Source organism: Halogeometricum sp. S1BR25-6 (assembly GCF_031624495.1).
Classification (GTDB): Archaea; Halobacteriota; Halobacteria; order Halobacteriales; family Haloferacaceae; genus Halogeometricum; species Halogeometricum salsisoli.
Window position 1 is genome coordinate 111,498 of sequence record NZ_JAMQOP010000001.1, and the last position, 111,588, is coordinate 223,085.

The 111,588-nt window shown below is 67.3% G+C and carries 109 protein-coding genes and 1 tRNA gene (2 of these 110 running past the window's edge); 44 read left to right on the top strand and 66 right to left on the bottom strand.

The genetic code is table 11. The features are described 5' to 3' along the window. Positions 1 to 258: the 5' end (the start) of an outer membrane protein assembly factor BamB family protein gene (locus NDI76_RS00545; protein ID WP_310922014.1), read on the bottom strand. Its footprint begins 921 nt before the window's first position; only the first 258 of its 1,179 coding nucleotides appear in the window; its start codon is at positions 256 to 258; its stop codon lies beyond the left edge, outside the window. 123 nt (positions 259 to 381) lie between these two features. Between NDI76_RS00545 and NDI76_RS00550 the strand changes: the two genes are divergently transcribed. Next, the gene (locus tag NDI76_RS00550; protein ID WP_310922016.1) at positions 382 to 1,188 is read left to right on the top strand and encodes an aldo/keto reductase; all 807 of its coding nucleotides are present in this window, start codon (positions 382 to 384) and stop codon (positions 1,186 to 1,188) included. A 181-nt stretch (positions 1,189 to 1,369) separates the two neighbouring features. Here NDI76_RS00550 and NDI76_RS00555 read toward each other — a convergent pair. After that, positions 1,370 to 1,442, bottom strand: a tRNA-Gln gene (locus NDI76_RS00555). A gap of 559 nt (positions 1,443 to 2,001) precedes the next feature. Here NDI76_RS00555 and NDI76_RS00560 point away from each other — a divergent pair. From NDI76_RS00560 to NDI76_RS00570, 3 genes are all read left to right on the top strand, one after another. Then, positions 2,002 to 2,328: a hypothetical protein gene (locus NDI76_RS00560; RefSeq protein WP_310922017.1), complete on the top strand. Its 327-nt coding sequence runs from the start codon at positions 2,002 to 2,004 to the stop codon at positions 2,326 to 2,328. A 147-nt stretch (positions 2,329 to 2,475) separates the two neighbouring features. Beyond that, on the top strand, positions 2,476 to 3,402 hold the full coding sequence (locus NDI76_RS00565; RefSeq protein WP_310922018.1) for a manganese-dependent inorganic pyrophosphatase: 927 nt from the start codon (positions 2,476 to 2,478) through the stop codon (positions 3,400 to 3,402). A gap of 744 nt (positions 3,403 to 4,146) precedes the next feature. Then, positions 4,147 to 4,917 (top strand): SDR family NAD(P)-dependent oxidoreductase, encoded by a 771-nt coding sequence (locus NDI76_RS00570; RefSeq protein WP_310922019.1) that lies wholly within the window; start codon positions 4,147 to 4,149, stop codon positions 4,915 to 4,917. Here NDI76_RS00570 and NDI76_RS00575 read toward each other — a convergent pair. From NDI76_RS00575 to NDI76_RS00585, 3 genes are all read right to left on the bottom strand, one after another. Next, complete coding sequence (locus NDI76_RS00575) at positions 4,912 to 5,952, bottom strand: NAD(P)-dependent alcohol dehydrogenase (protein WP_310922021.1); 1,041 nt, start codon at positions 5,950 to 5,952, stop codon at positions 4,912 to 4,914. The genes NDI76_RS00570 and NDI76_RS00575 overlap by 6 nt on opposite strands. Before the next feature lie 339 nt (positions 5,953 to 6,291). Continuing rightward, entirely contained in the window at positions 6,292 to 7,584 is a 1,293-nt protein-coding gene (locus NDI76_RS00580; protein ID WP_310922022.1) for a DCC1-like thiol-disulfide oxidoreductase family protein, read from the bottom strand. Then, a complete protein-coding gene (locus NDI76_RS00585) occupies positions 7,581 to 8,267 on the bottom strand; it encodes a hypothetical protein (protein WP_310922023.1) in 687 nt (228 codons plus the stop codon). The genes NDI76_RS00580 and NDI76_RS00585 overlap by 4 nt, the downstream gene beginning before the upstream one ends. 248 nt (positions 8,268 to 8,515) lie before the next feature. On the opposite strand from NDI76_RS00585, the gene NDI76_RS00590 reads away from it, so the two are divergent. Further along, complete coding sequence (locus tag NDI76_RS00590) at positions 8,516 to 9,394, top strand: FxLYD domain-containing protein (protein WP_310922024.1); 879 nt, start codon at positions 8,516 to 8,518, stop codon at positions 9,392 to 9,394. A gap of 105 nt (positions 9,395 to 9,499) precedes the next feature. Here NDI76_RS00590 and NDI76_RS00595 read toward each other — a convergent pair whose 3' ends face one another. Continuing rightward, entirely contained in the window at positions 9,500 to 10,846 is a 1,347-nt protein-coding gene (locus tag NDI76_RS00595; protein ID WP_310922025.1) for a sodium:calcium antiporter, read from the bottom strand. A 251-nt stretch (positions 10,847 to 11,097) separates the two neighbouring features. Here NDI76_RS00595 and NDI76_RS00600 point away from each other — a divergent pair, with 251 nt between their 5' ends. Then, positions 11,098 to 11,451: a hypothetical protein gene (locus NDI76_RS00600; RefSeq protein WP_310922026.1), complete on the top strand. Its 354-nt coding sequence runs from the start codon at positions 11,098 to 11,100 to the stop codon at positions 11,449 to 11,451. 90 nt (positions 11,452 to 11,541) lie between these two features. Beyond that, positions 11,542 to 12,120, top strand: coding sequence for an IMP cyclohydrolase (locus NDI76_RS00605; RefSeq protein ID WP_310922027.1), 579 nt, complete (start codon positions 11,542 to 11,544; stop codon positions 12,118 to 12,120). A 34-nt stretch (positions 12,121 to 12,154) separates the two neighbouring features. Here NDI76_RS00605 and NDI76_RS00610 read toward each other — a convergent pair whose 3' ends face one another. Continuing rightward, on the bottom strand, positions 12,155 to 13,381 hold the full coding sequence (locus NDI76_RS00610; protein WP_310922028.1) for an MFS transporter: 1,227 nt from the start codon (positions 13,379 to 13,381) through the stop codon (positions 12,155 to 12,157). Positions 13,382 to 13,537: 156 nt separating this feature from the next. Here NDI76_RS00610 and NDI76_RS00615 point away from each other — a divergent pair, with 156 nt between their 5' ends. Together NDI76_RS00615 and NDI76_RS00620 are read left to right on the top strand one after the other, a co-directional pair. Continuing rightward, a complete protein-coding gene (locus NDI76_RS00615; RefSeq protein WP_310922029.1) occupies positions 13,538 to 14,197 on the top strand; it encodes a metallophosphoesterase family protein in 660 nt (219 codons plus the stop codon). Between the two features lie 104 nt (positions 14,198 to 14,301). Then, a complete protein-coding gene (locus NDI76_RS00620) occupies positions 14,302 to 14,880 on the top strand; it encodes a VTT domain-containing protein (protein ID WP_310922030.1) in 579 nt (192 codons plus the stop codon). Between the two features lie 41 nt (positions 14,881 to 14,921). Here the strand turns inward: NDI76_RS00620 and NDI76_RS00625 are convergent, their stop codons facing one another. Continuing rightward, positions 14,922 to 16,283, bottom strand: a complete 1,362-nt coding sequence (locus NDI76_RS00625; protein WP_310922031.1) for a tryptophanase — start codon at positions 16,281 to 16,283, stop codon at positions 14,922 to 14,924. Between the two features lie 163 nt (positions 16,284 to 16,446). Continuing rightward, entirely contained in the window at positions 16,447 to 17,625 is a 1,179-nt protein-coding gene (locus NDI76_RS00630) for an aspartate kinase (protein WP_310922032.1), read from the bottom strand. A 247-nt stretch (positions 17,626 to 17,872) separates the two neighbouring features. Between NDI76_RS00630 and NDI76_RS00635 the strand changes: the two genes are divergently transcribed. Beyond that, positions 17,873 to 18,304: a hypothetical protein gene (locus NDI76_RS00635; RefSeq protein ID WP_310922033.1), complete on the top strand. Its 432-nt coding sequence runs from the start codon at positions 17,873 to 17,875 to the stop codon at positions 18,302 to 18,304. 6 nt (positions 18,305 to 18,310) lie between these two features. On the opposite strand, the gene NDI76_RS00640 is transcribed toward NDI76_RS00635, so the two are convergent. Both NDI76_RS00640 and NDI76_RS00645 read right to left on the bottom strand, forming a co-directional pair. Beyond that, positions 18,311 to 19,441, bottom strand: a complete 1,131-nt coding sequence (locus tag NDI76_RS00640) for an oxidoreductase (RefSeq protein ID WP_310922035.1) — start codon at positions 19,439 to 19,441, stop codon at positions 18,311 to 18,313. 122 nt (positions 19,442 to 19,563) lie between these two features. Then, entirely contained in the window at positions 19,564 to 21,270 is a 1,707-nt protein-coding gene (locus tag NDI76_RS00645; protein ID WP_310922036.1) for a DNA-directed DNA polymerase II small subunit, read from the bottom strand. Between the two features lie 94 nt (positions 21,271 to 21,364). On the opposite strand from NDI76_RS00645, the gene NDI76_RS00650 reads away from it, so the two are divergent. Further along, a complete protein-coding gene (locus tag NDI76_RS00650) occupies positions 21,365 to 22,234 on the top strand; it encodes a S26 family signal peptidase (RefSeq protein ID WP_310922037.1) in 870 nt (289 codons plus the stop codon). A 98-nt stretch (positions 22,235 to 22,332) separates the two neighbouring features. On the opposite strand, the gene NDI76_RS00655 is transcribed toward NDI76_RS00650, so the two are convergent. Beyond that, the gene (locus NDI76_RS00655) at positions 22,333 to 24,228 is read right to left on the bottom strand and encodes a Cdc6/Cdc18 family protein (RefSeq protein WP_310922038.1); all 1,896 of its coding nucleotides are present in this window, start codon (positions 24,226 to 24,228) and stop codon (positions 22,333 to 22,335) included. A 1,113-nt stretch (positions 24,229 to 25,341) separates the two neighbouring features. Here NDI76_RS00655 and NDI76_RS00660 point away from each other — a divergent pair. From NDI76_RS00660 to NDI76_RS00680, 6 genes are all read left to right on the top strand, one after another. Further along, positions 25,342 to 25,983 (top strand): Era-like GTP-binding protein, encoded by a 642-nt coding sequence (locus NDI76_RS00660; RefSeq protein ID WP_310922039.1) that lies wholly within the window; start codon positions 25,342 to 25,344, stop codon positions 25,981 to 25,983. A 5-nt stretch (positions 25,984 to 25,988) separates the two neighbouring features. After that, complete coding sequence (locus NDI76_RS00665; protein WP_008386401.1) at positions 25,989 to 26,369, top strand: DUF2073 domain-containing protein; 381 nt, start codon at positions 25,989 to 25,991, stop codon at positions 26,367 to 26,369. Between the two features lie 79 nt (positions 26,370 to 26,448). Next, positions 26,449 to 27,540, top strand: coding sequence for an OapC/ArvC family zinc-ribbon domain-containing protein (locus NDI76_RS00670; protein WP_310922040.1), 1,092 nt, complete (start codon positions 26,449 to 26,451; stop codon positions 27,538 to 27,540). 260 nt (positions 27,541 to 27,800) lie between these two features. Continuing rightward, complete coding sequence (locus NDI76_RS00675) at positions 27,801 to 29,270, top strand: MATE family efflux transporter (RefSeq protein WP_310922041.1); 1,470 nt, start codon at positions 27,801 to 27,803, stop codon at positions 29,268 to 29,270. A gap of 131 nt (positions 29,271 to 29,401) precedes the next feature. Further along, positions 29,402 to 29,491: an adenosine deaminase gene (locus tag NDI76_RS22540; protein WP_152421644.1), complete on the top strand. Its 90-nt coding sequence runs from the start codon at positions 29,402 to 29,404 to the stop codon at positions 29,489 to 29,491. A gap of 94 nt (positions 29,492 to 29,585) precedes the next feature. Then, entirely contained in the window at positions 29,586 to 30,392 is an 807-nt protein-coding gene (locus tag NDI76_RS00680; protein WP_310922042.1) for a DUF7089 family protein, read from the top strand. Positions 30,393 to 30,467: 75 nt separating this feature from the next. On the opposite strand, the gene NDI76_RS00685 is transcribed toward NDI76_RS00680, so the two are convergent. Both NDI76_RS00685 and NDI76_RS00690 read right to left on the bottom strand, forming a co-directional pair. Then, positions 30,468 to 31,046 carry a DUF7090 family protein gene (locus NDI76_RS00685; RefSeq protein ID WP_310922044.1) on the bottom strand — a complete coding sequence of 193 codons (579 nt, stop codon included), beginning with the start codon at positions 31,044 to 31,046 and terminating at the stop codon, positions 30,468 to 30,470. 125 nt (positions 31,047 to 31,171) lie between these two features. Beyond that, entirely contained in the window at positions 31,172 to 31,624 is a 453-nt protein-coding gene (locus NDI76_RS00690; RefSeq protein WP_310922045.1) for a DUF2391 family protein, read from the bottom strand. A 102-nt stretch (positions 31,625 to 31,726) separates the two neighbouring features. Between NDI76_RS00690 and NDI76_RS00695 the strand changes: the two genes are divergently transcribed. Further along, entirely contained in the window at positions 31,727 to 32,461 is a 735-nt protein-coding gene (locus NDI76_RS00695; RefSeq protein WP_310922046.1) for a class I SAM-dependent methyltransferase, read from the top strand. 37 nt (positions 32,462 to 32,498) lie between these two features. Here NDI76_RS00695 and NDI76_RS00700 read toward each other — a convergent pair whose 3' ends face one another. From NDI76_RS00700 to NDI76_RS00710, 3 genes are all read right to left on the bottom strand, one after another. After that, positions 32,499 to 34,079 (bottom strand): FAD-dependent oxidoreductase, encoded by a 1,581-nt coding sequence (locus NDI76_RS00700; RefSeq protein WP_310922047.1) that lies wholly within the window; start codon positions 34,077 to 34,079, stop codon positions 32,499 to 32,501. Between the two features lie 197 nt (positions 34,080 to 34,276). Next, complete coding sequence (locus NDI76_RS00705; protein ID WP_425498305.1) at positions 34,277 to 36,040, bottom strand: ABC transporter permease; 1,764 nt, start codon at positions 36,038 to 36,040, stop codon at positions 34,277 to 34,279. After that, the gene (locus NDI76_RS00710; RefSeq protein ID WP_310922048.1) at positions 35,997 to 37,139 is read right to left on the bottom strand and encodes a thiamine ABC transporter substrate-binding protein; all 1,143 of its coding nucleotides are present in this window, start codon (positions 37,137 to 37,139) and stop codon (positions 35,997 to 35,999) included. Before NDI76_RS00710 ends, NDI76_RS00705 begins: the two co-directional genes overlap by 44 nt. A 160-nt stretch (positions 37,140 to 37,299) precedes the next feature. On the opposite strand from NDI76_RS00710, the gene NDI76_RS00715 reads away from it, so the two are divergent. Then, entirely contained in the window at positions 37,300 to 38,304 is a 1,005-nt protein-coding gene (locus NDI76_RS00715) for an AI-2E family transporter (protein ID WP_310922049.1), read from the top strand. 25 nt (positions 38,305 to 38,329) lie between these two features. Here the strand turns inward: NDI76_RS00715 and NDI76_RS00720 are convergent, their stop codons facing one another. Continuing rightward, positions 38,330 to 39,223, bottom strand: coding sequence for a sulfurtransferase (locus tag NDI76_RS00720; RefSeq protein ID WP_310922050.1), 894 nt, complete (start codon positions 39,221 to 39,223; stop codon positions 38,330 to 38,332). A 242-nt stretch (positions 39,224 to 39,465) separates the two neighbouring features. Here NDI76_RS00720 and NDI76_RS00725 point away from each other — a divergent pair, with 242 nt between their 5' ends. Continuing rightward, positions 39,466 to 40,326, top strand: a complete 861-nt coding sequence (locus NDI76_RS00725) for a sulfurtransferase (protein WP_310922051.1) — start codon at positions 39,466 to 39,468, stop codon at positions 40,324 to 40,326. A 181-nt stretch (positions 40,327 to 40,507) separates the two neighbouring features. Here NDI76_RS00725 and NDI76_RS00730 read toward each other — a convergent pair whose 3' ends face one another. Both NDI76_RS00730 and NDI76_RS00735 read right to left on the bottom strand, forming a co-directional pair. Then, entirely contained in the window at positions 40,508 to 42,919 is a 2,412-nt protein-coding gene (locus NDI76_RS00730) for an MEDS domain-containing protein (RefSeq protein ID WP_310922052.1), read from the bottom strand. Between the two features lie 124 nt (positions 42,920 to 43,043). Then, positions 43,044 to 44,564: a stage II sporulation protein M gene (locus tag NDI76_RS00735; protein WP_310922053.1), complete on the bottom strand. Its 1,521-nt coding sequence runs from the start codon at positions 44,562 to 44,564 to the stop codon at positions 43,044 to 43,046. A 93-nt stretch (positions 44,565 to 44,657) separates the two neighbouring features. Here NDI76_RS00735 and NDI76_RS00740 point away from each other — a divergent pair, with 93 nt between their 5' ends. Next, positions 44,658 to 45,275: a transcription antitermination protein gene (locus tag NDI76_RS00740; RefSeq protein ID WP_310922054.1), complete on the top strand. Its 618-nt coding sequence runs from the start codon at positions 44,658 to 44,660 to the stop codon at positions 45,273 to 45,275. Positions 45,276 to 45,577: 302 nt separating this feature from the next. On the opposite strand, the gene NDI76_RS00745 is transcribed toward NDI76_RS00740, so the two are convergent. After that, entirely contained in the window at positions 45,578 to 45,838 is a 261-nt protein-coding gene (locus tag NDI76_RS00745) for a DUF7553 family protein (protein WP_310922055.1), read from the bottom strand. Positions 45,839 to 45,911: 73 nt separating this feature from the next. Then, positions 45,912 to 46,157, bottom strand: a complete 246-nt coding sequence (locus tag NDI76_RS00750; protein WP_310922056.1) for a hypothetical protein — start codon at positions 46,155 to 46,157, stop codon at positions 45,912 to 45,914. Between the two features lie 149 nt (positions 46,158 to 46,306). On the opposite strand from NDI76_RS00750, the gene uvrB reads away from it, so the two are divergent. After that, entirely contained in the window at positions 46,307 to 48,403 is a 2,097-nt protein-coding gene (uvrB, locus tag NDI76_RS00755; protein WP_310922058.1) for an excinuclease ABC subunit UvrB, read from the top strand. Between the two features lie 131 nt (positions 48,404 to 48,534). Here uvrB and NDI76_RS00760 read toward each other — a convergent pair whose 3' ends face one another. Next, positions 48,535 to 48,984, bottom strand: coding sequence for a DUF3426 domain-containing protein (locus NDI76_RS00760; RefSeq protein WP_310922059.1), 450 nt, complete (start codon positions 48,982 to 48,984; stop codon positions 48,535 to 48,537). A gap of 565 nt (positions 48,985 to 49,549) precedes the next feature. Between NDI76_RS00760 and NDI76_RS00765 the strand changes: the two genes are divergently transcribed. Continuing rightward, positions 49,550 to 50,632, top strand: coding sequence for a sulfite exporter TauE/SafE family protein (locus NDI76_RS00765; RefSeq protein ID WP_310922061.1), 1,083 nt, complete (start codon positions 49,550 to 49,552; stop codon positions 50,630 to 50,632). Between the two features lie 19 nt (positions 50,633 to 50,651). Here the strand turns inward: NDI76_RS00765 and NDI76_RS00770 are convergent, their stop codons facing one another. From NDI76_RS00770 to NDI76_RS00780, 3 genes are read right to left on the bottom strand one after another with little or no spacing between them, the layout of a single operon-like run. Continuing rightward, the gene (locus NDI76_RS00770) at positions 50,652 to 51,104 is read right to left on the bottom strand and encodes a hypothetical protein (protein WP_310922062.1); all 453 of its coding nucleotides are present in this window, start codon (positions 51,102 to 51,104) and stop codon (positions 50,652 to 50,654) included. Positions 51,105 to 51,155: 51 nt separating this feature from the next. Beyond that, entirely contained in the window at positions 51,156 to 51,341 is a 186-nt protein-coding gene (locus NDI76_RS00775) for a hypothetical protein (protein WP_310922063.1), read from the bottom strand. A 51-nt stretch (positions 51,342 to 51,392) separates the two neighbouring features. After that, a complete protein-coding gene (locus NDI76_RS00780) occupies positions 51,393 to 52,526 on the bottom strand; it encodes an SPFH domain-containing protein (RefSeq protein ID WP_310922064.1) in 1,134 nt (377 codons plus the stop codon). 244 nt (positions 52,527 to 52,770) lie between these two features. On the opposite strand from NDI76_RS00780, the gene NDI76_RS00785 reads away from it, so the two are divergent. Further along, positions 52,771 to 53,280 carry a 2'-5' RNA ligase family protein gene (locus NDI76_RS00785; RefSeq protein WP_310922065.1) on the top strand — a complete coding sequence of 170 codons (510 nt, stop codon included), beginning with the start codon at positions 52,771 to 52,773 and terminating at the stop codon, positions 53,278 to 53,280. Between the two features lie 6 nt (positions 53,281 to 53,286). On the opposite strand, the gene NDI76_RS00790 is transcribed toward NDI76_RS00785, so the two are convergent. Continuing rightward, complete coding sequence (locus NDI76_RS00790; RefSeq protein ID WP_310922066.1) at positions 53,287 to 54,651, bottom strand: cytochrome P450; 1,365 nt, start codon at positions 54,649 to 54,651, stop codon at positions 53,287 to 53,289. A gap of 184 nt (positions 54,652 to 54,835) precedes the next feature. On the opposite strand from NDI76_RS00790, the gene NDI76_RS00795 reads away from it, so the two are divergent. Beyond that, positions 54,836 to 55,231, top strand: a complete 396-nt coding sequence (locus NDI76_RS00795) for a cupin domain-containing protein (protein WP_310922067.1) — start codon at positions 54,836 to 54,838, stop codon at positions 55,229 to 55,231. Between the two features lie 166 nt (positions 55,232 to 55,397). Here the strand turns inward: NDI76_RS00795 and NDI76_RS00800 are convergent, their stop codons facing one another. Next, positions 55,398 to 57,554 carry an ATP-dependent DNA helicase gene (locus NDI76_RS00800; protein WP_310923839.1) on the bottom strand — a complete coding sequence of 719 codons (2,157 nt, stop codon included), beginning with the start codon at positions 57,552 to 57,554 and terminating at the stop codon, positions 55,398 to 55,400. A gap of 167 nt (positions 57,555 to 57,721) precedes the next feature. Here NDI76_RS00800 and NDI76_RS00805 point away from each other — a divergent pair, with 167 nt between their 5' ends. The 4 genes from NDI76_RS00805 (at position 57,722) to NDI76_RS00820 (ending at position 60,602) form a co-directional block, all read left to right on the top strand. Beyond that, entirely contained in the window at positions 57,722 to 58,651 is a 930-nt protein-coding gene (locus tag NDI76_RS00805; protein WP_310922068.1) for a mechanosensitive ion channel family protein, read from the top strand. A 217-nt stretch (positions 58,652 to 58,868) separates the two neighbouring features. Next, complete coding sequence (locus NDI76_RS00810; RefSeq protein WP_310923840.1) at positions 58,869 to 59,336, top strand: histidine kinase; 468 nt, start codon at positions 58,869 to 58,871, stop codon at positions 59,334 to 59,336. A gap of 179 nt (positions 59,337 to 59,515) precedes the next feature. Then, the gene (locus tag NDI76_RS00815; RefSeq protein WP_310922069.1) at positions 59,516 to 59,980 is read left to right on the top strand and encodes a histidine kinase; all 465 of its coding nucleotides are present in this window, start codon (positions 59,516 to 59,518) and stop codon (positions 59,978 to 59,980) included. 130 nt (positions 59,981 to 60,110) lie between these two features. Further along, positions 60,111 to 60,602: a hypothetical protein gene (locus NDI76_RS00820; RefSeq protein WP_310922070.1), complete on the top strand. Its 492-nt coding sequence runs from the start codon at positions 60,111 to 60,113 to the stop codon at positions 60,600 to 60,602. 19 nt (positions 60,603 to 60,621) lie between these two features. Here the strand turns inward: NDI76_RS00820 and argF are convergent, their stop codons facing one another. The 14 genes from argF to NDI76_RS00890 all read right to left on the bottom strand — a co-directional run bounded on the left by argF (position 60,622) and on the right by NDI76_RS00890 (position 75,383). Beyond that, a complete protein-coding gene (gene argF, locus NDI76_RS00825; protein WP_310922071.1) occupies positions 60,622 to 61,521 on the bottom strand; it encodes an ornithine carbamoyltransferase in 900 nt (299 codons plus the stop codon). A gap of 5 nt (positions 61,522 to 61,526) precedes the next feature. Further along, on the bottom strand, positions 61,527 to 62,735 hold the full coding sequence (locus NDI76_RS00830) for a [LysW]-lysine hydrolase (protein ID WP_425498306.1): 1,209 nt from the start codon (positions 62,733 to 62,735) through the stop codon (positions 61,527 to 61,529). After that, positions 62,732 to 63,868: an aspartate aminotransferase family protein gene (locus NDI76_RS00835; RefSeq protein WP_310922072.1), complete on the bottom strand. Its 1,137-nt coding sequence runs from the start codon at positions 63,866 to 63,868 to the stop codon at positions 62,732 to 62,734. The genes NDI76_RS00830 and NDI76_RS00835 overlap by 4 nt, the downstream gene beginning before the upstream one ends. Further along, on the bottom strand, positions 63,865 to 64,800 hold the full coding sequence (locus NDI76_RS00840; RefSeq protein WP_310922073.1) for an acetylglutamate/acetylaminoadipate kinase: 936 nt from the start codon (positions 64,798 to 64,800) through the stop codon (positions 63,865 to 63,867). The genes NDI76_RS00835 and NDI76_RS00840 overlap by 4 nt, the downstream gene beginning before the upstream one ends. An 83-nt stretch (positions 64,801 to 64,883) precedes the next feature. After that, a complete protein-coding gene (gene argC, locus NDI76_RS00845; protein ID WP_310922074.1) occupies positions 64,884 to 65,954 on the bottom strand; it encodes an N-acetyl-gamma-glutamyl-phosphate reductase in 1,071 nt (356 codons plus the stop codon). Next, positions 65,951 to 66,826 (bottom strand): lysine biosynthesis protein LysX, encoded by an 876-nt coding sequence (gene lysX, locus NDI76_RS00850; RefSeq protein ID WP_310922075.1) that lies wholly within the window; start codon positions 66,824 to 66,826, stop codon positions 65,951 to 65,953. Before lysX ends, argC begins: the two co-directional genes overlap by 4 nt. Before the next feature lies 1 nt (position 66,827). Beyond that, on the bottom strand, positions 66,828 to 67,007 hold the full coding sequence (gene lysW, locus NDI76_RS00855) for a lysine biosynthesis protein LysW (RefSeq protein ID WP_008386491.1): 180 nt from the start codon (positions 67,005 to 67,007) through the stop codon (positions 66,828 to 66,830). 233 nt (positions 67,008 to 67,240) lie between these two features. Beyond that, complete coding sequence (gene argH, locus NDI76_RS00860) at positions 67,241 to 68,725, bottom strand: argininosuccinate lyase (RefSeq protein ID WP_310922077.1); 1,485 nt, start codon at positions 68,723 to 68,725, stop codon at positions 67,241 to 67,243. 4 nt (positions 68,726 to 68,729) lie between these two features. Further along, positions 68,730 to 69,980, bottom strand: coding sequence for an argininosuccinate synthase (locus tag NDI76_RS00865; RefSeq protein ID WP_310922078.1), 1,251 nt, complete (start codon positions 69,978 to 69,980; stop codon positions 68,730 to 68,732). A 356-nt stretch (positions 69,981 to 70,336) separates the two neighbouring features. Next, complete coding sequence (locus NDI76_RS00870; RefSeq protein WP_310923842.1) at positions 70,337 to 71,548, bottom strand: cation:proton antiporter; 1,212 nt, start codon at positions 71,546 to 71,548, stop codon at positions 70,337 to 70,339. Continuing rightward, a complete protein-coding gene (locus NDI76_RS00875) occupies positions 71,548 to 72,033 on the bottom strand; it encodes a cation:proton antiporter regulatory subunit (RefSeq protein WP_310922079.1) in 486 nt (161 codons plus the stop codon). Before NDI76_RS00875 ends, NDI76_RS00870 begins: the two co-directional genes overlap by 1 nt. 81 nt (positions 72,034 to 72,114) lie before the next feature. Then, on the bottom strand, positions 72,115 to 72,741 hold the full coding sequence (locus NDI76_RS00880) for a dolichol kinase (protein ID WP_310922080.1): 627 nt from the start codon (positions 72,739 to 72,741) through the stop codon (positions 72,115 to 72,117). Between the two features lie 6 nt (positions 72,742 to 72,747). Further along, complete coding sequence (gene glyS / locus NDI76_RS00885; RefSeq protein ID WP_310922081.1) at positions 72,748 to 74,538, bottom strand: glycine--tRNA ligase; 1,791 nt, start codon at positions 74,536 to 74,538, stop codon at positions 72,748 to 72,750. Continuing rightward, positions 74,538 to 75,383 (bottom strand): CBS domain-containing protein, encoded by an 846-nt coding sequence (locus NDI76_RS00890; protein WP_310922082.1) that lies wholly within the window; start codon positions 75,381 to 75,383, stop codon positions 74,538 to 74,540. Before NDI76_RS00890 ends, glyS begins: the two co-directional genes overlap by 1 nt. A 280-nt stretch (positions 75,384 to 75,663) precedes the next feature. Between NDI76_RS00890 and NDI76_RS00895 the strand changes: the two genes are divergently transcribed. From NDI76_RS00895 to NDI76_RS00920, 6 genes are all read left to right on the top strand, one after another. Then, positions 75,664 to 75,831, top strand: coding sequence for a DUF7556 family protein (locus tag NDI76_RS00895; protein WP_310922083.1), 168 nt, complete (start codon positions 75,664 to 75,666; stop codon positions 75,829 to 75,831). 171 nt (positions 75,832 to 76,002) lie between these two features. Next, positions 76,003 to 76,422: a PPC domain-containing DNA-binding protein gene (locus NDI76_RS00900; protein ID WP_310922084.1), complete on the top strand. Its 420-nt coding sequence runs from the start codon at positions 76,003 to 76,005 to the stop codon at positions 76,420 to 76,422. Positions 76,423 to 76,425: 3 nt separating this feature from the next. Further along, positions 76,426 to 80,025, top strand: coding sequence for a DNA polymerase II large subunit (locus tag NDI76_RS00905; protein ID WP_310922085.1), 3,600 nt, complete (start codon positions 76,426 to 76,428; stop codon positions 80,023 to 80,025). Between the two features lie 239 nt (positions 80,026 to 80,264). Next, positions 80,265 to 80,555 (top strand): DUF7130 family rubredoxin-like protein, encoded by a 291-nt coding sequence (locus NDI76_RS00910; protein ID WP_310922086.1) that lies wholly within the window; start codon positions 80,265 to 80,267, stop codon positions 80,553 to 80,555. Positions 80,556 to 80,610: 55 nt separating this feature from the next. After that, positions 80,611 to 81,564 carry a ketopantoate reductase family protein gene (locus NDI76_RS00915; protein WP_310922087.1) on the top strand — a complete coding sequence of 318 codons (954 nt, stop codon included), beginning with the start codon at positions 80,611 to 80,613 and terminating at the stop codon, positions 81,562 to 81,564. 26 nt (positions 81,565 to 81,590) lie between these two features. Continuing rightward, the gene (locus tag NDI76_RS00920; RefSeq protein WP_310922088.1) at positions 81,591 to 81,917 is read left to right on the top strand and encodes a DMT family transporter; all 327 of its coding nucleotides are present in this window, start codon (positions 81,591 to 81,593) and stop codon (positions 81,915 to 81,917) included. A gap of 10 nt (positions 81,918 to 81,927) precedes the next feature. Here NDI76_RS00920 and NDI76_RS00925 read toward each other — a convergent pair whose 3' ends face one another. The 9 genes from NDI76_RS00925 to hemC form a co-directional block, all read right to left on the bottom strand. Then, complete coding sequence (locus tag NDI76_RS00925; protein WP_310922089.1) at positions 81,928 to 83,481, bottom strand: sulfatase; 1,554 nt, start codon at positions 83,479 to 83,481, stop codon at positions 81,928 to 81,930. A gap of 82 nt (positions 83,482 to 83,563) precedes the next feature. Further along, positions 83,564 to 83,926: a NifU family protein gene (locus NDI76_RS00930; RefSeq protein ID WP_310922090.1), complete on the bottom strand. Its 363-nt coding sequence runs from the start codon at positions 83,924 to 83,926 to the stop codon at positions 83,564 to 83,566. A gap of 53 nt (positions 83,927 to 83,979) precedes the next feature. Continuing rightward, positions 83,980 to 84,297, bottom strand: a complete 318-nt coding sequence (locus NDI76_RS00935) for a DUF5783 family protein (RefSeq protein ID WP_310922091.1) — start codon at positions 84,295 to 84,297, stop codon at positions 83,980 to 83,982. Between the two features lie 766 nt (positions 84,298 to 85,063). Then, complete coding sequence (locus NDI76_RS00940; RefSeq protein ID WP_310922092.1) at positions 85,064 to 85,468, bottom strand: hypothetical protein; 405 nt, start codon at positions 85,466 to 85,468, stop codon at positions 85,064 to 85,066. A gap of 70 nt (positions 85,469 to 85,538) precedes the next feature. Then, the gene (recJ, locus tag NDI76_RS00945; protein ID WP_310922093.1) at positions 85,539 to 86,975 is read right to left on the bottom strand and encodes a RecJ family nuclease; all 1,437 of its coding nucleotides are present in this window, start codon (positions 86,973 to 86,975) and stop codon (positions 85,539 to 85,541) included. A 311-nt stretch (positions 86,976 to 87,286) separates the two neighbouring features. Then, positions 87,287 to 88,471, bottom strand: a complete 1,185-nt coding sequence (locus NDI76_RS00950) for an MFS transporter (RefSeq protein WP_310922094.1) — start codon at positions 88,469 to 88,471, stop codon at positions 87,287 to 87,289. 37 nt (positions 88,472 to 88,508) lie between these two features. Next, a complete protein-coding gene (locus NDI76_RS00955; protein ID WP_310922095.1) occupies positions 88,509 to 89,252 on the bottom strand; it encodes a uroporphyrinogen-III synthase in 744 nt (247 codons plus the stop codon). Then, positions 89,249 to 90,073 carry a uroporphyrinogen-III C-methyltransferase gene (cobA, locus tag NDI76_RS00960; protein WP_310922096.1) on the bottom strand — a complete coding sequence of 275 codons (825 nt, stop codon included), beginning with the start codon at positions 90,071 to 90,073 and terminating at the stop codon, positions 89,249 to 89,251. Before cobA ends, NDI76_RS00955 begins: the two co-directional genes overlap by 4 nt. A 1-nt stretch (position 90,074) precedes the next feature. Continuing rightward, positions 90,075 to 91,271, bottom strand: coding sequence for a hydroxymethylbilane synthase (hemC, locus tag NDI76_RS00965; RefSeq protein ID WP_310922098.1), 1,197 nt, complete (start codon positions 91,269 to 91,271; stop codon positions 90,075 to 90,077). A 130-nt stretch (positions 91,272 to 91,401) separates the two neighbouring features. Between hemC and NDI76_RS00970 the strand changes: the two genes are divergently transcribed. Next, complete coding sequence (locus NDI76_RS00970; protein ID WP_310922099.1) at positions 91,402 to 92,607, top strand: outer membrane protein assembly factor BamB family protein; 1,206 nt, start codon at positions 91,402 to 91,404, stop codon at positions 92,605 to 92,607. Next, complete coding sequence (locus NDI76_RS00975; RefSeq protein WP_310922100.1) at positions 92,604 to 93,071, top strand: hypothetical protein; 468 nt, start codon at positions 92,604 to 92,606, stop codon at positions 93,069 to 93,071. The genes NDI76_RS00970 and NDI76_RS00975 overlap by 4 nt, the downstream gene beginning before the upstream one ends. 10 nt (positions 93,072 to 93,081) lie before the next feature. Here NDI76_RS00975 and NDI76_RS00980 read toward each other — a convergent pair whose 3' ends face one another. Further along, positions 93,082 to 93,558 (bottom strand): hypothetical protein, encoded by a 477-nt coding sequence (locus tag NDI76_RS00980; protein WP_310922102.1) that lies wholly within the window; start codon positions 93,556 to 93,558, stop codon positions 93,082 to 93,084. A 146-nt stretch (positions 93,559 to 93,704) separates the two neighbouring features. Between NDI76_RS00980 and NDI76_RS00985 the strand changes: the two genes are divergently transcribed. Further along, the gene (locus tag NDI76_RS00985; RefSeq protein WP_310922103.1) at positions 93,705 to 94,475 is read left to right on the top strand and encodes a YihY/virulence factor BrkB family protein; all 771 of its coding nucleotides are present in this window, start codon (positions 93,705 to 93,707) and stop codon (positions 94,473 to 94,475) included. Positions 94,476 to 94,487: 12 nt separating this feature from the next. Here the strand turns inward: NDI76_RS00985 and hemL are convergent, their stop codons facing one another. The 7 genes from hemL to hemB all read right to left on the bottom strand — a co-directional run bounded on the left by hemL (position 94,488) and on the right by hemB (position 101,832). Further along, a complete protein-coding gene (gene hemL / locus NDI76_RS00990; RefSeq protein WP_310922104.1) occupies positions 94,488 to 95,825 on the bottom strand; it encodes a glutamate-1-semialdehyde 2,1-aminomutase in 1,338 nt (445 codons plus the stop codon). Positions 95,826 to 95,906: 81 nt separating this feature from the next. After that, a complete protein-coding gene (locus NDI76_RS00995; protein WP_310922105.1) occupies positions 95,907 to 96,608 on the bottom strand; it encodes a CPBP family glutamic-type intramembrane protease in 702 nt (233 codons plus the stop codon). A 90-nt stretch (positions 96,609 to 96,698) separates the two neighbouring features. Further along, on the bottom strand, positions 96,699 to 97,067 hold the full coding sequence (glnK1, locus tag NDI76_RS01000; protein ID WP_310922106.1) for a nitrogen regulatory protein GlnK1: 369 nt from the start codon (positions 97,065 to 97,067) through the stop codon (positions 96,699 to 96,701). Between the two features lie 3 nt (positions 97,068 to 97,070). Next, positions 97,071 to 98,456, bottom strand: a complete 1,386-nt coding sequence (locus NDI76_RS01005; protein ID WP_310923843.1) for an ammonium transporter — start codon at positions 98,454 to 98,456, stop codon at positions 97,071 to 97,073. Between the two features lie 361 nt (positions 98,457 to 98,817). Beyond that, positions 98,818 to 99,177: a nitrogen regulatory protein GlnK1 gene (glnK1, locus tag NDI76_RS01010; protein WP_310922108.1), complete on the bottom strand. Its 360-nt coding sequence runs from the start codon at positions 99,175 to 99,177 to the stop codon at positions 98,818 to 98,820. Further along, the gene (locus NDI76_RS01015) at positions 99,174 to 100,541 is read right to left on the bottom strand and encodes an ammonium transporter (RefSeq protein WP_310922109.1); all 1,368 of its coding nucleotides are present in this window, start codon (positions 100,539 to 100,541) and stop codon (positions 99,174 to 99,176) included. The genes glnK1 (NDI76_RS01010) and NDI76_RS01015 overlap by 4 nt, the downstream gene beginning before the upstream one ends. A gap of 310 nt (positions 100,542 to 100,851) precedes the next feature. Further along, positions 100,852 to 101,832 carry a porphobilinogen synthase gene (hemB, locus tag NDI76_RS01020; RefSeq protein WP_310922111.1) on the bottom strand — a complete coding sequence of 327 codons (981 nt, stop codon included), beginning with the start codon at positions 101,830 to 101,832 and terminating at the stop codon, positions 100,852 to 100,854. Positions 101,833 to 101,994: 162 nt separating this feature from the next. Between hemB and NDI76_RS01025 the strand changes: the two genes are divergently transcribed. After that, positions 101,995 to 102,507 carry a DedA family protein gene (locus NDI76_RS01025; protein ID WP_310922112.1) on the top strand — a complete coding sequence of 171 codons (513 nt, stop codon included), beginning with the start codon at positions 101,995 to 101,997 and terminating at the stop codon, positions 102,505 to 102,507. 113 nt (positions 102,508 to 102,620) lie between these two features. On the opposite strand, the gene NDI76_RS01030 is transcribed toward NDI76_RS01025, so the two are convergent. After that, a complete protein-coding gene (locus NDI76_RS01030) occupies positions 102,621 to 102,785 on the bottom strand; it encodes a DUF6757 family protein (RefSeq protein ID WP_008386554.1) in 165 nt (54 codons plus the stop codon). A 65-nt stretch (positions 102,786 to 102,850) separates the two neighbouring features. After that, positions 102,851 to 103,681 carry a PHP domain-containing protein gene (locus NDI76_RS01035; protein ID WP_310922113.1) on the bottom strand — a complete coding sequence of 277 codons (831 nt, stop codon included), beginning with the start codon at positions 103,679 to 103,681 and terminating at the stop codon, positions 102,851 to 102,853. Positions 103,682 to 103,821: 140 nt separating this feature from the next. On the opposite strand from NDI76_RS01035, the gene NDI76_RS01040 reads away from it, so the two are divergent. Further along, on the top strand, positions 103,822 to 104,106 hold the full coding sequence (locus tag NDI76_RS01040) for a DUF5789 family protein (protein WP_310922114.1): 285 nt from the start codon (positions 103,822 to 103,824) through the stop codon (positions 104,104 to 104,106). Between the two features lie 2 nt (positions 104,107 to 104,108). On the opposite strand, the gene NDI76_RS01045 is transcribed toward NDI76_RS01040, so the two are convergent. Beyond that, the gene (locus NDI76_RS01045) at positions 104,109 to 105,098 is read right to left on the bottom strand and encodes a DUF5784 family protein (protein ID WP_310922115.1); all 990 of its coding nucleotides are present in this window, start codon (positions 105,096 to 105,098) and stop codon (positions 104,109 to 104,111) included. A 98-nt stretch (positions 105,099 to 105,196) separates the two neighbouring features. Here NDI76_RS01045 and NDI76_RS01050 point away from each other — a divergent pair, with 98 nt between their 5' ends. Further along, positions 105,197 to 105,370: a DUF5786 family protein gene (locus NDI76_RS01050; RefSeq protein WP_310922116.1), complete on the top strand. Its 174-nt coding sequence runs from the start codon at positions 105,197 to 105,199 to the stop codon at positions 105,368 to 105,370. A gap of 10 nt (positions 105,371 to 105,380) precedes the next feature. On the opposite strand, the gene NDI76_RS01055 is transcribed toward NDI76_RS01050, so the two are convergent. The 3 genes from NDI76_RS01055 to NDI76_RS01065 all read right to left on the bottom strand — a co-directional run bounded on the left by NDI76_RS01055 (position 105,381) and on the right by NDI76_RS01065 (position 108,287). Next, positions 105,381 to 106,112 carry a DUF7530 family protein gene (locus NDI76_RS01055; protein WP_310922117.1) on the bottom strand — a complete coding sequence of 244 codons (732 nt, stop codon included), beginning with the start codon at positions 106,110 to 106,112 and terminating at the stop codon, positions 105,381 to 105,383. Continuing rightward, the gene (locus NDI76_RS01060; RefSeq protein ID WP_310922118.1) at positions 106,113 to 107,261 is read right to left on the bottom strand and encodes an NAD(P)H-binding protein; all 1,149 of its coding nucleotides are present in this window, start codon (positions 107,259 to 107,261) and stop codon (positions 106,113 to 106,115) included. A gap of 96 nt (positions 107,262 to 107,357) precedes the next feature. Further along, a complete protein-coding gene (locus NDI76_RS01065; RefSeq protein ID WP_310922119.1) occupies positions 107,358 to 108,287 on the bottom strand; it encodes a YkgJ family cysteine cluster protein in 930 nt (309 codons plus the stop codon). A 150-nt stretch (positions 108,288 to 108,437) separates the two neighbouring features. On the opposite strand from NDI76_RS01065, the gene NDI76_RS01070 reads away from it, so the two are divergent. From NDI76_RS01070 to NDI76_RS01080, 3 genes are all read left to right on the top strand, one after another. Beyond that, positions 108,438 to 108,641: a DUF7561 family protein gene (locus NDI76_RS01070; protein ID WP_310922120.1), complete on the top strand. Its 204-nt coding sequence runs from the start codon at positions 108,438 to 108,440 to the stop codon at positions 108,639 to 108,641. A 76-nt stretch (positions 108,642 to 108,717) separates the two neighbouring features. After that, a complete protein-coding gene (locus NDI76_RS01075) occupies positions 108,718 to 110,580 on the top strand; it encodes a helicase C-terminal domain-containing protein (RefSeq protein ID WP_310922121.1) in 1,863 nt (620 codons plus the stop codon). A 382-nt stretch (positions 110,581 to 110,962) separates the two neighbouring features. Next, on the top strand, positions 110,963 to 111,154 hold the full coding sequence (locus NDI76_RS01080; protein WP_310922122.1) for a DUF7317 family protein: 192 nt from the start codon (positions 110,963 to 110,965) through the stop codon (positions 111,152 to 111,154). On the opposite strand, the gene NDI76_RS01085 is transcribed toward NDI76_RS01080, so the two are convergent. Next, on the bottom strand, positions 111,155 to 111,588 hold the end of the coding sequence (locus tag NDI76_RS01085) for a 60S ribosomal export protein NMD3 (RefSeq protein ID WP_310922123.1). It continues 700 nt past the right edge of the window; the window shows 434 of its 1,134 coding nt (coding positions 701–1,134); the start codon falls outside the window, past its right edge; it ends in the stop codon at positions 111,155 to 111,157.

Below are 111,588 nucleotides of genomic sequence, written 5' to 3' on the forward strand. Positions count from 1 at the left end.
GGAGACGGACCACGTCGTCTCCCCGACGTCCGCGTCGACGGCGCTGAGCATCGGGTCGTTCGAGAACGGACTCCGGGAGGCGAAGACGACCACTCCCTCGATCGGTCGAATGCCGGTCGTCGTCTCCCGCAGTCCCGCGACCCACGCCGTCGGGAGCGGTAGGTCGTCCTCGTCGTCCGAGAGCGCACTGCACCCGGACAGCCCGACTGCGAGCGCGGGAAGCGACCGGAGGGCGGCGCGTCGCGTGTAGGAGCCCATCGGTCGCCGCTTTCGAGTCGGTCGGCATCAGTCTTGTCACTCGTTCGGAGTGAGTTGTTCGCTGTCGTGTTTTGTGTCCCCACCGCCGTAACTTCTACTCGCGTGAGCGACCTGGCTACGGGTATGACTCTGGACCTCCCGCCCGTCGGGTTCGGCACGCTCGGAATCACCGACGTCGACCTCCTGACGACCGGTATCGAGATGGGCTACGAGTACGTCGACACGGCCCAGTTTTACGGGAACGAGTCGGAAGTCGGCGACGCCATCGAACGCGCGGACGTCGACCGCAAAGAGTTCACGCTGGCGACGAAAATCTGGTACGACAAACTCGGCTACGACGACGTACACGAGGCGGTCGAGGGAAGCCTCGACCGACTCGGCGTCGACACCATCGACTTACTGTACGTCCACTGGCCGCTGGGCGACTACGACCCCGAGGAGACGCTCCGGGCGTACAACGAACTCGTCGCGGAGGGGACCGTCTCGAACATCGGCGTGAGCAACTTCTCGCCGGAGATTCTCGATACGGCTTTAGAGCACGCCGACCCGACGGTCGCCGCGAACCAGATCGAACTCCACCCGCTCCTCCAACAGGAACGCTCGCGCGAGTTCCACCGCGAGCACGGCGTCGAAACCCTCGCGTACGGACCGCTGCTCGGCGGTCGAACGGAGATGATTCCCGAACTCGAACCGATCGCGGAGAAACACGACGCGAGCACGAGTTCGGTTGCGCTCGCGTGGAGTCAGCGACTCGACGGCGTCACGCCCATCGCGGGCGCGGAGACCGAATCGCACCTCCGCGAGAACCTCGATTCGGTCGACCTCGAACTCGACGACGAGGACGTCGAAACCATCGAGACGCTCGGCCGCGAGATCAACGCCTACGGGAGCAACGGCGTGAGCATCGACCCGGGCGTCGACCGTCTGTAACGACGGTTCTCACGGTGATTTGGGCGCCTCGAACACGCGTTTTCGGACGACGCAACCGAGGCCTGTGGCGAACTGTCGTGTAGCAGTCAGTGTGAGTAATCCGACAGACGTTCGTTCCGCTCTATCTACTCGCAGAAGCCGAGCGGGTAGCAGAGGTGCTCGAAGGCGTGAAATTGAAGAATAGTCCCACCAGGATTCGAACCTGGGTCGTTGCCCCCAGAAGGCAACAGGATTGGCCACTACCCCATGGGACTGACATGTATGTCGGCAGTCATCCGCCGGCTCGTACCAACGGGACATTCACACCTACCTCCCGATAGCGTATCAATGTTGCGAAACGGCACGACGGCGGCTGTCGAATCATGTGAACAGCTATCGGACTCGACTGATAGTTCGACGCCGCGGCCTCTCAGTCGACGTCGGCACGTTTGCCCGAAACGCAACCGAACGCGGCCCGACTTAAATTGAGCGCGGCTACCGCGACGGCTGAGACGCGCGCCCAGAATCGAGATTTGAGCTGAGAGATATCGACAGAGCGCTGCCCCCCCTCTTTCGGGCATTCCGAGGAAAGCGTGGAGTGGAAACGATGGGGCCGACGCTGACATATCAACTCTTAGACACTGAAGAGTAGGACCGAAATCGGCCTACACCCCCGAATTTCCCGGGGTGTGTCCCGCTGTGACGGATGTAGCGGGTACGTCGCGTCGATTCGGCCGTGTGTCCGTTTCGACGTGAAACGGTGATTTCGTCTACGTCGATTTCGGTCTCTCATCGATTCTCGCGACCGTTCAGGGAGACGTAGAGATTACACAGATGAAAGACGAATCGGTCTGCACCGGCGCTCGAAATCGAATTCCTACGATACACCCCCGATTCATCGGAGTGTACCGGGTTTTCAGCGTCTGTAGAAGCGTTACTTCCGACGAGAGGGACGAACCCTCTCAGCCAGTGCTGTTCACAAACCCGGTTGAGAGCCCGTTTATCGACGGATTCGAGGTTGTCTGGGAGCAGTTCGATGTCGATAGCGTACCGACCGAACGCGTCGTCACCGAGGCCAGTTCTACACCCCGAAGACACGTCTTCCTTCCGGAGGGGGATGTAGATGTACTCCGCCGGATAGCGGATTCGGATGCCTCGTAGCGGTGAGATGCTCGCACAGAGGGGTGTACGGCGAACTTGCCGCGAAACTATATCAGATTTCGTACGTCCGGCCCTCGAGAGTCCGTACGGATATCACCCGTCCACTCGGGCAGTCGTTTCTTAAGTCGCCGCCGTGTCGACGCGAGCATGCCGGAGCAAACGTACGTCATCGGACACCGAAAACCGGACACAGACACCGTCTGCGCCGCGCTGGCGTACGCCGAGTTGAAACGGGAACAAGGCGAAGAGGGCGTCTCCCCGGCCAGAGCCGGGAACCCGAACCCGGAGACGGAGTTCGTACTGGACTACTGGGACGTCGAGCCACCCGCCCTTCTCGAAGACGCGGCGGGGACGCAGGTAATCCTCGTCGACCACAACGAGTACAGTCAGACTGTATCTGGAGCGCGAGAGGCCGAAATCGTCGAAATCGTCGATCACCACCGTATCGGCGACGTGGAGACGAGCGCTCCGATCCCGTTCCGGAACGAGCCGGTGGGGTCGACGGCGACGATTCTGGTCGGTCTGTTCGACGAGGCCGGCGTGACAATCGACGCGCGAACCGCCGGTCTCCTCCTGAGCGGACTGCTCAGCGACACGGTCGTTCTGCGCTCGCCGACGACGACCGAGCGCGACCGGACGGTCGCCGAACGACTGGCCGAGACGGCCGGCGTCGACGTCGAGGAGTACGGCCAAAAGCTCCTCGCACACAAGAGCAAACTCGGCGAGAAGATCCCTCGCGAGATGGTGCTGGGCGACTTCAAGGAGTTCGAGTTCGGGTCCGGTCGCGTCGGCATCGGACAGGTCGAAACGGTGGAACCCAGCGTCGTCCTGGACCGACGCGAGGCGGTCTTCGACGCGATGGACGATGTCGTCTCCGAACGAGGGTACGACGCGTTGTTGCTGCTCGTGACCGACCTGCTCGAAGAGGAGTCGACGGTCCTCGTAGCCGGCGACGAAATCGCGACGGTCGAATCGGGACTCGGCGCGACGTTCTCGGACCGGGAGGCGTTCCTTCCCGGGGTGATGTCCCGGAAGAAGCAGGTCGTTCCGCCGCTCGAATCGGCGTTCGAGTAACGGATCGAAAGAAAGACCACTACGTTCGGTGTCCGGGTCCGGCGTATCAGTGGACGAACGTTTCCTCTTCGTTCCCGAAATAGCTGCCATCTTAGGCGCCACCGCTTGAGATGTGCAATCGTCGTATCCATCCGTTCTCTGCGCTATTTGGTTTGTCTTACCCTAAAGAGAGACCATATATGGAGCTTATGAACCTCTATTTAGGATTTCGAATTTAACTTCTCGCTTTACCGTAATAAATTGAAACGAATGGTTCTATTTCTCATTATTCTATACTCATATCCCAAGCAGAGCCTCTATTTCGACGCGGTGTTTCACGTGAATCACTGTTCGATTTTGATCTTCCCGTCGCGTCGAACGATACGCCAGTGCGCTTTCATTACAAGCGTACGCCTGTAATCTGAATCCGATGAAAATCGGACTCGTCCGGGGAGGCGTCGGCATCGAGTAACGAGCCAGTTCGTCGTTCGAGTTCTCGCCGTTGCGGGCGAGAGCGATATCGGAGGCACCCGTAGTAGAGGATGCCGTCCGAACGATTCCACCTTTGAGACCGGGAAGGAAGCAGACGGGAGCGCGGCCGGAGTACGTCTACTACCAACGAATCCATGCGCCGAACGCTAAGACCGCGCCTTAGTCCGAAAAGCATCGCGCCTTGTTGATTTCCAATCGACCCTCGACCATCGGGTTGCGTCCAAGGGGTGGGACCGAAAGAGTAACCATTCCTCGTTCGGTTGATAGCACCGTATGAGCGAAGCATCAGACTCCACCGTCACGCTCTCGAATCGGTCCGCGGTCGTCATCGGCGGGACCAGCGGCATCGGACGCGCTATCGCACTGCAGTTCGCCGAGAGCGGCGCCGACGTTGTTGCGACGAGTCGACGGACCGAGGCGGTCGAGGATGTCGCCGAGGAACTCTCGTCCCGCGGCGCGGAGACGGCGTCCGTGACGTGCGACGTCCGCGACGAGGACTCGATAGAGAATCTCTACGAAACGGCGTCGGACGCGATCGGCGACATCGACGTGTTGGTCAACTCCGCGGGGTCGGTGGCGAAGGCCCCGGTCACGGAGATGACGATGGAAGACTGGGAGCGCGACATCGACGTCAACCTCACGGGCGTGTTCCGGGCGTGTCAGGTGTTCGGCCGGAACATGTCGTCCGGCAGCATCGTGAACATCTCCTCGATGTCGGCGAACCAAGCACGGGAGGAGCGTCCCGCCTACTGCGCCTCGAAGAGCGGCGTGAACGGCCTCACGCGGGCGGCGGCCGCCGACCTCGGACCGGAGGTTCGCGTCAACGCCATCGAACCCGGTTTCGTCGACACGCCGCTCGCCGGCGACGCGTTCGCGGAGGGGACCGACTTGCGGGAGGAGATCGACGAGCGGACGCCGCTCGAACGGGTCGCCGAACCCGACGACATCGCGGGCGCGGCGGTCTACCTCGCGAGCGACGCCGCCTCGTTCACGACGGGCGAGATACTCACCGTCGACGGCGGGTACGACCGAAGCTCGCTATGAGTCGTCGCTGACTCGGACGACGCCTTTCACGCCGGCCGGTTCGGCCGCGCGGTCGAACGCAGTCTGTGCGTCGGAGAGCGGATACTCGAAGCTCACGATGTCGTCTACGTTCAACGCTCCCGCGTCGATTCCCTCGATGGCGTCGGGGTAGGTGCCGCTGAACCGGAACGACCCCTTCAGTTCGTACTCCTCGCCGATCATGCCGTTCACGTCGGTGGGGACGGACGCGTCTATCGGGATGCCCACGAAGACGACCGTGCCGCCGCGTCTGACCGCCTCGGTCGTCGTTCGGATGGCGGTCTCGGCGCCGGAACTCTCCAAGACCACGTCGACGCCGTCGGGGTTGACCTCCTCGCGGACGACGCGAATCGGGTCGTCGGATTCGACGTTGACGGCGTAGTCGACGCCGCGCCGCTCCGCCAACTCCAGTTTCTCCGGGACGACGTCCGTCAGGATGGTCGTCTCGGCGCCCCGCCACATGGCGACTTCGGAGACGAGTTGGCCGATGGGGCCGCCCCCGGTGACGAGAACGCTGTCCCCTTCCGAGACGTTCCCGCGCTCGCAGGCGTGCATCGCCACGCTCAGCGGTTCGACGAGCGCTCCCTCGCGAAGCGAGACGCCGTCCGGAAGCGCGTAGAGGAGGTCGGCCGGCCACGCGACGTACTCCGTGAGCGCACCGTCGACGGGGGGCGACGACATGTACTCCATCTCTTTGCAGAGGTGGTACTCACCCTCGGTCCGACAGTACGAACACTCCCCGCACGGGATTCCCGGTTCGATGGCGACTCTGTCGTCCGCGGCGAGGCCCGTCACCGCTTCGCCCGTCTCAACGACCGTACCGGCCGCCTCGTGCCCCAACACGTGCGGGAAGTCGACGACGTTGCCGCCGTTCTCGCCGTTCAGGTAGTAGTGGATGTCCGAACCACAGATACCGACTCTGTCCACCCGCACCAACGCCTCGTCGGCGCCGACGGTCGGTTTCTCTTGGTCTGTCAGCGTAAGCGCTCCCACGTCGGATAGCACGCACGTTCGCATACCATAACGTGGGCGAAACCGAGCATGTATCTTGCGGTGGAGAGGGTGACCGTCCGGGTCTCCGAGGTGCGAAACTCGATACATTTCCGGCTGGATACGATACTATCTCGTCGCCACTTTCGAGCGTATCGCGCACTCATATCTAGATACGGTTTCTTACAGCGGATTTTTGTCGACAGGTTTCGCCTTTTGAATTCACTTTTCGTCTTTTCAGGGAAAGAGTAGGCTATTCAGAATCATATGTCGGGAGAGTTCTGGTCGTCCCCGATATTAGACACGCCGAACGGGGATCGGTCCGTCGCACGCCCTCGAACGCTGTCGTCGCGACCTCGGGGGCGTCTACTCCTCCGTCGCGGACGTGTCGGCGTCTGCGTCCACCGCGCAGGTGAAGTGACGCGACCGGTTCTCGGCGACGTAGCGGTAGACTCGGCGGCCGACGCGGGCGACCGGGCCGAGGCTCATCACCCACGAGAGCGGAACGAGGACGGGGAACTGTTTCGCGAGCCGTCGAAACGCGTCGTAGCCGGCGTAGGCGTCCTCGCCGTCGAACGCGTACATCGCGTCCTCGAAGCTCACGTCCTCCCGCCCGCGGTACCGGTCGGGGACGGTGTACTGCGAGTGGAACCGAACCGCGTTCGTGAAGTCGAGCAGTTTGAACGAGTAGAGACTCCGCGCGCAGAAGTAGCAGTGCTCGTCGTACACGAGGTCGATCGTCTCGTCCTCGTCGGGGCCGAGGTATCGGAAGAGCGAGTCCCACGGGAGGAGGAGCGCGAGGAAGACGTACTGGTCGAAGAAGAACGGGCCGAGCGAGAGGGCGATGACCGTGTGCATCCCGAGCGTTCCGAGGAGGAGGGGTGTGATGGGCAACCCGACCAGCACGGCGACGAGCAATCCGAGTTCGAAAACGATGGTTCCCAGCGCGGCGCCCGTCAGGAGAAGCGGATACCGGAGCATGAACTCGCCGAGTTGCGTCGGCGGGTCCCAGTAGACCAGGGCGGACGTCGCCCACCGTCCCAGCGCGGTCGCGCTGATCCAATCCAAGGAGAGGTCGGACCCGAAGACGAGTTTCGTCCACGCGGACCCGAAGTAGAGGATTGCGATCGTCAGCAGCACTAACTGGAGGATGCGCATGCTGTGCTCGCCGGTGTTCGGCGAGCGGAGCGTCTCGTTCAGGTCGTCGATGCTCTCGGAGAGCGCGCGCCGAACGGTGTCGACGTTCAGCCGGTCGGTCTCCGCGTAGAGCCCGAAGAAAATCAGGAAGAAGCCGGCGATGAACATCGAGTTCACCCGACCGGAGTCGACGTAAGCGTTCATCACCGTCGCCAGGTGCGCCACCAACAGCGCGCTCACCAGCGCCGTGAGTCGCTGTCTGTACCCGACGAGGAACGCCAGCAGAAACACCACCAGCACGGCCTTCTCGACCGGGAGGTACTGCTGGACGACCGGCGGCTGAAAGAGCAGATACTCCCCCGCTCCGGGCATCAGGTGCCACTCGTCGATGGCGCCGAAGTCCATCGAACCGAAGTTCCAGAGGAGGTACGTCCCGAAGATGACCCGCGCGACGCCGACGTTGATGGGCGAGTCACGCCGCGGGTTGCGGACGTAGTTCACGAACAGTTCGGGGACTCTCATAGGCACCGCTCCTCGAAGGTGTACTCGACGTCGGACGCCGTCGCGTTCGCCGGAAGGCTGACCTCGAAGGCCAGTTCGCGCTCGGTGGAGGTTAGCTCGTAGCCCCCCTCCTCGAAGTGGAGGTGGAGTGCGTAGACTTTCAGCGTGACGAACTCACCGTATCCGTCCAGTTCGCTCTCGGTCCAGCGGTAGTCCTGTTGGTGCCGCGGGAAGTCCACCCGCTCTACGAGCGACGGAGCACCCGCTTCGATTCGCTCGCGGTACTCGTGGGACCTGTGCAACAGATACCGCCCCGCGGCCTCCGATTCCTCCCGCGAACAGTACGCGAGCGCGCGAGCGACGTCGTCGTTCGGGCTGACGGTCGGAACGACGCGCCGGTCGAGCCGAATCTCCCGCCCTGCGGAGTCCTCGACGTAGATGAGGTAGTTCACCTTCTCCTCGGACGGAATACCCGTGAACTTGTGGAGGTCCTCCATCGGTCGGATTTCGTACCCCGACGGCGAGAGGTTGACCAAGAGGAGACAGGCGAAAAACACCGCCAGATAGCTCGAGCGAACGTACCGGTGTCGGTAGAAGAACGCCGCCGCGAACGTGCCGAGGAAGAAGAGACCGAAGAAGAACGGAACCACGAGGTCCTTGTACGCGATGATCGATCGGACGAGGTCGTCCAAAACTAGATACATGAGTCGTGATTTGTCGGAAGCGCAATAGTATTTCTGTCCGATCATCGTCTAATTAACTCCCGTCGCGAGTGAGCGGATATTCGGGACGGGGGCGACGCGGACGGTTCGACCCGTTCGGTCCCTCTCCACCTGGCGAACGAATCGCGTTTCTCATCGACGTCGAGTACATACTACCACTTGAGAATGTATTTTAATCAAGTAAATAATGCCAAAAGACATTTACATACGTCAGCGATATTATAGCATAGATGTTCAGACGAAAATTTCTCAAAGCGGCGGGCGCGTCGGGCGTAGCCGGTCTCGCCGCCGGTTGTATGGGCGGCGAGCAGAGCGAAGCGACGGAAGCGGCCGGCGGGACGACCAGCGGCGGAGAGACCGCGACGGAAACTGCGACCGAAACCGAGACGGAAACCACGGAGTCGACGGCTGACGGAACCGAGAGCGGTCTCGGCGACGTCACCGGAGAGGTCGGAGACACCCCCGAGGGTCTCGAAGTCGCGTCGCACAACCTGTACGCGGAACAGAGCGCCGTCGGACTTCGAGGGACCGTCGAAAACACCAGCGAGGAGGGCTACCGATACGTCCAAGCGCAGGTGACGCTTCAAGACGACCAAGGGGACGTCCTCTACGAGTTCTTCGACGAGACCGAGCAAGCGGACACGGTCACGCTTCAGGCGGGCGAATCCTGGGACTTCGACGTGCTGTTCGAGGAAGCGGACGACCTGAGCGCGGTCACGGCCTACACGGTCGACCTCGCCGCGAGCACGGCGGGAACCGGAACCGAAACCGGATCGGGTTCGCTGGACGACATCACGGGCGAGACCGACCAGCAGGACCCCAACCTCGAAATCACGAGCCACGAACTGACGCGCGAGGAGTCGACGACGTACGTCACCGGGACGGTCGAGAACGCCGGGGAGGAGGATATCGAGTCGGTCGAGGTGTCGGTCACGCTCTACGACGCCGAGGACCAGGAGCTGTTCGACTTCAGAAACACCGTCGAAGAGGAAGAAGACGTCCAGCGACTCGCCCCCGGCGAGTCGTGGAACTTCCGCGTGCAGTTCCCGGACATCGACATGCAACGTATCAGCCGATACGTTATCAGCGCCGACAGCGACATCGTATAACGCCTCGTTCGAGAGGCGAGTGAGAGAACGGCGTCCCGTCGGCGACTGACCGCTCGTCCGGCCGCGCGACGTCGCGAGGGCGGACGGCCGAGAGTGTGACCGGGTTCAGTCCGCGTGTTCGGCCTGTCCGCCGCCGCCGACGGCGTCGCGAGCGTTCGAGAGCGTGCGACCGAGGAGTTCGTGGAGGCTCTCGCGCCGCTTGAAGAAGAGCGCGAACCCGAGAACGAGGTAGACGGCGGTGTAGGCGTAGAGAATCATCATGCTGAGTTCCGTCGCGGCCGGTTCCGGGACGGTCTGGATGACGTAGAACTCCGCGAGCACCTGCGTGACGAACAGGGCGAGAAGCGTCACCGCCTCTCGCGTGCTTATCTCGAAGTTGGTCAGGATGGCGATGGCGAAGAGGCTCTGGGCGGCGGTGATCCAGATTTCGGCGGCCTGCTTCGAGTCGAACGGCAGCGTCCCGACCGCGCCCGCGGAGATGGAGTAGACGACGGCGAGCGTCCCGATGAGCAGCGTCCACTGGTTCAGTTTCGAGGAGATCAAGGCGTTGAATCCCGCCGTCGAGCGCGCTTTGTTCACGAGATAGGCGACGACGATGAGTTCGGGGCTCTCAGAAGCCAGCGGCGCCAGCCACTGGATCATGAAGAACTCGGGGATGCCGTACTGGAGGCCGAGCGTCTCCAACCCCTCGGCGAACGGATGGACCGCGGTGAAGATGATGGCGCCGGAGAAGGCGAATCCGATGAGGACGGCTGCGATTCGCACGCCCTTCGATTTCGCCTGGAAGTACGCCGGGACGCCGACGTTCTCCTCGTGTTCGTCGACGCCGCCGCGGATGATGACGAAGAGGTAGAGCACGTAGAGACCGACGAGAAACAGCGTGTCGACGGGACCGATACCGCCGCTGAGGGGGACGAAGAAGGCGAACGCCGTGGCCGCGAGGAGGAACGTTATCTCGGTGGCGATGCCGCGGTCGAGGCTGACCACGTCCGCGAGGAAGCCCGAACGGTGTTCGACCGCCGGGTCGGAACCGCTCTTCGCGCGGAAGACGGTGAACAGAGCGATGCCGGACCAGCCGAGACCGATGAGGATGCGGTTGGCGCCGGTCATGTTCGCGACGGCGAGGTTACCCGCCTGGGCGGACCCGGCGCCGGCCTGCCAGGCGTAGAGGGCGTCGACGGCGTACTCGGGGGCGACGGCGAGGACGGCCAGCACGGCGATGGCGAACGCCTGCGGAACGTCCTTCTCGGCGGTCTCCGCGGCCCACGCGAGGAGGAACGACGCTCCCAGGATAGCGAGTCCGGCGATGACGACGGCCGTCGCGGGCGCGATGTTCTCGCCGGGGTGGACGGTGCCGTACCCCCCGTACGAGAAGAACAGTCCGATCCAGGGAACCGTCAACAACAGCGTAAGGACGACGGCGACGAGCGGGTGACGAAGCCTGTCAAGCATTAGTTGGTAGTCGTAGAACAGGCACCTACCTCTTTTGTCTGTCGGCTTCCTATCGCGCGGTTCTCCCGGCTGTTTTCCACTCTCTGCGGTCGGTTGGGCGGGACGCGCGATACGCGTCCGTGTGGCTGAGTAGCAGGGACACAGAGCGAAGAAGTCTCCCCGACGCGCGTTCGAGATGAGGCGGCGCATCGAACAGGAATCGACGGCCCACCCGACCACAGGGTTATCCCTCTCATCCGCCTGTGGACGGTATGGCAGACACCAAGAAAGGGCGAGAGAAGCAGGCCCGCGACGCGGAGACCCGCCAGCAGGAGCGAGACGTCGCCGAATCCCGCGAGCGCGCCGACGAACCCGAACCGCCGCGCTCCGAGGAGGACGTCGAGGGGGCGGACGACGACGTCCCCACGTGTCACCGCCGCGGGTGCGAGGAACCGGCGGCGTTCGTCGTCCTCGAACGCTATCAGGAGGACACCGGGTACGGGGCCGTCGAAGCCGAAGCGTACCTCTGCCGGGAACACACCGAAGAAGAGAGTCCGGTGAACCTCGAGGGCGCCTACGACGAGTACGTGTTCCGCGTCGAACCCCTCTCCTCCCGGTCGGTCTGAGCGGGGCGCGGCGACCCGGTCGTCCGTTCTCGGGCGGAAGAACGTGCACAAATCACCATCTATTTAGCTCCCGTCTATGCACTCTCGTGTATGTACGTCGGACGGTTCATCGTCGTCGGTCCCGACTTCGGAGCGTATCGCGTCTCCTCCCGGTCGTTTCCCAACCGCCGGGTCGTCGAACGCGACGGCACTCTGACCGTCGCACCGACGCCGGACGCCCCCGAGAGCGACAACCCCTACATCTCCTACAACTGCGTCCGCGAGGGCGGTGACGGCGTCGTCGTCGGCAACGGGTCGCACGTCGACCCCATCGCGGAGAAACTCGACATCGGCTACCCGGCCCGCGACGCCCTCGCAGCGTCGCTGCTGGCACTCGACTACGAGAAGGACGACTACGACACGCCGCGAATCGCGGGCGTTGTCGGGGAGCAATCGTACGTCGGTATCGTCCGAAAGGACGCCCTCCTCGTCCGCCCCGTCGAGGAGGACCCGCTTCTCGTCGCCACCTACGAGGAGGACGACCCCGCGCCGGTCACCTTCGACGGAAGCGGGTCGCCCGCCGACATCGCAGAACGGGCCTACGGGATGGCGTACGAACACGCCGTCTGCGCCGCGGGCGTCACCTACGACGACGGAGCGGTGGACATCGGCTTCCACAACGGCGAGTGAGCGACGGGTGAGTCGCCGCGGTCGCCGGCGCCGGTCACCCTGACGGCGACGCGGACGGCGATTTCGGGAGTCGGAGCGTGAGGAGGACGACGACGGCGAGCACCGCGGCCAGGAGAACGTATCCCTCGTCGAAGTAGCCGCGGTCGGCCAGTCCGCCGAACAGCACCGGTCCCGCCGCGCCGAGCGTCGCCACCGTCGTCCTGACGACGCCGAGGCCGGTGCCGCGGACCTCCTCGGAGAAGGCGTCCGAGAGGAACGACTGCGTGACGGCGCCCGACCCGAGCATCGTGCTCACGACGGCGGTGAGGGCGGCGAGCGGCCAGAACCCCTCGACGACCGGCAGCAGCGCCAGCCCCGCGACCGGTCCGACGAGGACGGCGACGAGCGTCTTCCGCATCCCGATGCGGTCGTACGCCGCACCCGCGACCGGTTTGACGACGACGCCGAACGCGAAGAACGCGCTGAACAGCGTGCCCGCGGCGGCGGAGGACAGCCCCTTCTGCTCGACGAGGTAGGTGGGATACAGCCCCGTGAACGACTGCCAGATGAGGATGTAGAGGAAGAGGATGAACGAGACGAACCCGAGATTCGAGTCTCGAAGCTCGGCGAGCACGTCGCGCAGGCTCTCGGTCGGGAGCGGGTCCGCGGACGCGGCGTCATCGTCGGCGCCGGCCGGGAGCGTCACCCGGACGACGAGTCCGGCCACGAGGAGCAGAGGAACGACGAACAGCAGACCCGCCTGCCAGGCGATAGCCGCCGCGAGCACCCCCGCGACGGGCGGGAGGACCGTCTGTCCGAGGTCGCCCGTCGCCATCGTCACGCCGAGGGCGCTCCCGATGCGGTCCGGATATATCTCCGAGAGCATCGTGATGCGCGCGATGGGGTACAGCGACTGGCCGAGTCCGACCAGGGCCGTCGCGGCGAACAGGACGAACGCCGTCGGGGCGACGGCGACGAGGACTAAGGCCGCCGCGACGACGACGGTGCCGACGCTCATCACCGACCGCTCGCTGTAGCGGTCGGCGAGGAGGCCGCCCGGAAGTTGCCCGACGGCCGACCCGAGCCACAGAACCGTCACGAGGAGGCCGGCGACGGTGAGGCTGATGTCGAAGGCGTCCCGCAGGTACGGCAGTAGAACGGGATAGATCATGCGCGCGCCGAGCAGCGTTCCCCACCCGCCCGCGATGACGACGAGCGACGTCCCCCGGCCGCCGCCCCACAGCGCTCTGACTTCGCGCAGGACGGACTGGAGGACGCTCATTGGTGTCGGTGAGAGTTCCCGCGAGCGGCGGATAAGCGTTCACGTACCCGTCCTCGCTCACCGCCTGTAGGCGCGACCCGTGCGGGAGTAGGAACGGCGGGGGTAGCAATGCGAGTCCGCGGGTCGTTTTTCAGGCTTCCTCCCGTAGGTCGGCGTATGCGAGTCGCCGTCATCTCGGACGTGCACGGGAACCGGGTCGCACTCGACGCCGTCCTCTCGGATATGCCCGAGGTGAACGGAATCGTCTGCGCCGGCGACGTGGTGGGTTACAACCCCTGGCCCGCCGAGTGCGTCGCCGAACTCCGCGACCGGGACGTGCCGACGGTGATGGGCAACCACGACAGGGCCGTCGCCTCCGGGACGGCGTTCCGGTTCAACGGGATGGCCGCCGCGGGCGTCGAGTACACCCGGAATGTGCTCGACGACGACGCGATGCGGTGGCTCTCGGAGTTACCCGACGAGCGGACCGAGTTTGACGGACGCATCAAACTCGTCCACGACCACCCGTGGGAACGGGACAAGTACACCTACCCCGAGGAGTTCGACGCCGACTTCATCGAGGAGGAGGACGTCCTCGTCCTCGGGCACACCCACGTGCAGGACCACCGCGTGTTCGAGGAGGGCATCGTGATGAATCCGGGGAGCGTCGGGCAACCCCGCGACGGCGACCACCGCGCGGCGTACGCGCTACTGGATTTAGAGGACCTGACAGTCAAGGAACGCCGCGTCGACTACGACATCGAGGCGGTCGTCGAGGCGGTGAACGAGGCTGGGTTGCCCGAACGCATCGGGACGCGACTGTACGACGGACGGTAGTCGGCCGGTAGCCGACGCCGCGCGGCCGACAGGGATTACCCCATCGGCGTTAACGTGGTCTCAGCGGCGTTCGCGCGACGCCGCGCCGAACGCCGGAAGACATCATGTCTCTATCACTCGTCTCGGTCGTAGCCGCCGGACTCGCCCTCCCCGGGTTCGGGGACGGCGTCGTCGCCGAAGCGGTTCGGGCGGCGAGCGGGTGGGGCGGACTGCTCCTCATCTTCGTCTACTCGGTGCTCATCGCCGTCGTCCTGCCGCTTCCGGGCGAGGCGGTGTTGGTTCCGGCGGTGGAGGGAACGCTGAAACTCGGCGTCCCGACGCCGGTGGAAATCGCGCTCGTCATCGTCGTGAGCAGCCTCGGCAAGGCGCTCGGAAGCGTCGTCGCCCTGTCGCTCGGTAACCGGGCCACCCGGTACGGGCCGGTGACCAAAGCGCTCCGCTCGGTCGGCTTCGACCCCGTGGGGTGGTCGAAGCGCCGCGTCGTCGAACTGGTCCGGCGGCACGGCTACGTCGGACTGGCCGGGACGCTGATGGTCCCCGTGTTCCCCGACACGCTTCTACTGTACGCGTTCGCCGTGCTCAACCTCGAACGGACGAAGTTCGCGGCGGCGGCGTTCGTCGGGACCGTCGGCCGACTCCTCATCACGCTGTTCGTGCTGGAGAGCGTCAGTTCGGTCTCCTGAGGGTCGGCGGCGGGGAGTGGAACGCGAGCGACGCGGCGGACTCAGTCGGCCGATGGGGACGCGGCGGCGGGTTCCAGACGCGCCGAGAAGTGCCGCAGTTCGCGCATCGGCGGTTCCTCGACTATCCGCAATCCCTCGTAGCACTCCGCGGACTCCCGCACCGCAGCGGCCGTCTCCGCGACGTGTTCGAGATGTTCGCGCGAGTACGTCCGACGCGGGAGGGCTAATCTGACGAGGTCAGGACGGTCGGTGCCGGGGAACGCGAACCCGCCGAGTTCGACGCCGCGGACGCCGCCTTCGAGATAGAGCGCGCAGACGAGTTCCTGTCCGGGGAACCGCTCTTTCGGGACGTGCGGGAGGACGGACTCGGCGTCGACGTAGACGGCGTGGCCGCCGGTCGGTTCGTAGACGGGGACGCCGGCGTCGGTCAGGAGGCGACCCAGTTCGGCCACCTGTTCGACCCGCTCTCTCACGTAGGGGGGTTCGACGGCCTCTCGGAGGCCGACGGCCATCGCCGCCACGTCGCGCCCGGCGAGGCCGCCGTAGGTGGGAAAGCCCTCGTAGAGGATGCACCGTTGCTTGGCCGCCTCGAACAGGTCGGGGTCGTCCATCGCGGCGAACCCGCCGATGTTGACGAGGGCGTCCTTCTTGCCGGACATCGTCACCGCATCGGCGTAGGAGAGTTGTTCGCGGGCGATTTCGGCGACCGTCGCGTCCGCGAACTCGGCCTCTCGCTCCCGGACGAAGTGGGCGTTTTCGGCGAACCGGCAGGCGTCTATCACGAACGTCGCATCTATCTCGTCGGCGAAGGCGGCCACCTCCCGCGTGTTGGCGACGCTGACGGGTTGCCCAGCGACGGAGTTGTTCGTCACGGTGAGGACGACGACCGGAATCGATTCGGCGCCCACGTCCTCGACTAACTCCCACCCCGCGTCCACGTCGAAGTTCCCCTTGAACGGGTGGTCAGCGTCCGGGTCGCGGGCGAGTTCGTGCGGGCAGTCAACGGGGTCCGCACCCTGATTAGCGACGTGGGCGCGCGTCGTGTCGAAGTGTGCGTTGTTCGGCACCGCGTCGCCCTCCTCGACGAGAACGCCGTAGACGACGTTCTCAGCCCCTCGCCCCTGGTGTGTGGGGACGACGTGCTCGAATCCCATCACCTCGCGGACGGCCTCGCGGAGTTCGCGAAAGCTTCGACTCCCGGCGTACGCCTCGTCGCCGCGCATCAGCGCCCCCCACTGCTCGGCGCTCATCGTCCCGGTTCCCGAGTCAGTCAGCAAGTCGACGAACACGTCGTCGGCGTCGAGGTTGAAGGCGTTGTACCCGGCCGCGTCGAGGGCCTCCTCGCGTCTCTCGCGCGAGGGAAGGGTGATGGGTTCGACCATCTTCGCTTTGTAGGAGCGCATACGGAGAACACGCCGCCCGCCGTGAAGGTGGTTCCCGACGGAAATCGGCGGACGAGTGCCAGTTCGAAACTTCGACGGCCGGGATGGGACGACGATGAACGGAGTCGTGCGTCGGCGGGTGGCGGTGTCGAAAGTGGTCGAAAAGCGGGCGCGGCTTCGACGCTCAGAACTCGTCTTGGACGATGCTGAGCGTCTCCTCGCGGTCGTCCCACGCGACGAAGATGGCGACGGAGGTGGCGGAGGTGATGACGTCGTGGATGTTGATTCCGGCCTCGGAGATGGGTTGGACGATGTCGAGCATGACGCCCGGCCGGTTGGGGAGTTCGCCGCCCGTCACGCGGATGACGGCGATGCCGTCCTCGACGGTGACCGAGGAGAGGGACTTCTCGTCGACGACCTTCGAGTGCAGGAGGTTCTCGGCCTCCTCGGCGCGGTCCTCGTCGATGTAGAAGGTGACCGAGTCCATCCCGCTGGCGACGGCGTCGACGTTCACGTCGCGGTCACGAAGCGCCTGCGAGAGGTCGGCGAGGATGCCCGGCCGGTTTCGGATGGAGCGCCCCGCGACGGTGACGCACGCGAGGGGATTCTCCTGCATGTCGATGAGGTTGTGGAACTCGCCCTCGATGAGCGTCCCGCCCGTCAGGAGGTTCCCGTGCTGGTAGTGGACGACGCGGACGCCGAGAGTGTCGTCCTTGTAGGAGAGCGCCGACGGCGCGACCACCTCCGCCCCGCGGAAGGAGAGATTCCGGAGTTCGTCGACGGTGATGCGCCCGACGTTCCGCGCCCCCTCGACGACGTGCGGGTCGCCCGTCATGACGCCCTCGACGTCGGTGACGATGACGACTTCGTCGGCGTCCATGTAGCGGCCCATCATCACGGCCGTCGTGTCCGACCCGCCGCGGCCGAGCGTCGTTATCTCGCCGTCGTGGTTCTGCGCGAGGAAACCCGTGATGACGGGGACGACGCCGTCCATGTCGGCGGCGAGTTTCGCGGCGCGTCGCTTCGTCTCCTCGACGTCCACCTCGCCGAGGTCGTTCGTGATGACCGGCCAGTCGTCGGAACCGGGTTCGACGAACAGGGCGTTCACGCCGCGGGCGGTCAAGGCCGCCTTCAGCATCCGGACGCTCGTCCGTTCGCCCATCGAGACGATTTCGGCTCGGTCGCGGTCGTCGGCCTCGAACTGAATCTCGTCCAGAAGGTCGTCCGTCGTGTTACCCATCGCGGAGGCGACGACGGCTATCTCGTGGCCCTGTTCGACGGCGGCGGCGACGGAGTCGGCGGCGCGGTTGATGCGGTCGCCGCTTCCGAGCGAGGTTCCCCCGAACTTCGCGACTACTCGCACGGCCCGACCCCCGGCCGATTCGCCCGCAGAGACTGAGACTGGTGCTGTGGCATGCGCGGGGGTAGCGTGGGGCCGCGTATAACTGTGTCTCCCGCTTCAACCGTTGCCGACGCCGACAGTCCGGGCCGACCGACCAATCGGCGATTTCGCGGGCGTCGAAAGCGTGCAAACCGCGGCGGGTCACGTGCAAACCGCGGCGCCTTCGGCCGACAGCGGCCTTTATCACTGCGGCGTGGTACCATGCGGTATGGACGCGGAGGTACGAGACGCGCTGGAAACGGACGCAGAATCACTGGCCGCCATCGCCGACGTCCCGACAGACGTGATGCGGAACGTCGTCCACGACCGGACCGTCCGCGTGGCCGAACGGCGGCGCGAGGCGTCCGACCCGAACGCCGACACCGACGCCGCGGATGCGGAACTCCTCGGATTCGTCGCGTTCGACGTCCGCGACAGCACCGTCCACGTCACCCAACTCGGCGGGTCCGCCGAGGCCGTCGAACGACTGCTGGGCGAACCCGTCCGCTTCGCCTCGAACGAGCGGCTGAACGTCGAGTATCTCGCGCTGGCGTCCGCCACCGACCACCACGAGGCGGCCGAGCGCGCGGGGTTCGAACGCCTCGGTCCCGGCCCGCGGTTCATGAACGAGGAGACGGTGCGGTTCGGGATGGAGCCCTGACGGGATTCAGTCGTCGGCGCTCGCCTCGGACGGCACCTCGTGGTCGGCTATCGACGCGCTGGGAGCGAGGAACGACTCGGGGTCGAACGCGTCGAGGTCCTCGACGTCGGCGCCCGACCGGACGCGGTGCGGCCAATCGGGGTTCGCCAGCGCCCCCGTCGCCAGCGTCACGAGGTCGGACCCCGCCTCGACCGCCTCGCGGGCGTCCTCGGGGTCGGTGAGGCCGCCGTTGGCGACGACGGGCGCGTCGCCGTACTCGACGGCGTGTTCCGCCAGCGTCGGCCCCCCGTCGTCGAACGCCGGCGCCGTGACGTCGGGGTCGGTGACGTGGAGGTAGTCCGCGCCCGCCTCGGAGAAGGCGCCGAAGAACGCCTCGGCGGCGTCCTCGCCCTCGGCCCACTCGTACTCTGCGTCGCTCACTTTCGTCTGGGAGACGCGGACGCCGACGACGAACCCCTCGGGCAGTTCCTCGGCGACGGCCTCGACGACGCTCGCGGGGTAGCGAGCGCGCGCCGCCGGGTCGCCGCCGTACTCGTCGTCGCGGCGGTTCGCGTCCGCCGCGAGGAACTCGTTGAGCAGGTAGCCGTTCGCGGCGTGTATCTCCACGCCTTCGAAGCCCGCCTTTCGGGCGTTCTTCGCCGCCTCGACGAACCCCTCGCGGGCGTCGTCGAGTTGCTCTTTCGTCGCCCTGTTCGGGACGTAGTACTCCCCGCTCCCGCCGTACGCCTCGGCCATCTCACCCTCGGGTTGGACGTCGGAGGGGGCGATGGTCTCGCCGTCGTCGACATGCGGGTTGCCCTGCGCCTGCGCGCCGGCGTGCATCAACTGCGCGAAGATGGGTGCGTCGGCGTCGTGAACGGCGTCGACGACGCCGCGCCACGCCTCGACCTGTTCGTCAGTGACGAGTCCGGGTTGGTTCAGGTAGCCCTGACTGTAGGCGTCGTCGGTGTAGGTACCCTCGGTGATGAGAAAGGAGAACCCCCCGTCGGCGAACTTCGAGTAGTAGCGGGCCATCTCGTCGGTCGCGCGGCCGTCGTCCGTCGCGCTGACCCGCGTCATCGGCGCGAGGCCGACGCGGCCGTCCAGTTCGAGGTCGTTCAGCGTCACGGGGTCGAAGAGCGTGTCCGAGTCGGTCATCGGGCGTGATTGCGTCCGGACGCTGAAGAACGGGCGGCGGACGTGTCGCGCCCGCGCACAGTACGTGTGCTACCGAGGGTCGTACGAGCCTCGAATCCGGTTCGACGGACGAGGACGGCGGACTACGAGAACTTCCGGACCGTCATATCCAGGGTATCTAAATCGAGGATGGGCGCGTAGCCCGCGTCGGGGTCGATGTTGACGGACTTCTGGAAGTCGGTCTGGGCCTGCCAGCACCCGGAGTTGACGGCGAGGACGTTGTGGTACTTCCCCCAACCGAGTTTGTGGACGTGGCCCGTGTGGAACACGTCGGGCACCTCCTCCATGACGAGGTAGTCCTTCTCCTCGGGGGCGAGGCGGGTGTGACCGCCGTACTGCGGGGCGACGTGGCGCTTTTTCAACAACTGATACATCGCCTTGTGGGGTTCGTCGTAACTGGCCGACTCCGCCGGGAGTTCGGCGATGACCTCGTCCAAGGAGACGCCGTGGTACATGAGCACCTTCACGCCCTCCAGCGTCACCGTCGAGGGGTTGCTCGTGATGCGCGCGTCGTGGACGGACATGATGTCGCGGAGGTTCTCGTCGAACCCGGGTTGGGGTTCGGCGAGGCGGACGGCGTCGTGGTTCCCCGGAATCATCACTATCTCGATATCCCCCGGAACCTCCTTCAGGTGCTCGGAGAACTGCTCGTACTGGTCGTAGATGTCGACGATGTCCAACTCCTCGTCCTGGTTCGGGTAGACGCCGACACCCTCCACCATGTCGCCTGCAATGAGGAGATACTCCACGTGCTCGGCCTCCTCGGTGTGGAGCCACGAGGTGAACCGCTGCCACGCCTCGGTCATGAACTCCTGGCTCCCGACGTGCACGTCGGAGATGAGCGCCGCCTGCACGTGTCTGTCGGCGGTGCTCGGTTTGTACGTCCGCGGCACGTCCGGGGAGTGCATCGAGTCGACGAACATGATGCCCGCGTCGTCGGCCAGGGTGCCCTCGACGGCGATGCACTCGTCCAAGAGGAGTTCGTCCACCGCCGCGGCGAACTCGCGGTCCTTCATCACGAGACAGGGGAACGTCCCCGTCGTATCCTCCAGTTCGACCAGCCAGTGACCGCTGGCCGTCGACCGGATGTCGTTGACGAGGCCGACCATCGCCGCGTCGCTGCCGCCGGACATCGACTGGATGGCCTCGGCGGGCCGGTGGTTCACCCGGCCGCGGAGCTGTCGGGAGAGTTTCTCGTAGCGGTCCTTGAACACCTTCACGAAGTCGCCGTACTCGCCCGTCCCGGTGCTCTGTCCGGTCATGTCGTTGGCGACGTCGAGCGACCGGAGCGACGTGTCCTGACTACGTCCGGGCCAGTTCCCCTCTGTTTCGGGTGCAGCCGATTTCGATCCGGTCGAGTCTCCGTCGTCCGTTTCTCCACTCGAAGCAAAGGGGTCTGGAGCGGGGGCGGAATCGGGAGAATCGGCGTCATCCGCGGGTCGCTCCGCCGCCGCGCCGCCGTCCGTCGTCGTCGGGTCGGGCGTCGCGGAGTTGGTAGACGCGGAGTCGGTGGGCGCGGAGTCGGCCGCTGTCGAATCGGCAGGCGTCTTCGAGTCGGCCGCCGCGGGGTCGGAGACGGGGGCGTCCGTCGCGTTCGGACCGGCGTCGAGCACCGCGCGGACGTCCTCGGCGGTGACGCGGAAGGCGTCGGGGCCGGCGCGTTCGACGGCGCGCGCGAGCGTCGTTCCGGGGTCGGCGGCGCCCGCGATGAGCGTCACGGCCTCCCGTTCGGCGTTGTAACCGTGGCGCGCGAGTTCGCGAACGATGCGGGCCGGCGTCTCCAGAGGCACACCGGTCGAACGGCGACGTCGGAGAAAAGCGTACTGAAAATCCGGGACCGAATCCCAGAACGTTGAAACTTGACGGCGGAGAACGCAGGGGTAGATGAACGACGACCAGGGCGATACGGGCGTTCCCGACGACGCGCCTCGCCCGAACCCCGACGCGTCGAGTGCCGAGTCGTCGGACTCGCCCCTCCATCGACTGTTGAACGCCCAGGACGGTCCCCTTCTGTTCGTCCGCGAACTGCTGGTGAGCGTCTCCGCCGTCCTCGTTCTCGGCCTCCTCCTGTTCGCCATCGCCGGCGTCTGGCCGCCGATGGTCGCCGTCGAGAGCGGAAGCATGGAACCGCACATGCACCGCGGCGACCTCGTGTTCATCACCGAACCCGACCGCTTCAGTCCCGACTACGCGCTCGAGGACACCGGCGTCGTCACCGTCGACGTCGGCAGCGGGGAGGGTTACCAGTCGTTCGGCGGGGCCGGGTCCGTCGTCGTCTACGACCCGCCCTCGAGGGTCGGGTCGCCCATCATCCACCGAGCACACTTCTACGTCGAAGAGGGCGAGAACTGGTACGACAGGGCGAACCCCGAGTACGTCTCCGCCGACGATTGCGAGGAGTTGGCCTACTGCCCCGCGCCGCACGCCGGGTTCATCACCAAGGGCGACGCGAACGCGCGGTACGACCAAGCCAGCCGCATCGCCGAACCGGTCCGCGCGGAGTGGATACAGGGAATCGCGAGACTCCGCGTCCCCTTCCTCGGATACGTTCGACTCCAACTGGCGGGAGCGATACTCCCGACGCCCGGGGTCGCCGAGGCGGAGGGTTCGACGGTCGTGAGCGCGGAGGCGAATACGAATGCGAACGCGGACGTGGACACGAGTGTAAGCGCGAACGCGACGACGGCGGACTCGATTCCGACGAGCGGACCCCCCGGTTTCGACTCCACGAACAGAGCCGCGGGCGCCGCGTAGAGGCGGCTACGAGACGGGACGGGAGCGTTTCGACTCGAACAGAAGGGGTCGAGAGAAGAGGCGAGGAGCGGAGAGAAATCGAGAAGGGGAGGCGTCGCTCAGTTGTCGAAGCGCGCCTGGACGAACGGTTGCGCGTTCTCGATGTCGCCGAGTCGGGAGTCCGAGAGGAGAACCGCCTCCGTCTCGTCGATGGGGACCGACAGCGAAATCTCCTTGGTGCGGCCGTAGCGGCCCTTCGAGACGACGACGGCGTTGACGATGCCGAGCATGTCGAGTTCGGAGATGAGGTCGGTGACGCGCCGTTGGGTGAGGATATCAGCGTCTATCTCCTCGCAGAGGCGCTTGTAGATGTTGAACACCTCGCCCGTGTTGATGTTGTGGACGCCGTTCTTCTCCAGGAGGATGATGGCGAAGAGGACGATTTTGGACTGGGTGGGAAGGGTGCGGACGACTTCGACCACTCTGTCGAGTTCGATCTTGTCCTGCGCCTGCCGGACGTGCGCCTCCTCGACTGTGTCGGCCTGTCCGCGTTCGGCCAGTTCGCCCGCGGTCCTGAGAAGGTCGAGTGCGCGGCGGGCGTCGCCGTGTTCCTGCGCGGCGAAGGCCGCACAGAGGGGAATCACGTCGTCGGTGAGTGCCCCCTCTTTGAACGCCACGTCGGCGCGGTGCTGGAGGATGTCGCGCAGTTGGTTCGCGTCGTAGGGCGGGAAGACGATCTCCTCTTCGCCCAGACTCGATTTGACCCGCGGGTCCAGAAAGTCGGTGAACTTCAGGTCGTTCGAGATGCCCATGATGGAGATGCGCGAGTTGTCCAACTCGGAGTTCATCCGTGAGAGGTTGTACAGCGTGTCGTCGCCGGACTTCTCGACGAGTTTGTCTATCTCGTCGAGCATGATGACGACGACGCGTTCGTTGTAGTCGACGGCGTCGAAGAACGTCGAGTAGACGCGGTCGGTCGGCCACCCCGTCATCGGCACCGTCTCCATCTCCTCGCGGTCGGTCTCCAACTGGTCGATTTGCTCCTCGACGGCGTCGAGCGAGTCGAACTCGGTATCAGAGAGCGGGTTCGGGGCGTCTCCCGCACGTGCGCGGAGGTCTTCGAGGCGGTCGAGTTCGTTCTCTATCACAGTGAAGTTCTTCTCGATGAACTTGTTCGCCAACTGCGCGAGGACGCGGTACTGGGTGTCCGTCACCTCGCAGTTGATGTACTCCACCTCGCAGGGGACGTCGTACTTCTGGGAGGTCGATTCGAGTTCCTGGCTCACGAACTTCGCGCTGGCCGTCTTTCCCGTCCCGGTCTTTCCGTAGATGAGGATGTTCGACGGCGTCTCCCCGCGGAGCGCCGAGACCAGAATCGTCGCCATCTGGTTGATCTGTTCCGTGCGGTGGGGGAGTTCGTGCGGGGTGTAGGAGGGTCGGAGTACCTCCTTGTTCTCGAAGATGGGTTCCCCCGAGAGCAGGTCGTCGAACAGGCCGCGACTGTCGCCGTCGTCCTCCTCGAGAACGACTTCGTCGAGGCTCACGTCGGTGTCCGTCTCGTCGCCCGCCGCACTTCCCGTCCCGTCGGTGTCACCGAGGGTCGCGTCCCCCACGTCCGCGCCGTCGACGTCCGGCCCGTCGGCGCCGGAAACGTCGGCTGTCGACCCGTTCGGACCGATGCTCTCGCGGATATCGATATCCTCGGCCGTGACCTCGTCAGCGGCACCGTCGGCGGTACCGTCGGAGGCCTCGGCGGTAGCACCGTCGGACGCTCCGGCGACGGTTCCGTCGGCACTCCGCTCGGCGCCGGTTCGCGCCTCGTCCTCTTCGTGGTCACCGCCACCAGCGGAGTCGACGTCGGCGTCCGCGTTCGGGTCCGCATCCGCGCCCGTGGCCTCCGAACTCTCTTCGGCGGGTCGGCCGTCGCCCCCGGTGGCGGCCGTCGCGTCGCCCTCCGACCGGTCCGCCGAATCCGACGCCTCGTCCTCGTCTCGTGTCGGTGTGTCGTCATTCATACGTGGATAACCCCCTCATTTCGACTGGAAACCGCTCCGAAAACGGGTCGAAGCGGGCCGAACGCCGTGGTATCCGCGGCGTTCGACCTCAGAACCGAAAGCGGAGCGTCCAGATGATGCAGACGAACCAGACGAAGACGTGCTACAAAAAAGTTGTCTATCCGTCGCACGGTTGCGAGACGAAGAACGAGAAGCGGCCCGTTCTCTTCTAGTTGTAATAGGTCGATGGTATCGATACTAGTTGACGGTCGACCGGAAGCGAAGGGGTCGCGGTCGCAAAACGGGGGCGTTTCCGGTGAATCGAATCGGCAGAGATCGCCTGTAGAGCCCGTGGGCGGGAGTTACGGTCGAAAAGAGAGGTCGTAGACCCGAAACAGGGGCGGGGTCACCCTCCCCCACCCCTTCGTTTCAGGTGGAACGCCACGAAGGCGGGGGGAGGGGTCCGCGGGCAGTCTGTAAAACCGGTGATTTTACTATACTACACTAGAAACAATACCCGTAGTAGAGAGAAAGGAAATAGTTACACTAGCTTTCTATACGTACTAAACTAGGTAGACGGCCGTCACGGGGTGCAGGGGGTGGGGGTCTCGGCGAGTTCCACTCGAAACGAAGGGGTGGGGGTTGAGGTCACCGGGGGGAACGAACGGGATGTCGGTCACCCGAGCGATTCGCCGGCGTATTCGTACCCCCTGTTCGGCGAAGCCAGCGGTTGCGAGCCTCTTCCTTCCGTCAAGTCGTCCTGCCCGTTCGACTCGACTTGAAACGGAGGGGGTGGCCGGATGTCGGAAGGCCGCCGGTCGGTTGAGCCCGGAAGCGAGGAGACTGTCACTCGGTGGACTTCATCTACTACCTTCCCCGTCCTGTCACGACAACCGTGACAAACCACCACACTATATCTCTTCCGAGTATATCTCCAATTCAGATATTTCTCCGTCGGAACGCCACTCAGTCGGTCGGTTTCGTCCGGCCGCCTACCCGGTCGTTAATCGGGTCTCGGCCGGATAAAGCGGACGTGAACGTGACCGGTGTCTGACGTAGTACTTAAGTAAGCGCAGAAATGTGGTACCTGCATACGCCCCTCCACGACGGATTCGGGAGGTGCGGGAGGACAGGATGGGACTGCTTACAGGATTACGAGACAGCATCTCACGGGTCGTCGACCGGATGTTCTCGGACGCAGAGCCGAGACGAATCGGCATCTACGGACCGCCGAACGCCGGGAAGACGACTCTCGCAAACCGTATCGCCCGAGATTGGACCGGTGACGCCGTCGGTCCCGAGAGCCACGTCCCTCACGAGACGCGCCGCGCGCGTAGGAAGGAGAACGTGGAGATAGAACGCAACGGGAGGAAGGTCACCATCGACATCGTCGACACGCCGGGCGTGACGACCAAAGTCGACTACAAGGAGTTCCTCGAACACGACATGGAGAAGGACGACGCCGTCCGCCGGTCCCGCGAGGCCACCGAGGGCGTCGCCGAGGCCATGCACTGGCTTCGCGAGGACGTCGACGGCGTCGTCTACGTGCTCGACAGCACCGAGGACCCGTTCACGCAGGTCAACACGATGCTCATCGGCATCATCGAGAGTCAGGACCTCCCCGTCCTCATCTTCGCGAACAAGACCGACTTGGAGGACTCGAACGTCCAGCGGATCTCGAACGCGTTCCCGCAGCACGAGACGGTGCCGCTCTCCGCGCTGGAAGGTAACAATATGGACGAAGTATACGACAAGATAGCGGAATACTTCGGGTGAGTATCATGCCTGAAGTCACACCCGGCGACGACGGGGTGCAGATCGACCTCATCAGCGGAGCCCGCATGGAAGGGCTCGCGAGCATGGAGAAGATCCGTCTCATCCTCGACGGCGTCCGCGACGGCAACATCGTCATTCTGGAGGAGGGACTCTCACCCGACGAGGAGTCGAAGCTCATCGAAGTCACGATGACGGAGATAAGCCCCGACGAGTTCAACGGCATCGAAATCGAGACGTACCCGCAGTCCCAAGGCGGACAGGGGTTCCTCGGCCGACTGATGGGCAAAGAGGAGACGAAGAAGCTGACCGTCATCGGCCCGGCGAACCAGATTCAGACGCTGCACAAAGACGAGAACCTCATCAGCGCCCTCGTCTCCCGGAAGTAACGCGGCGCCGCGCAACGCCACCCCGCACCGAACGCGGACCACCGACCCAACCCACACCAGACCACGAGAACGGACACACATGCCCCACCAATGTACGAACTGCGGGAGGGTGTTCGCCGACGGCTCGAAGGAGATGCTGTCGGGATGCCCTAACTGCGGCGGCAACAAGTTCCAGTTCAGCCCCTCGAAGGGCGGACGCGACGACGACGCCGAAACGACCGACCGCCGAGAGGCGTCGCCGTCCGACGGACCGCCGCCGTCAGATTCGACGCCGCCGTCCAATGCGACATCGCCGTCGGGCGGCACGTCGCCCGATTCGGCACCGTCGTCGGACTCCGCACCGTCGTCGGGCCGGACCGCGGACGCAGACACGAACGCAAACGCGACCAACGCCGACGCCGCGGACGAGACGTCCGGGTCGAACACGTGGCGGCGCGCCGCCTCCCGGGCGGCCGAGACGGCGGACGACCGACCCGACCCCACCCGTGAAACAGAGACCCGGTCGGACCGCCCCAACGACGTCGATGCCGCCCGGCGCCGCGGACAGTCCCTCCGCGAGTGGGCGAACTCCCGCGGTTTCGCCAGCGAAGTCGAAGACGAGACGGACGAGACCACCCTCCGCGAAAACCGCCGGCGGACCGGCGACGCGCAGCGCCGTCCCCCGGAGCGTCGGTCGTCGACGGAGGCCGAAACAGAACCCGAAACGGAGGCGAGGACGGACGACGCGCCGCCTTCGTCCGCGGAACGCCAACCCGACTCCGCAGACCGGGCCGACAGCCCATCCGAACCGACGGAGGCGACGAACCAGAGCCCGAACCCATCGACCGGTCGCACCGCTCCCGACGAGGAAGCCGAAGACGACGCGCAGGCGAGCGCCCGGTCCGACGTCGTCTCGCCCGACGAGATTCGCGCCGCCTCCGAGGCCGACCGACCGACGGACGCGAACGGGCGCGTCATCGAACCGCAGAGCGACGACCGACCCGACCTCGACGAACTCCGCGAGGAGTTGAACGAGCAGTTCGAGAGCATCAAAATCGTCGCCCCCGGCGAGTACGAACTCAACCTGATGGAACTGTACGACCGTCCCGAGTACATCATCTCGCTGCGCGAGGACGGCCGCTACGTCATCGAAGTCCCCGACACGTGGGGGCCCCGCGACGACGACCGCTGACGAGCGTCCCGTTCGCTCTCCACTTCGCTGCCGCTTCTCGCACCGGTCTCTCTTCCACCTCACCGGCGGTCTCACCCGCTCGTCCCGAATCACCCGTTCGGCCCGAGTTTGTCCCGAAATTCGCTCCCGCCCGCCCCGAACCCCTTCGTTTCCGGTCGAACTCCCCGCTCGCCGGTCTCCATTGAGTCTCCGACCGGGCCGGTACCGGTCCTATCCGCCGGTTGGTGAACGGCTACACGGAGTTCGTCCGACTCTCCGACGTGTCCTCGTCGCTCCAGCGTCGCGCCCACGATGCGCTCATGCGCTTTCCCGCGCTGTTGGCCCGACTCGGCCTCGTCGACCGCGAGAAGGGGTCGCGGGCGTTCGACCTCGCGGTGCCTGTGATGGTCACCGGCGGGATGCGGACGCTGCTCAGAATCGCCGACTTCCTGATGGTGAGCATCGCCTTGGGCGAGTCCGCCGTCGCGGGCCTCGAACTCGGATTCCAGTACTACTTCATCCCGTTCGGCCTCGCTCTCGCGCTGACCAGCGGCACCATCAGCGTCGTCTCGCGGTTCGTCGGCGCGGAGGACTACGACGCGGCCGACTTCGCCGTCAAGCAGTCGCTGTGGCTGGCCCTGCTCGTCTCGCTCCCCATCACCGCCGCCGGGTGGACGTACGCGAGGCCGCTGGTCGACCTGCTGACGAACGACCCGGCCGCGATACGACTCGGGAGCGCGTACCTCCGCATCGTCATGCTCTCGGTCGCCTTCCGCTTCTGGAGCATGATCGCCGCCCGCGCCCTCGCCGGCGTCGGCGACACGCGGACGCCGATGTACGTCCGCGTCCTCACCGTGCCGACGAACGTCGTGCTCAACGCCGTCCTCATCTTCGGGCTACTCGGCGCGCCGCGTCTCGGCGTCGAAGGGGCCGCCTGGGGGACCGTCGCCGCCAACGGCCTGAGCGCGGTCATCTTCTTCGCGCTTCTCGTCTCCGGGCGACGCGAAATCGCGCTCCGTCTGGGTGGCAAACAGTGGGACTGGGGCATCGCGGCCGAAATCGTTCGCGTCGGGCTTCCGCTCGCGGGAACTCGCCTCTCGCGGACGTTCGGGCGCTTCCCGTTCCTGTTCGTCCTCGGCGTCCTCGGCACCGACGTGGTCGCGGCGTACGCCATCGGTCGCCGCGTGATGCTCTTGGCGCTCATGCCCGCGTGGGGGTACTCCACCGCCGCCTCGACGCTCGTCGGACAGGCCGTCGGCGGCGGTGACGAGGCCGAGGCGACGGCGTTCGGCTGGCAGACGCTCCGCATCGCCTTGGTGACGCAACTGCTCGTCGCGGCCGTGCTGTTCGCCGGGGCCGAGTGGCTGGCGCAGTTGTTCCGCGCGGGCGACGTGGCCCTCACCGCGACGTTCGTGCGCGTGTTCGGTCTCGGGGTCGCCGGGTTCAGCGTCTCGCGGACGATGCGTGGCGCCCTCCGCGGCGCGGGCGACACGCGCTGGCCGTTCTACGGCGCGCTCCTCGGTACGTACGTCGTCCGCCTCCCTATCGCCGCGGCGGCCCTCCCGGTCGGGTTCGGCCTCACGCTGCTCGGAGTCACGTTCGCCCCCGGTCTCGGCTGGGGGCTGCCGGCCGTCTACGCGGCCATCGTCGCGGACATGTACGCCCGCGGCGTCGTCAACGCCGCGCGCTACCACAGCGGGAAGTGGCTCCGAGTCGCGCGGGAGTCGAACGTCGGGTCGGCGTCGGACTGACCGCCGCCGAACCCCCTCTCGCTCTCCTCGTCCTCGCCTCTCCGTCCTCTCTCCTCCGCTCGCCGGTACCGAACGAGACCACGTTAGCCGATATTGAAGCCTTTAAGCGCCAGCGCTCTCAGCGTGACACCATGAGCCAAGCGACGAAGATCGTCATCGGTACAGTCGGCATCTCCGGGGTTCTCGCCATCGCGCTTCTCGCTATCCTCGCGTTCGGATAGCGGAGACGGCCATCGAGCACGCCGAGCGTGTCGAGCGCGCCCGCCGGACGCGGCCGAGCGCACTCCTGAAGGGTTCGGGGCTCGAACGAGGACCATGTTCGAATCTCGCGACCTCGCCGAGGACGTGGCCGCCGTCCGCGACGAACACGCTCCGGACTCGCTCGTCCTCTCGGCCGACGCCGACTTCGAGACGATTCCGCCGGCCGCCGCGGAGGACCTCGGCCTCGTCACCGACTCGCTCGACCCGAAATCCTACCCCGCCGAGTGGCTCCCGGACGACGCGCCGGCGCTGCTCGTCCGCTACGCCGGCCGCGATTTCACCATCGGGATGCCCGGCGACGGCACCGTCGTCTGGACGCGGCAGACCGTCCCGCCGGCCGTCATCGCAAAAAAGCGCGCCGAGGGGACGCCGACCGACTTCCTCGATTTCCTGTTCGCGGAGGCGTTCGTCCAACTGGGCACCGACGCGCCCGAGCACTTCCTCCCCTTCTTCGGCGAGCACTACCGCGAACTCGACACCGCCGTCCCCCTCCCCCCGAACGACGTCTATCAGATCGCCGCGGCGCTGTACGAGGCGTGGCTGGGTCTTCAGACCCGGGACGCCTTCGCCTCCTGGGAGGAGCGACACCCCCGACTGCACGACGCGTGGGTCGACGCCGGCGAGCGGTTGACCGGCCGCCTCGACACCCTCCCCCGCGCCGTCGCTCGCGGGGGCACCTCCTTCGCGGAGGCGACCGAGTACGCCTGCTCGGCCGTCAAGCACGGCCTCGACCTGCCCGCGCCGTTCGCCGCCCTCGACACCGCGGCGTACGTCGAGTACGGTCCGAGCTACGGCGTCCGCTGGGCGACGAAAACGTTCGAGCGGCTGGACGAGGGGGACGGAGAGACCGTCGAGGAGTGACGCGCCGCCTCGTCACGGCCGCTCTCGTCACAGTCGCTCCCGTCGCGACCGTTCCCCGCGCTCGCCGCGTCCGCCTCAGAACTCGCAGCTGACGCCGCCGTCGACGTCGAGTTCGACGACGCCCTCGAACAGGTCGCGGAAGCGCTCGATGGTCTCCTCGTCGTGCACCTCGTTCGAGAGGTGGAACAGGCCCACGGCGTCGTGTTCGTCCAGCAGGTCGAGCAGTCGCTCCGTGGCCTCGAAGGCGCCGTCGACGTCGGCGTAGTACGCCATCTCCGTCACGGAGTCGACGCTGACGCGGAGTTTCCCCTCGTGGGATTCGAGGAAGTTCCGCGTCTGTTCGACGATGCCGTCCAGGTCGTCGGGCGAGGAGACGTAGTGGACGTTCTCGGAACTCCGTCGGGAGTAGCCGCGTTCGACCGAGAGCGTGTCGAGAATGACCGCGCGGGACTCATCGACGTCGTAGTGTTCGAGCTTCTGCTCTACCTCGCGGGCCGTCGTCCGGGTGGAGACGACGAGGAAGTGGTCGGTGTCGGTTTTCAGGAAGCCGGTGTCGATACGGTCCGTCTCGCCGATGCTCGGATGCAGGAGAAGAATGCCTGTGCCACCCGGAATCGTCTCCGGGGCGTTCTCGATGGCGAGGGTGTAATCCATGTCCGAAACTCCGACCGAGCGACCTTAAGACTGCGGGTCAGTCTCCCTCCCATCCGTCGATTCCCGGACGGAGAAGCCGTCCGGAGAACCGCCGTGAATCCTCGCGCCGCCCGACGCGCGCCGCCTCAAAAAACGGTGTCGGCCGTCGCGGCGCCGATGACGCTGAACACCGCGCCGATGCTCGTCGCCTTCAGCGTCGTCACCAACATCTCCCGCTGGAACCCGAGAAACGTGGTCCCGTCGCTGGCGGCCATGTCACTGAGGAACGTCCCCGGCGCGTCGAACGCCAGGGCGAGGATGAACACCGAGAGGTAGGAGACGAGGATGAGCGAGACGAACCGGACGGGAATCCCGAGGACGTCCTTCTCTCTGTCGGGGTCCCTGTCGTCGGCTTTGTACAACGCGCCGTAGCCCACGGTGAGGACGATGACGGCGGTGAGCACTCCCTGCACGGCCGACATGCTCCGCGCGAGACTCCACACCTCTTCGGTGACGACGAACGGCCCCGCGAGCAGGAACCCCCCGACGACCTGTTGGGCCGTGTCCGCGAGCGCGAACCGACGGCGTACTCCGACCATACTCGGATGCTGGCGATGCCCCCGTATAAGCGACCCGACCTTTTCTTCCGCCCCGCGGCCCGAAATCCGACAGATTTAGTCGTCGGACGTCGACGCCGTGGTATGAGCGTCAGAGACGAGTTCGACGAGTGGGCCGCGGACGGGCGCGACAAGGGGATGGAGGACCGCCACTGGCACACTGCCAAGCACGTCCTCGCGCGGATGCCCGTCGAACCCGGCGACGTGGTGTTGGACCTCGGATGCGGGAGCGGGTACGCCGGCCGCGCCCTCCGCGAGACGAAAGGGGCGGGCCGCGTGTACGGCCTCGACGGCGCGCCCGAGATGGCGCGCAACGCCCGGTCGTACACCGTCGACGACGGGGACGGAAACGGAGGCGGGGACCGAACGGACGAGGCGGACGCCGAACTCGGCGACGTCGGCTTCCTCGTCGGCGACTTCGACGAACTCCCGTTCGCGGACGACAGCGTCGACCACGTGTTCTCGATGGAGGCGTTCTACTACGCCGCCGACCCGCACCACACCCTCGAAGAGATAGCCCGCATCCTCGCGCCCGGCGGGACGTTCTTCTGCGCGGTGAACTACTACGAGGAGAACGAGGCGTCTCACAAGTGGCAGGACCGAATCTCCGTCGAGATGACGCGGTGGTCCGGTCCGGAGTACCGCGAGGCGTTCCGGAAGGCCGGTCTGCACGTCGCAGAACAGGACAACGTCCCGGACCGGGACATCGAGATTCCTCCCGCGGAGGCGTTCCCGACCGACGACTGGGAGACGCGCGAGGCGATGGTCGAACGCTACCGCACGCTCGGAACGCTCCTGACCGTCGGCGTCGCGCCGTAGCGGTTCGGAACGCCGCTACAGTTGTCTTCTCCGCCGCTCAGTCGTCCGATTCCGACGCCGACCCGTCCGATTTGGACTCCGGTACCGACGCCAGGTCCTCGACGGCGGGGCCGTCGACGACGCCGCCCTCGTAGTCGAACCGGGAGCCGTGACATGGGCAGTCCCACGTCCGGTCGCCGTCGTTCCACTCGACCAGACAGCCCATATGGGGGCAGACGGCCGAGACGGCGTGCACGTCGCCGTCGTCGTCGCGGTAGACGCCGCGGACGTCGCTCCCGTCGCGGAGCACCGTCGCCTCGTCGACGTCGAGGTTTCGCACCTCGTCGGCGCGCGGTTTCGTCACCCAGTCGCCGACGAACGCCTTCGCCACCTCGGCGTTCTCCTTCGCGAAGTCGCCCGCCGCGGAGGGGGTGAATCGGCTCGGGTCGAACACGTCGGCGTAGGGGTTCGGTTCGCCCCGAATCAGGTCGGCGATGATTCGCCCCGCGGCGGTGCCGTTCGTCATGCCCCATCCGTCGAACCCGGTGGCGACGTAGACGCCGTCGGAGACGGGACCCATCTCGCCGACGTACGGCAGGTCGTCGATGGGGGTGAAATCCTGCGTCGACCAGCGACACTCCACCGACTCCACGTCGAAGTGCTCGCGGGCCTGTTGTTCGAGTCGTTCGTAGCGCTCGCGGACGCTCCCGTCCTTTCCCGTCTGGTGGTTCTGTCCGCCGACGAGCACGATGGGTTCGTCGTCGGCGCTGGCGCCCGCCGACCGAATCGACAGATAGGGTTCGGACTCGCGGTAGAAGTGTGCCTCCGTCGGCGGGTCGGCGACGCGGACACCGACGACGAGGGAGTGTTTCGGCGTCTGCCGGGCGAAGTAGCCCCCGCGGTCGAAGACGGGGAAGTGGCTGGCGACGACCACGTCGTCGGCGACGACGTTCCCGCGTTCGGTCCGCACGCGGTGCGGCGCGCCCGTATCGAGGTCCGTCGCCCGCGTCCGCTCGAAGACGACGCCGCCGGCATCGTCGACCGCTTCGGTGAGGGCGAACAGGTACGCCCGCGGGTCGAACTGCGCCTGGTCGTCGACTCGGACGGCGCCGACGGCGTCCTCGGAGACGGCCACGTCCTCGACCAACGACGCCGACAGACCCGCCCGCTGAGCGGCCTCGAACTCCGACTCGACCGTCTCGCGCTTCGAGTCGTCCTCGACGTACGTGTACGCGGGGAGGCGCCGGAACCCGACGTCCGCGTCGGCGGCCTCGCACCGTCGTTCGACGTAGTCGATGGCCGCCTCGTTCGCCGCGGCGTACCCGCGGGCCGTCTCCGCGCCGAACTCCTCGGCGAGACCCGCGTACCGGAAGCCGTGCAGGGAGGTCACCTTGGCGGACGATCGGGCGGTGACGCCCTCGCCGACGCGGTCGCGTTCGACGACGGCGACGTCGCGGCCGGCCTCCGCGAGTTCCAGCGCCGTCGTGAGACCGGCGATGCCGGCGCCGACGACGGCGACGTCCGTGCGCACGTCGGTTTCGAGGGGGTCGCGCGGCGGCCCGGACGCCGTGCGAAACCAGTAGGCGTCCCGTTCGGCGGTCGATTCGTCCCGCTCGGTGGGTCGGTTGTCGGAAGACATGGGGTGGACCCCGCCCGCGGCGAGGCAGGTCAGGTAGCGGCCCGGCGGGAAAACGTCTACTGGCCGTCTCCCTGCCAACCCCTCTTCCCCCACGGACCCCGCGAACCCCTCCGTTTCCGGTGGAGATGCTAGCGACTCTCACCGAACGACCGGCGGTGGAGGACTGGACGGAAAAGTAGGAAGACGGCCGACGCCGCTCAGAACCCGCCTCGGCCGCCGGTCCGTCCGCCGAAGCGCTCGATGACGACGAAGCTGAGGCCGGTGACGACGAGGAGGACGCACCCCATCGCCGTCGCCGGTCCGAGTCGTCGCCCGAGGTAGCGCTGGACGGCGACGGGCATCGTGTAGCTGTTCGACCCCTCCGCGAGGATGACCGTCGAGTCGAACTCGCCGATGCTGATGGCGAAGGCGAACGCCGCGCCGGCGACGACGCCCGCGGCGACGAGCGGTAACTCGATATCGAGGAGCGCCCGGACGCGACTCGCGCCGAGCGTCCGCGCGGACTCGACGAGTCGGGGGTCGAGGCCGCCGAGCAGGGGGGCGACGGTCCGCGTCACGAACGGGTACGCGCCGACGGCGTGCGCGGCGACGACGGCCAGCGCGCCGGTCACCTGCACGCGGGTTCCGAAGACGACGGTGCCGAAGACGAGGCCGCGGAGCATCCCCAACCCCACGACGATGCCCGAGACGGTCAGCGGCGCCATCAAGAGCGCGTCGAGCACCTTCCGCCCCCGGAAGTCGCGCGTCGTCAGCACGCTCGTCACGACGCCCATCGGCAGTGCGAGCGCGAGCGTCCCGAGGCCGAAGACGAGCGAGTTGCGCACCGCCGTGAGGGGTCTGACCTGATAGCTCGTCCCGGTCCGCTGGCGTTCGAGCAAGAAGAGATAGTGGTCGAGCGTGAACTCGCCTTGCGGACCGGTGACGCTTTCGAGGAGCATCGACGCGACGGGGGCGACGAACACGAGGGCGACGACGGCGCCGTAGCCGGCCACCGCGAGTCGCGTCGCGGCGGCGCGCCGCGTCCACGATGCGGGCCATAGGGGGCGGCGGCGCTGCGGGCGCGCTCCCCGACCGCTCGACGACATCCGCGCCTCGTACCGGAGGTAGGCGTACGTCAGGCCGAGCGAGAGAGCCGTCTCAACCACCGCCAGCGACGCCGCCTCCGCGAACGCGAGGTTCTGGACGCGCGAGTAGATGAACACCTCGACGGTGGCCAGTTGCACCCCGCCCAGAGCGAGGACGATGGGGAACGAGGCGAACGTGAAGATGAAGGTGAGCGTCGCGCCGACGGCTATCGCCGGGAGGAGTTGCGGCAGCACCACGTCGCGGAAGGCGCGCCGGGGCGACGCGCCGAGCGTCCGCGCCGTCTCCACCGCCGAGGCGTCGACGCTCTCCCACGCCGCCGTCGTCACCCGCGTCACCAGCGGCGCGTTGTAGAAGGCGTGCGCGACGACGATGGCGGGCAGCGAGTACAACAGCGTCACCTCGGTCAGTCCGAGCGCCTCCAGCAGTCGGTTCAGCGTCCCCGTCCGGCCGAACGTGGCGACGAAGCCGATGGCGACCATGATGGAGGGCATGACGAACGGGAGGATGGTCAGCGAGCGGAGCGTCTCTCTCCCCCGGAAGTCGAACCGCGAGAGCACCCACGCGCCGGGGAGGCCGAGGGCGACGGAGGCGGCGGTGGAGAGGAGCGCCTGGTAGGCCGTGAACCGGAATATCTGTCGATAAAAGGGGTCGGTGAGTACGTCGACGAGTGGACCGAGCGTCCACTCGCCTCCCACGTAAACGGCGTCGACGAAGACGGTGCCGACGGGGTAGTAGAAGAGCAGACCGAGGACAAGCGCCGTCACCGCGGCGACGACGGTCAGCGCGCGGCGTTCGCCCCACCGTCGGAGGGCGGCGACGGCGCGGCGCACGCTAATTCCCGACGAACTGCCGTTCCCACGCGCTGGTCCACTCACTGAGGTTGTCTCGGAGCGTATCGTAGTTGAACGTGACCGCCTCCGGCGGTTCCTGCGCGTATTGCGCGAACGACTCGGGTAACTCGGCCGTCGTCGTCGCGGGGTACTGGACGTTGCGGACGGCTATCTCCGCCTGCACCTCGGGTCTGAGTACGAAGTCCATGAACGTCCGCGCGAGTTCGGGTCGGTCGGTGCCCTCGAACATCGCCATCCCCTCGGGGTTGGCGTAGCCCTGCCCGTTCGGGAAGCGCAACTGGTGCTTCGCTAAATTCTCCCCCTCCTCGTTGGCGTACACCTGGTCGGTGGAGTAGGAGACGACCATCGGCGCCTCGCCGTTCGAATAGGCGGTGTAGGAGGCGGTCCAGTCCTCGAGGACGCGCACGCCGTTCTCTTGGAGGTTCCCCCAGTAGTCGAGGTAGCCGTCCTCGCCCTTTGCTTTGATCGTATGGAGGAGGAACGCCTTGCCCGTGGCGCTTGAGACGGGGTTCTGCGTCAGCAGGTCGCCCGCGTACTGGTCGCGCAGGAGGCCGTCGAACGTCTCCGGCGCGGTGAACCCGCCGTCGCCGAACGTCTCGTCGTAGACGATACAGATGTACCCCGTGTCGTACGGGACGGCGCGGCCCCGCGGGTCGAACTCCAGTGACTCTTTGACCGTGTCGCGCCGGTCGAGGCCGTCGACGGGCGCGAACAGGCCCGAGTCGAGGTTCTCGTCGATGCGGATGAGCATGTTCACGTCGAGGCCGACGTAGAGGTCCGCCGGGATATCGACGTTCCGCAGGGCGCGTTCGATGTAGTAGTTCACCTCGCTGTCGGGCGTCTCGTAGCGGAGCGTCGCGTCGAACTCCGACTCGAACGCCTGTTTCAGCCACGGTCCGGGACTCGTGCTCGGCGCGTCGACGAACGCGCCGTACGTGCCGACGACCAACTCCGGCATCTCCCCGTTCGCGGTACCCGTCGTCGTCCCCTGCGATTGGGTTCCGGTTTCGCTACCTGTCCCCGTCCCGTCACCTTCCGTCGCCGTTCCGTCGCCGCCGGCGCATCCGGCGAGCGCCGCGACGCCGCCCGCACCCGCCGTAGCGAGGAAGCTTCGTCGGTCCATTACCGGGTAGTTTCACCTGGTCATACTTAACGCGTGCCATCCCGGGTCGAACCGGGCGCGTTCTCGCCCCGTCTCCGTTCTCGCTCGGACCGTTCCGTCGCCTCCGTGCGCCTGAATCTCAGGGAGGAACGACTTTGTGCGTTCCCCTCCACCTCCAGTCGTGACTCTCGAACGTCGGCACGTGTTCGGCGGGCTGTTCATCCTCGCGGGCGTCGCCGCCGCGTTCCTCCTCCGCTCGGTGCTCGGGACGGTGTTCTTCTCCGTCACCGTCGCGTACGTCCTCTGGCCTCTCCGACAGGCGCTGGTCCGCCGCGGCCGGTCGCTCCGCGTCGCCAGCGGACTCGCCACGGCCGCCGCGTTCCTCGCGGCGTCGCTCGTGTTCCTTCCTCTCGTCGTCGTCGTCTACCTCCGGTACGACTCGCTCGTCGCACTCGTCCGTCGTCTCCCCGACGAAGTCGTCGTCGAACTGTTCGGCATGGTCTACCGCCTCACGCTCGAAGAACTGGTTCCGGTGGTTCTCGGCTTCTTCCGGACGCTGGCGGGCCTTCTGGCGGTCGCGACGCCCGTTCTCTTCGTCAAGGTGACGCTGTTCGTCTTCGTCGTCTACTCGCTGCTCGTCCACGGCGAGGACGCCCGCCGCGCCGTCCTCGCACTCGTTCCCACCTCCTATCAGGGCGTCGCCCGCGCGATGAACCGCCGCGTGCGCGAGACGCTGTTCGCCATCTATGTCCTGCAGGCGGCGACGGCCGCCGGGACCTTCGCCCTCGCGCTCCCGGTGTTTCTCCTCCTCGGGTACGAACCGTTCGTCACGCTCTCAACCGTCGCCGCCATCCTCCAGTTCATCCCCATTCTCGGCCCCAGTTTCCTCCTCGCCGGACTGGCGGCGTACCACCTCCTCATCGGGGAGGTGACGCAGGCGATTCTCGTCGTCGTCGTCGGCGGCGCGGTGATCGCGTGGCTCCCGGACGTGCTCATCCGCCCGCGCTTGGCCCGCAAGACGGCCGACATCCCGGGCAGCCTCTACTTCGTCGGCTTCTTCGGCGGCGCGCTGACGCTCGGCGCCGTCGGCATCGTCGCCGGCCCCCTCGCGGTCGGACTGTTCGTGGAGACGGCATCGCTGCTGTCGACGGAACTCCACCCGGAGTCGGTCGAGGGCGCCGAGTAGCCGCGGTTCGCGCGTTCGGCGTCGGTTAGTTGGCTTCCGTCTCCGTCTCCGTCGGGCCGCCCCGCGCCTCCCACTCGGTGAGGCTCCCCTCGTAGAACGCCACGTTTTCGTAACCCAGAGACCGCAGGACGACGTACGTGTGGCTGATGCGCCGCGCCGTGTTGCAGTAGAGGACGACGCGCTTGTCGGGGCCGATTCCGACCTCCCCCAAAACGGACTCCAGTTCCTCGGGGGATTTCAGTCCGCGCGTCTCGTCGTCGACGAGTTCGCGCCAGTCGAGGTTCACCGCGCCGGGGAGGTGGCTCTCCTCGTACTCCCAGTCCTCGCGGGTGTCGACGACGACGGTGCCGTCCTCGTCCAGACTCTCCAGAACGGCCTCGTAGCCGACCAGCGGCGAACGCTCGGGGTCGCGCACCTCGTAGTCCGTCTCCGGCGGTTCCTCGACTTCCGTCGTCGTCTCGCGCTCTCTGTTCCACGCGCTGTAGTCGCCGTCGAGCAGGTGGAGGCGGTCCGTCGGGTGGCCGTACAACTCCGCGGTGACCAGAAACCGCGCGGCGAACACGCCGTGCGTGTCGTCGTAGGCGACGAGGTGGTCGTCGGGTCCGACGCCCGCCGCCGACAGCAGCGACTCCCACGCCTCCTCGCCGGGGAGCATCCCCTCTTCGCCTTCGGAGGACCGGAACTCGTCGAACGGGACGCTCACCGCGCCGGGAAGGTGACCGATGCCGTCGAACTCCCAGGCGTCGCGCACGTCCACGAGGCGAACCCCGTCCTCGTCTCCGTTCTCACTCGCTCCGTCGCTTGCGTCCTCCGCGCCGTCCGTACCGGCCGTGCTGTCCGCCCCGTCCGCGCTCCCGTCGCCCTCCGCCCCGAGTCGCGCGGCGACCCAGTCGGGGGAGACGACGATGTGCTCGTACATACGTCTGCGTTGCCGCGGCGGCGCCTTCAAGCCGTCCGGTCGGGGTGTCGTTCGCCGGGCGTCAGAGAATACGGACGGTATTGCCGATACTCACTGAAGCCACCGGCCACGTTTCTCTTCCGCGGACTGTCTCTCGGAGCGACTCCGAATCTACCGGCAACATACTCCTTGTCGTGTGATGATGGGCAGTACGCGCCGTAGATACGAGAATTAAGCCACCGGCGCGTGTAGAGGGGGACGTAATGACATCCGACGGCTACGCGAAGGACGTGCTCGTCTCGGCGGACTGGGTGGACGACCACCTCGACGAGTTCCAATCTGACGACTCGGAGTATCGACTCGTGGAAGTGGACGTGGACACGGAGGCCTACGACGAGGGCCACGCGCCCGGCGCAATCGGCTTCAACTGGGAGACGCAACTGCAGGACCAGACGACCCGCGACATCCTCGACAAGGAGGACTTCGAGGACCTCCTCGGGAGCCACGGCATCTCCGAGGACTCCACCGTCGTCCTGTACGGCGACAACTCCAACTGGTTCGCGGCGTACACCTACTGGCAGTTCAAGTACTACGGCCACGACGACGTCCGTCTGATGAACGGCGGCCGCGACTACTGGCTTGACAACGACTACCCGCTCAGCGAGGAGGAACCCGACTTCGACGCCGTCGACTACTCGGCGAAGGGACCGTACGAGTCCATCCGCGCGTACCGCGACGACGTGGACCACGCCATCGGCGAGGGCCTCCCCCTCGTGGACGTCCGCTCGCCCGAGGAGTTCTCCGGCGAGATTCTCGCGCCCCCGGGACTGCAGGAGACGGCCCAGCGCGGCGGCCACATCCCCGGTGCGGAGAACATCTCGTGGGCCGCGACGGTCAACGACGACGGGACGTTCAAGTCCGCCGAGGAACTCGAAGAACTGTACGCCGACCAGGGCATCGACGGCTCCGAGACCACCGTCGCCTACTGCCGCATCGGCGAGCGCTCCTCCATCGCGTGGTTCGCGCTCCACGAACTGCTCGGCTACGACGAGGTCGTCAACTACGACGGCTCGTGGACCGAGTGGGGCAACCTCGTCGGCGCGCCCATCGAGAAAGGCAACTGAGCGGCGAGTGACCGCCGCGCGCCTGTCGCGCGGAAACTCGCTCCCGCTTCCGTCGGGCGACTGACGGCCGACGTCGCCCGAACCGACGCCTCGACTCCGGATCTTTTTGTTCGACACCGAGGCCCGCGAGTCCCGACTCCCCGTTCGACGGGACGACGGTGACGGTGCGACGGCGGTTCGCTCAGTCGGCCGCCGCTCGCGGCAGCGACACCGAGAACACCGTGCCCTCGGGGCTCCGACTCTCGGCCCGAATCGCCCCGCCGTAGGACTCGACTATCTCCCGCGCGAGGTGGAGTCCGAACCCGCTCCCGCCGCTGTCGAGGCCCTTCTCCCCCTTCTCGAACAGTCGCTCGTTCACCCCTTCGTCGATGCCGGGACCGTTGTCCGCGATGCGGACCGTCGTCTCCTCGGCGCTCGTCTCGACGCTGACGACCACGCGTGGGGTCTCCTTGTCGTTGTGCCGGACGGCGTTGTCGAGGAGGTTCTCGAACGCCTCCCCCAGCAGGTCGTCCGCCAGCACCGCACCGGCGTCCGCGACGCCGTCTCCGAGGACGAACTCCGCCTCCTCGAACGTCCGCCGGGTCTGTTCGACCTTCCCGACTAACGCGTCTTCGAGGTCGGTCGCCTCCAGGTCCTCCACTTCGGTCTCCACGACCGCCCGCATCAGCGACCGAATCTGCTCGACGAGGTCGACCATCTCGTCCGTCCGCTCCCGAACCGTCCTCACGTGGGGGGCCATCTCGGAATCGACCGCGTCGTCGAGGAGTTCGGCGCGCGCGCTGACCACGTTGAGGCCGTTCAGCAGGTTGTGTCGGACGAGGCGGTTGAAAAACTCCAGTCGCTCGCGCTCGTGCGCCAGTTCCCGTTCGTGGTCGATGACCGCGACGGCCAGTCCGATTATCTCGCCGAGTTGCGAGAGGATGTTCCGCTCCTTCGCGTCGAACGCGCGTTCTCGGGTCGTGTAGAGGGTCAGCACGCCGTAACGTTCGTCCTCGTAGGCGACCGGAATCGACGCCACGCCGGTGATTCCCCGCCCGGCCAGTTCCCGCCACGGTTCGGAATCGCGCCTCGCCTCGGTGTCGCGGAGGACCTGCGGTTCGCCCGTCCGGGCCGCGCGGGCCGCGAGGCCGCCCGTCCCGAGTTCCGCCAGTCCGGCGGCGTCCCGGTCGGTCGCGCGGGTCGTCGGCACCACGTCGCTGCCCTCGACGGCGCCGAACCACGCGAACGCGTACGAGTCCGACTCCGCGAGTCGGTCGCACACCACGCGTTCGACCTCCTCGCGGGTCGACTGCTCGGCGAGTTCCCCGTTGATGGCTCGGGCGGTCCGGTTGAGGTCGTCCAGCGCGACGAACTGGTCGCTCTGCCGTCGCTTTTCGAGTTCGTAGCGGACCCACTGGCCCATGAGGTGGTGGAACGCCTCGTCGGCCGTCGAAATCTCCTCGCGCGGCCGTCGGCTGACGAACCAGAACGTCCGGTCGTCGGCGTCGTCGAACGGGAGGTACGTTCCGAGGTACGTCCGGACGCCGAACCGCTCGTAGCAGAGGTCGTCTTCGAACGGTCCGGTGTCGGTGATGGCGCAGGTGCCGCCCTCGGCTACGGCCGCCCGGCAGTACGTCTCCGAGAGCGGGTACTCGCTCCCCGGGACGAGGTCGGGGTGGTCGCCGTTCGTCGCCTCGACCTCGAACCGGTCGGTCTCGGCGTCGACCCGCGCGAGCGCTCCCATCTCCATGTCGAAGCGCTCACAGCCCAACTCGAGCAGGGCCGAGAGCTTCTCCTCGAAGGCCCCTTCGGCGTCCGCGACGACCTCGTAGAGGGCGTGCAGGTCGCGTTCGTGGTCGCGCAGGGCTACTTTCGACTCCGCCTGCTCCCGCAGCGTTCGGAGCCGTCGGTCGACCCTGTCGCCCGGTCGGTCGGGGCCGAGCACCTCCTCGGGCGGCGTGTAGTAGACGTTCTCCGAGACGGTCTCGCCCTGAGCGATCAGCGGATGCGTCTCGATGATTTCGTCGATGACGCCGTCGGGGAACCGCGTCCGGTCGTACTGACAGAGGAGGGCGCACTGGTCGGCGGCGGCGAGGGAGTCGAGTGTCGCCTCGTACTCGACCAGCCCTTCCGGAGTCGACTCGCCGTCGAGCGCCAGCGTCATCTCCGCCGCCGCCCGGAGGCCCTCGTGACCGTCGGATTCGGCGTCCGCGATATTATCCCGCCAGAATTCGAGCATCGCCTCTCGGTCGAACTTCCCGCCGGGCCGACGCGACTCCGGCGGCGTCACCACGGTCAGCGCGCCGGAGTCGAGCGCGGCGTCGGCGTCGATACCTCGGTCCCGCAGTTCGGCGAGAACGGCGTCCGGAGAGTCGTCGTCCGCGACGTAGAGGCACCGCTCTCCTCGTTCGAGACCGCGGCGGAGGAACGGCGCGACGGCGTCGAACTGCTCGCCGCGGTCCTCGTAGACGAGCGCTCGGTGCCCGCCGTCGTGGTCGTGGTCGGTGGGACCCGGTCCTGTCGACCGCCGAATCGCACGCCCGTTCTCGGACTCCCCACGAGTCCGTCCGGGAGTTGTCTCCTCGTCCCCGTCGTTCCCCTGCAGCGTGGTCATTCGCCTTACCGTGGGAAAACGTCCCGAGCACAAAAACTCTTGTCGAAGAATTTCACCGGACGCGGTCACTCGGCCCGGTTCGGGGTTCGAGTTCGACCGCCTCGCGCGCGGGTCGAGTCGGAGACTACCCGACCAGCAGCGACGCGATTCGAGGCGTGAGGAACGCCTCGACGAACGCGGCGACGACGAACAGCGGAACGAGACCGAGGAGCACGCGGTAGGCGCGGCGAACCGCCGCCGCGAGGCCGTCGGCGCCCGTCCGGCCGCGGGCGACGCGGAGACCGACGCCGCCCAACCAGACGCCGACGCCGCCGCCGAAGACGAGCGCCGGCACCTCGATGATACCGTGCGGGACGACGAGCGCGGCGAACAGCCCCGAGTCGAATACCCCGCCGAGCGCACCGACGATGAGGCCGTTGAAGACGAGGCTCGTAACCGAAGAGACGCCGAAGGCGACGCCGCCGTACGCCGCGTCCGCCGCGACGAGCCAGTTGTTCACCGCGAGGTTGACGAACGTCGCGAGCGGGAACGACCCGAACACCGCGGCTATCTCCCCCTCTATCGGAACTTCGACGACGTACGGCGACGTGGCGGCCCACCCGCCCGCCAGGCCGCCGGCGAAGCAGACGGCCGAGACGGCGTTCGCCAGCGGGTGCTCGCGGACGAACCCGCCCAGCGCTCGCAGACCGCCGCCGTAGGCCGCGCGGAACCGGTCGCCCATCGGCGGCGTCTCCCGCCGCGGCAGGTCACGCTCGGCGTACAGCGCGGTCTTGAAGCCGTCGAGCACCGGCGGCACGAGGACGGCGCCGAGGAGCGAACTCACCCGCGCCGCGCCGCCGACCGACGCGACGAGCGCGACGCCGCCCGTCAGGATGAGCGCGCCGAGGGCGACGGCGACGTAGCCGACGAAGTCGGTCGGACGGCGGAACGGGAACCCCGCGCTCCGACGGACCGCCGCGACCGCCCCCAGACCGTCGACGACGACGGCCTGCTCCGCGAAGGCGAACAGCAGGAGGACGGCGAGCGCCAGCAGCCCCGACAGCAGAGCGCCGGCGAGTATCCCGAGGATGCCGGCGACGCCGGCGCCGTGAAAGAGTGTGACGCCGAGCAGGCCGAAGAGGGCGAACGGAACGACGGACGCCGCCAGCGCGGCGAGGAGCAGGAGCTGAACCCCGAGGAAGCTGAGCCAGTCGTCGCGGGCGCCGAGGAGGGCCGAGCGGACGGCGTCGTCGCTGCGGAGCGGTCCGAAGACGCCGTGGACGCTCGCGGCGCTCGCTATCGGCGAGACGACGAACGAGAGGAGGAGCGACCCCAGCAGACCGAGGCCGAACAGCGCCAGCACCTCCGACGAAAAGAGGTTCACGACGGCGTCGCCGAGTTCGGGGGGAATCGCGTCCGGACCGACCGTCCCGCCCTCGATTCCGCCGCCCTCCATCGCTCCGACGTCTATCTCGCCGGCGATATCGAGCACCCGGCCGAGGCGGCCGTCGAGCGAGACGAGGGCAAAGGCGGCGAGGAGGGTGAGCACCATCGGGACGCGAGCGACGCCGACCAGACCGGTCGCGAGGAGGTACACCGGCAGGACCGACGCGGAGTACTCCGAGAGCATCCGAACGCCGGCGCGGAGGGCCGTGGAGACGTTCACGGGCGTACATCTCAGCGAGCCGTCATAACGCTGTGGAATTCGGGTCGCGCGCGGTCCGATGGCTACAAGCGGCGAGGTACCTTATCGCGTCGCATGAACGGAGACGACCTCGCAGACCGACTCCGCGACGACCACGAGACGGCGTTCTCCCGCCTCGGTTCCTCGAAGGCGCTGTACGCGTTGACCGGCGGCGAGATGGAGGCCGCGTCGGTCCGCGCCGCCGCGGCGGCCGACCAGCACGCCGTCGCCGACCTGCTCGACGATTGGGCGATGGCCGAACACGGCGACGCCGCGCCCGTCTTCGCGGACCTCGCCGAAGAGACGCGCGACCACGCCGAGTCGCTCGAACCCGACGGCTACGAACCCCGCGACGACCCCGACCTGTACGACCGCCTCGCGTTCGAGGACGAGACGCCGGGCCGCGTCGGCGGTCTCGTGGGGCGCTACCTCGTCGTCTCCGAGTACGTCGGGCAGATGGTCGGCTTCTTCATCGGCGACGCCGACCCGAAGGCGGCCGACGAGTTCCGCACGCTCCGTTCGGCCGTCGAGGACGAACGCGACCGAGTTATCGACCTCTTGGACGAGGTGTGTGAGGGCGACGACGACTGGGATGCCGCGGGTGAGGCGGCCGACGCCGTCGTCGAGGCGGCCTACGAGGACTACGTCGAAACCTTAGAATCGATGGGCGTGAAGCCGAAGAACGTCTGTTAACACCCACCTTTTTGCTTCGTCGGTCGCGCTCCGCGCGACCGCTCCTCGCAAAAAGCTGGACCAAAAAGATTCCGCGAGGGCTCGCTTCGCTCGCCTCGCGGTACGACACGTCGCCTTTCCGCGCCGCACCGTACCGCCTCCGCCGCGCACCGCCGCCCCCTCCGCTTCCACTGCACCGCATCGAACGCTCGGCATCGTTCCGGTGACGGCGTCGCTCGGGTCGTGTCACTCAGTTCCGTACATCTGACTCATAAGAAACATCACCGTTTTCCACCTGAAACAGGGGGGTTCGGGAGTCGTTCTCAGACGCCCTCGACGCCCTTGCGGTACTCGAAGACGTGGTCGCGGGCGGCCGTCGTCCGGTCGCTCACCTCGCCGTCCGTCTCGCTCGCTATCTCCGCGAGGATATTCATATGCCGGTCGAGTCGGCCGTGGTCCGGTTCCGACTCGGCGAGTTCGGCCAGCGCGTCGGCCTGTTCGGTGAGTCGCTCGCTCGTCTCGCCGTCGGCCATCTCCGCGGCCGACCGGAGTTCCTCGCTCGCCGCTGTGAGTTCGTCTACCATGTGCTGACCGTCGACGGGACCGAGTAAAAAAGCGGGCGGTCGAGCGGCGTTCGTCGAAGTCGACGGGCGCCGTTCAGTTGTTCTGGCGACGCTGACGGAGGTACAGCGCCATCGCGAGTATCGTCTGCGGCCACTGGCCGACGAACAGGCCTCGCTCCGCGTTACCCTGCACGTAGTACTCGTACAGCGAGAACGCGATGGACGCCAGCGACGCGAAGAGGAAGAGGTCCGTACCCTTCGCCTCCTCTATCTGGCTCTGCTGGTTCTGCTGGTTGTTCTGCGTTGCGGCGTTCGACTGCGATGATTCAAACAGACTCATACATTAAATTCGTAGGGCTGGCTTTGATTAATTATACCGGCGAGAGACTTTTCCCTGTCCCTCCCTGTACCCCCGTTCGACGCTGTTGCGGGCCGTCTGAGGGAAGAACGACCGCGCGGCTAAAGTGCCTCCGTCTCCTCGAACTGACAATGAGTGATTCGTCCGGCACCGGCGGCGCACTGACCCCGGACCGTCCCGGCGCGGACCGCCGATTCCGCGTCGACGCCCCGTTCGACCCGGCCGGCGACCAACCCGAGGCCATCGAGCAGTTGGCGCGCGGGTTCCGCGAGGGCATGGAGAAACAGACGCTCCTCGGCGTCACCGGGTCGGGCAAGACGAACACCGTCTCCTGGACCGTCGAGGAGATACAGAAGCCCACGCTCGTTATCGCCCACAACAAGACGCTCGCCGCGCAGTTGTACGAGGAGTTCAAGAACCTCTTCCCCGACAACGCGGTGGAGTACTTCGTCTCCTACTACGACTACTACCAACCGGAGGCGTACGTCGAGCAGACGGACACCTACATCGACAAGGACATGTCGATAAACGAGGAGATAGACCGCCTGCGCCACTCGGCCACCCGGTCGCTCCTCACGCGCGACGACGTCATCGTCGTCGCGTCCGTCTCGGCCATCTACGGTCTCGGCGACCCGAACAACTACACCGACATGTCGCTCCGTCTGGAGGTGGGCGACCGGATGGACCGCGACGACCTGCTCGCCCGACTGGTCGACCTGAACTACGAGCGCAACGACGTCGACTTCCAGCAGGGGACGTTCCGCGTCCGCGGCGACACCGTCGAGGTGTTCCCGATGTACGGCCGCTACGCCGTCCGCATCGAGTTCTGGGGCGACGAGATAGACCGGATGCAGAAACTCGACCCGTTCAAAGGGGAAGTCGAATCCGACGAACCGGCCGTCATCGTCCACCCGGCGGAGCACTACTCCATCCCGGAGGACCAGTTAGAGCAGGCGATCACGGAGATAGAGGACCTGATGGAGGACCGAGTCGGCTACTTCGAGCGACAGGGTGACCTCGTGGCGGCCCAGCGAATCGAGGAGCGGACGACGTTCGACATCGAGATGCTGCAGGAGACGGGCTACTGCTCGGGCATCGAGAACTACTCGGTCCACATGTCGAACCGCGACCCGGGCGACCCGCCGTACACGCTCCTCGATTACTTCCCCGACGACTTCCTCACCGTCATCGACGAGTCCCACCAGACCTTGCCGCAGATACGGGGGCAGTTCGCCGGCGACAAGGCGCGGAAGGACTCGCTGGTCGAGAACGGCTTCCGCCTCCCGACGGCGTACGACAACCGCCCGCTGACGTTCGAGGAGTTCGAGGAGAAGACCGACCAGACGCTGTACGTCTCCGCGACGCCCGGCGACTACGAACGCGAGCACTCCGAGCAGATAGCCGAACAGATCGTCCGCCCGACGCACCTCGTCGACCCGAAAGTCGAAATCTCCGATGCGACTGGGCAGGTGGACGACCTGATGGACCGCATCCAAAACAGAATCGAACGCGACGAGCGGACGCTGGTGACGACGCTCACCAAGCGGATGGCCGAGGACCTCACCGAGTACCTCGAAGAGGCCGGCGTCGACGTGGCGTACATGCACGACGAGACTGACACGCTAGAGCGCCACGAACTCATCCGCGACCTGCGACTCGGGAACATCGACGTGCTGGTCGGCATCAACCTCCTGCGCGAGGGGTTGGACATCCCCGAGGTATCGCTCGTCGCCATCCTCGACGCCGACCAGGAGGGCTTCCTCCGTTCGGAGACGACGCTCATCCAGACGATGGGTCGGGCGGCGCGCAACGTCGAGGGCGAGGTCGTCCTCTACGCCGACGAGACGACCGACTCGATGGCCTCGGCGATAGAGGAGACGCAGCGACGCCGCGAGATTCAGACCGAGTTCAACGAGGAACACGGGCACGAACCGACGACCATCGAAAAGGAGGTCGGCGAGACGAACCTCCCGGGCAGCGACTCCGACTCCTCGCGTTCGTCCTCGGAGCAACCGGCGAACGAAGAGGAGGCGCGCGAACGCCTCGAGTACCTCGAAGACCGGATGCAGGAGGCCGCGGACAACCTCGAGTTCGAACTCGCGGCCGACATCCGCGACCGGATGCGGGGAATCAGAGAGGAGTTCGACGCGTTCGAGGCGGACGAGGGCGTCGAACCCGAGGCGGACCCGTTGGACGACGACGGCCTCGCCCCGCCCGAGGACTCCTGAGACAGGCGAAGCGGTCGCGAGACGGTCGCGCCGCTCCGGGTCGAACTGCCGATAACCCGATAGAAAAGCGCCGGACGGCCGAAAACCGGGCGTCCGAGCCGTTCGCACCGCTTCCGAACCGCTCTGCGACCTTACGAACTCTCGTTCATCGACGTCCCGGTGCCGGTGCCGTTACCGACGGTCTCGTCGCCGGGCGACTCCGCTTCGTCGCCGTCGAGTTCGATGGTGTAACTCGACACCTCTTCCATGTTCGCCTCCTCGAACACCACGTCGAACTGCCACTCCGACCCGGCGGCGAGCGTCTGGGTCGCCTCCGTCTCGGCCTCGTCGATGAACTCGTAGAGCACCTCGCCCTGGTCGTCCTGAAGCGTGACCTGAACCTGCACGTTCTCGTAGGGCACGTCGCCCGTGTTCGAGACCGTACCTTGGAGGCCGACGGCGCTCTCGTTTTGGTAGAGTTCGCGGTCGGTGACCTCCAGACCGGCCGGGGAGTCGTCCAGAATCTCGCCGTCGATGTCGAGGGCGTCGCCGTCCCCGGTACCGGTGCCGGACTCGTTACCCATGCCCTCGCTCGTGGTCATCTCGGTACCTGTCTCCGTGCCGGTGGCGGTACCCGTTTCCGTGCCCCCGCCGGAACTTCCGGAACATCCCGCGAGGAGACCGCCGACCATCGTCGCACCTGCCGCTTTGACGAACTTTCTACGGAACATAGTTTCGATGTGCCAGCACGTTGTGCCTTGACCCTGTTAAAATCAGTGGCCATCCATGTGAATAATAGTCTCGCAGGCCGAGCGGGGGCGCGCTGTGAACGCCCCCGTCGACGATGCTCGCCTCAGTATCGGGGCGGTTACCCTCGGCGGAGACCGACCGGAAGGGCCGCCCGCCGCTTCGAGTATCCCTTTGTCACTAGGTCTCTAAGGGGCGGTGGAACCTCAAGACTTTTTACCGATTCGTCGCTACGGGCGGGTCACGATGCTCTGCGACACGGCCCACGGCCGCGCCGAACTCGACCGCCGCGTTCCGTTCCCCACGGGAGGATTCTCCTGAATGCGCGACGACAGCACTACGGCGACCAGCGACGACTCCGTCCGTTCTCAACATCCCTCGGCGCGAACCGCCGACGGCGCCGACCACTGACTTCCAACGATGAGTTCTGACACTTCGGACCCCCTACAGAAGACGCTCCTCAAGTACCAACACGTGTTCGTACTCCTCGCGCCGGTGGTGTTCGTCACTACCGTCCTCCTCGCCGCGCCCACGGGGGGGAGCGTCGGCGTCGACTACTGGCTGGAGTTCTGGTGGCTGTTCCCGGCGTTCCTGCTCGGCGCCACCATCGTCAACACCGTCGGTATCAGCGGGTCGGCGCTGTTCGTGCCGTTTCTCATCTTCATCTTCCCGCTGTTCGCCGCGCCCCTCGAACCCGAGACCATCGTCAAGGTGGGTCTCATCAGCGAGGCGTTCGGCCTGTCGAGTTCGTCCATCGCGTTCATCCAGTACGGCCTCGTCGACCGCCGACTGGCGCTGACGCTCGTCGGGGGCGCCGTCCCGTTCGTCGTCGCCGGCGCCCTCCTGTCGTTCGTCATCCCCGAGGTGGTGTTCCACTCGCTGCTCGGACTGGCGCTCTTGGCGGCGTCGTACCTGCTGTTCCGCGCGGACCTCGGGCACGACGAGTCCGGCAGTAGCGACGAAGCCGTCGCCGACGGCGGCCCCGTCGACCCGGACCTGCCGAACGACGCGGAGAAACTCGGTCCCGCCGGCGTCGCCACCGACGCCGACGGAAACGTGACGCGCGTCGACCGGGACGGCGACGACTACAGTTACACGCGCGGCGGCTACACCCGCCGGTTCGCCAATTACAGCGTCGGCGGTCTGTTCCAAGGGCTCGCCGGATTCGGCGTCGGCGAACTCGGCATCATCTCGATGCTGGGAACGAAGGTGCCCGTCCGCGTCGCCATCGGCACGAACCACATCGTCGTCGCCCTCACGGCCATCCTCGCCTCCCTCGTCCACGTCTTCGGCGGCGGACTCGTCGGCGGCCACTCGCTCAGTCTGGCGACGACGCCGTGGAACATGGTCGTCTTCACCGTCCCGGCCACCGTCCTCGGCGGGCAAATTGCCCCCTACGTGTCGAACGCCCTGGAGACGAGCACCATCAAGAACTTCGTCGGCGTCCTCTTCGCCATCATCTCGGTCGCGCTGTTCGTCATGGCCGCGGGCAACGTCATCTGAGGCGCTCTCCCCTCTTCCCCTACTGGCTTCCGGCGTCGTTGGCGTCGCCGTCTTTGTCCTTGTCGACTAACCCCTCGCCGTCGTCGAGGTCGCCGTCGCCGTCGAAGCCGTGGTCTCCGAGCTGTTCGGAAGGGGTCGACCCCTTGTCGTCGACGTACACGTCCGCGTGACCCTTCTCCATCCGCAGGCCGTGCCAGTCGATGCCCCACTCGGTGAGGCGAGCGACCGTCTCCTGTGCGGCCTCCCAGGGCCGGGCGGTCCAGACGATGATGGTGTGACCCTGCCGGTACTGGTAGTTCACCCACTCGACCATCTCCTCGTCGGGTTCCTCGGGGCGTCGGGTGATGTAGGACTCCTCGCCCTTCGTCAGCGTCTTGTCGAAGTCCACGGCGATGCGCTGGTGCTCCTCGGCGTCGAACGGTTCCTCGCCGTCGAGCATCACGCCCTCGCCGTCGGCGTCGCTATCACTCATGACTCTCCGCAGACCTCCCAGCGAGAAAGGCGTGTGGGCCGCTCTCGGAGGCTATCGGTCGGTCGGCTCGGTTCCGTCCCTCGATGCGGTCCCGGCGACGGCCCGGACGCGCATCTCGACGTACCGTCCGGACCACGTCCGGAAGTGCTGCAGTACCCGAGCGACGACGCCGTCGTCGGCCGTCGGCCGCGGTGCCGACGCCCGTTCCGGTCCAGTCGGTCCGCGTTCGTGACTCATGGCTCAGTATTGTGGACTATTGTTCATAAAATTTGTGCGGCGCTCGCGGCGCTACCGCTCCCGCACCTCTTCGAGGTCGACCTCCCGTTCCCCCGCGTCGCCGTTCGCCAACTCCTCGACCTCGCCCAGAATCTCCTCGATGTCGTCGAGGCCGATGAGTTCGCGCGTCTCCGCGTCGAAATCGCGGCTCTCCAGTCCCGCCGACTCTTGGACGTCCGAGTCGCTCAACTGCCGGCCGTACCGCCCCAACAGGCTGGTGAGTTCCTGCGGGAGAACGTACGTCGTCGACGGCGACTCCCCGATGCGGCGGAGCGACTCCAACCCCCTGTCGACGATGGCGCGTTCGCCCATCGACTCGGCGGACTTCGCGCGGAGGACCGTCGAGATGGCGTCACCCTGCGCTTCGAGAATCTGACTCTGTTTCTCCCCCTGCGCGCGGATGATGTTCGACTGCTTCGCCCCTTCGGCCTGCTCGACGGCGGAGCGCCGTTTCCCCTGCGCCTCCAGAATCATGGCGCGGCGGCGGCGTTCGGCACCCGCCTGCTGCTCCATCGCGTTCTCCACGCCGGGGGAGGGGCGCACCTCGCTCACCTCGACGGACTCGACTTCGACGCCCCACTCGTTGGTCGGTTCGTTCAACTGCGCGTAGATGCGGCGGTTTATCTCGTCGCGCCGCGACAGCGTCTCGTCCAGTTCCATGTCGCCGATGACGGCGCGGAGCGACGTCTGCGAGAGGTACGACACCGCGTTCCGGTAGTCGTCGACTTCGAGAAAGGCCTTCTTCGCGTCCTTCACGCGGATGTAGACGAAGGCGTCGGCCGTCACCGGCGAGTTGTCTTCGGTGATGGCTTCCTGCGAGGGGACGTTCAGCGTCTGCGTTCGCATGTCGAACGGGTACGTCTTCGAGACGAACGGCGGGACGAGGTTGAGTCCCGGTTCGAGCAGTTTTCGATACTCCCCGAACACCGTCAGCGCCGTCCGCTCGTAGGCGTTGACTATCTCGACGGCGCTGAGCACCGTGGCGACGACGAGGACGAGAGCGAGGACGCCGAGGAGGATCACCGGATTGAATCCGACTACCGCGAGCGCCACGAAAACGGCGAGGACGCCGGCGACGCCGGACGTCACCCAGTCCGGCGGACCGTTCGCGGACAGGCGGCCGAGTTCGCGGAACAGGTTTGCCATGGTCGTTCCTTAGTGTCGACGGCATTAAGGGTACGTCCGCGTCGACCCCGGCACGACCCCGAACCCCGGAAGACGCTTCGCCCCCGAGTGCGACCCGACGCCCGTGCTCCCCGACGTGCGCGGCGAACTCGGCGTGCAAGACCTCCTCGGACCGATTTCCGCCCTCGTCGTCCCCTGGTTGCTCGACCGCACCTGAACGGCTGCGGAACGGACGACTTTTCTCCCCCGGCCCCGACGCTCGGACGTGTTCAGCCTCAACGTGCCCATTCCCGGTCGCGTCGAACGCCTCGCTTCGGAGCTCCATCCGGCGCTCACCTCGTTCGATTCGATCCGCGATCGGCACTCGCTGGTCCTCAAACGGTTCGACACGGCGCTGGACGCCGACGCGGACTCGCTCCCGCACCTCCGCGAGCGACTTCGGGGGACGCTCCGCGGCGTCGGCCCGTTCGAGATACGGACCGACGGTATCGGCGCCTTCGAGATACCCACCAAGGGACCCGGACCCGTCGTCTACCTCGCAATCGAGAGTCCGGGTCTGTTCGACCTTCACGACCGGCTCTGCGCGGAGTTCGGTACCGTCCCCGAAATGGAGGGCGACGACTACACCCCGCACGTGACGCTCGCCCGCGGCGGGCGAATCGAGGACGCGAGGACGCTCGTCGAACGCGACATCGAGGAGGTCGGTTGGACGGTCGAAGAAGTGCGCGTTTGGGACGGGCGCTACCGCGAGAACGCCGCGCGCATCCCGCTCTGACGCTCCTTACCGCTCGCGCAGTCGCATCCCCATCGGCTCCTCGGGGTGCATCGTCAGCGACCCGCGGAGGTCGAACGGTTCGTCGCGGACGTAGTCGAGTTCGTACTCCTGCGCCACCGTCGCGAGGATGAGCTGCGCCTCCATCATCGAGAAGCGCTTGCCGATGCAGTGGCGCGGGCCGCCGCCGAACGGGAAGTACGAGAAACGCGGCCGGTCGGTCCGGCGTGCCGGAAGCCACCGGTCGGGGTCGAACTCCTCCGGGGAATCGTACCACCGCGGCGACCGGTGGACCACCCACTGCGGCAGCATTATCGCCGACCCCTCGGGAATGCGGTACCCGCCGAGGCGCACGTCCACCTGCGGTTCGCGGAAGATGACGTACACCGGCGGGTACAGGCGCATCGCCTCCTGAATCACCCGCTCGACGTAGTCGAACCGCCGCACGTCGGCGGCGGTGGGCGTCTCGCCGCCGCACACTTCCTCGACTTCCTCCTGCAACGCCGCCTCCGCCTCGGGGTGCTGGGAGAGCAGGTACCACGTGTACGTCAGCGTCAACGCCGTCGTGTCGTGCCCGGCCAAGAGCATCGTCATCATCTCGTCGCGTATCTGCCGGTCGGTCTGCTCGCCGCGCCCCTGCGCGCGCAGGAGCACCGACAGGAGGTCCATCGGCGGACCGTCTTTGTCTCCGCCGGTGACGGCCGCCGCCGGGTCGTTCTCGGTGCCCCGCCGCGACGAGACGACGTCGTCGATGATATCCTCCAGCACGGAGACGGAGTCGGCGTACTCGCGGTTCTCCCGCGTCGGCGCCCAGTCGGGCACGAGAAAGCGCATCGGGTCCGGTTCGAACCGCTTGCCGAGGGGTTCGAGGTTCTCCTGGACCGTCTTTATCCGCTCGTCGCCCAGCGACGACCCGAACATCGCGTCGACGATTATCTTCACCGTCACGCGGGCCATCTCCAACTGCACGTCGCGCACCTCGCCGTCCGCCCAGCCGTCGACCATTGACTCGGCGTGGTCGGTCATCGACTCGCCCAACGCCGAGATGCGGCCGGGGGCGAAGGAGGGTTGGGCCAGTCGGCGCTGCTTTTGCCACCGCTCGCCCTCGCTCAGCAGCAGTCCGTCGCCGAGGAGCGTCCCGATGGCGTCGTCCTGGAAGTCGGGCTTCTGGTAGCGCGCGTCGTCGCTCACCAGCACCCGCTCGATGTCGGCGGGGTTCGTCAGCATGTAGGTGTCCAGCGGTCCGAGTCCGAAGCGGACCACGTCGCCGTACGTCTCCGACACCTGCGTCAGGAAGGTGAACGGGTCCTTCGCGTACTGCCGTCCGCTTCCGAACAGCGGTACGCCGTTCGGACCCGGCGGTCGGATGCTCATGCCGGGGCTTAGCGCGGATACGTATGAACGTCTCGGATACTACGCCGCCTGACAGATCCGCCGGCGGTCGGGGGCGCTATCTCCGTGTTCGGTCGGTGGTCGAACGCGGTAGCTTCGCGCCGCGGTGCGACTCTCCCTGCGGTCCCGACCGAGGGTATTTGCCGCTGGCGGCGCGGTATGCGGTATGGATGGCGATTTTTCCGTCCTCGACCCGGACGACGTCGAACAGGAGCCGTTCGCCATGTGCGACGTCCGACACCGTAAACTGACCGAGGCGCTCGGTTGCACCGAGATGCGAATCAACACCGCCACCCTCGAACCGGGCGAGGCGACCCCTCCGCACGCTCACGAGGGGCAAGAGGAGGTCTACATCGCGCTGACCGGCGGCCGCGTGGAAATCGACGGCGAGGCGCACGACGTTCCCGAGGGCGGGGTCGTTCGGGTCGGACCCGAACCGATTCGAGCGGTCCGCAACGACACCGACGACGAAATTCACCGGTGGGTCATGGTCGGCGCCCCTCCGGTCGGAACCGTCGAGGACTTCGGCAACACGGTCCTCCCCGGCGAAGAATCGCCGTAGGGCCGTCTCGCCGGACCGCGCCGACGCGAACGCGTGGACGCGGTGGCACAAGCGGAGAGCGCCTCGGGTGTCGCCGAACGACTCCCCCGCGGCCGGATGGTCGGTCGAGGTCCGTACCGGGTTGGCGCTCAACGGCGATTCTGAAAACCCTCGCCGTCGGTTCCCGTCAGGGCCGCGGCGGGTCGCCCGCGTAGGCGTCGTGGTCGCCGTAGAAGTTCAGCATCGCGAACTTCAGTTTCTGCGCGGAGACGTCGACGAGTTCCGCCCGCTCCTCGGCCGGGAACGACGAGCGGACGCCGTACTTGCCCATCTCCGAACTCATCCGCGTGTAGCGCTTGTCGGCGAGGACGCGCACGCCGAAGTCCTCGGGCGAGCGGATGACCCGCCCGAGCGCCTGTCTGGTCTTGCGGATGGTCGGAATCTCGACGGCGTAGCGCCACCCCGCCTCTTTTCGACCGCTGTACGCCCGGTCGTAGGCGTCTTGAATCGCCTCCATCCGTTCGGAGAGGTGCGGGTACGGCACGCCGACGACCACCACCGTCCGGGCGTCGTCGCCGTCGAAGCTCACCCCCTCCGCGAGCGTCCCCCACAGCGAGGTGAGCATCACCGCTCCCTGACTCTCGACGAACTTCGACCGAATCTCCTCGGTGTCGGTTCCCGCCTCGTCCAAGAAGAGGCGGTCGGTCACCTCCATCCTCGACTGCAGGCGCTCGTGGTAGCGCTCCGCCTCGGCGTAGGAGGGGAAGAACACGAGCGTGTTGCCCGGCGTGAAGCGCGACGCGTCGGTCAACACCTGCGTCAGTTTCTCCTGCGTCGCGGGTTCTTCGCGCTCGGAACTGAACAGCGCCGGCGTCTCGACGGCCAGCGTCCGGCGGTTCTCCTCGGGGTATTCGAGACCGTAGGCCATCGTCACCGGGTCCGAGAGGCCGAGGACGTCCTCGGTCACGTCGAACGGCCGGAGCGTCGCGGACATCAGGACGCTCGCGTGCACCTCCTCGAACAGCGCCTCGGTCACCTCGCGGGGGATGCAGGTGTACAGTTCCGCGCGGCCGTACACCTCCTCCGTGCCGCCGTCGCGCCGGACGGAGCACATCGGGTGCTGGCCCAACTTCGCCCCGTCCGCCATCCACGCGCCGACGAACTGGGCGGCCTGCAGGGTCTGACACTCCTTCCGCGTCGTCGTCTCGCCGTCTTTGTACGCCTCCTCGTACTCGCCGTCGAGGCGCTTCCCCAACTGGAGGGCCAATTCCACCTCCGCGTCGATGCCCCGGCCCTCGTACTGTTGGAGGAACGTCAGCGTCAGGTCGTCGCGCCTGTCCCGGTTGGCGATGGGCAGGTCGTACCAGTTCTCGCCGACCTGCTCTCGCTCCCCGAAGCCGAACGCCTCGTCGTACGTCTCCCGGAGGGCGTCGAGGAACGCCGAGAGGACGTTCTCCGCGGCCTCGGCGCGCGAGTCGTCGGTGTCTTCGAGTTCGTCCAGCGCCTGCTGGAGGGTGTTCTCCGTCAGCGTCCGACTCGCGTGGTCGCGGGCGGCCGACTCGATGTTGTGCGCCTCGTCGAACACCGTGAGGACGTCCTCGGGGTCGCGGTCCAACCACCGGAAGAACTGCTCGCGGATGTTCGGGTCCAACAGGTGGTGGTAGTTGCACACCACGAGGTCGACCCCCTCCATCCCCTCCTTCAGCAGTTCGTAGCCGCACAGCGTCCGCTCCTCGGCGTACTCGTAGACGTCCTCGGGCGTCCGCACGTCGTCGAATAGCCACGAGAAGAACTCCTCCGTGTCCTCGGTGAGGTTGTTGTAGTAGTACTCGCAGACGTTCCCCTCGCGGAGTTCCTCCAACTCCTCGTCGATGTCTTCGAGTTCGTCGGTGACGGCCGTCCGCGCCTCGGCGGCGCCCTCTTCGCCCGCGCGCATCCGGTCGACGAGGGCGTCGGCCTGTTCGGAGAGTTCCGCTTTGTCCTCCTCTCTCTCCACGAGGCTCCGCGTGGTGTCGCGGAGCGTCTGACACTCCTGATAGTCGACGCCGATGTGACACATCGACGACTTCCCTTTGAACACGACGGCGCGAATCGGCTCCGTCCGGGTGATGGCGCGCGCGTCCTCGACGAACTGGCGCATCTGCTGGTGGACGTTCGTCGTGATGACCACCGTCTTGTCCTCGCGGCGGGCGTACTCTAGGGCGGGGACTAACGCCGACAGCGTCTTGCCCGTCCCCGGCGCGCCCTCGATGAGCACGTCTCGGCCGCCGTCGAGGGCCTCGGCGATGCCGTCCATCGCCGCCTCCTGGTTCGGGTACGGGCGGTCGTACGGGAAGAACCGCATGTGTCCGCTCGTCTCAGCCACACGCGTTCTTGCGCGTCATCGAATATAACGTCCCGGTTGGGGCGCCGACGCGCCCGTCACCTCGGCTCGGAAACACGTCTCCGGAGACAATCGCTTCTGAGTACCAAAACCGGTTTTATTAACGGGTCCTTTGCTGTGTCCGGAATATGTCCGTTCTCAGCAGCGCGGCGGCCGCGCCGTTACAGACGACGCCGAACCCGGACCCGGTTCCGGATTCGCTGAACGAACTCCTCGTGCAGTACGGCGGACTCGTCGGGGGAATCATCAAATTCGTCGTCGCGTTCTTCGTCGTTTGGTTTCTCGCACGCCTCGTCCTCGTTCCCATCGCCAAGCGCCTGATGGAGGGCGCGGGCTACGACGAGACGGTGTTGAGCCTCGCGGACAGCCTCCTCGGCGCGTTGGCCGTCGTCCTCGCCATCGCCATCGCGTTCACCGTCGCCGGGTTCGGGCAGGTCATCGCGGCGTTCGCCACGTTGGCCGGCGCCCTCGCCCTCGCACTCGGGTTCGCCGCGCAGGACCTCCTCTCGAACTTCGTCGCCGGCGTGTTCATCCTGAAGGACAAACCGTTCGAGGTGGGCGATTGGATCGAGTGGAACGACATGTCCGGGCGCGTCGAGGACATCGACCTGCGCGTCAGTCGCGTGAAGACGTTCGACAACGAGCGCATCACGGTGCCGAACTCCGAACTCGCCGACAACGCGGTGAAGAACCCCGTCGCCTACGACAAACTCCGCCAGAAGTTCGTCTTCGGCATCGGCTACGACGACGACATCGACCACGCTCGCTCGGTCATCGTCGAGGAGGCGGAGACGAACCCCGACATCCTCGACGACCCCGCGCCGGACGTGCGCGTGACCGAACTCGCGGACTCCTACGTCGGCCTCCAGTCGCGCTTCTGGATATCCGACCCCGGCCGCTCGGACTTCGTGCGCATCCGCTCGGACTTCGTGCAGGCGGTCAAGGAGCGTCTCGACGCCGAGACCATCGACATGCCGTACCCCTACCGCCAACTCACCGGGGCGGTGGAGACGACGGTCACCGACTCGGAGTCGCGGTCGACGGTGACCGACGACTGACGACCGATGACCGGCCTCTCGGTCGGTCGGTTTCGTCGCGACGATTCCTTTTTCGGAACCGTCCGCCGGCCGAGACGGTGCGGAGCGGTTTCGCGCGACCGACCAATGGTGTGCGTCCGTCCCTCCCGACCGAGAGAGCTCTTTGTCCTCAGCGCGCCTTCTAGCGTCCGTTATGTCAACGAGAGCGACTTCGGGAACGGCAGAACAGACCGACGGAATGGAGACCATCGAGACACCCGAGATGACCGAGCGCATCGCGGGCGTCGAAAGCTGGCAGGCCGGCGTCGTCGCGGGCCTCCTCGGGTCCATCGCGTTCGGGGCGATGATGGCCGTCGTCTCCCCCGGCGCGCTGACCGCGGCGATTCCGGCGATGTACGGCCTCTCGGGCGGGATGGCTGGGACGTTCATCCACCTCTCGCACGGCGCCGTCCTCGGCGTCGCGTTTGCGGCCGTCCTCCGCGCGCGGCCCGACTTCGGAAACACTGTGGGCCGCGCGACGGCCGCGGGCGCCGCCTACGGCGTCGTCCTCTGGGTCGTCTTAGCGGTCCTCGTGATGCCCGTCTGGCTCTCGGCCGTCGGATTCGCGGGGGCCCCGTCGCTCCCTAACGTTGACGCGATGAGCCTCCTCGGTCACGTCGTCTATGGCGCCGTCCTCGGTGCGGCGTACCCGATGCTGCGCCGGTGACCGGCCGACTTGCGTCCGATTTTCCGACCGCTTCGACCCGCCTCGGCGACTGCTCCCGCTCGGACGTTCCGAATTATCCAGTAATATTTGCTCCCATCCTGCGTAAAGCTATCTCCCTCGTGCGGCATCCGCACCGCTCCGAGGTGGTGTTATGAGCCATGTTACCGCTACTCAATAACATGGCAACCGAGTCAGCCACACAGCGGGTCGAATCGACCTCGAACGGCGACTGGCAGGCGGGCGCAGTCGCCGGTATCATCGGCGGCGTCGCGATGGGCGCGTTGATGGCGGTCCGGATGCCGGGCGTCCTCGACGTCGCCATCCCGTCGATGTACTTCCTCGCGGGCGGACTCGCCGGGTTCACCGTCCACGTCGCGCACGCCGCGGTGCTCGGCGTCGGATTCGCGGCGCTCGCGGCGACGCAGACACCGCTGTCGACGGGACGGAGCGTCGGTCTGGGCGTCGCGTACGGCGTCGTCCTCTGGGTCGTCCTCGCGGTTCTCGTGATGCCGATTTGGCTCTCGGCGGTCGGGTCACCGGCGAACCCGCCGTTTCCGAACGTGAACGCCACGAGTCTCGTCGGACACGTCGTCTACGGGGCGGTGGCGGGCGCCGCGTACCCGGCCGTCCGGGAACGACTCTGAACGGCATCGCGTCCCGGCCGACGCCGCGGTTTCGACGAGTCGCGCGCCGTCGCCCGGAACCGTCTCCAGCGCGGACAGTCGACTTCGACGGGCAAACAGCCTCTTCCGTCCCACGGTGCTACTCGAAATTATGTTCGGTGCATATACTGTCGGAAAGAAAGCGGCGAAGTTCGGGTACAAACGGCTCGGCATCCCGGGAGCGGTGGCCTCGGGCGGCCTCGCACTCGTCGGCTACGTCGCCGTGCGGCGGGCGCTGAAGTCCGCGGTGAAATCGGACAACGTCTCCTCGGCCATCGACGCCGAGGAGATAAAGACCGCCGTCGACGAGGACGGCCTCGCCGCGGTAACCGATGAGGAGACGTTAGACGAGGCGATAAACGAGGACGAACTGGAGGGCGCCGTCGACTTCGAGGAGGTCGGGTCGTCGGCCGGGGCGGAGTCCGAGGAGTTGACCGAGGACGGGGACGGTGTCGACGTGGTCGATTCGGAAGACGACGTCGACGTGGTGGACCCGTACGACGAGACCGACGGCTCCGGGTCGGTCGACGTGGTGGACGAGACGGACGGCGAGAGCAAAGCCGAAAACGACGACGCGAGCGACGACGGCGACGAGTCGGCGTAGCGACGGAGCGCCCGTTCGACTACTCGTCCAGCAACTCGACCAACAGCCCCTTCTGGGCGTGCAGGCGGTTCTCCGCTTGGTCCCACACCAGCGCGCGGTCCGATTCGAGTACGTCGTGGCTTATCTCCTCGCCGCGGTGGGCGGGCAGACAGTGCATCACCTTCGCGTCCATTCCCGAGAGCAGGTCCTCGTTCACCTGGTAGCCCTCGAAGGCGGCCAGTTTCTCGTGGCGTTCGCTCTCCTGTCCCATCGATATCCAGACGTCGGTGTACACCACGTCGGCGTCGGCGACGGCCTCCTCGGGCGTCTCCGCGATGGTCGGTTCCCCGCCGTACTCGGCGGCGTGCGCTATCACGTCGTCGTCGATGCCGTAATCGTCCGGCGTGGCGACGGTGACGTCCAGTCCCGCCATCGCCGCGCCGACGACGAACGACTGGGCGACGTTGTTGCCGTCGCCGACCCACGCGGCGTTCACGCCGTCGAAGCCGCCGAACTCCGCCCTGATTGTGAGCAGGTCCGCGAGCGTCTGGCAGGGGTGCGCGTCGTCGGTCAGTCCGTTGACGACGGGCACGTCGGCGTACTTCGCTATCTCCTCTAAATCCGAGTGGTCGAACAACCGCATCATCGCGGCGTCGACGTAGCGCGAGAGCACCCGCGAGGTGTCAGACAGCGGTTCGCCGCGCCCGAGGTGGATGTCGTCGGGGCCGAGGAAGATGGCGTGCCCCCCGAGTTGCGTCATCCCCGTCTCGAAGGAGATGCGCGTGCGCGTGCTGGGTTTCTCGAATACCATGCCGAGCGTCTTGTCTTCAAGGCGGGCGCCGTCCGCGCCCGACGCGATGGCCGCGGCGCGGTCTAAGACTGTCTCCAGTTCGTCCGCGCTCAGGTCGTCGATGTCGAGGAAGTGGGTGGTTTCGAGCATACCTGTCACTCCGTCAGCGTCTCGCAGACGTTCGTCAGCACCTCGATGGCGGCGTCGTACTCCGCGAGGTCGAGGTGCTCGTTCGGCGCGTGGTCGAGGTCCGAGTTGCCGGGGCCGTAGGTGGCCATCGGGCAGTCCCACGCGCCCGCGTAGATGTTCATGTCGCTGGTGCCGGTCTTCCGCAGGAGGCGGGGGTCGCCGTCGGCCTGCCGGATGGCGACGCGGAACGCCCGCGCCACCTCCGTCCGCGGGTTCGTCATGACGGGCGGGATGGGCCGGTTCCAGTGGACGCTCCCCTCCGTCAGTTCGCCCTCGGCGACCTCCCGCACGTCGTCGATGCCGAACCGGGGCGGGACGCGGAACTGCACGTCCACCTCCGCCTCGACGGCCAGTCCGTCCTCCGTGGGGCCGCCGTGGAACGTCACGGGTTTCGTCGTCACGGTGTCGAAGACGCCCTCCTCCTCGTCGGCGTCGAAGAAGTCGGCCACGCGCGACCACCAGTCGACGGCCGACTGGATGGCGTTGTTCTCCGGGCGCGAGGAGTGCCCGAGTTCGCTCGTCCCGACGTACGTCCCCGAGAGGATGCCGCGGTAGCCGAGGGTAATTCCGTCCCACCCCGAGGGCTCGCCGTTGATGACGGCGTCGGGGGCGTCCCTGTCCTCTATGAGGTGCCACGCCCCTTTCGAGGTGGTCTCCTCCTCGACGACGCCGACGAAGGAGACGCCCGTCTCGACGGCGGCGACGGCCATCGACGCGAGGGGGCCGGTGGCGTCGACGCTGCCGCGCCCCCAGAGCACGTCGTCCTCTATCTTCACCGGCACGTTGCCGGGGACGGTGTCGATGTGCGAGGTGAGAAGCACCGAGTCGTCGGCGGGCGCGCGGACGTTGCCCACCTCGTCTATCCACACCTCGCGGTCGTGCGCCTCGAAGAACGCTCTCAGCCGCTCGGCCGCCGCCGACTCGTTCCCGGAGACGGCGGGCGTTGCGACGAGGTCCGCCAGCAGCGTCTGCGCCTCGTCCAACCCGTCCGTGAGACCCGCCTGCACGTCGAACTGCATCGGTTCGTCGCCGGAGCCGTCGGGCCCGTCGACAATCGCGCCCGACCCGTCCGTCGCGGGCGCCGACCGCTCGGCGTCCGCGTCGGTGCCGTTCGCGTTCGTCCGAGCGGCGCGCTCCTCTTCGTTCCGCTCTTCGTCGGTCAGTTGCGCGCTCATCGCAGCACCTCCGTGAACGCGTCGACGAACTCGTCGGCGTGGTCCTCCGTGACGATAAGCGGCGGCAGCAGGCGCACCACCGACCGCCCGGCGGGCAGCGCCAGCACCCCCTCGCTGATGGCGAGGTTCTTCAGGATGCGGTTCGCGCCGCGTTTCACCTGCACTCCGAGCATGAGACCCTGTCCGCGCACCTCGCGCACGGGCAGGTCGTGCTCCTCCGTCGCCGTCTCGATTTCGGATTTGAGATACTCGCCGACGGCGGCGGCGTGGCCGGGGATGTCCTCGTCGACGACGGTCTCCAAGGTGGCGTTGGCCGCCGCGCAGACGACGGGGCCGCCGCTGAACGTCGACCCGTGGTTGCCGGGGTCCTCGGCGATCCAGTCGGCGACGAGCGTCGCGCCCATCGGGAGGCCGTTTGCGATGCCCTTCGCGGAGGTGAGGATGTCGGGTTCGACGCCGGCCGCCTCGCAGGCCCACAGCAACCCCGTCCGGCCGAGACCGGTCTGAATCTCGTCGAAGACCAGCGCCGCGCCGGCCTCCTCGGTCGCCTCGCGCGCCGTCTCCAGATACTCCGTCGCGGCGGGGTGGATGCCGCCCTCGCCCTGCACGGGTTCGAGGAAGACGGCGGCCGTCTCCTCGTCCACGGCCTCGGCCAACTCTTCGCCGTCCCCGTAGCTGACGAACTCCACGTCGCCGGCGAGCGGTTCGAACGGCTCTTTGTACTTGTCCTTCCACGTCATCGCCAGCGCGCCCATCGTCCGGCCGTGGAAGCCGCGCTTCGTTGCGATTATCTTCGAGCGACCGGTCGCCGAGCGGGCGAACTTCATCGCCGCCTCGTTGGCCTCCGTCCCGGAGTTGCAGAGCCAGACGTTCGAGACGTCGCCGGGGGCGAGGGTACCCAGTTTCTCGTACAGTTCCGTTCGGACGTCGACGGGGTAGGAGGCCTGCACGTACGTCAACTTCTCCGCCTGCGTCTGCACCGCCTCGGTGACCGCGGGGTGGTCGTGTCCGAGGGTGGCGACGGCGTAGGAGGCGCCGAAGTCCAGATACTCGGTGCCGTCCTCGCCGTACAGGTACGCGCCCTCGCCGGACTCGATTCCGATGGGTTTCTCCGAGAAGACGAAGCCGCTCATGCGTCCACCTCCTCCGCGACGGCGGCGGCGTCGACGTGCGTGCCGCCCCCGCGAAGCGCCTCCACGACGGGGTCGTTCACGTTCGCGTCCGCGACGATGACCTTCGACGCGCCGCCGGTCAGCGCCTCCTTCGCCGCCATGACCTTCTTCGTCATGAAGCCTTCAGCCGCCGATTCGAGCGCCTCGAACTCCGCGGGCGTCCGAACCGACCCGATGAGCGTCGCCTCGTCGTCGGGGTCCTCGTAGACGCCCGTCACGTCCGTGAGGACGACGAGTTCGGCGCCGAGGGCGCCCGCGACGGCCGCCGCCGCGCGGTCCGCGTCGGCGTTGACCGCCGCGCCGTCGTCCGCAAGCATGGGGACGGTGACCACGGGTACGTAGTCGTCGCCGAGCAGCGTCTCCAACAGCGAGGCGTTCACGCCGGTTATCTTCCCGGAGTGGTCGCCGCGCTTGATCTTCTTTTTCCCGTCTTCGACGACCCGCACGGCCGACTTCCGGGGACCGGTGAGTAGGGCACCGTCGACGCCGGAGAGGCCGAGGGCGTTTACGCCCGCCCCCTGCAGCGTCGTCACGAGGTCGGTGTTGAGTTTGCCGGGCATCACCATCGAGAACACCTCCATGGTGCGCTCGTCGGTGAACCGGCCGACGACGCCCGAGGGCGTCTCGACGTAGGTGGGTTCCTCGCCGAGTTCTTCGAGGGTGTCGTCCACCGCCGTCGACCCGCCGTGGACGACGACCACGTCGCGGCCGTTGGCGACGAGGTGCGCGACGTCCTGCACGGCGCCGGCCGGGTCCACCGCTCGCGCGCCGCCGACTTTGACGACCACCGGCGGTTCGTCCGCCGGAACGGTGCCGCCGTCGGCGCGGAGCGTCTCGTTGTCGGCCAGTTCGTCGTGCATCGCGCGCAGTTCGTCGCGTGTGTAGTGGGTCATCGGTTGGGTCGAAACGGTCGTGTGGGATTCGGTGTGTGGGTGCTGCGTGGTCGGTCGCGGTCCGGGGTTCGGCGGCGGGTCGCTCAGGGCGACCCGACCGGGTGCAGGCCGGCGAACTCCAGACCGGCCGTCTCCTCGACTCCGAGGGCGACGTTCGCGGCGTGGACCGCCTGCCCGGCGGAGCCTTTCATCATGTTGTCGATGGCCGAGAAGACGACCACCCGGCGGTTCGAGGGGTCGAGTTCGAAACCGACCTCCGCCATGTTGGTCCCGGCCACGGACTTCGGTTCGGGGTAGCGGTAGACGCCGCCGCCGCCCGCGACGGTGCGGACGAACGGTTCGTCGGCGTAGCTCCCCCGATACGCCTTCCAGAGGTCGCCCTTCGAGACGGGCGACTCGGGAAAGACGTGACAGGTCGCGCTGGCGCCGCGGACCATGTCCACGGCGTGGACGGTGAAAGAGACGGAGACGCCGAGGAACTGCTCTATCTCGGCCTCGTGACGGTGGCCGATGGGTGCGTACGGGCGGACGATGCCCGAACGTTCGGGGTGGCTGGAGGCGTCGCCGCCGCCGGCGCCACCCTCCGAGGAGCCGACTTTCACGTCGACGACCACCTGCTCGTCTCCCTCCAAGATGCCGGCGTCGAACATCGGCTTGAGGCCGAGAATCGTCGCCGTCGCGTTACAGCCACCGGAGGCGATGAGGTCGGCGCCGGGGAGGTTCTCGCGGTTTATCTCGGGGAGGGCGTACTCCGCCTTCTCCAGGTATTCGGGGCAGACGTGCCCGTCGTACCACTCGTCGTACTGCTCCTCCGTATCGAGTCTGAAATCGGCCGAGAGGTCGACCACCGTGTCGGCAGCCTCCTGAAACTCGTCTATCTGCTCCATCGAGACGCCGTGCGGCGTCGCGGCGAACAGCGCGTCCACGGATTCGAGGTCCTCGGGGGAGGTGAACCGCAGGTCCATCTCGCGCAGGTTCGGATGGACGTGACCGACGGTCTTGCGCTCCTTCGAGCGACTCGTCGCCTGCACCACGTCGAACTCGGGGTGCTGGTAGAGGAGGCGGAGCAGTTCCCCGCCGGTGAAGCCGCTGCCGCCGACGACGCTTGCGGTGTACTCGGCCTCGGTCGTATCCGTCGCGTGCTCCCCGCTCATGCGGTCGCCTCTGCGAAGCCGGCTTCGTCCTGTACCTTCGCTTCCAACCAGTCGACGACGAGGGCGGGCACGTCCACGTCAACGGCGTCGTTCAGCGCCTTGAACTCGACGGTGTGGTTGACCTCGTGGACCGTGTAGTCGTCGCCCGTTTCCATGAGGTCCACGCCCAGCAGGCCGCCGCCGACGGCGTCGGAGGCCTTCTCGACCAGTTCCAGCGCGCGGTCGTCGAGTTCGAACGCCTCGACCTCGCCGCCCTTCGCGGCGTTCGTGAGCCAGTGGTCCGACGAGCGCGTCATCGCCGCGACGGGTTCGCCGTCGACGGCGAGCACGCGGATGTCGCGGCCGGGTTTCTCGACGAACTCCTGCACGTAGAACACCTTGTGCTCGTAATTGCCGAGCGTGGATTTGTGTTCGAGGATGGCTTCTGCGGCCGACTCGGAGTCTATCTTCGCCATCAGCCGGCCCCACGACCCGACGACGGGCTTCAGCACGCAGGGGTAGCCGAACCGCTCGATGGTCTCCATCGCGCTGTCGGTGGTGAACGACACCTCCGTGTTCGGCGTGGGGACGCCCGCCTGCTGCAGGGCGAGGCTGTTTTTCACCTTGTCGGCGCAGACGTCCGCCGTCTCCGCCGAGTTCACGACGGGGATGTCGTAGCTCTCGAGGAACTGCGTGACGTACAGACTGCGGCTCGTCGCCAGACAGCGGTCGAGGGCGACGTCCACCTCGTCGAGTACCGCCGGCGGTTCCGCGATGCTGAACTGCTCTTTCCGGACGTCTATCTTCGTCACCTCGTGCCCGCGCTCGCGAAGCTCCGAGAGGAGGAGCTTCTCGTCCCTGCGTATCCGGGAGTAGAGCAGTCCAACGTTCATCTTACTCGCCCCAGTCCTCTTCGAGTTCGGGCGCCTCCTCCAGTGTCACGGGGTCGACGGAGACGACTTCCAGTTCCGCGCCGGTCGCGGGGCTGTCCACGATTTCGCCGACTTCGACGTCGGCGGGGATCTCTATCTCTTCGCCCGTCACCGGGTCTTCCGCGGTAATGGTGTCTGCCATTGTACTCCTCGCTCGGCTGTGAGGAGACTTAAACCCATCGAACTTATTGGAGAATTGAAACGAACGGAGAGGAATCTATCGGGGGTCAGAAGGTCGAACGGGCCGAGCGTGCGAAATCGATGTCTGATTTCATATGTTAGTTGTCCCCGGACGGGGACGGTCGTCGCGGCGGTCGCGGAACCGGTCGAAGCGGCTTCGCGTCGGTGCGGCGCGTGGCGGTCTGCGCGTTCGAGTCAGTCACGGGTCATCACCTCTACGTCCGCCGCGAGTCGCTCGGACGCGGCGTCGAGCGCCTCCCGACGCTCGGCGAGCGCCGACCGGTGGGTGTCGAGGTCCGCCGACGCCTCCTCGAGTTGGGCCGCGACGGCCGCGGGGGCGGGTCCGCCGGCGGAGTCGCGGCTCTCGACGGAGGCGACCGGGTCGAGCGCTTGCTCCACGTCACTACGGCTCACGTATTCGAAGAGGGACGCATCTAATACGTCCTCCGCGGATGCGTCAAGTGTTGCGAGGTCCGGCGTTCCGTCCGCCCGTTCGGCGGCGGCGGCGACGACTTCGTGGGCCGTGCGGAACGGCAGGCCGGCCATCGCGAGGGCGTCCGCAACGCCCGTCGCCGTCGAGAATCCCTCGCCTGCGGCGGTTTCGAGCGTCTCAGCGGGCCACTCGGCCGACGACACCGCACCGGCGGCGACGGCCGTCGCCTCGGAGACGATATCGACCGTCTCCCAGGCGTGCGGCGTCGCGCGCTGGAGGTCGCGGTTGTACGCGCGCGGGAGGCCCTTCAGCGTCGTCAGGAGGCCCGAGAGACCCGATGCCGCGTCGCCCGCGACGGCGCGGACGAGTTCGAGCGTGTCGGGGTTGACCTTCTGCGGCATGATCGAAGAGGTCGAGGAGTAGTCGTCGGACAGTTCCACGAACCCCTTGTTCGAGAAGAGCACGAGGTCCTCCGCGAGACCGGACAGCGCCGTCGCGTGCGTCGCCAGCGCCGACGCGGATTCCAGCAGGAAGTCGCGCGCCGAGGAGGCGTCCATCGAGTTCCGCAGGACGCCGTCGAACCCGAGCAGGTCGGCCGTGCGCTCTCTATCTATATCGAACGGCGTCCCGGCGAACGCGGCGGCGCCGAGCGGCGACCGGTTCGTCCGGTCGTAAGCGTCCAAGAGGCGCGCGGTGTCGCGGGCGAACGCCGCCTCGTAGGAGAGGAGGTAGTGCGCGACGGTCGTCGGCTGTGCGGGCTGTAAGTGCGTGTAGCCCGGCATCACCGTCTCCACCTCCTCCTCGGCGGCCTCGACCAGCGATTTGCGGAGGGCGAGGGTGGCCTCGATTGCTTCGAAGAGATCCTCGCGCAGGCGGTAGCGGATGCAGGTCGCCACCTCGTCGTTGCGGCTGCGGGCGGTGTGCATCTTCCCGCCGTCGGGGCCGATTCGCTCGATGACGGCCGTCTCGATGGCTTCGTGGACGTCCTCGCCGTCGGGGAGGGCGGCGTGGCCCTCCGTTTCCACTTCGTCGAGGGCGGCGAGAATCTCGCCGGCCGTCGCCTCTTCGACGATACCCCGTTCGGCGAGCATCACGACGTGCGCGCGGTCCACCGCGAGGTCCGCGGCGAAGATGCGCTCGTCGGCCGCGAGGCTCGACATGAACCCGCGGGCGGGGCCGCCGCTGAAGCGGTCCCGGCGGACGACGCCCTCGCCCTCGTTCTCGCCGCCGTCGTGATTCTCGCTCATCCGTCTACTCGTCCTCGTCCTCGCTCGCGTCCGCGTCCGACCCGCCGTCGCTGGCGAGTTCGGGTTTGTCCTTCGAGGCGTTCTCTATCGCGGCGTTGGCGAGACGCGACTGGAAGCCGTGGTACTTCGCGACGCCGGTGGCGTCCTCCTGCGTGATTCCGCCGACCGTCTTCGTGTTGAACGAGGCGGCCTCCTCGGAGTAGACGGCGAACTCGGACTCGCGGGCCACGGGGCGGGCGCGGCCGCCGTCGAACTTGATGGTGACGGTGCCCGTCACGCGCGTCTGCGTCTCCGCGATGAAGCCTTCGAGCGCCTTCACGAACGGCGCGTCGATGAGACCCTGGTAGCCCTTGTTGGCCCACTGCTGGTCTATCTGCGCTTTGAAGTCGCGCTCTTCTTTCGTCAAGACGAGCTGTTCGAGGCCCTCGTGGGCGGTCAGAAGCGTCGTCGCTGCCGGGTGCTCGTAGTTCTCGCGCACCTTCAGCCCGAGCATGCGGTCTTCCATCATGTCCGTGCGACCGACGCCGTACTGGCCGGCGAGGTCGTTCACGTGTTCGATGAGGTCGGCCGGGTCCATCTCCTCCCCGTCGACGGCGACGGGGTAGCCGTTCTCGAACTCGATTTCGACCGTTCCGGTCTCGCCCGTCGGCGCCTCGGTCCACTCGTAGATGTCCTCCGGCGGGATGTAGCTCGGGTCCTCCAGTTGGCCGCCCTCGATGGAACGACTCCAGAGGTTCGTATCGATGGACCAGACGCCGTCGTTGCCGGCCTGCACCGGCAGGTCGTGCTCGTCGGCGTACTGCTTTTCCCACTCGCGGGTGAGGCCCATCTCGCGGACGGGCGCGACGACCTCCAGGTCGGAGGAGCGCCAGATGGCCTCGAAACGGAGTTGGTCGTTACCCTTCCCGGTGCACCCGTGCGCGAGGGCGTCGCAGCCCTCTTCCTGTGCGACTTCGAGGATGGCCTGCGCGATGACCGGACGCGCCAGCGCCGTCCCGAGGGGGTAGCCCTGGTACGTCGCGTTCGCGCGAACGGAGTCGAAACAGAGGTCCGCGAACTCGTCTTTCGCGTCGACGACGTGGATGTCCAGTCCGTGCGCGTCCGCCGTCTGCTTTGCCTCCTCGAACTCCGATTCGGGCTGGCCGACGTCGACGGTGACGCCGACGACTTCGTCGTACCCGTACTCTTCCTGCAGCAGTGAGACGCAAACCGTCGTGTCCAGTCCGCCGCTGAACGCGAGTGCCACGCTTGTCATATACCTCACTGTGGCCGTTCGGGGTTGATAAATTACACGGTGTTAAGTTCCGAAATCAAGAGGTAGAGATGCCTATACGGGAGCTGAGCGCTTTCGAGTTTTCCAACAAGCGGTCGAGATGTAGTGTGTAGTAGGCCCTAAAGGGCCGGTCGTCGCGGTCGTCGGACGCCGACGGGGCGCGCCGGGAGAGAAACCGTCGTTGCGGGCGCCGAGACGCCCGGACGCGCGGCTCCCGACCCGCCGCGAACGGCGACCGCCGAGACCCGCGTCATTGCGATATCTCATCGAGTACGTCCTATTAAATTCTTTCGAGAATGCAAGGGTTGCCTCCCGAGCGGCGACCGACGCGGGTCGATTTATCCGCCCGTCGGCTCGCTCCGCTCCTCCCCGTCGCGGAAGACGCGCCGTTCGATGACCGAGGACTGACCCATCAGAACCGTTCCGAGCATGCTCATCAGGAGGACGTAGCCGACGGCGAACGCGGGGATAATCTCCCGCATGACGGGCGTCGACCCGCTCGCGGCGAGCGCCGCGATGACGAGCGAGAACTCCCCGCGCGGCACCATCCCGAGACCCGCCCGGAGCGACCGACGCTCCGAGAGGTCGTAGACGCGGCCCCCGAGATAGCCCGACAGCACCTTCGCCGGCGTCGTGAGGACGACGGCGAGGACGAGGGGGACGGCCGCCGCGGCCAACAGCGTCGGGTCGGTTCCGACGCCGATCCAGAAGAAGAACACGGCGCCGAACACGTCGCGGATGGGGCTGAGGCGGCGCTCTATCTTCTCGCGGTGTCCGCTCGTCGCGAAACCCATCCCGACGAAGAACGCCGCGACGGCCTCGCTCACGCCGAGCGCAAGCGCCGCGCCCGAGATGGGGACGACGACGGCCAGCGTCCGCAGCACGAACGCCTCCTGTCCGGCGCCGCCGAGGAGGCGAGCGAACAGCGACGTCCCGTACTGGACGGCCAAGAGGAGCAGTCCCAGGAAGCCGAACGCGACCGCCAGCGACTGGACGATGCTCCCCGTCCCGGCGTCGGCGCCGCCGAGCACCAGCGAGGTGACGACCGCGAGGTAGACGGCGATGAAGAGGTCCTCGAAGACGAGCGTCCCCAACAGCGGTTCGGCCTCCGGGTTGGCGATCCAGCCGAGGTCGATGAGCGACTTCGTGATGATTGCGCTGGAGGAGATGTAGACGATGCCGCCGAGGAGGAGCGACTCCACCAGCGACCACCCGAGGACGAGACCGATGGCGACACCTATCGGGAGGTTCACGACGAGGTCGACGACGCCGGCGCGCGTTATCTGCGTGCGCGACTCCAGTAGTCGGTCGAGGCTGAACTCCAGTCCGAGGAAAAACAGGAGGAGGACGATACCCACCTCCGCAAGCAGCGTCACTATCTCGCCGTTCGGGACGTACGGCAGTCCGAATCGCCCGGCGACGAACGGGCCGGAGAGGACGCCGCCGACGACGTACAGGGGGATGACGGACAGGCCGAGACGAAGCGCGATGGCACCGGTGACGGCGAGGACGACGAACAGATGGCCGAGTTCGAGGAGCGCCGCCGCCATCAGTCGCCGCGCACCATCGACGCCACGTCTCGGCACGCCTCGGACGGTCCGATGAGAATCAGCGTGTCGCCGGCTTCGAGGGTGGCGTCACCGCCGGGCGAGACGATCACTCGGTCGCCGCGTTCGATGGCGATGACGGACGCGCCGGTCGCCTGTCTGAGGTCCGAATCGGCGAGCGTCTTCCCCGCCACGGGGGAGTCCTCGCCGACCTCGACCCACTCCAACATCGTGTCGCCGCCGAGGAGCGTCTCTATCTTGTCAGTCTGGACGGGTTGGAAGTACGCCCCCTCCAACAGGGTCCCGACCTGTCTGGCGAGTTGGTCGGAGAGTTCGAATAGCTTCTCCGAGTCGCTGTCGGCGTCCGCCCGGCGGAACACCTCTCGCTTTCCGCTGTTGTGCGTCACGATGACGAGGCGGGCGCCGTCGCCCAGTTCGACCTCGTGCTTCTTTCCGACACCCGGAAGGTCGCTCTCGTAGACAGTCACGGGCGAACTTCGACGCCGGGCGACAAAAGCGCTCCCCGACGCGGCGGGTGCTCCTCCGCCCCCTCTTCTCCCCGCTCCCCTTCACACCGCCGAGATGCCGACGACCCACAGTACGGCGGCCATCGCCACGCACGCCGCGGGCGGGATGGAGGCGTTGTCGTCGATGACGTAGCCGCGGACGACCGGTTTCATCCCGTCGGCGACCGTCGCGCCCGCCGACCCCGCGACGGCGGCGACGAGACCGGCCGCGCCCGCGACGGGGTAGAGGACGGGGACGCTGACGGCCAGACAGACCAGGAACATCGCGGCCAGCGTCCCGAGTTGCTTGAACTCGTCCGCCTCGCGCGTCCGCCCGAGCAGTCCGCTCACCGGGTCGCCGACGGCGAGCATCAACATCCCCGGCACCGCCACGTACGGTTCGAAGACGAGGACGACGGCGGTCATGCTGTACATGTACAGCGCGTAGCCCGCGAGGTTCGTCTGCTCGTACGACCGGGTGAGTTCGTCGTATATCGCCCAGTCGAGGCCGGCGCGGAGGCGCAGGAATTCCAAGACGCTGACGGCGGCCGACAGCAGGAGCATCAGGAGGGTGAGTTGCCGCCACGAGATGACGTCGAAGAGGTAGGCGAGCGGGACGGTTGCGCCGCTGACGTGGACGAGGCGACGCTTGACCTCGCTCTTCGAGAGCGAGGAGAGGCGGGGGGGCACCGTCCCTCAGGCGTCCGCTAGCTCGTCGTACTCGTCGGCCAGTTCGTCGAACGTCCGGTCGCCGCGCCGCACGGCACCGAGTTCGTCGGCGAGGGCGCCGACGGGCGCGCGGACCTGCCGGCCGGAGTCGCGTTCGCGGATGGTGACGGTGGTCTCGCCGCCGCCCTCGAGTCCGTCGCGGTCGACGGTGACGCAGAACGGCGTGCCGACCTCGTCCTGCCGGCGGTAGCGGCGGCCGATGCTGCCGGAGTCGTCGTAGACGACGGAAAACCCGGCCGCGCGGAGGTCCGCGACGATGTCGTCCGCGAGGTCGACCAGTTCGTCGACGTTGCTCACGAGGGGGAACACGCCCACGTCGCGGGGGGCGACGCCCGGCGACAAGGAGAGATACATCCGCTCCTCGCCGTCGACCTCGTCCTCCTCGTACGCGTGCGCGAGGAGGGTGTACACCGTCCGGTCGACGCCGAAGGAGGGTTCGACGACGTGCGGCGTGATGTGTTCGCCGCTGATGGTCTGCTCCTCGACGGCGAAGTTCGCCACGTCCGTCGGGACGGCGAACTCCTCGCCGTCCGCCTCGACGGTCACGCTCTCGCCTTCGAACGCCTCGGGGTCGCGTTCGGCCAACGACTCCAGCGCCTCCTTCACGTCGCCGGCGGCGCCGCCGAACTCGGGACCGAGGACGGACATGTCGGGGTCGACGACGGCGCGTTCGACCGTCTCGGGTTCGTCGTACTGCCGAAAGACGGTGAAGTCGTCGTCGGCGTGTTCGCCGTGCTTCGAGAGGTCGTAGTCCGAGCGATACGAGAAGCCCGCAATCTCTATCCAGTCGCCGTCCACCTCGCTCTCGGCGTCCCAGCAGTCCGACGAGTAGTGGGCGCGTTCGCCCGCGAGATGCTGGCGGAACCGGAAGCGGTCCATGTCGACGCCGATTCGCTCGTACCACTCCTGTGCGATGCCGAGGAAGTAGCCTAACCACGCGTTGCCGATTACGCCCTCCTCGACGGCGTCGCCGACGGTCTTCTCGACGTAGTCGCCGTCCTCTCTCTCCTGTTCGGTCGCCGGGTAGAGCAGCAGTTCGACGTCCTCGACGGCCGAGAGGTCCGGTTCGTCTCGCTCGGGGTCGATGAACTGCTCCAACTCCGCCTGCGTGAACTCGCGCGTGCGGACGATACTCTTGCGCGGGGAGATTTCGTTGCGGTAGGCCCGACCCACCTGCGTCACGCCGAACGGGAGGCGGTTGCGCGCGTACTCCTTGATACGGGGGAACTCCACGAAGATGCCCTGCGCCGTCTCCGGGCGGAGGTAGCCGGGCGTGGAGGACCCGGGGCCGATGTTCGTCTCGAACATGAGGTTGAAGTTCGTCACCGACTGGCCGGCGAGGTCCGCGCCGCAGTTCGGACAGACGAGTTCGAGGCTGGCTATCTCCTCGGCCGCCTCTTCGAGCGAGAGCGTCTCGGCGTCCTCCATCTCCGAGTTGTCCTCGATGAGATGGTCCGCGCGGTGTGACTCGCCGCACTCGGCACACTCGACGAGCATGTCGTCGAAGCCGTCGAGGTGACCGGACGCCTCGAAGACGGGTTCGGGCATGATGGTCGGGGCGTCTATCTCCATGTTGCCCTCCTGGGTCGCGAAGCGGTCGCGCCAGGCGTCCTCGACGTTGGACTTCAGCGCGGCGCCCTGCGGGCCGTAGGTGTAGAACCCCGAGGCGCCGCCGTAGGCGTCGCTGGACCCGAAGTAGTAGCCGCGGCGCTTCGCCAGTTCAGTGAGGCGTTCGCCCTCGGTTCGGTCCTCAGCCATTACAGCGCCTCCAAGAGGTCCACGTCGCGGACGATGCCGACGAGTTGGTCGCCGCTGACGAGCGGTATCTGCTCGATGTCCTCGGTTATCATCGCCTGGGCCGCCTCGATTGCGGAGGTGCGCTTGGAGACGGTCACCATCTCGGTGCTCATGAACGACGAGACGGGTTCGGTCGGAATCTCGACGTTCCGGGTGGGGATGTAGCGACTGCCGACGGCCTTGATGCCCTCCCACATCCACTCGTTGTCCTGACTCGCCATCGACTCGCCCGTCTCCTCTTCGCCCTCGACGACGCGGGCGACGTCGATGATGTCGACTTCGGTGAGGATACCGGACATGGTGCCGTCGTCGTCGAGTGCGACGGCGTAGGGGACGTTCGCGTAGAATATCTCGCGCTCGGCGACGGTCAGCGGCGACCCCTCGTACGTCGTGTTCACGTCGCGGGAGGCGACGTCGGCGGCGTTGGCGTCGAGTTCGACTTCGCCGCGAGCGATGGAGCGAATCACGTCCGTGACAGTGATGATGCCCTCCAGTCTGCCGTCGACGACGGGGATGCGGCGAGAACCCTCCTCGACCATGAGGCGGGCAACCTCTTCGACGCTGGTGTCGGCCGTCGCCGTCGGCACCTCGTGCATCAGGACGGCGAGTTGGTCCTCGTCGGGGTGTTCGATGAGGTCCTCGCGGGTGACGAGGCCGCGAAACGCCTCTCCGTCGTCGGTCTGTTTGACGACCGGCACGGAGGAGAAGCCGCGCTCTTGGAGGTACTCCAGCACGTCGTCGCGGGTGCCGGGGAGTTCCACGGTCACCACGTCCTCTCGCGGCGTCATCGCGTCGGCTACGTTCATACCCCGTCGTACTTGCCGCCTCCTCTTGTAGTCTGCGAAGGTCTGCGGCGCGCTCCCGCGGCCGTCTGGCGGCCAGCGACGCCGCGACGGTTCCGGAGAGGTGGGAACGGGAACCGTCCCGACGGATGACCCGACGACGGTGCGCCGGCCGTCCGCCGATACAGGCGCTCACCGGCACGCCGTCCCGAAACTCGTCCGAATCGACGGCGAACGGTCGGATTCTGCGGGTCGTTCACCCCGTTCCGACGCGTTTATGTATGGTTGTTACACAGTATCATACATGACGCCGAATGCGACGGCTGCGTCCGACGCGTCGCGCGCCGAGGTGATGGCCTCGGTGGACTCCACCCCCTCCCGTTCGGAGTTCATTATCGCGGACGTCTCCTGCGACGACGCGTGGCTCTCGATGTGCGAGACCGAGGCGCCGTCGCTTCGAGACTGGGCCTGACGGCCCCTCCGAACCCGCGGGCGTGACGCGTCCGCGGTTCGACCCGTTCTTCCCCGACTCGCCGCCGAGCGACGCCCTCGCCGGTTTCCGGGTGCGGCCGCACGACCGGCCTTCGAGGGGGTCGGCTCCGAACACTGAACACTTTTGACGGTCCCACGCGAGGTTCGGGCTATGAACTATCGGGCAGTCGAGTCCAGTCGCGAGTTCCTCGTCTCGCTGGACCACGGGGCGGACTGGCGCGAGGAGATCGAGGAGTTCGCCGAACTGGAGGACGTCGAGTCGGCGTGGTTCAACGCCATGGGGGCGGTGCAGGACGCGGAGGTGTGGTTCTACGACCAGACCGAACAGGAGTACCGGTCGGTGACGTTCGACGAACCGCTCGAAGTCGCTGCCTGCGTCGGCAACGTCGCTCTCCTGGACGGCGACCCGTTCGCCCACACGCACGCCGTCCTCTCCCGCCGGAGCGGACAGTCGCTCGCGGGTCACCTCAACGCCGCCACCGTCTTCGCCGGCGAGGTGTACATCCGCGCGTTCGACGAACCCCTCGAACGCGAACACGACGACGTGACCGACCTCGATCTCTGGTTGTAAGCCGTGCACGAGGACGACGAACGGTACTTCGCGGGCATCGAGGACCGTCTCGACGAGGCGTTCGACCTCGCGCGCGCGGCGAAAGAGCAGGGGCGCGACCCGCAACCCGAAGTGGAGATTCCGGTCGCCAAGGACATGGCCGACCGCGTGGAGAACATCCTCGGCATCCCGGACGTCGCCGAACGCGTCCGCGAGTTGGAGGGGGAGATGTCCCGCGAGGAGGCCGCCCTCGAACTCGTCAACGACTTCGTTGAGGGCAGCGTCGGCGACTACGACTCCCGCGCGGGGAAGGTCGAGGGGGCGGTGCGGACCGCCGTCGCCCTTCTCACCGAGGGCGTCGTCGCCGCGCCGATAGAAGGAATCGACCGCGTGGAGATTCTGGAGAACGACGACGGCACCGAGTTCGTCAACGTCTACTACGCCGGCCCGATTCGCTCCGCGGGCGGGACGGCGCAGGCGCTCTCGGTGCTCGTCGCCGACTTCGCCCGGGCGCTCCTCGGCATCGACGAGTACAAGGCCAGAGAGGTCGAGACCGAACGCTACGCCGAGGAGGTCGCACTCTACGATAAGGAGACGGGCCTCCAGTACTCGCCGAAGGACAAGGAGACGAAGTTCATCGCCGAGCACATGCCCATCATGCTCGACGGCGAGGCGACGGGCGACGAGGAGGTGTCGGGCTTTCGCGACTTGGAGCGCGTCGACACCAACTCCGCCCGCGGCGGCATGTGTCTCGTCCTCGCGGAGGGTATCGCGCTCAAGGCGCCGAAGATACAGCGCTACACGCGCCAACTCGACGAGGTGGACTGGCCGTGGCTTCAGGACCTCATCGACGGCACCTACTACGACGACGGCGGCGACGAGACCGAGGACGAAGACGCCGCCGAGGCCGAATCCGAGGCGGAAGTCGAGGAAGACGGAGCGGACGCGGACGAGGCGGCCGACCCGGAATCACCGGAACCGACCGGCCCCGCGCGCGTCGAACCCGCGACGAAGTACCTGCGGGACCTCATCGCCGGCCGACCCGTCTTCGGCCATCCGAGCGAACCGGGCGGCTTTCGACTCAGATACGGTCGCTCCCGGAACCACGGCTTCGCCACGGCCGGCGTCCACCCGGCGACGATGCACCTCGTCGACGACTTCCTCGCGACGGGGACGCAGATAAAGACCGAGCGACCCGGGAAGGCCGGCGGCGTCATCCCGGTCGACTCCATCCAGGGGCCGACGGTCAGACTCGCCAACGGCGACGTGCGCCGCATCGACGACCCCGAAGAGGCGCTCGAAGTCCGAAACGGCGTCGAGGAGATTCTCGACCTCGGGGAGTACCTCGTCAACTTCGGCGAGTTCGTCGAGAACAACCACCCGCTCGCGCCGGCCTCGTACGTCTACGAGTGGTGGGTGCAGGAGTTCGAGTCCGCGGGCGGACCCGTCCAGGCCCTCGAAGACGACCCGGGCGTCGAACTCGACGACCCGGACCCCGAGGAGGCGTTCGCGTGGGCCACCGAGTACGACTGCCACCTCCACCCGACGTACACCTACCTCTGGCACGACATCTCGGTGACGGAGTTCGAGACGCTCGCCAACGCCGCCGCGTCGGGACGAATCGCCGACGTGGAGGCCGACGGCGGGATGGTCGTCCGCGCGGACTCCGACGCCGCCCCCGCGGACGGCGTCCTCGAACTGGACCGAACGGAGGAACTGACCGGGACGCTCGAACGCCTCCTCGTCGAACACACCCGGACCGAGGAGACACTCCGCGTGCCGGACTGGCGGCTTCTCGTCCGGTCGCTCGGTCTCTCCGCGTCGCTCGAGAAGGAGTGGACCGACCTCTCCCCCGAGGCGCGGGAGTGGGACGGCGGCGACAACGCCGTGAAGGCGGTCAACGACGTCGCCCCCTTCGACGTGCGCGAACGCGCGCCGACCCGCATCGGCAATCGGATGGGTCGCCCGGAGAAATCGGAGTCGCGCGACCTCTCGCCGGCGGTCCACACGCTGTTTCCCATCACGGAGATGGGAGGGAACCAGCGCGACGTGGGCGAGGCGGCCCGCGCCAGAAACGACCGCGGCCAGCGCGGGAACGTCGACGTCCTCGTCGGCGACCGAGTCTGCCCGGACTGCGGCGCGCACACCTACAAGAACCGCTGTCCCGACTGCGAGGTCCACACCGAACCCCACTTCGAGTGCGAGGACTGCGGTACGGTCCTCGAACCCGACGAATCCGGCCGCGTCTACTGTGAGCGCTGCGAACGCGAGGTAGAGAGCGTCGACTGGTTCTCCGTCGACCTGGCGACCGAACTCCGCTCGGCGCTGGAGTCCGTCGGCGAACGCGAGTCCTCCTACCCCATCCTGAAGGGCGTGAAGGGGCTCACCTCGGCGAACAAAACGCCCGAACCGCTCGAAAAAGGCATTCTTCGAGCTAAACACGGCGTCTCCTCGTTCAAGGACGGAACCGTCCGTTACGACATGACCGACCTGCCGGTCACGTCGGTCCGACCCGCCGAACTCGACGTCACCGTCGACCACTTCCTCGAACTCGGCTACGAGACGGACATCGACGGCGAACCCCTGCGCTTCGACGACCAACTGGTCGAACTGAAAGTGCAGGACATCGTGCTCTCGGACGGCGCCGCGGAACACATGCTCAAGACGGCGGACTTCGTCGACGACCTCTTACAGAAGTTCTACGGGTTGGAGCCGTTCTATCAGGTTGAGGAACGGGACGAACTCATCGGCGAACTCGTCTTCGGGATGGCTCCGCACACCTCCGCCGCCGTCGTGGGACGGGTGGTCGGCTTCACGTCTGCGGCCGTCGGCTACGCGCATCCGTACTTTCACGCGGCCAAACGGCGGAACTGTGACGGAGACGAGGACTGCGTCATGCTCCTCATGGACGGCCTCCTGAACTTCTCGAAGGAGTACCTCCCCGACAAACGGGGCGGACAGATGGACGCGCCCCTCGTGATGTCCTCGCGCATCGACCCTTCCGAAATCGACGACGAGGCGCACAACATGGATATCGTGCGTCGGTATCCCGAGTCGTTCTACGAGGCCACCTTGGAAATGGCCGACCCCGGCGAGGTGGAGGACCGCATCAAGATGGGCGAGGACACCCTCGGCACCGACGAGGAGTACCGCGGCTTCGAGCACACCCACGATACCACCGACATCGCCCTCGGTCCGGACCTCTCGGCGTACAAGACGCTCGGGTCGATGATGGAGAAGATGGACGCCCAGTTGGAACTCGCGCGGAAACTCCACGCCGTCGACGAGACGGACGTGGCCGAACGCGTCATCGAGTACCACTTCCTCCCGGACCTCATCGGCAACCTCCGCGCGTTCTCCAGACAGGAGACGCGCTGTCTCGACTGCGGGGAGAAATACCGGAGAATGCCGCTCACCGGCGACTGCCGGGAGTGCGGCGGACGGGTGAACCTCACCGTCCACCAGGGCTCCGTGAACAAGTACATGGACACCGCGATTCAGGTGGCCGAGGAGTTCGACTGCCGGCCGTACACGAAACAGCGGCTCGAAGTCCTCGAAAAGAGTCTGGAGAGCGTCTTCGAGAACGACAAGAACAAGGCCTCGAAGTTGGGCGACTTCATGTAAGCCCACCTTTTTGCAGATTTGGATGCACCGAAGGCGCACCCGCATCGTCATCAGAACGCGAAGCGTTCTGATTGGCTAACGAGACGCTTCGCGTCTCGTGAACGCAAAAAACTGGACCAAAAAGATTCCGCGAGGCTCGCGTTCGCTCGCCTCGCGGTACGACTTCTTCGTTCTCTCCGTACTACCCCGCACTGAACTCGTCGCCGACATTTATGCCCTCAGCCGTCGATTCTTTTCATATGACCGACGAGAAACCCAGCGTCAGCATCGGACGCACCGTGTACACCGAAAACGGCGAGAAGCTCGGCACCGTCCGCGGATTCGACGACGACGGCTTCTACGTGTCGACCCGAGAGGGAATCGTCAGCCTCTCAGTCGAACACGAACGGGCGGGCCACGAATTCGGCGAGGCCGAACTCATGTGGCGGTGCGGCACCTGCGGCGAGATGGGCGACGTGGAGCAGATGCCCGACTCCTGTCCGAACTGCGGCGCCGAGAAGGAGGAACTGTACTACTGGACCGAGGACTGACTCGGACTCGGACGCCGACCCGACCGCTTTTTCCGACCGCCGACGACCGCCCGACATGGATGTACTCGTCTTCGGCGCCGGGAGCCTCGGAACGCTCGTCGGTGCGCTTCTCGCGCGCGCGCACGACGTGACGCTCGTCGGCCGCGACCCGCACGTCTCGCGCGTCCGCGAGGGAGGCGTCCGCGTCTCCGGCGCCGTCGAAGCCCGCACCGCGCCCGCCGCGACGACCAAGTACGACGGCTCCGCCGCCGACCTGGCCGTCGTCGCCGTCAAATCGTTCGACACCGCCGCCGCGGCCGACGCTCTCGGCGCCGGGTCGTTCGAGGTGGTGTGCTCCCTACAGAACGGCCTCGCCGAAGAGACGCTCGCGGCGCGACTCGACGCGCCCGTCCTCGCCGGCACCGCGACGTACGGCGCGCGCCTCGTCGAACCCGGTCACGTCGAGTGCACCGGCGTCGGACGCGTCGTCCTCGGGGCGCGGAGCGGCGGCACCGACCCGCGCGCCGAACGGGTCGGCAAGGCGTTCCGCGACGCCGGAATCGAAACGCTGGTCGCGTCCGATATGCCCCGCCGCCTGTGGGAGAAACTCGCCGTCAACGCGGGCGTCAACGCCGTCACCGCCCTCGCGCGCGTCGAGAACGGCGCGCTGACCGACGACCCCGGACGCGAACTCGCCCGCCGCGCGACCCGCGAGACGGCGCGCGTGGCCCGCGCGGAGGGCGTCTCGCTGTCGAACCGACGCGCCCTCTCGGCGCTGGACGAGGTGGTTACGGCCACGGAGGCGAACCGGTCGTCGATGCTGCAGGACGTGGACGACGAGAAACGAACCGAGGTCGACGCTATCAACGGGACCGTGGTCGAACGGGCCGAGAGACACCGTCTCGACGTCCCGACGAACCGAACGCTGGCGGCTCTGCTCCGGACGTGGGAGGTCGGACGCGGCGTCCGTAAGGCGGGCGGGGGGTCGGTGCCGCCGGAGTCGACGTCCCGCGGCGAGTCGCGACAGTGAAGGCCGCCCGCGCCGAACCGGTGTGCGTGGACAGACAGACCGCCTGGCTCGTTCTGATCGGCGCCGCGTTCTTCGAGACGGCGTGGGCCGTCGGGTTGGAGTACGCCGACGGCTTCTCGAACCTCCGCGCGACGGCGTTCGTCGCCGTCACACTCGTCGTGAGCATGGCCGGCCTCGCGAAGGCCGTCCAGGTTCTTCCGGTCGGCACCGCCTACGCCGTCTGGACCGGTATCGGCGCGGTGGGGACCGTCGTCCTCGGCATCGCCCTGTTCGACGAGTCCACCTCGCCGATTCGACTCGCCTGCCTCGCGGCCATCGTCGCGGGCGTCGCCGGACTCCGTCTGGCGGGGTGAGTTACCCGCTCTACTCCAAGTAGCCGAGGTCGCGGAGGCGTTCCTGCGTCTCGTCGTCCATCTCGTCGACGGACTCGTCCGAGACGTCGGCGTCCAACGCGTCCGTCCACGCGCCGCCGACGTTCGACTCGAACGCCGAGAGCGCGGATTCGGTCTCGGCTATCGCCTCGTCGTCGCTCTCGGCGACGTTCTCCGTCTCGCCGGGGTCCTCGTCGAGGCGGTAGGCCTCGTCGGGGATGCGGTCGATGCGGACGTACTTCGCGTCGGTGCGCCGCGCGGCGCGCATCCGCGAGTAGAACCGCGAGTCCTCGGGGAGCGTGATGCCGGCGTCCGACGCTTTCTCCTCTAACTGCTTGAGTTCGACCACCGGACGGGAGTACTCCACGAACGCGTACTCGCCGTCCCGTACTCGCCCGGGGTCGTCGTTCGTCGTTTCGGCCCCCGCGTCCGCGAACTCGCGGTAGGACGCCGAGAGCAGCGACCGGGTGCGGTCGAGGGCGACGGCGTCGTCGCCGGCCGAGGCGGGGGTTCCGCCTTCGACGTTGAGGGCGTCGAGGACCGTGTGGTAGAGGTCGACCAGTTCGACCTGGTCCTCGCGGCGCTCTTCCTCCAGAGCGGGGTGTTTCACCATCAGGGGAACGTTCACGAGAGGGTCGTACAGGCAGAACTCGTGACCGTACAGGTCGTGTTCGCCGTGGAGTTCGCCGTGGTCGGCGCAGACGACGACCATCGTGTCGTCCCATCTTTCGGTTTCCTTCAGCCAGTCGAACAGGCGGCCGAGTTGGTCGTCGATGTGGGCGATTTCGGCGTCGTACAGGCCGCGGATGGCCTCCCACTCGTCGTCGTCGATGTCGCGCGCGCCCGCGTTGTACTCCTTGGAGTTCTGACAGACCTCCGCGGAGTCGACGCCGGGGGCGAACTCCTCGGCGAACTCCTCGGGCGGGTGGTACGGCAGGTGCGCGTCCATGAGATTGATGAACGCGAACGACTCCTCGGAGGAGTCGATGAACTCCGCCGTCCGGTCGATGACAGCGGGCGTCTTCGAATCGGCGCCGCCGCCGCCCGCGAAGTACTCGTGGGCGGTGTTGCCGAGGCTGACGAGTTTGTCCGCGACGGCGCGGAGTGCCTCGTTGTCGTTCATCGTCTTCCAGGCCTTCGCCAGCGGTCCCGAGAGGAACTCGCCGGGCATCACCTCGAAGAAGTTGTCCTGGTCGTCGAAGCCGTCGGTCAGGTGGGTGTACGGCGTGATCCACGCGTTCGAGGAGTAGCAGGCGGTGTCGTAGCCCGCCGCCGAGAGCGTCTCCGCGAGCGTCGTCGCCCCCTCCAAGTAGGGGTTCTCCTGATCGGCGCCGTGGTGCGAGGGGTACATACCGGTGAACAGCGACGCGTGGACGGGCAGCGTCCACGGCGCCGGGGCGACCGCCTGCTCGAAGACAGTCGCCTCCTCGGCGAACGCGTCGAGGTTCGGCGTCGTCGGCCGGTCGTACCCGTACGGCCCGAGGCGGTCCTTCCGCACCGTGTCCATCACGACGAAGAGAACGTTCTCGGGTGTCTCGGTGCTCATACTCGCCTCTCGGGGGGCGGGGACGAAAGAGTCACGGGTTTCCGTTCGCCGCGCGAGGCGGCGAGAAAGAGGCTCTCGGCCGTTAGAAGGGCGCCTGCGGGCCTTCGTCGCTGCCGCCGTCGTCGGAACTCGACTCGCCGGGGAACGAGGGGGACATGCCGCCGTCGTGACCGCCGTCGCCGCCCATTCCGGTGTCGGCGTTGACCGTCTCGATTTCGGGAATCTCTTTGACCATTCGGCTCTTGATGGCCTGAATCGTCATCGGGGAGATGCCGCACCCCGAGCAGGCGCCGCCGAGCATGATGGTGACCTCGCCGGTCTCGCGGTCGAGGTGCTGGATGGCGGCCGACCCGCCGTGCATCTGGATCTGCGGGAAGTTACGCCGCAGGAAGTTTGTCACGCGTTCTTTCAGGTCCTCGTCGGCGTTGGTCGCGTCCGTGCTCATGTCTCGCGATTCGGGACGGACCGGCTTAGGCCTTTGGTTCGTGGGGGTGCGACTCACCCGCTCAGACCGAACACACGGCGGTGTTCGGCCCTTAACTCCTCGACGTAGCGTTCCAGCACGGCGTCCAGTTTCTCGTCGTCGACGACGACGCCCGTCAGTCGCTCCTCTGGGTTCTCGGGCAGGTCGATGCGGAACTCGCCGTCCTCGTACACGGGTTCGGACTCGTTCAGAATCTGCTGGTCGATGGCGTGGATGAGGTTCGAGTCGTACTCGTCGTTCATCGTGCTGAAGGCGTTCTTGTAGGCGCGCTGGAGTTCCGGAAAGTAGTGGACGTACTTGTCCTCGAACTTCTCGGGGTCGAACTCGGTCATACTCGTCTGTTCCCGTTCGAGAAGAAAAGTCGGACGGTCGGCGACGCGGCGCCGTCAGTTCTCGTCTGTCTTGCATTCTATATCGCGCTATGAAGTTTATCGACCTCTTCGACCGTCGAACGTGCACTCGGACTGACCGGGTCTCACACGGGCGCTTACCTCCGATTGCGTCCTTTCGCTCCCTTTGAAGTGCCCTATCGACTCCCGCTCACTTTCGTGTCACCGTCCGGTAAGTGTCTCTACCGTCGGGCCCCGCTACCGGCCTCTCAAATCCCTGCCGAGGCGCCGAGGCCTGAAGCGCTTCGGTGATGTAGTCGAGAGGCGAGTGCTCCGGGCTATCCGCGGACTCGCGAGTTCGTCCCTTCCTCGCTCCGATTCCGCCGGTTGCCAGCGCCGAGAACAGGTGCGACTCCGTCGTTCGACGCGCAACGTCGGAGGTGACGTCGTCTCGTGACCGAACAGCGGGCGGGTGCTCCGCGCCGACGTCTCCCCGCCGGGCCTGCCCGCCCGACTCCTTGGATTCGCCTTTCGGTCCTCCGCTTCCGGCGCTTACCGGGGTCTGCCTCTCGTCGTCGGCCTCGATTCCTCGATTCGAACGAAGCGCACCGTTTCAGAGCGTCTTTCGACCGTCCCCGATTTGACCCTCTCCAGCGTATCTACCTCTGCGCAAACCACATACTGCTATACAAAATCGGTTCGAGCCTCGCGAGAACGGACGACGCTATCGCTACCGACGAAGTCGGCCGGTACGGACGGCGCCGCAGAATCAGGGGAGCGACGACCCGTTCAGCGTCACCGACACCGAGTCGACGAACGCGTCGTCGTTGTCCGAGGCGGTGAGAGTGGCCGTCTGGCCCACGGGAAAGCGGGCGCCGCTCACGCTCGTCTGGCCGGGGTCGACCGTGTCCGTCCAGACGCTGGAGCCTTCGCTGTCGATGACGGCCACCTTCCTGACGTTCCGCTCCGTCGTCGCGGCGTCGGTGAGCGTCACCTTCACCACGGCTTTGTTCGCCGTCCACGACTCCGACAGCGAGAGGGAGTCGAACACGTCGGACTCGCCGACGCCGTCCGCGCTGAGCGAGAGATCTGTCGTCACGCAGCCGCCGAGCGAGGCGACGCCGACGGCCGAGAGGCCGGCGAGCAGCCGTCTACGCGTGTGCGAACCTTCCATATCTGTGGATCACGGCCGAACGACCGTACCGACACTCCGCCCGCGGCGTGCTTAGGCGGTTCGGCCGTCGTTACGCTAACTGCTCGCCGACGAGGCGGTCGGCCTCCCGGACGAACGCCTCGCGGGCGTCCGCCGGGATGGTCGCGCCGGCGGCCACGTCGTGCCCGCCGCCGTCGCCGCCGACGGCGCGCGACGCCTCCCGCATCACCGCCGAGAGGTCGAGCCCCTGTCGAACGAGGGCGTGCGTTCCGCGAGCGGACACCTTCACCTCCTCTGCCGACTTCTCGGCGAACGCGAGAATGGGAACGTCGCCGCGGATGCCCGCCGCGCCGACGGCCATCCCGGCGACGATGCCGACGATGGTCTCGCGGATGCGCGTCCCGGCGTCGAACCACTGGACGTTGTCCTCGACGGTGACGCCCTCGTTTTTCACCCACTGGAGCCCCTCCGAGAGGTTCCGGCGGTGATTCCTGAGCAGTTTCCGCGCCCGGTCGAGTGCCTCGCCTCTGTCGCCGAGACAGACCGCCAGTCCCACGTCCGCGCGTTCGTACCGCGCGGTGGCGTTGAGCAGGGTGGAGAACTCGCTCACGTCGCGGAGTTCGGTGCCCTCCTCCTCGTCCAACAGCGAGTAGGTCGTCCCGACGAGTTCGTCGATGCGCTTCGCGGGCACGCCCGAGGCGATGGCGCGGCGCATCAGCGCGCTTACCACCGTCTTCCGTTCGGCCATGGAGAGGTCGACCCACCGACGCCACTCGCCGTCCGATTTGAGGTCCAAATCGAGTTCCGAGAGGAACTGAATCGCCCCGTTCTGGTCGTTCGAGATGCCGGGGATGCGCACGTCGCTCGCGTACTCCAGGAACTTCGGGAGCGGACGCGTCTGCCGGCCGTAGATGGCGAGGTCCGTCGCCTCCTCCAGCACGCCCGCCGCCACGCCGTCGGCGACGATACCGGCGTTCGCGCCGCGCAACCCGCCCTGCGAGTTCTGCATGTCGCCGACGGCGCCGACGACGGCCAACGCCGCTAAGTCGCGGTTCGCACCCGGTTCGGACTCCAACGCCCGCGCGAGAACGTAACTCGCGCCCGCGCCGGACAGTTCCGAGGCGCCGTCGACGCCGAACCGAAGCGGGTTGAGGTGGAACTCGGTGTCCGCGTCGGCCGGTTGGTGGTGGTCGGCGATGACCGGGGAGAACTCGCCCGCCGTCTCGTGTTCGGCGATGATGTCCAACTGGCCGCTCCCGAAGTCGGTGAAGAGGACGGTGTCGTAGTCGGTGGCGGCGATTCGCGCTACCTCCGTCTCGTCCAGTTGCTTCGAGAAGACCGTCTCGAAGGGGATTCCGGCCCGTTCGAGGGCGGAAGCGGCGACGGCGGCGCTGGTCAGACCGTCGGCGTCGATGTGCGAGGCGAGGAGCACCTCGTCGGCCGCGCGCAACCGCGCCGCGCAGTCGGCGGCGTGGTCTCTCATCTCCGGTACCGGTGCCTCCGACTCCGCCACGCCGTCCGCGCTCATACCCTCGGCTTGCGCGCTCTCGGATTTAAAGCTGCGTCTCGCGCTACTCGACCGCGTCGGACCGACTTGGGTTCATCACGTAGTACACCACGGTGAACGCGATTCCCATCGCGGTCACCTAAAAGACGTCCAAATCGCCGAGCAGGGAGCTAATGGCGAGCGTAGCGGCGAATACGAAGGCACCGACGGTCAACGCGTACCTCGCGCGCGAGAGCTCTCGAACTCGTGCGTCGAGACGCCGGTATCGGTCGCGGAGGAGGGGAATCGCCCGGTCGTGGCCGACGGCGGGACAAAAAACTCCGCTCGAAGACTCACACCCGCCGTCTGACGACCAACAGAAGCACCGCACCGGTGACGGCCAGCGCGGTCACGAACGCCCACGCCGCGTCGTACCCCCACGCAGACTCGACGATGAGGCCGAACGCCGGCGGCGCGAGCAGTCCGCCGGTGTTCAGCCCCGTCTGCCCGCCCGCCGTCGCCGCGCCGATGTCGTCGTCCTCGACCACGCTGCTCAGACAGGAGTAGAACACGCCCGTCGACCCGTGGATGGTGACGCCGAGGCCGACGAACACCGCCGCGGTGAGGAGGAGGGAGTCCCCGCCGTTCACGAGGACGGCGAACAGCGCGGCGCCGCCGACCAGTTGCGCGAGGGCGACGGTGGCGGCGCCGCGCGCACCGCCGAGTCTGTCCGCGAGGGTCCCCGCGCCGATGCGCCCGACGCTCCCCGTCACCTGCGTCGCCGCGAGCACCGCGCCCGCGACGGCGGCGCCGGTGCCCACCACGTCCTGCACGTAGAGGACGGTGTAGCCGAGCATCGAGAAGATGGACGCCCCGAGGAAGAAGCCCGCGGCGACCAGCGCAACGTAGGCGCGGTTCGACGCGAGGCCGCCCATCTCGGGCCACGTCACCTCGCCGCTGCCCGCCTTCCCGCGGTAGACGACGCCGAAGCCGACGGCGTAGACGCCCGCGAGGGCGGCGACGGCCCAGAATCCGACCTGCCACGCCGCTATCGCGGCGATGCCAGTGATGAGAAGCGAGGAGACGCCGCTCCCGGCGGTGACGCCGACCTGTTTCAGCCCCATGGCGAGGTTCGCTCGGCCGGGGGGCGCGCCGGCGACGATGCCGCGGTTCGTCCCCGGCATCGCCGTCGAGTACGCCGCGCCGAGCAGCGCGCCCGCGAGGAGCAACAGCGCGTACGTCGGCGCCAGCGTCACGCCGACGGCGGCGACGCCCAGTGCGAGCAGACCGACCGTCATCACGCGCTTCTCGCCGTAGCCGTCGACGGCGGCGCCGCTGGGAAACAGCGACACCGTGTAGCCGAGGAGCGCGGCGGTGAGGAACAGCCCCACCCGCGACTCCGAGACGCCGAACGTCTCGCGGACGAACCCCGTCGCGGCGAAGATGCTGTAGTAACAGAGGCTGGCGGCCGTCTGCCAGCCGGCGACGACGGCGACGCTTCGCCACGTCCCACCCTCGCTTCCCGTCGACTCGCTCACCGATATCCGCTCCGGGTCGTCGCGGCGGCCGTCGGGGTCACTCGCGGTACGTCGGCGCCGCCGCTTCCACCACGGCGCACGCCAGTTTCTCGAAGTCGGCGTTCTCGGGGACCACGTCGACCTCGATACCGTACGACTCGGCCGTCTCTCGCGTCGGCGGGCCGATGACGCCGACGACAGCGCCGTTCAGACCCTCGATGGCTTCCTCGCGCACGCCCCGCGCTTCGGCCGCCGCGAGGAAGTTTTCCACGGTCAAGGAAGAACTGAAACAGACTCCTTCCAACTCCCCGCCGGCGGCCATCACCGTCGACTGCCCGGCGCCCTCGGGCGCGCTGAGTCGGTACAGCACCGTCTCGTACACCTCGGCGCCGGCCTCGCGCAGGCCGTCGAGGAGCACGCTGCTACCGTGGTCGCTCCGGGCGACTTCCACCGTCGCGCCCCCGACTTCGTCTCGAAGCCGTTCGACCAGTCCCGCGGAGGTGTATTCCTCGGGGACGATATCGACCGTCCACCCCGCGTCGCGGGCGTTCCCGGCCGTCGACGGGCCGATGCAGACCAGCGTCGCGTCGCCGGGTGACCACCCCGCCTCGGCGAGTAGTTCCACGCCCGTCTTGCTCGTCAGGACGACGTACTCGCCCGCTTCGGGCGTCGCGCCCGTCGGTTCGACGGCGAGCATCGGGTCCGGCACCGGCGTCGCGCCGAGGGAGTCGAGCAGTTCGACGGCGTCGCGCATCCGGTCGTCGTCCGGGCGGAAGACGGCCACGCGGACCTGCCGGCTCACTCGTCGTCACCCTCCGATTCGGCTCGTCCGTCGGCATCAGGGTCCCTACTTCCGTCCGCACCGGACTCGCCCGTCCGGTTCTCCAAGAACTCCACTACTCGCTCGCGCGTCCCGGCCACGTCGCCGATGACCGTGATTGCCGGCGGTTCTATCTCCGACTCGTCGCGCACGGCGACGATGTCCTCCAAGGTCCCGGTGGCGACGCGCATCTCCGGCCGCGTCGCGCGTTCGACGAGGGCGACGGGCGTTTCGGGACTCTTCCCGGCGTCGAGGAGCGCCTTGGTGTAGTCGGGCAGGCCGCCGACGCCCATCAGGACGACGATGGTGCCGCCGGTGGCGGCCAACGCGTTCCAGTCGATGGCCGACTCCTCCTTCGTCGGGTCCTCGTGACCAGTGACGAACGAGACGGAAGAGGCGTACTCGCGATGGGTGACGGGGATGCCGGCCGTTCCCGGACCCGCGATGGCCGAGGTGATGCCGGGCACCACCTCGAACGGAATCTCCTCCGAAGCCAAGTGCTCCATCTCCTCGCCGCCGCGGCCGAACACGAACGGGTCGCCGCCCTTCAGGCGCACGACGGTCTTGCCCTCGCGCGCGAGTTCCACCATCCGGCGGTTCGTGTACTCCTGCGGGGTCCACTCGCCGCCCGCGCGTTTACCGACGTCCTCCCGCTTCCCCTCGGGAATCGCGCCGAGAATCTCCGGGCCGGGGAGTTTGTCGTGCAGCACCACGTCGGCGGTTTCGAGCAGTCGCTTCGCCTTCACCGTCAGCAAGTCCGGGTCGCCCGGTCCGCTGCCGACGAGATAGACTTTCCCGACCATCTCACGCCTCGTCGCTCTCTGGTTCGACGTCGTCGAGTTCGCTCCTGTCGTCGTCCGTCTCCTCTCGCGCGCCGCCGCCCACGTCGTCGGCGTCCGCCTCCTCGCGCGCCGCGGCGATGAGGTCGTCCGCCCCGCGGTCGGCGAGGTCCGCGGCGAACTCCGCGGCCGCGTTCGCGTGGTCGCGCACCGGCAGGTCGCGGTTCGCTTTCACCTCCCTCTCGCCGTCCTCCGAGAGGACGCGCGCGGTGACGTGGACGTGCTCGCCCTGCAGTTTCGCGTGGACGCCGATGGGCGCGATGCACCCGCCGCCGAGTTCCGAGAGCACCGTCCGCTCGACGGTGGTCGTCACGCGCGTCCGCGGGTCGTCGAGGGCGTCTCGCATCTGGTCGAGGTTCTCGTGGTCGCGGCGGGCCGTGACGGCGATGGCGCCCTGTCCGGGCGAGGGGACGAACTCGCTCGGCGGGAGCCGCTGGTAGTCGACGCGGTGGAGCAGCCCCGACCGTTGCAGGCCGGCCTCCGCGAGGACGATGGCGTCGTACTCCGTCTCCACGTCGCGTTCCAGCGCGCGCCGCTCTATCTCGTCCAAGCCGTTGAACCACTCGTCGATGGAGCGGTCGAACTCCGTCTCGTACTCCTCGCCGGAGGCCTTCGCCTCGGCGGCGTTGCCCTTCTTCTCCCTGTCGTCGTCGACGCGGGCCTCGTGCTCCCGTTGGAGCGTCGGCGCGAGCAGTTTCTCGACACGGGTGTCGACGTTGCCGCGGAGGGGTTCGACCTCCAAATCCGGCCGGGCGGCGAGTATCTGCGCCTTCCGACGGAGCGAGGAGGTGCCGACGACCGACCCCGCGGGTAGGTCCTCCAACTCCGTGCCGTCGGTCGTGAGGAGCAGGTCGCCGGCCGCGGCGCGTCCGGGGACGCCGGCGACGACGAGGTCCGAGGGCTGTTCGGTCGGCATGTCCTTCATCGAGTGGACGGCGGCGTCCAACTCGCCGTCCAGCACCTCCTCGTCGAGGGCGCGGACGAACGCCCCGGTCTTGCCGAGTCGGTGGATAAGTTCGTCGCGTATCTGGTCGCCGCGCGTGTCCACCTCCACGAGTTCAACGTCGAACCGACGGTCGGCGAGGGCGTCGCGCACACTCGCCGCCTGCCGGAGTGCGAGGTCCGAGCCTCGCGTCGCCAGTCGGAGCGTCCCGCGTTTCATAGTTACTCGGACGTGGACGCCGCCGAGTGAAAAGCCCACCAGTTCGCGGCCGCGTACGTGCCGACGAGCGTTTGCTCACCGTCGACGCGCCGACCGGTGCCGATAAGTGTCAACAAGACTCATACTAGGTATGCGCCTGCCGCGTCTCAGTCGACGCCGACTCGTGGCCGCAGGCGGTCTGTCTCTCGTCGCCGGGTTCGGTCTCGACCCGTCGCTGGCGACGAGCGCCGAGTCCGGGGCGGCGACCCGGACCGACGGCTGGCCGACGGCCCGTCGCGACCCCGCACGAACCGGGTTCGACCCCGACGGGGACGCCCCGCGCGGCGACTTCTCCCTTCGGTGGCGGGCGTCCGTTCCTCCCGTCGAATACGAGACGCGGTCGTTCGGCGTCACCGAGGAAACCGTCTACGTCGCCGGCGAGGGTCGACTCGTCGCCCTCGACGCCGAGAGCGGCGCCGCCCGCTGGCAGGTCTCCGATCGGAAGGCGCGGGGACACGGGCAGCTAAGGTTTAGCGCACCGCCGACGACGGTCGGCGAAACCGTCGTCGCGGCCTGCGGCTTCCGCGTCTTCGGATTCGACGCGGGCAGCGGTCGATTTCGTTGGGCGTACGATAACGCGGCTCACGGGACTGCTCCGCTCGTCGTCGGTCGGACGGGGTACTGGCCTAATTGGAACGACGGAATCGCGGTCGTCGACGTCGAGACGGGCATCCCGCGCGAGCGCTCGCCGCTCCCGGCCGGTCCCTCCTCGACTCCTGATTTCTCGCCGCTCGCCGCCCGCGACGGCATCCTCGTCGGACGCGGCGACGTGCCGGACGAACTGGCCGCGGTCGATTCGCGGACGGGGACACGTCGGTGGACGGTGGCACTCGACGTCGCGAGTCCGGGCGAAGTTCTCCCTTGTCTCGGTCCCGGCGCCGCTTTCTACGGAAGCGGACCGCTGTACGCGATTTCGCTCGACGACGGCGAGATCAGGTGGGAGAGTGACGCCGACGTCAGCCACGCAGACTTCCATCCGGTCACCGACGACGAACGCGTCTACGCCGTCACGGGCGGCGAACGCTCGGCCGTCGTCGCCTTCGACGCGGAGACGGGCGAACGTGTCTGGCGAACCGTCGCGCCCGTCGAGAGCGACGCTCCGCCCGCAGTCGTAGACGAGACGCTGTACGCCGCGGCGCCGACGGGATTCGTCGTCCTCGACACCGCGGACGGGACCGAACTCGCACGATTCGAGGCGAGAGAGAATCCGGGGCGCGCCCGTCCACCGGCCGTCGTCGACGGTACCGTCTACGCCGGCGTGGACCGGGCGCTGTACGCCGTGGAGGGGACGTCGTGAGCGACGGGTCGGGCGACCGACCGGGGGACGGTTCGAGCCTTGGAAATACCGCTTTTTGGGGCGTTTGGGAGTTCCTTCGATTCGTCGGTCTCTGGGTGGCGTTCGCCACCGTGCTCAACCCGCTTCCGGTCGTCGTGCACACCGCGCTGGTCACCGAATCGCTCTCTCAGGCTCGGACCGCGGCTCAGGTCTTCGCTCTCGTCGCTGCCAGCATCACGTACGGGCGATATCCGAGAACGTCGGCGATCAAGCTCTGGGGCGTGGGGCTCGCCTCCTCGGTCCTGTTCGGCGTCGTCGCGTCCGCCGTGGGTGCGTCGAATCCGCCGGTCAGCGGGTCTCCTTTCGTCGCTCTCCGACTCTTCCTACTGTGGGCCGGGTCGCTGGCCCTCTCGGCGGGACTCCTGTGGAACTGGTGGCGCGGCGAAGACGCGGAACGGAAAGGGGACGAGAGGCCGACCGCGTAGCTGACTCGACTCAGGGCGTGCCGACCGCCTCGTGCCGGCGGTAGAGGTAGTAGAGGCCGAACGGGACGCTCACGGTGAACGCCGTCACGACGACGCCCGCGAGGGCGACAAGCCCGTACAGCACGGGGTCGGGCGACCACGTCGACTCCGGCGCGTCCGAGAGCGCCCGCGCGTCGACGTAGACGGCTATCGGGAACAGTACCGAGCAGACGAGGCCGACGAGGGCCGCGAGGCCGCCGAAGACGACCATCGCGCCGACCGTCAGTATCCCGCCCGTGAGGAAGACGTCGAACAGGAAGCCGACGAAGAACAGGGCGCCGCCGACCAGCGAGAGGACGAACAGCGGAATCGGCGCGGCGATCCAGTACCACCAGTTCGAGTCGACCGACGCGTACGGCAGCAGGTCGCCTATCGGGTCGTCGTAGCCGCCGCTTCCGGCGGCGCTCGCACCGGTGTTTCGAGTCCGCGCGGAGGGTGGCTCGTCCATACCGAAAACGACGCGCCCCCGGCACAAAAACGCTCCCGGGTGCGGCGCGGAACGGACCGTTCGACGGCCGAGACGGCGGGAAACCTTCGACTCGCTGACGAGCCGATGCGAACAGACATTTCTACGCTCGCGCCGTACCCGGTTCCATGTCGCGCCTCGTCGAGGCGTTCCGCGTCGTGTTCGCCGTCGCCAGAGGCGTCCGCGAGCACGAGGTCGAGTACCCGGCGGCGTCGCTGGCGTACTACGGGTTCATCTCGCTGTTCCCGCTCCTCGTATTGGTGCTGGCGGTGCTGAGCCAACCGGCCGCCGAGGCGGTCCGAACGGCGACGCCGTCGTTTCTCACCCCCAGCACGCGGCAGTTGGTGTACGAGGCGACGGCGAACCAGACCGGACGGACCGGGGCCATCCTCCTGTCCGGCGCCGTCCTCCTGTGGAGCGGCGCACACCTCACGTTCGGCTTCCGCGCGGTCGTCGAACGCGCCGAGGGGTCGGTCGGGGGGTCGCTCCCGGCTATCGCCCGCGACGCCGTCTGCGTCGTCGGGTCGCTGGGGTTGGCGGTAGTGTCTATCGGTCTCGCCAGCGCCTTCTTCTCGACGTTCCTGGCCCCGTCGGAAATCGTCGGCGTGGGGCTGTTCGCCGTCCTGACAGTCGTGTTCCTTCCGCTGTACTACGTGCCGTCCCGCCTCGTCACCTCGCTCCGGGCGGCGGTCCCGGGGGCGGTCCTCGCCGCCGCGGGGTGGACCGCGCTGTTGGGCGTCGCGCACGTCTACTCCGTCAACGCCGACCAGTACGCCGTCTTCGGCGCCATCAGCGGCATCATCATCGTCCTCACGAGCGTCTACACCGGGGCGATGCTCCTCTTCGTCGGCGTCATCCTCAACGCGACGCTCGCCTCGCGGCGCCGGAGCGCCGCCTGACCGCGTAGAGCCCTATAGAACCTCTTTGTACGCCTCCAGCGTCTCCTCGATGTCCTCGTCGGTGTGGGCGTAGGAGACGAACTGCGACTCGAACTGGTTCGCGGTGAGGAAGATGCCCCGGTCTTTCATCTCCTGCCAGAAAATGCGCTCCCAGCGCTCCGTCCCGGCGTTCTGGATGTCCGAGGCGTCCTTCGGGCAGTGGTCGTAGCGCGGGCAGTCCGGGCGCTGTTCGCACCCGGCCTCGCAGGCGTCGGCGAGGTCCGACGGCGCCTCGCGCGTGAACACCGTCTTGAACATCGAGTCCGTCCCGACGACGGTGTAGGCGGGCGCTTGGTCCTCGACGATGTCCGTGATTCCCCGTCGAAGCTTCTCTCCGAGGCGATTCACGTGCTCGTACACGTCGTTCTCGGCGGCGAACTTCAGGTACTCGTAGCCCGCGGCCATCGTCACCGGATGCCCCGAGAACGTCCCCGACTGGAAGACGGGGCCGGCGGGAGAGAACTGCTCCAGTATCTCCGATTTCCCGCCGATGGCGCCGACGGGGAACCCGCCGCCGATTATCTTCCCGAAGGTGGTCACGTCCGGCGTGACGCCGTACTTCCCCTGCGCGCACTGGAGGCCGCCGACGCGGAACCCGGTGATGACCTCGTCGAATATCAGCAGCGAGTCGTGCTCCTCGGTCACGTCGCGGAGGTGTTCGAGGTAGCCGTCGACGGGGAGGACGATGCCGTTGTTGCCGAGGATGGGTTCGGTGAGAACGGCGGCGATGTCCTCGCCGTGCTCTTCGAACACCTGGTTCATCGTCTCGAAGTCGTTGAACGGGACCGGAATCGTGTGCTCGGCGAACGCCTCGGGGATGCCGCTGGTGCTGGGGTGGACGTCGCCGGGTTCGCCCTCGACGAGCGTCGACTCCTGCGCGCCGTGGTAACCGCCCTGCATGACGACGATTTTGTCGCGGCCGGTGTAGCCGCGGGCGAGGCGGACGGCCGAGACGGTGGCTTCTGTCCCACTGTTGACGAAGCGAATCATCTCGACGGAGGGGACGTGCCGCGCGACGAACTCCGCGTGTTCGACCTCTACCTCGGTCGGCGCGCCGTACATCGGCCCCTCGGAGGCGTGCGACTGGACGGCCGACCGAACCGGTTCCGGCATGTCGTGGCCGTACAGGAGGGGGCCGTAGCCCATCGCGTAGTCGAGATAGCGGTTGCCGTCGGCGTCGACGACGTGCGCGCCGTCGCCGCGTTCGACGAAGAAGGGGTAGGGTCGCGTCGCCCGCACCGAAGAGTTCACGCCGCCCGGCATGACCGACAGCGCCCGGTCGTACAGCGAACGGGACTCGTCGTGGTTCATGGACGGGCGTTCGGACGGTACTGAAAAAGAAGTACTGGGTTCGGCAGCCGATAGCGGGGGGCTGCGCCTGCTCTCGACCCGTCATTCCAACCATCGGACGACCGCCGGCGCCTCCTCCTCCTCGTTCGGGTCGGGCGCGTAGCGGTCCGCGACCAGCAGACCGACGGCGTCGTTCAGCGCGTGGACGGCGATGAGCGCCGGCAGCGACCGGAACCAGAGGTAGAGGAGCGTCGTCACCAGCGCCGGTTGGGCGATGCGGAGGACGGCCTGTCGGTCCCACGTGTCGCCGAGGTGCCCGAGGGTAAAGGCGACGAAGGCGACGACGCCCGCGAACGGGACGCTCCCGGTCAGGGCGGCGAGTCGCTCGACGGCGTAGCCGTGGTACGGAATCTCCTCCGTGACGCCCGCCGTCGCCGCGACGAACAGGCGTTCGGGCACCGACAGCGCCGCGAACGAGCCGATTCCCTCCGCGAGGCTCTCGCCGCCGTCGCCGACGCGGGCCCAGAGGGGCGCGAGGAGGAGGTTCGTCCCGAGCATCGCCGCGAGGCCCACGCCGACCTGCCAGACGAGGACGGACACCGAGTCGACGCGCCACCCGATGGAGGCCAGCGTCTTCCCCTCGGCGGCGACGACGAGGAGGATGACGGCGGGCACGACCCACTTCCAGACGTGGTCCGAGAGCGTGCCGCCGGTCCACCCGAACCGCTCGCGCAGTCGGTGTAGCGACTCGAAGCCGACGAGGGCGACGACGAGTCCGACCGCGGTGACCGGCGTGAGGTCCACGTTCTCCGTCGCGTCGTTGGACCGCTTGGCTCTTTTCGTCTCCGGTCCGGCGGACGAGCGGGTGCCGCGAGAAAAGCAGGTCGCCCGCTTCTACACCGCGTCGCGGCCGGTCTTTCCGGTCCGAATCTGGACGGCGCTGTCGACGGGGGTGACGAACACCTTCCCGTCGCCGGGTTCGCCCGTGTGCGCACCGTCCGCGATGGCGTCGACGACGTCCTCGGCCGGGATGTCGGCGACGACGCACTCTATCTTGACTTTCTGGTGGAGGTCGACCGTGTACTCCTCGCCGCGCCACTGGCCCTTCTTTGCAGGTTGGGAACCGCGGCCGGAGACGTTCGTCACCGTCAGCGACGGCGCGCCGGCCTCCGCCAGCGAGCGTTTCACGTCCGACAACTTGTCCGGTCGGACGACGGCCGTTACCATCTTGATCTCTCCGTCGTTCGGCAGTTCTTCGCTCATAGTTCAGTTGTCTCTATCATCCGTGGTAGTATTTTGCACGCCGCTGTAACTCCCGCCGTCGGACATCCGGTCCGACGAGGGTCGCGAACTCCCGGTTCGCTCACCGCCGTCCATCCGGACGCCGCCGTCCACCCGGACGGCCTCGTCCCGGCCGCCGAACTCGGGGTAAGTATCGACGCCGTGTTCGGAGGCGTCGAGTCCTTCGAGTTCGTGCTCGCGGCTGACGCGCGTCTCGCCCGCGGCGCGGAACGCGCCGAAGACGGCCGCGGTGGCCGCGAACGTCCACGCGGCGATGACGGCGACGCCGACGACCTGCGGGACGAGCAGTTCGATGAAGCCGGCGTTCCCGGCCCAGAGGTCGGTCGCGAAGACGGGGTACAGGAGCGCCCCGAGGACGCCCGCGGAGCCGTGAACCGGGAAGACGGCGCAGACGTCGTCTATCTTCAGCCGCTTCTCGATGAACTCGAAGACGATGGGCAGTTGCGCGCCGCCGACGAGGCCGACGGCGATGGCGCCCGGCCAGACGATGGCGTCCGCGATGGACGTGATGGCGACGAGGCCGGCGAGGACGCCGTTGGCGACGTACAGCGTGTCGACCTTCCCGGTCTTTATCATCGAGAGGCCGCCCGCGCCGATGGCGCCCGCGGCCATGCCGAGGGTGGTGACGAGGGCGACGCGGCCGACGTAGGCGAACGACCCAAGTGTGACGCCGTCGGCCTCGGAGTACGCCAGCGGCGAGGCGGCGGTGCCGACGTTGAAGCCGTACCAGCCGAACGCGAGGATGAGCGTTCCGAGGACGGCGAACGTCATCGAGTGACCGGGGATGACGTTCACGGAGCCGTCGTCGTTGTAGCGGTCCATCCGCGGGCCGATTATCCACGCGGCCGTGAGACCGGCGATGCCGCCCATCGCGTGGACGATGACGCCGCCGGCGAAGTCGTGGAAGCCGAGGACCGAGAGGAAGCCGCCGGCCCAGGTGAAGCCGACGACGACGGGGTAGATGACCCCGGCGAGCAGAATCGTGTAGGTGATGTACGCGCGGAGTTTCGCGCGGCCGGCGACGGCGCCGGAGACGATGGTCGCGGCGGTCATGGCGAACACGGCCCCGAAGAGCCAGTTCACCCACGCCCCCGCCGCGCCCTCCGCGGGCATGTAGAGGTCGGTGAACGCGCCGAGGACGTCGGCGCCGCCGCCCCCGGTGGCGCCCCCGACGATGGTCGAGAGGGCGGCTCCGAGGAGGAAGTAGACCGTCACCCCGACGGACCACGTCAGGAGGTTCTTAGTCAACTGATTGGCGACGTTCTTCGAGCGGACCTGCCCCGCCTCCAGCATGGCGAAGCCGGCGTGCATGAAGAAGATGAGGAAGGTGACGGTGAGGACCCACACCATGTTCACCCCCTCGACGACTGTCGCGAGGTCGGACTGCAGTGGTGTCACGTGACGATACCTCCGTTCGATGGTGCTCCAGGCAAGCTTGGACGTTCGTTCATCAGTAGTCGTATTCGCGTTGGTTCGTGACGCGAAGCGTGGAAGATTCTATCTGGTTACACACGTATAAGGATAATCGTTGACAAACGTCTATTCGATGGGAGTATTATCGACATTCGTCCGCTCTACAATCGGATAATAGCTATATAAGGTCGTATCGTACGCGGATTTTGGCAACTGTTGCCAAATTATCTGACGCGCGTTTTATTTAAAATATGACAGACAGACGAACGAGGAGACTCCACGGGGCCGCGGCGCGCGCCTACACCGCGTCCAGTCCGTTCTTGCCGGTCCGCACCTGCACGGCGCTGTCGACGGGCATGACGAACACCTTCCCGTCTCCGGGTTCGCCCGTGTGGGCGGCGTCACGGATGGCCTCGACGACGTCCTCGGCCGGGATGTCCGCGATGAAGCACTCTATCTTGACTTTCTGGTGGAGGTCGACCGTGTACTCCTCGCCGCGCCACTGGCCCTTCTTGGCGGGTTGGGAGCCGCGGCCGGAGACGTTCGTCACCGTCAGCGACGGCGCGCCGACCTCCGCGAGACCGCGCTTCACGTCCGCGAGCTTGTCCGGTCGGATGACCGCCATCACCATCTTGATTTCGCCGTCGTTCGCGCTCATCGCTCCTCACCGCCCGTGACCCGTTCGCCGCCGTCGGTGCGCGCTGAGGATCCGCCGTCGGCTATCGGGCTCTCGCCCTCCCCGACGAACTCGGGGTACACCGAGACGCCGTGTTCGCCGAGGTCCAGCCCCTCGGCCTCCTCGCCTTCCGTGACGCGGAGTCCGAGAGTCACCTTGATGGCGTAGAGGACGACGCCCGAGGCGAGCGCGGTCCACGCCGCGATGACGACGACGCCGAGCACCTGCAGGATGAACTGGTTCACCGCGAAACCGCCGACGGCGAAGACGGGGATGAGCGCCGTGCCCACCGCGCCGGCGACGCCGTGCACCGCGAAGACGCCGCAGACGTCGTCGACCTTCAGCGTGTCGACGGTGTAGCGGAACGCGGGCAGGACGAGGAAGCCGCCGAGGCCGCCGAGGATGGCGCCGCCCCACCACGTGACGTGGGGGACCGCACCGGTAACGGCCACGAGTCCCGCCAGCAGACCGTTGGCGGTCCAGAGCGGGTCGGGCTTGCCCTGGTAGTACGAGGACGTCACCATCGCCATGGCGCCGCCGGCGCTCATGCCGAGGGTGGTGACGAGGGCGACGCGACCGAGGGCGTCGCCCATGAACGTCAGCCCGCCGTTGTCGCCGACGGCGAGGATAGTCGCCTGCGTGCCGACGTTGAAGCCGTACCAGCCGAACGCGAGGATGAACGTCCCGAGAACGGCGAGCAGCATCGAGTGACCCGGAATGGGCTGGCTGTTACCGCTGCTGTCGTAGCGACCCTTCCGCGCCCCCACCAACTTCGCGGCGACGAGACCGGCCACCCCACCGCACATGTGGACGACCGTCGCGCCCGCGAAGTCGAGGTAGCCGGCCCCGAGTGCGGCCCCGAGGAAGCCGCCGGACGAGAGAAGTCCGCCGCCCCACGTGAAGCCGACGACGACGGGGTAGATGACCGCCGTCATCAGAATGGTGAACAGCACGTACGCGCGGAACTCCATGCGCTCCGCCACGGCGCCGGAGACGATGGTCGCGGCGGTCATGGCGAACACCGCGCCGAACAGCCATCCGATCCAGTCACCGGGGTTGTTGATGTACGCGAACGCGCTCGCGACGTCGAACGTCCCCGACGAGGTGAGGCCACCGATTATCGTCGCCACGGCCGCGCCGACGACGAAGTACGTGAGCGTGCCGAGAATCCAGTCGTTCATGTTCTTCATCAGCACGTTCCCCACGTTCTTCGCGCGGACCTGCCCCGCCTCCAAGAGGGCGAAGCCCGGCTGCATGAAGAAGATGAGGAACGTCACGACCAACACCCAGACGGTGTTGACCCCCGAGGCGACCGCCGTGGCGTCGACCTGGAGGGGGAAACTCATACGTTCACCCCAGACGATGGACAATCGTCAACGATTCTGCCGTAATCCACTCCGTTTGTGTTCGAGTTCACGCGAGAATGTCAGGACAATGTAGTACATAAGTGTGCGTGTCCTATGTGTCCATTTACTGGCTCTATTATTCGACGGACGGCTGCTTTACCGTACAATCTAATGCATATAAGGTCATTTAGCGTCCGGTTCGACGGCAATATCGGCGATATAGCTGGACGAACGTTCACGCAAAAACCGCCGGAAAAAGAGGCTCAGTTCGCGCGCGCTCGACTCATCGCTCTTGTGGGCGGCATCTCGCTCAGAGCGAGGCGGCGACGTCCTCGGCGAAGTAGGTGAGAATCAGGTCGGCGCCGGCGCGTTTCATCGCGAGCAGTGACTCGGCGGCCGCCTCTTCGAGGTCCAACCAGCCCTTGTCCGCGGCCGCGTGGAGCATCGCGTACTCCCCGGAGACGTTGTACGCGGCGACGGGGTGGTCGAACTCCTCGCGCACCGCGCGCACGATGTCGAGGTAGGCGAGGGCGGGTTTCACCATCAGCACGTCCGCACCCTGTTCGACGTCGGCGGCCACCTCGCGCATCGCCTCGCGGGCGTTCGCGGGGTCCATCTGGTAGTGCCGCCGGTCGCCGAAGGCGGGCGCGCCGTCGGCGGCGTCGCGGAACGGCCCGTAGAAGGCGCTCTCGTACTTCGCCGCGTAGGACATGATGGGCAGGCCGTCGTACCCGGCGCCGTCGAGTCCCTCTCGAATCGCGCCGACCATCCCGTCGGTCATCGAACTCGGCGCGACCATGTCCGCGCCCGCCTCGGCGTGCGAGACGGCCGTCCTCGACAGCAGTTCGAGCGTCTCGTCGTTCTTCACGGTCAGCGTCGGGTCCGTCTCGGCGTGCTCCTCCAAGATTCCGCAGTGCCCGTGGCTCGTGTACTCGCAGAGGCAGACGTCGGTGATGACGTACGCGTCCGTCGCCCCGGTCACCCGGCGCGTCGCCTCCTGCACGACGCCGTCTTCGGCCCACGCCCGCGTCCCGCGTTCGTCCTTCGACTCGGGGATGCCGAACAGCATCACCGCCTCGACGCCCGTCTTCAGAACTTCCTCGACGCGTTCGACGGCCTCGGAGACGGGAACGCGTTCGTGTCCCGGCATCGTCTCGATGGGGAGTCGTTCCTCCGTCGTCGCGTCGACGAAGACGGGGGCGATGAGGTCGGAGGCGGCGAGGTCCGTCTCGCTGACGAGCGACCGGATGCCGTCGGCCCGGAGACGTCGCGGCCGGTCGGTGAGATTCATACCCGGCCTTCGAACCGCGGCGGAAAAACCGCATCGCTCCCGGCGACGGTGACGTCTCGTGTCGGTCGCCCGCGTCCGGTTAGTCAGGCCCGTGACGGGTCAGCGAGGCTACTTCCGGACGGAACGAAACTGGTATCAATCGCTCGGGGGTAGACCCACCTCATGCAGGCCCTCCAGGTGGCGCAGATGCCCGCGGAACTCAAGGCGCTGTTGAACTCCGAGTGGGCCTACGTCGTCCTCTTCGGCGTGTTCGTGCTGGAGGGGGCGATGCTGATGTACTTCATGCCGAGCGAACTCGTCGTTCCGGCGTCGCTCGTCCTCCTCGGCACCGACGCCGTCGTCCCGGTCATCGGCGTGGCCGTCCTCGGGGCGACGGTCGGTCAGTACGCGCTGTTTACAGTCGCCCAACGCGGCGGGCGCGAGTACCTCCTCCAGAAGCGCTGGTTCAAGATCAGCGAGTCGAAACTCGACCGCTTCGACGGCTGGTTCGACCGCTGGGGGCCGGTCGTCGTCCCCGTGAGCAACTCGCTGTTGTTCACGCGCGGGATGCTCACCGTCCCCGCCGGGTTCGCGGAGATGGACGACCGGAAGTTCGTCGCCCTCTCTGCGGTCGGGACGCTGTCGTTCGAGGTCATCCTGGCCAGTCTGTATCTCTACTTCGACACGCTGCTGTAGGTCGAACGGCTCGGCGACGTTCGCCCGAGACCGACCGAGAATCGCCGTCGAAATCTACTCCGTTCGCTGGTATCCCTTCCGCCGGCACCGACCGAGAATCGTTCGCACGAGGCTCACTCGGTGCGGTCGATGTCGATCTGCTCCCGCAGGGCGGCGAGTTCGTCCGAGTCGGCGAGTTCCTCGACGCGCTCTCGGAAGTGCCGTTCGCACAGGCCCACCTTGATCCCGTCTTTCTCGGCGGCGTACGCGGCTTTTCGGTCGCAGTAGTGGCACTTCATACACCCCTTTCGTTCCTCACCTGATTTAACTCTACGCTCCCGGTTATCGAGGGCGAGAGTCTCCGTCAGACGCTGGGAACGCGCGCGGCGAACGCCTCGAAGGCGTCCCGCGGCGGACCCGCCACGCCGAGAGTCCTGTCGTGGGCGTCGCTCCCGCCGGTCAGAAGGAGGTCGTGCTCGGCGGCGACGCGTTCGACGAGGCCGGCGTCTTCCCGGTCGGCGGCCGCGCCGCCGTAGGGGTAGAACCGCTCGACTGCGTCCAGTTCGGCGGCCCTGTCGAGCGCCGACTCGGGGTCCGGGTAGCGGAACGGGTGGGCGAGTCCGACCACCGCGCAGGCGTCGCGGAGTGCGTCCGCGCCCGCCTCGAACCCGGGAACGTACCGCTCGACGTAACACGGGCCGTCGTTCCCGATGAGGTGGTCGAAGGCGCCGGCGTAGTCGTACGGCGCGTCGCTCTCCTCGACGGCGCGCGCGATGTTCGGACGTCCGACGCCCTCGCGGAGTTCGATGTCGAGGCTCACGCCGAGATGCGACTCGACGCGTTCGACTATCTCCCGCCCGCGTTCCTTTCGGTCGCTCTGGATTCGCTCGATCATCTCGCGGATGGCGGGCGTGTCGCGGACGCCGTATCCGAGGAGGTCGACCCGCTGGTTGGCCGCCTCGACGCGGAGTTCGATGCCGCGTACGAGCGTCACCCCCTCGCGTTCGGTGACCGGCGCGTCAAGGTCGGGGTGGATTCGGTCGTGGTCCGTCACCGCGACGACGTCGACGCCGCCCGCGGCCGCGGCCGCCGGCACCTCCGGCACCGTCAACACCCCGTCTGACGCCGTCGTGTGGAGGTGTAAGTCCGCCGCGGGCACCTCGTCGCCGCCGTCGCCGTTCCGCTCTCGAATCACGCCCGTGGGTCGGCCGCGACCTCGGAAAGCGTTTCCGACCGTCTCCTAATATGTGGTATAATGCCCATTATACAGATTAATGTGTACAATCACGATAATGGAAAACCGTTATAGATGGTGCACGGCTACGACTGGGTGTAATGCGCCTGAACCGAACCGGCGACCTGATCGACGCCCACGAGTACCCCGCGACCACCGAAGAACTCATCGAGGCCTACGGCGACCAGACCATCGACCACCCCAACGGCAGCGAACAGGTCGGAGACGTGTTCGCCCGCGCCGGGTCCGAGACGTACACCTGCCCCGACGACGCTCGGCACGCCCTCCTCTCCGCCCTCGGACACGAGGCCGTCGGCCGTCGCTACTACAGTGACCGCGACGTCTCCACGTTCGGCGAGGACGGTCCCGAACAGGTCTCCTTCTAAAATCAGAACGGCACGTCTAGGGGAACGCGTCCCTTGGTGTAGCCGTCGAACCTCCCGTCGGGCCGAACCCGAAACACCACCGCCGGTCGGTGGTGGACCTCCGGTTTCTCGTCGCGCACCGCGCGCCACTCGTCGTCCGGGAACGACGAGCAGTCGACGAAGAGAACGACGCCGCCGCCGTGCTCCTGCAACTGCCCGCCGGACTTCGTCTCGGCGGTGTCGCGGACGGCGGCGACGGGAGTTCCGGCGCTCCGTTTGCTCGTCGGGAGCGGTCGCGTCACCTCGACGAGCGTTCCCTCCCCGTTCTTCGTCGCGCGGTAGTCGATGGCGTGACCCGTGGTGACGTCTATCTCGGGAACGATGTCGTACCCCCTGTCGACGAGGAACTTCCCGACGTTGAACTCGCCCATCGAGGCGGTCATCCGCGTCAGGTCGAGGTACTCGGAGGTCCCGAGTTTCCCCGCCATCACCTCCCGGTAGTCGTCGAGGACGCCCGTCGCGAGGAACTCCTCGTAGAATCCGAGGGCTTCGTCCCGCGTCGCGTCGGGGAACCCGGCGGCGTGGTCGTGGAAGAACGACCGGGTCGTCTCCCGACCGTCCTTCGAGAGGAACACGGGGAGAAAGAACCACGAGAGGTGGGGGTACGGCTCCAACCACGGCGACTCCTCGTGGAGTTGCGCGGTCAGTTCGCGCGTCACCCACCGCGTCACCTCGCGGGGTACCTCCTCGAAGCCCTTCTTGTCGGTCCGCCAGAGTGCCTCGGGCGTCTCCGTGTTGCCCATCCAGTAGGCGTCCTCCCCGTCCCAGCAGAACAGGGCGACGTCGCCGTTGTCCATCTCGAACCGCACGGCTTCGAAACCGTTCGGCGGTTTGAACCACGGCGCTTCCATCGTCGCTCCGAGGTTCGAGTCGAGGTCGTCGTATAAGTCTCGCCGGACGCGGGCCTCGTCCCACCGTCCCGGCGCGTAGCGAAATCGCAGGGGACGTGCCACGTGCGTGAGTTCTTCCGGCATCCGTATAGCCGTTCCGCGTCTGTCGTATCGTTCCCCGTTAATTATATGTGTCACTGACACACACGTCATCACGTGTCATGTCGATGGGTGCCTACGACGACGACGAGCACGAGCGCCGAGAGCGGAAGAACGGATCGGTCGACGCCGCCTTCGACGACGACCGGCGGGTGTACCGCGGGGAGATGACCTACGACGCGGGCGACTCCGCGGAGGACCTCCTCGACCAGTTCCGCGAGATGAAAGAGCGGTAGGCGTTCGGCGTTAGGCGCTCTCGTCCACGTCGAGCGTTACCGCTGCCACCATCGAGACGACGGTGACCGCGACGACGTGACCGCCGACGGCCATCAGCAACACCGATTGGTCGAGGATGAACGGCACCAGCGCCACCTGCGCGACGCCGAAGAGAACGTTCCACCCGTCCGCGATGCGGAGCGTCCGCGCCGTCGCCGGGTCGACGGTGTAGCGCCACGACCCCCACACCGAGACGATGGCCGCCCACCACGAGGTGCCGATGCGGTAACAGAGGTCCCAGAGGACGAGCAGCGTGAGGTAGACGACGACGACGGGCGGTTCGCGCCCGAACACCGACACGAGAAGCGTCGTCTCCCCCTGTAGGGTGTCGTAGACGAACAGGTGCGTGACGAGGGCGACGAACGCGAGGACGCCGAGAACGACTTCGATACTCGACCCGAACAGCAGGCGCGTGTAGGCGTCGGGGAGGTTCGTCTCCCGCGTCGTCCGTCCCATTCGGAGCATCACGACGCTGCCGATAGCGGCGACGCCGACGGCGATAGTTCCCGGCACGACGGCCTGCCAGAGGTCGTACGCCCACGCGAAGAAGACGACGAACACCTCGAACAGTCCGAGTTGGAGGGCGATGGCCTCCCCGTCGGTCAGGTCGATGCCCGGGAGGGCGCCGACGATGCTCTCGTACACCCACGTCTCTCCGAACTGCGTCCGCGACACCCGCACGTCGCGCGGTGCGCGCGACATTCAGTGGTCCGTCGGGTTCGCGCTCGATTCGAGGTCGGTCCCCGTCGCCGCGTCCGCCCTCGGTCCCTCGTCGGCACCGGCGTTGCTTCCGCCGCTTCCGTCGACATCGCCGCCGCTCTCCTCGTCGCCGCCGGCGTCGTCCGCCGCCGGTACCGTCCGCTCGCTCACCGACCCCTCCGCCTCGCCGAGTGCGCGCTTGACGGCCTCGTCGAACGGCGTCAGCGACACCTCGACGTACTCCTTGATGCTGTCGTCGCGGACGACGACGGGGTTTTTCAGCCCCTCTATCAGCGGTCTGGCGACGGAGGGCGGCACGTCGGTGACGAAGCCGACCCAGTACGAGGAGAGGCGCGGCGTCAGCACGGGCACGGAGAGCAGTTTCGTCCGCCGGCCGAGGAGGCCGCCGACGCGCGTCAGCACCTCGCCGTAGGTCAGCACGTCGGGACCGCCGATTTCGAACGTCCGGCCGGCCGTCTCGGGGGCGTCGAGGACGCCGACGAGGTACGCCACCACGTCGTCGACGCAGATGGGCTGACACTCCGTGTCGACCCACCGCGGCGTCACCATCACCGGCAGGCGACCCGCGAGCTGCCGTATCACCTCGAAGCCCGCGCTCCCGTCGCCGATGACGATGGCCGCGCGGAGCGTCGTCAGGTCGAACGACCCCTGCCCGAGGATGAGTTCGACCTCGCGGCGCGACTTCAGATGCGACGACAGGCGGTCTTGGTCCTCGCCGAGGCCGCCGAGGTAGACGACGCGCCCGACGCCCGCCTTCGACGCCGCCCGCTCGAAGTTCCGCGCGGCCCGCCGGTCGCGTTCCTCGAAGTCGTCGCCGGACTGCATCGAGTGGACGAGGTAGTACGCGGCCTCGATATCGAGCGCCGAGAGCACGTCCGCGAGCGTCCGGCCGCCCGGTTCGGCTTCGGGGTCGTCAGACGCTCCCGCTTCTGATCCGTCGTTCGAACCCCCCTCGACGACGCGGTAGCTCCGCGGTTCGAGCAGGTCGCCTTCGACGACGCCGACGCCCTCGGGAAGGTCGCTCGACTCCGCGTCGCGGACGAGGACCGACACGTCGTGTCCGGCCTCCCGGAGCACGGGGACGAGACGGCCGCCGACGAACCCGGTCGCGCCGGTCACGAGAACTCGCATGGCCTTTCGAACGGGCGCGACCGTGTTAACGGTTCGTCCCGTTCGGGCGACGCGCGACCCCGCCGGAATCGCCGGCCGTCGCGCGGGCGTTCCCGTTCACTCGACTGCGTCCCATCCGGGCGTCTCCGGGGCGCCGCGGGCGACTTCGACCGCCTCGCCGCTCGGGGCGTCGGCGGCGTCCTCGCCGACCGACCCGGCGTGTTCGGCCCACTCGTCGGTCGCGCGGCCGACCCACGAGTCCGCGTCGAGTACCGCCTCGCGGGCGTCCGCGGCGCGCGTCTCGTCCACCTCGACGAATCCCGGCCGCGACCCGACGGCGACGCCGACGAACGACGCGCGGTCCGCGTCGGTCAGGTCGCCCGCCCGCATCCGCTCGACGACGCCGTCGAGGTTCTCGGGGTCGGGGTGGGCGAACACCTTCGACCCGACGGCCTGCGGGCCGAGGAGGAGGCCGCTCACGTCCGGCGCCTCGCGGTCCAGCAGTCTGTCGCCGCCGAAGTTCTCTTCGACCCGTTCGCACTCCGTCTGCTTTTCGAGCGCGAGGTTGTGGCCGGGGTACTCGCGGCACTCGTCGGGGTAGAGGTCGCCGCCGTGGATGCGACACTGGAGCGTCTCGGGGTCCAGAAATGCGCAGGCGTCCATCCACGTCCGGTCGACGCCGAACGGCGAGACGGGCTTCGGCGACTTCCGGAGGCCGACGAAGAACGCCGGCCGGTCCCCGATGGCGGCCACGCTGACGCCGTCTATCTCGACGCCGGGGTTCGACTCGCTTCCGCCGTCTCCGCCGTCCTCGCCGTCTCCCTGTCCGTCACTCTCACCTTCGCCCGCGGCCCACATCCGCGGAACCAGTGCGTCTCCGAACCCGCCGCGGACGAACGCGGCCACCTCGTCGCGCGTCAGGGGGACCAGGTTGTACACGTCGTCGAGCGGCTGTCTCGGGCCGCGACGTTCGTGGTCGGAGGGCGCCGACGACACGGGGCGCCAGTCCACGCAGCATCCGGCACAGCCCTCGCAGTTCACCTTCATGCGCGTGGATTGTCCGCGGCCGGCCAAGAAAGTCGGCGTGGGTCGACGGGACTGTCCCGCACGCGCGGACGTTCCGACTGCGCGCCCGTCTCGATGCGCGCCCGTCTCGACGACCGAGCGCTCTTACCCGTCGGCGCCCTCGCTCGACCCGTGACGAAAGAACCGTGCGACGGCTGCGGCCAACCCGTCCGCATCGGCGGCGGCATCGGCGACTTCTGGTCGTTCTCGACCGAGTCGACGCAGGGAATCACGCTCGAACTCGACGACGGCGGCGAGTTCTTCCTCTGCTACGACTGCATCGACCGCCTGCCGGAGGACCGCGTGGCGACGAGCGAGGACGTCCGGGCGCTGTGAGCGGCGTTCGGGGTCCTCGATAGACTCGGACCGCCGGGAGCGATGCTTTTACTCCCGGTGGCGGCCACTCGCAGACGTGGACCCCGACCGAATCCTCCCGTCGTTCCCGGCGCCGAGTTATCGCGGCGCGCAGGAACGGGCCCTCCGCGACGTGCGCGACGCCTTCGCCGCCGGCAACGACGTCGTCCTCGTCCGCGCGCCGACGGGGAGCGGCAAGTCGCTCCTCGCGCGCGCCATCGCGGGGGCCGCCCGGACGACCGAGGAGGCGAACCCCGCGCAGGCGACGGACGCCTACTATACGACGCCGCAGGTGTCGCAACTGGACGACGTGGCCGAGGACGAACTCTTAGACGACCTGAGCGTCATCCGCGGAAAGTCCAACTACACCTGCATCCTCAACGGCGAGACGGACACGCCCGTCGACCGCGCGCCGTGCGCCAGACAGAAGGGGTTCGACTGCACCGTCCGCCACCGCTGTCCGTACTTCTCCGACCGCGCCATCGCCTCCAATCGCCAAATCGCGGCGATGACGCTCGCGTACTTCATGCAGACCGCCGGCTCGGACGTGTTCCGTCAGCGAGACGTGGTCGTGATAGACGAGGCGCACGGCCTCGCGGAGTGGGCCGAGATGTACGCGACCATCGACCTGAACCCCCGCACGGTCCCCGTCTGGGACGACGTAGGGATTCCGGACGTGACCGCCGCGGACGACCCCCTCGACCGGACGGTGCGGTTCGCCGAGGCCCTCGTGCAGGTGTGTTCGGACGCCAAGGACGAACTGCTGCGGAAGCCCGAACTCACGCCCGAGGAGGCGGCGCGCCGCGACCGGTTGCAGGAACTCATCTCCGAGTTGAAGTGGTTAGTTCAGGACTACCGCGACCCCGAGAGTCCGACGACCTGGGTGGTCGACCAGTTCGGCGGCGAGGGCGAACCGCTCACGGTGAAACCGCTGGACCCCGCGCGCTACCTGAAACACACCGTCTGGGACCGCGGGAACAAACACGCGCTCCTGTCCGCAACCATCCTGAACAAGGAGGCGTTCTGTCGGAGCGTCGGTCTCGACGCCTCGAACGTCGCTCTCGTCGACGTCGAGCACACCTTCCCCGTCGAGAACCGGCCGCTGTACGACGTGACGCAGGGGAAGATGACGTACGAGCACCGCGAGGAGACGCTACCGAAGATAGCCCGACTGCTCGTCCGACTGATGGCGAAACACCCCGACGAGAAGGGTCTCGTCCACTGTCACTCCTACGCCATCCAGTCCGAGTTGCGAAAACGGCTCGCGCAGTTGGGCCTCGGAAACCGAATCCGCGGCCACGACAGGGAGAACCGCGACGCCGAGTTGGAGGCGTGGAAAGCCTCCTCCAACGCGGGCGTGTTCCTCTCGGTGAAGATGGAGGAGGCGCTCGATTTGAACGGCGACCTGTGCCGCTGGCAGGTCGTCTGCAAGGCGCCGTACCTGAACACGAACGACTCACGCGTCGCGCACCGCCTCGAAGAAGGGCAGTGGTCGTGGTACCGACGCGCGGCGCTCCGGACGGTGATTCAGGCCTGCGGGCGCGTCGTCCGCGCGCCCGACGACCACGGCGCGACGTACCTCGCGGACTCCTCGCTGCTCCAGTTGTTCGACCGCACACGCTCTGAGATGCCCGCGTGGTTCGCCGAACAGGTCGACCGGATGTCGACGCCCGACCTGCCCGAGTTCGACCAAGAGGCCGCCGGCGGGCGCGGTGGCTCCGGCGGCGCGTCGCGTTCGTCCATCGGGTCGACGTCGGGTCCTCGACGCTCTCGCTCCTCGTCGGGACGGACGGGGTCCGGCGGGTCGAACGGGTCGAGCGGTGGCGCCCGTGCGAACCGGTCCGACGAGGGGGACGCCGGGAACTCCGGCGACGGTTCCCGGTCGAACCACCCGCTCTCGGACGTCTGGGGCGACGGCTGACGCGCGCTCCCCGCTTCGGTCGAGTTCCCTCCGCAACGGAGCGTCCGCTACAGCAGGAGACTGGCCCCGTACGCGAACGTCGACCCGCACATCAGAACGACGAGTATCAGCGCGAGTATCTGTTGTCGGTCCACGTCCCATCTGGCAACCCGGAGAATTTCAATCTTACTGCCTGACTAGTCCGCCTGGCAGCATTTACACCGAACGCGGGGCGGCGGCGGACATCTACTTAATGATTGTTAATCTCATTATCGGTTTGTGCTGCAATTTGCGATAGAAGGTTCCGAATAACGGATTAATAGTCTCGTAACCTTCCTGTCTGTCACGCCTTCTCACGAAATAGTTAACACCCTCGGGTTAGTTGGTGGTGATGTATCCGGCCATGCACACACACTCGCTGACGACGGCGATGACGCTGTATCAAAGCGGAACGCTGACGCTCTCACAGGCCGCGACCCGCGCGGGTCGCTCTGAGACGGAGCTAGTGGCCGCCCTCCACCAGCACGGTATCGAACTGCACGACGAGGCGGACGTGACCGCCGCGACGGCGGACGCACCCGTTCGAGCGGACTGATTACTCTTCGGACTCGGCGTCCGATTCGACGGCTTCGGTCGGGAGAATATAGAGCCCCGCGCGACTCTTGAGCACGGGGACCGAATCGGCCTCCGGGTCGAAGTAGGACGGCCGCGCGATGGTTTTCGACTCGTACGTCTCGGGGTCGAGCACCTGGACCGCGTTGTCGTCCTCGACGGTGACGACGGTGGTCTCTTCGGCGTCCTCGACGGTCCCCAGTCGACGCGCCTCGGGCGTCTCGCCCTCCTCGAAGCGCGCCTCGTACTCCTCGCCGGTGTCGAGGCGGACGCCCTTCAGATTCCCGCGGACGCTCCGCACGAGGACGGGTCCCTCCTCGTCGTCGGTGTCGATTATCTCGCCCGGCGTGAACTTCGGCAGGCGGACGGCGTAGGTGACCCGGTACACCTCGTTGCCGTCGCCGTCCTCGGTGACCA

What these genes read in the sequence shown, in the direction of transcription:
- NDI76_RS00930 (WP_310922090.1), bottom strand. Translation starts at nt 83,926, where the DNA reads ATGAGCACGGACGCGACCAACGCCGACGAGGACCTGAAAGAACGCGTG.
- NDI76_RS00680 (WP_310922042.1), top strand. Translation starts at nt 29,586, where the DNA reads ATGTTCGAATCTCGCGACCTCGCCGAGGACGTGGCCGCCGTCCGCGAC.
- NDI76_RS00595 (WP_310922025.1), bottom strand. Translation starts at nt 10,846, where the DNA reads ATGCTTGACAGGCTTCGTCACCCGCTCGTCGCCGTCGTCCTTACGCTG.
- NDI76_RS00925 (WP_310922089.1), bottom strand. Translation starts at nt 83,481, where the DNA reads ATGAGCACCGAGACACCCGAGAACGTTCTCTTCGTCGTGATGGACACG.
- NDI76_RS00815 (WP_310922069.1), top strand. Translation starts at nt 59,516, where the DNA reads ATGGCAACCGAGTCAGCCACACAGCGGGTCGAATCGACCTCGAACGGC.
- NDI76_RS00810 (WP_310923840.1), top strand. Translation starts at nt 58,869, where the DNA reads ATGGAGACCATCGAGACACCCGAGATGACCGAGCGCATCGCGGGCGTC.
- argH (WP_310922077.1), bottom strand. Translation starts at nt 68,725, where the DNA reads ATGAGCGAGAATCACGACGGCGGCGAGAACGAGGGCGAGGGCGTCGTC.
- NDI76_RS01025 (WP_310922112.1), top strand. Translation starts at nt 101,995, where the DNA reads ATGCAGGCCCTCCAGGTGGCGCAGATGCCCGCGGAACTCAAGGCGCTG.
- hemB (WP_310922111.1), bottom strand. Translation starts at nt 101,832, where the DNA reads ATGAATCTCACCGACCGGCCGCGACGTCTCCGGGCCGACGGCATCCGG.
- NDI76_RS00970 (WP_310922099.1), top strand. Translation starts at nt 91,402, where the DNA reads ATGCGCCTGCCGCGTCTCAGTCGACGCCGACTCGTGGCCGCAGGCGGT.
- NDI76_RS00870 (WP_310923842.1), bottom strand. Translation starts at nt 71,548, where the DNA reads ATGGCGGCGGCGCTCCTCGAACTCGGCCATCTGTTCGTCGTCCTCGCC.
- NDI76_RS00710 (WP_310922048.1), bottom strand. Translation starts at nt 37,139, where the DNA reads ATGGACCGACGAAGCTTCCTCGCTACGGCGGGTGCGGGCGGCGTCGCG.
- NDI76_RS00775 (WP_310922063.1), bottom strand. Translation starts at nt 51,341, where the DNA reads ATGAGTCACGAACGCGGACCGACTGGACCGGAACGGGCGTCGGCACCG.
- NDI76_RS00695 (WP_310922046.1), top strand. Translation starts at nt 31,727, where the DNA reads ATGAGCGTCAGAGACGAGTTCGACGAGTGGGCCGCGGACGGGCGCGAC.
- NDI76_RS00750 (WP_310922056.1), bottom strand. Translation starts at nt 46,157, where the DNA reads ATGAGTCTGTTTGAATCATCGCAGTCGAACGCCGCAACGCAGAACAAC.
- NDI76_RS00910 (WP_310922086.1), top strand. Translation starts at nt 80,265, where the DNA reads ATGACCGACGAGAAACCCAGCGTCAGCATCGGACGCACCGTGTACACC.
- NDI76_RS00655 (WP_310922038.1), bottom strand. Translation starts at nt 24,228, where the DNA reads ATGAATGACGACACACCGACACGAGACGAGGACGAGGCGTCGGATTCG.
- NDI76_RS00770 (WP_310922062.1), bottom strand. Translation starts at nt 51,104, where the DNA reads ATGAGTGATAGCGACGCCGACGGCGAGGGCGTGATGCTCGACGGCGAG.
- argC (WP_310922074.1), bottom strand. Translation starts at nt 65,954, where the DNA reads ATGAGCGGGGAGCACGCGACGGATACGACCGAGGCCGAGTACACCGCA.
- NDI76_RS00830 (WP_425498306.1), bottom strand. Translation starts at nt 62,735, where the DNA reads ATGAGCGCGCAACTGACCGACGAAGAGCGGAACGAAGAGGAGCGCGCC.
- NDI76_RS00745 (WP_310922055.1), bottom strand. Translation starts at nt 45,838, where the DNA reads ATGGTAGACGAACTCACAGCGGCGAGCGAGGAACTCCGGTCGGCCGCG.
- NDI76_RS00605 (WP_310922027.1), top strand. Translation starts at nt 11,542, where the DNA reads ATGTACGTCGGACGGTTCATCGTCGTCGGTCCCGACTTCGGAGCGTAT.
- NDI76_RS00665 (WP_008386401.1), top strand. Translation starts at nt 25,989, where the DNA reads ATGCCTGAAGTCACACCCGGCGACGACGGGGTGCAGATCGACCTCATC.
- NDI76_RS00940 (WP_310922092.1), bottom strand. Translation starts at nt 85,468, where the DNA reads ATGGAAGGTTCGCACACGCGTAGACGGCTGCTCGCCGGCCTCTCGGCC.
- recJ (WP_310922093.1), bottom strand. Translation starts at nt 86,975, where the DNA reads ATGAGCGCGGACGGCGTGGCGGAGTCGGAGGCACCGGTACCGGAGATG.
- NDI76_RS00565 (WP_310922018.1), top strand. Translation starts at nt 2,476, where the DNA reads ATGCCGGAGCAAACGTACGTCATCGGACACCGAAAACCGGACACAGAC.
- NDI76_RS00915 (WP_310922087.1), top strand. Translation starts at nt 80,611, where the DNA reads ATGGATGTACTCGTCTTCGGCGCCGGGAGCCTCGGAACGCTCGTCGGT.
- NDI76_RS01050 (WP_310922116.1), top strand. Translation starts at nt 105,197, where the DNA reads ATGTCGATGGGTGCCTACGACGACGACGAGCACGAGCGCCGAGAGCGG.
- NDI76_RS00550 (WP_310922016.1), top strand. Translation starts at nt 382, where the DNA reads ATGACTCTGGACCTCCCGCCCGTCGGGTTCGGCACGCTCGGAATCACC.
- NDI76_RS00985 (WP_310922103.1), top strand. Translation starts at nt 93,705, where the DNA reads ATGTCGCGCCTCGTCGAGGCGTTCCGCGTCGTGTTCGCCGTCGCCAGA.
- NDI76_RS00690 (WP_310922045.1), bottom strand. Translation starts at nt 31,624, where the DNA reads ATGGTCGGAGTACGCCGTCGGTTCGCGCTCGCGGACACGGCCCAACAG.
- NDI76_RS01040 (WP_310922114.1), top strand. Translation starts at nt 103,822, where the DNA reads ATGCGCCTGAACCGAACCGGCGACCTGATCGACGCCCACGAGTACCCC.
- NDI76_RS00820 (WP_310922070.1), top strand. Translation starts at nt 60,111, where the DNA reads ATGTTCGGTGCATATACTGTCGGAAAGAAAGCGGCGAAGTTCGGGTAC.
- cobA (WP_310922096.1), bottom strand. Translation starts at nt 90,073, where the DNA reads ATGGTCGGGAAAGTCTATCTCGTCGGCAGCGGACCGGGCGACCCGGAC.
- NDI76_RS01065 (WP_310922119.1), bottom strand. Translation starts at nt 108,287, where the DNA reads ATGAAGGTGAACTGCGAGGGCTGTGCCGGATGCTGCGTGGACTGGCGC.
- lysW (WP_008386491.1), bottom strand. Translation starts at nt 67,007, where the DNA reads ATGGCAGACACCATTACCGCGGAAGACCCGGTGACGGGCGAAGAGATA.
- NDI76_RS00890 (WP_310922082.1), bottom strand. Translation starts at nt 75,383, where the DNA reads ATGAACGTAGCCGACGCGATGACGCCGCGAGAGGACGTGGTGACCGTG.
- NDI76_RS00700 (WP_310922047.1), bottom strand. Translation starts at nt 34,079, where the DNA reads ATGTCTTCCGACAACCGACCCACCGAGCGGGACGAATCGACCGCCGAA.
- NDI76_RS00840 (WP_310922073.1), bottom strand. Translation starts at nt 64,800, where the DNA reads ATGACCCACTACACACGCGACGAACTGCGCGCGATGCACGACGAACTG.
- glyS (WP_310922081.1), bottom strand. Translation starts at nt 74,538, where the DNA reads ATGGCTGAGGACCGAACCGAGGGCGAACGCCTCACTGAACTGGCGAAG.
- NDI76_RS00600 (WP_310922026.1), top strand. Translation starts at nt 11,098, where the DNA reads ATGGCAGACACCAAGAAAGGGCGAGAGAAGCAGGCCCGCGACGCGGAG.
- NDI76_RS00900 (WP_310922084.1), top strand. Translation starts at nt 76,003, where the DNA reads ATGAACTATCGGGCAGTCGAGTCCAGTCGCGAGTTCCTCGTCTCGCTG.
- NDI76_RS00790 (WP_310922066.1), bottom strand. Translation starts at nt 54,651, where the DNA reads ATGAGCATCCGACCGCCGGGTCCGAACGGCGTACCGCTGTTCGGAAGC.
- NDI76_RS00560 (WP_310922017.1), top strand. Translation starts at nt 2,002, where the DNA reads ATGAAAGACGAATCGGTCTGCACCGGCGCTCGAAATCGAATTCCTACG.
- argF (WP_310922071.1), bottom strand. Translation starts at nt 61,521, where the DNA reads ATGCTCGAAACCACCCACTTCCTCGACATCGACGACCTGAGCGCGGAC.
- NDI76_RS00615 (WP_310922029.1), top strand. Translation starts at nt 13,538, where the DNA reads ATGCGAGTCGCCGTCATCTCGGACGTGCACGGGAACCGGGTCGCACTC.
- NDI76_RS00980 (WP_310922102.1), bottom strand. Translation starts at nt 93,558, where the DNA reads ATGGACGAGCCACCCTCCGCGCGGACTCGAAACACCGGTGCGAGCGCC.
- NDI76_RS00575 (WP_310922021.1), bottom strand. Translation starts at nt 5,952, where the DNA reads ATGCGAACGTGCGTGCTATCCGACGTGGGAGCGCTTACGCTGACAGAC.
- NDI76_RS00740 (WP_310922054.1), top strand. Translation starts at nt 44,658, where the DNA reads ATGAACGGAGACGACCTCGCAGACCGACTCCGCGACGACCACGAGACG.
- glnK1 (WP_310922108.1), bottom strand. Translation starts at nt 99,177, where the DNA reads ATGAGCGCGAACGACGGCGAAATCAAGATGGTGATGGCGGTCATCCGA.
- NDI76_RS00760 (WP_310922059.1), bottom strand. Translation starts at nt 48,984, where the DNA reads ATGACCACGAGCGAGGGCATGGGTAACGAGTCCGGCACCGGTACCGGG.
- NDI76_RS00660 (WP_310922039.1), top strand. Translation starts at nt 25,342, where the DNA reads ATGGGACTGCTTACAGGATTACGAGACAGCATCTCACGGGTCGTCGAC.
- NDI76_RS00800 (WP_310923839.1), bottom strand. Translation starts at nt 57,554, where the DNA reads ATGCGGTTCTTCCCGTACGACCGCCCGTACCCGAACCAGGAGGCGGCG.
- NDI76_RS00640 (WP_310922035.1), bottom strand. Translation starts at nt 19,441, where the DNA reads ATGACCGACTCGGACACGCTCTTCGACCCCGTGACGCTGAACGACCTC.
- lysX (WP_310922075.1), bottom strand. Translation starts at nt 66,826, where the DNA reads ATGAACGTTGGACTGCTCTACTCCCGGATACGCAGGGACGAGAAGCTC.
- NDI76_RS00580 (WP_310922022.1), bottom strand. Translation starts at nt 7,584, where the DNA reads ATGAGAGTCCCCGAACTGTTCGTGAACTACGTCCGCAACCCGCGGCGT.
- NDI76_RS00805 (WP_310922068.1), top strand. Translation starts at nt 57,722, where the DNA reads ATGTCCGTTCTCAGCAGCGCGGCGGCCGCGCCGTTACAGACGACGCCG.
- NDI76_RS01080 (WP_310922122.1), top strand. Translation starts at nt 110,963, where the DNA reads ATGCACACACACTCGCTGACGACGGCGATGACGCTGTATCAAAGCGGA.
- NDI76_RS00730 (WP_310922052.1), bottom strand. Translation starts at nt 42,919, where the DNA reads ATGACCACGCTGCAGGGGAACGACGGGGACGAGGAGACAACTCCCGGA.
- uvrB (WP_310922058.1), top strand. Translation starts at nt 46,307, where the DNA reads ATGAGTGATTCGTCCGGCACCGGCGGCGCACTGACCCCGGACCGTCCC.
- NDI76_RS00610 (WP_310922028.1), bottom strand. Translation starts at nt 13,381, where the DNA reads ATGAGCGTCCTCCAGTCCGTCCTGCGCGAAGTCAGAGCGCTGTGGGGC.
- NDI76_RS00570 (WP_310922019.1), top strand. Translation starts at nt 4,147, where the DNA reads ATGAGCGAAGCATCAGACTCCACCGTCACGCTCTCGAATCGGTCCGCG.
- NDI76_RS00590 (WP_310922024.1), top strand. Translation starts at nt 8,516, where the DNA reads ATGTTCAGACGAAAATTTCTCAAAGCGGCGGGCGCGTCGGGCGTAGCC.
- hemL (WP_310922104.1), bottom strand. Translation starts at nt 95,825, where the DNA reads ATGAACCACGACGAGTCCCGTTCGCTGTACGACCGGGCGCTGTCGGTC.
- NDI76_RS01060 (WP_310922118.1), bottom strand. Translation starts at nt 107,261, where the DNA reads ATGCGAGTTCTCGTGACCGGCGCGACCGGGTTCGTCGGCGGCCGTCTC.
- NDI76_RS00585 (WP_310922023.1), bottom strand. Translation starts at nt 8,267, where the DNA reads ATGTATCTAGTTTTGGACGACCTCGTCCGATCGATCATCGCGTACAAG.
- NDI76_RS00895 (WP_310922083.1), top strand. Translation starts at nt 75,664, where the DNA reads ATGACGCCGAATGCGACGGCTGCGTCCGACGCGTCGCGCGCCGAGGTG.
- NDI76_RS01015 (WP_310922109.1), bottom strand. Translation starts at nt 100,541, where the DNA reads ATGAGTTTCCCCCTCCAGGTCGACGCCACGGCGGTCGCCTCGGGGGTC.
- NDI76_RS00670 (WP_310922040.1), top strand. Translation starts at nt 26,449, where the DNA reads ATGCCCCACCAATGTACGAACTGCGGGAGGGTGTTCGCCGACGGCTCG.
- NDI76_RS00835 (WP_310922072.1), bottom strand. Translation starts at nt 63,868, where the DNA reads ATGAGCGGCTTCGTCTTCTCGGAGAAACCCATCGGAATCGAGTCCGGC.
- NDI76_RS00935 (WP_310922091.1), bottom strand. Translation starts at nt 84,297, where the DNA reads ATGACCGAGTTCGACCCCGAGAAGTTCGAGGACAAGTACGTCCACTAC.
- NDI76_RS00650 (WP_310922037.1), top strand. Translation starts at nt 21,365, where the DNA reads ATGAACGACGACCAGGGCGATACGGGCGTTCCCGACGACGCGCCTCGC.
- NDI76_RS00625 (WP_310922031.1), bottom strand. Translation starts at nt 16,283, where the DNA reads ATGCGCTCCTACAAAGCGAAGATGGTCGAACCCATCACCCTTCCCTCG.
- NDI76_RS00795 (WP_310922067.1), top strand. Translation starts at nt 54,836, where the DNA reads ATGGATGGCGATTTTTCCGTCCTCGACCCGGACGACGTCGAACAGGAG.
- NDI76_RS00725 (WP_310922051.1), top strand. Translation starts at nt 39,466, where the DNA reads ATGACATCCGACGGCTACGCGAAGGACGTGCTCGTCTCGGCGGACTGG.
- NDI76_RS22540 (WP_152421644.1), top strand. Translation starts at nt 29,402, where the DNA reads ATGAGCCAAGCGACGAAGATCGTCATCGGTACAGTCGGCATCTCCGGG.
- hemC (WP_310922098.1), bottom strand. Translation starts at nt 91,271, where the DNA reads ATGAAACGCGGGACGCTCCGACTGGCGACGCGAGGCTCGGACCTCGCA.
- NDI76_RS00620 (WP_310922030.1), top strand. Translation starts at nt 14,302, where the DNA reads ATGTCTCTATCACTCGTCTCGGTCGTAGCCGCCGGACTCGCCCTCCCC.
- NDI76_RS01030 (WP_008386554.1), bottom strand. Translation starts at nt 102,785, where the DNA reads ATGAAGTGCCACTACTGCGACCGAAAAGCCGCGTACGCCGCCGAGAAA.
- NDI76_RS01005 (WP_310923843.1), bottom strand. Translation starts at nt 98,456, where the DNA reads ATGGTGTGGGTCCTCACCGTCACCTTCCTCATCTTCTTCATGCACGCC.
- NDI76_RS00765 (WP_310922061.1), top strand. Translation starts at nt 49,550, where the DNA reads ATGAGTTCTGACACTTCGGACCCCCTACAGAAGACGCTCCTCAAGTAC.
- NDI76_RS00635 (WP_310922033.1), top strand. Translation starts at nt 17,873, where the DNA reads ATGGACGCGGAGGTACGAGACGCGCTGGAAACGGACGCAGAATCACTG.
- NDI76_RS00780 (WP_310922064.1), bottom strand. Translation starts at nt 52,526, where the DNA reads ATGGCAAACCTGTTCCGCGAACTCGGCCGCCTGTCCGCGAACGGTCCG.
- NDI76_RS00685 (WP_310922044.1), bottom strand. Translation starts at nt 31,046, where the DNA reads ATGGATTACACCCTCGCCATCGAGAACGCCCCGGAGACGATTCCGGGT.
- NDI76_RS00720 (WP_310922050.1), bottom strand. Translation starts at nt 39,223, where the DNA reads ATGTACGAGCACATCGTCGTCTCCCCCGACTGGGTCGCCGCGCGACTC.
- glnK1 (WP_310922106.1), bottom strand. Translation starts at nt 97,067, where the DNA reads ATGAGCGAAGAACTGCCGAACGACGGAGAGATCAAGATGGTAACGGCC.
- NDI76_RS01055 (WP_310922117.1), bottom strand. Translation starts at nt 106,112, where the DNA reads ATGTCGCGCGCACCGCGCGACGTGCGGGTGTCGCGGACGCAGTTCGGA.
- NDI76_RS00865 (WP_310922078.1), bottom strand. Translation starts at nt 69,980, where the DNA reads ATGACAAGCGTGGCACTCGCGTTCAGCGGCGGACTGGACACGACGGTT.